This is a genomic window from Ruegeria sp. E1, assembly GCF_056534225.1.
This window is the reverse complement of record NZ_JBQFPE010000002.1, coordinates 115,343-230,685: the sequence shown is the minus strand read 5'-3', so window position 1 is coordinate 230,685 and position 115,343 is coordinate 115,343. Positions and strand designations below refer to the sequence as shown.

General features: G+C 57.2%; 88 protein-coding genes and 1 pseudogene (2 of these 89 running past the window's edge). 45 read left to right on the top strand and 44 right to left on the bottom strand.

The window, feature by feature from the left end:
• The 3 genes in view from ACR0FG_RS02990 to ACR0FG_RS02980 are tightly spaced (at most 55 nt apart) and all read right to left on the bottom strand, a layout consistent with a single transcriptional unit that may run on beyond the window.
• Nucleotides 1-1,282, bottom strand: partial view of an FAD-binding oxidoreductase gene (locus ACR0FG_RS02990; RefSeq protein WP_480889925.1) — the 5' portion only. Its footprint begins 359 nt before the window's first position; only the first 1,282 of its 1,641 coding nucleotides appear in the window; it begins with the start codon at nt 1,280-1,282; its stop codon lies off the left edge, out of view.
• A 55-nt stretch (nt 1,283-1,337) separates the two neighbouring features.
• Nucleotides 1,338-1,961: a glutathione S-transferase family protein gene (locus ACR0FG_RS02985; protein WP_480889923.1), complete on the bottom strand. Its 624-nt coding sequence runs from the start codon at nt 1,959-1,961 to the stop codon at nt 1,338-1,340.
• Nucleotides 1,962-1,979: 18 nt separating this feature from the next.
• Nucleotides 1,980-2,456, bottom strand: coding sequence for a nuclear transport factor 2 family protein (locus tag ACR0FG_RS02980; RefSeq protein WP_480889921.1), 477 nt, complete (start codon nt 2,454-2,456; stop codon nt 1,980-1,982).
• Nucleotides 2,457-2,593: 137 nt separating this feature from the next.
• On the opposite strand from ACR0FG_RS02980, the gene ACR0FG_RS02975 reads away from it, so the two are divergent.
• From ACR0FG_RS02975 to ACR0FG_RS02960, 4 genes are all read left to right on the top strand, one after another.
• Entirely contained in the window at nt 2,594-3,490 is an 897-nt protein-coding gene (locus tag ACR0FG_RS02975) for a LysR family transcriptional regulator (RefSeq protein ID WP_480889918.1), read from the top strand.
• Between the two features lie 171 nt (nt 3,491-3,661).
• Nucleotides 3,662-5,518, top strand: coding sequence for an SLC13 family permease (locus ACR0FG_RS02970; RefSeq protein WP_170710900.1), 1,857 nt, complete (start codon nt 3,662-3,664; stop codon nt 5,516-5,518).
• A gap of 279 nt (nt 5,519-5,797) precedes the next feature.
• The gene (locus ACR0FG_RS02965) at nt 5,798-7,537 is read left to right on the top strand and encodes a type I secretion system permease/ATPase (protein WP_170710711.1); all 1,740 of its coding nucleotides are present in this window, start codon (nt 5,798-5,800) and stop codon (nt 7,535-7,537) included.
• Nucleotides 7,537-8,844, top strand: a complete 1,308-nt coding sequence (locus tag ACR0FG_RS02960; protein WP_170710712.1) for an HlyD family type I secretion periplasmic adaptor subunit — start codon at nt 7,537-7,539, stop codon at nt 8,842-8,844. The genes ACR0FG_RS02965 and ACR0FG_RS02960 overlap by 1 nt, the downstream gene beginning before the upstream one ends.
• 21 nt (nt 8,845-8,865) lie before the next feature.
• Here ACR0FG_RS02960 and ACR0FG_RS02955 read toward each other — a convergent pair whose 3' ends face one another.
• Nucleotides 8,866-10,908, bottom strand: coding sequence for a dockerin type I domain-containing protein (locus ACR0FG_RS02955; RefSeq protein ID WP_480889914.1), 2,043 nt, complete (start codon nt 10,906-10,908; stop codon nt 8,866-8,868).
• Between the two features lie 206 nt (nt 10,909-11,114).
• Between ACR0FG_RS02955 and ACR0FG_RS02950 the strand changes: the two genes are divergently transcribed.
• From ACR0FG_RS02950 to ACR0FG_RS02930, 5 genes are read left to right on the top strand one after another with little or no spacing between them, the layout of a single operon-like run.
• Nucleotides 11,115-14,987, top strand: coding sequence for a beta strand repeat-containing protein (locus tag ACR0FG_RS02950; protein ID WP_480889913.1), 3,873 nt, complete (start codon nt 11,115-11,117; stop codon nt 14,985-14,987).
• Nucleotides 14,988-15,038: 51 nt separating this feature from the next.
• The gene (locus ACR0FG_RS02945) at nt 15,039-15,842 is read left to right on the top strand and encodes a SapC family protein (RefSeq protein ID WP_480889910.1); all 804 of its coding nucleotides are present in this window, start codon (nt 15,039-15,041) and stop codon (nt 15,840-15,842) included.
• Nucleotides 15,829-17,172: a TolC family protein gene (locus ACR0FG_RS02940; RefSeq protein ID WP_480889908.1), complete on the top strand. Its 1,344-nt coding sequence runs from the start codon at nt 15,829-15,831 to the stop codon at nt 17,170-17,172. Before ACR0FG_RS02945 ends, ACR0FG_RS02940 begins: the two co-directional genes overlap by 14 nt.
• The gene (locus ACR0FG_RS02935; protein ID WP_480889905.1) at nt 17,169-19,301 is read left to right on the top strand and encodes a type I secretion system permease/ATPase; all 2,133 of its coding nucleotides are present in this window, start codon (nt 17,169-17,171) and stop codon (nt 19,299-19,301) included. Before ACR0FG_RS02940 ends, ACR0FG_RS02935 begins: the two co-directional genes overlap by 4 nt.
• The gene (locus tag ACR0FG_RS02930; protein WP_480889903.1) at nt 19,285-20,595 is read left to right on the top strand and encodes an HlyD family type I secretion periplasmic adaptor subunit; all 1,311 of its coding nucleotides are present in this window, start codon (nt 19,285-19,287) and stop codon (nt 20,593-20,595) included. The genes ACR0FG_RS02935 and ACR0FG_RS02930 overlap by 17 nt, the downstream gene beginning before the upstream one ends.
• Before the next feature lie 16 nt (nt 20,596-20,611).
• Here the strand turns inward: ACR0FG_RS02930 and ACR0FG_RS02925 are convergent, their stop codons facing one another.
• A complete protein-coding gene (locus ACR0FG_RS02925) occupies nt 20,612-21,313 on the bottom strand; it encodes a response regulator transcription factor (protein ID WP_480889899.1) in 702 nt (233 codons plus the stop codon).
• The gene (locus ACR0FG_RS02920) at nt 21,313-23,208 is read right to left on the bottom strand and encodes a PAS-domain containing protein (protein WP_480889897.1); all 1,896 of its coding nucleotides are present in this window, start codon (nt 23,206-23,208) and stop codon (nt 21,313-21,315) included. The genes ACR0FG_RS02925 and ACR0FG_RS02920 overlap by 1 nt, the downstream gene beginning before the upstream one ends.
• 210 nt (nt 23,209-23,418) lie before the next feature.
• Here ACR0FG_RS02920 and ACR0FG_RS02915 point away from each other — a divergent pair, with 210 nt between their 5' ends.
• Genes ACR0FG_RS02915 through ACR0FG_RS02900 form a run of 4 tightly spaced genes read left to right on the top strand, consistent with a single transcriptional unit; the run spans nt 23,419 to nt 27,329 of the window.
• Nucleotides 23,419-24,543 carry an MlaE family lipid ABC transporter permease subunit gene (locus ACR0FG_RS02915; RefSeq protein ID WP_480889895.1) on the top strand — a complete coding sequence of 375 codons (1,125 nt, stop codon included), beginning with the start codon at nt 23,419-23,421 and terminating at the stop codon, nt 24,541-24,543.
• 1 nt (nt 24,544) lies between these two features.
• Entirely contained in the window at nt 24,545-25,354 is an 810-nt protein-coding gene (locus ACR0FG_RS02910) for an ABC transporter ATP-binding protein (RefSeq protein ID WP_480889894.1), read from the top strand.
• A gap of 5 nt (nt 25,355-25,359) precedes the next feature.
• Nucleotides 25,360-26,676, top strand: coding sequence for an MlaD family protein (locus tag ACR0FG_RS02905; protein ID WP_480889892.1), 1,317 nt, complete (start codon nt 25,360-25,362; stop codon nt 26,674-26,676).
• The gene (locus ACR0FG_RS02900) at nt 26,673-27,329 is read left to right on the top strand and encodes an ABC-type transport auxiliary lipoprotein family protein (protein WP_480889890.1); all 657 of its coding nucleotides are present in this window, start codon (nt 26,673-26,675) and stop codon (nt 27,327-27,329) included. The genes ACR0FG_RS02905 and ACR0FG_RS02900 overlap by 4 nt, the downstream gene beginning before the upstream one ends.
• Nucleotides 27,330-27,368: 39 nt before the next feature.
• Here ACR0FG_RS02900 and ACR0FG_RS02895 read toward each other — a convergent pair whose 3' ends face one another.
• The 3 genes from ACR0FG_RS02895 to ACR0FG_RS02885 all read right to left on the bottom strand — a co-directional run bounded on the left by ACR0FG_RS02895 (nt 27,369) and on the right by ACR0FG_RS02885 (nt 31,541).
• A complete protein-coding gene (locus ACR0FG_RS02895) occupies nt 27,369-29,363 on the bottom strand; it encodes a vWA domain-containing protein (protein ID WP_480889887.1) in 1,995 nt (664 codons plus the stop codon).
• Entirely contained in the window at nt 29,360-29,899 is a 540-nt protein-coding gene (locus ACR0FG_RS02890) for an RNA polymerase sigma factor (RefSeq protein WP_480889886.1), read from the bottom strand. Before ACR0FG_RS02890 ends, ACR0FG_RS02895 begins: the two co-directional genes overlap by 4 nt.
• Before the next feature lie 61 nt (nt 29,900-29,960).
• Nucleotides 29,961-31,541, bottom strand: coding sequence for an FMN-binding glutamate synthase family protein (locus ACR0FG_RS02885; protein WP_480889883.1), 1,581 nt, complete (start codon nt 31,539-31,541; stop codon nt 29,961-29,963).
• Between the two features lie 222 nt (nt 31,542-31,763).
• Between ACR0FG_RS02885 and ACR0FG_RS02880 the strand changes: the two genes are divergently transcribed.
• The gene (locus ACR0FG_RS02880; RefSeq protein WP_480889881.1) at nt 31,764-32,171 is read left to right on the top strand and encodes a fluoride efflux transporter FluC; all 408 of its coding nucleotides are present in this window, start codon (nt 31,764-31,766) and stop codon (nt 32,169-32,171) included.
• Nucleotides 32,168-32,530: a fluoride efflux transporter FluC gene (locus tag ACR0FG_RS02875; protein WP_480889879.1), complete on the top strand. Its 363-nt coding sequence runs from the start codon at nt 32,168-32,170 to the stop codon at nt 32,528-32,530. The genes ACR0FG_RS02880 and ACR0FG_RS02875 overlap by 4 nt, the downstream gene beginning before the upstream one ends.
• On the opposite strand, the gene ACR0FG_RS02870 is transcribed toward ACR0FG_RS02875, so the two are convergent.
• The 6 genes from ACR0FG_RS02870 to ACR0FG_RS02845 are packed head-to-tail and all read right to left on the bottom strand — an operon-like array spanning nt 32,527 to nt 38,896.
• Entirely contained in the window at nt 32,527-34,047 is a 1,521-nt protein-coding gene (locus ACR0FG_RS02870) for a DHA2 family efflux MFS transporter permease subunit (protein WP_480889878.1), read from the bottom strand. The two genes, ACR0FG_RS02875 and ACR0FG_RS02870, sit on opposite strands and share 4 nt — an antisense overlap.
• On the bottom strand, nt 34,044-35,027 hold the full coding sequence (locus ACR0FG_RS02865) for an HlyD family secretion protein (RefSeq protein WP_480889876.1): 984 nt from the start codon (nt 35,025-35,027) through the stop codon (nt 34,044-34,046). Before ACR0FG_RS02865 ends, ACR0FG_RS02870 begins: the two co-directional genes overlap by 4 nt.
• Nucleotides 35,028-35,057: 30 nt before the next feature.
• Entirely contained in the window at nt 35,058-35,384 is a 327-nt protein-coding gene (locus ACR0FG_RS02860) for a cytochrome o ubiquinol oxidase subunit IV (protein WP_480889873.1), read from the bottom strand.
• Complete coding sequence (locus ACR0FG_RS02855; protein WP_170710729.1) at nt 35,377-36,009, bottom strand: cytochrome c oxidase subunit 3; 633 nt, start codon at nt 36,007-36,009, stop codon at nt 35,377-35,379. Before ACR0FG_RS02855 ends, ACR0FG_RS02860 begins: the two co-directional genes overlap by 8 nt.
• A complete protein-coding gene (locus ACR0FG_RS02850) occupies nt 36,006-38,096 on the bottom strand; it encodes a cbb3-type cytochrome c oxidase subunit I (RefSeq protein ID WP_480889871.1) in 2,091 nt (696 codons plus the stop codon). Before ACR0FG_RS02850 ends, ACR0FG_RS02855 begins: the two co-directional genes overlap by 4 nt.
• Complete coding sequence (locus ACR0FG_RS02845; RefSeq protein WP_480889870.1) at nt 38,093-38,896, bottom strand: cytochrome ubiquinol oxidase subunit II family protein; 804 nt, start codon at nt 38,894-38,896, stop codon at nt 38,093-38,095. Before ACR0FG_RS02845 ends, ACR0FG_RS02850 begins: the two co-directional genes overlap by 4 nt.
• A gap of 284 nt (nt 38,897-39,180) precedes the next feature.
• On the opposite strand from ACR0FG_RS02845, the gene ACR0FG_RS02840 reads away from it, so the two are divergent.
• From ACR0FG_RS02840 to ACR0FG_RS02805, 8 genes are all read left to right on the top strand, one after another.
• Nucleotides 39,181-40,416 carry a lytic murein transglycosylase gene (locus ACR0FG_RS02840; protein ID WP_480889867.1) on the top strand — a complete coding sequence of 412 codons (1,236 nt, stop codon included), beginning with the start codon at nt 39,181-39,183 and terminating at the stop codon, nt 40,414-40,416.
• A gap of 367 nt (nt 40,417-40,783) precedes the next feature.
• Entirely contained in the window at nt 40,784-42,412 is a 1,629-nt protein-coding gene (locus ACR0FG_RS02835; protein ID WP_170710732.1) for a peptide ABC transporter substrate-binding protein, read from the top strand.
• A 65-nt stretch (nt 42,413-42,477) separates the two neighbouring features.
• On the top strand, nt 42,478-43,401 hold the full coding sequence (oppB, locus tag ACR0FG_RS02830; RefSeq protein WP_480889865.1) for an oligopeptide ABC transporter permease OppB: 924 nt from the start codon (nt 42,478-42,480) through the stop codon (nt 43,399-43,401).
• A gap of 10 nt (nt 43,402-43,411) precedes the next feature.
• A complete protein-coding gene (locus tag ACR0FG_RS02825) occupies nt 43,412-44,341 on the top strand; it encodes an ABC transporter permease subunit (RefSeq protein ID WP_480889864.1) in 930 nt (309 codons plus the stop codon).
• Between the two features lies 1 nt (nt 44,342).
• Nucleotides 44,343-46,148 (top strand): ABC transporter ATP-binding protein, encoded by a 1,806-nt coding sequence (locus ACR0FG_RS02820; RefSeq protein ID WP_480889862.1) that lies wholly within the window; start codon nt 44,343-44,345, stop codon nt 46,146-46,148.
• A 196-nt stretch (nt 46,149-46,344) separates the two neighbouring features.
• On the top strand, nt 46,345-47,238 hold the full coding sequence (galU, locus tag ACR0FG_RS02815; protein ID WP_170710736.1) for a UTP--glucose-1-phosphate uridylyltransferase GalU: 894 nt from the start codon (nt 46,345-46,347) through the stop codon (nt 47,236-47,238).
• Nucleotides 47,239-47,310: 72 nt separating this feature from the next.
• Complete coding sequence (locus ACR0FG_RS02810) at nt 47,311-48,747, top strand: mannose-1-phosphate guanylyltransferase/mannose-6-phosphate isomerase (RefSeq protein ID WP_480889860.1); 1,437 nt, start codon at nt 47,311-47,313, stop codon at nt 48,745-48,747.
• Nucleotides 48,748-48,921: 174 nt separating this feature from the next.
• On the top strand, nt 48,922-49,998 hold the full coding sequence (locus tag ACR0FG_RS02805; RefSeq protein ID WP_480889857.1) for a DUF2793 domain-containing protein: 1,077 nt from the start codon (nt 48,922-48,924) through the stop codon (nt 49,996-49,998).
• Between the two features lie 34 nt (nt 49,999-50,032).
• Here ACR0FG_RS02805 and ACR0FG_RS02800 read toward each other — a convergent pair whose 3' ends face one another.
• Genes ACR0FG_RS02800 through ACR0FG_RS02790 form a run of 3 tightly spaced genes read right to left on the bottom strand, consistent with a single transcriptional unit; the run spans nt 50,033 to nt 52,436 of the window.
• The gene (locus ACR0FG_RS02800) at nt 50,033-51,112 is read right to left on the bottom strand and encodes a helix-turn-helix domain-containing protein (RefSeq protein ID WP_480889854.1); all 1,080 of its coding nucleotides are present in this window, start codon (nt 51,110-51,112) and stop codon (nt 50,033-50,035) included.
• A 59-nt stretch (nt 51,113-51,171) separates the two neighbouring features.
• Nucleotides 51,172-51,915: an anti-sigma factor family protein gene (locus ACR0FG_RS02795; RefSeq protein WP_480889852.1), complete on the bottom strand. Its 744-nt coding sequence runs from the start codon at nt 51,913-51,915 to the stop codon at nt 51,172-51,174.
• On the bottom strand, nt 51,912-52,436 hold the full coding sequence (locus tag ACR0FG_RS02790; RefSeq protein WP_480889849.1) for an RNA polymerase sigma factor: 525 nt from the start codon (nt 52,434-52,436) through the stop codon (nt 51,912-51,914). Before ACR0FG_RS02790 ends, ACR0FG_RS02795 begins: the two co-directional genes overlap by 4 nt.
• Before the next feature lie 98 nt (nt 52,437-52,534).
• Here ACR0FG_RS02790 and ACR0FG_RS02785 point away from each other — a divergent pair, with 98 nt between their 5' ends.
• Nucleotides 52,535-53,116: a YceI family protein gene (locus tag ACR0FG_RS02785; RefSeq protein ID WP_480889846.1), complete on the top strand. Its 582-nt coding sequence runs from the start codon at nt 52,535-52,537 to the stop codon at nt 53,114-53,116.
• On the opposite strand, the gene ACR0FG_RS02780 is transcribed toward ACR0FG_RS02785, so the two are convergent.
• The 6 genes from ACR0FG_RS02780 to ACR0FG_RS02755 all read right to left on the bottom strand — a co-directional run bounded on the left by ACR0FG_RS02780 (nt 53,113) and on the right by ACR0FG_RS02755 (nt 58,729).
• On the bottom strand, nt 53,113-53,787 hold the full coding sequence (locus ACR0FG_RS02780) for a GntR family transcriptional regulator (RefSeq protein WP_480889844.1): 675 nt from the start codon (nt 53,785-53,787) through the stop codon (nt 53,113-53,115). The two genes, ACR0FG_RS02785 and ACR0FG_RS02780, sit on opposite strands and share 4 nt — an antisense overlap.
• Before the next feature lies 1 nt (nt 53,788).
• Nucleotides 53,789-54,811, bottom strand: a complete 1,023-nt coding sequence (locus tag ACR0FG_RS02775) for a trans-3-hydroxy-L-proline dehydratase (RefSeq protein WP_480889842.1) — start codon at nt 54,809-54,811, stop codon at nt 53,789-53,791.
• Nucleotides 54,812-54,821: 10 nt separating this feature from the next.
• On the bottom strand, nt 54,822-55,754 hold the full coding sequence (locus ACR0FG_RS02770) for a 4-hydroxyproline epimerase (protein WP_480889840.1): 933 nt from the start codon (nt 55,752-55,754) through the stop codon (nt 54,822-54,824).
• The gene (locus ACR0FG_RS02765; RefSeq protein ID WP_480889838.1) at nt 55,745-56,704 is read right to left on the bottom strand and encodes a dihydrodipicolinate synthase family protein; all 960 of its coding nucleotides are present in this window, start codon (nt 56,702-56,704) and stop codon (nt 55,745-55,747) included. Before ACR0FG_RS02765 ends, ACR0FG_RS02770 begins: the two co-directional genes overlap by 10 nt.
• Before the next feature lie 163 nt (nt 56,705-56,867).
• The gene (locus tag ACR0FG_RS02760) at nt 56,868-57,926 is read right to left on the bottom strand and encodes a sn-glycerol-3-phosphate ABC transporter ATP-binding protein UgpC (RefSeq protein ID WP_170710747.1); all 1,059 of its coding nucleotides are present in this window, start codon (nt 57,924-57,926) and stop codon (nt 56,868-56,870) included.
• Nucleotides 57,923-58,729, bottom strand: coding sequence for an IclR family transcriptional regulator (locus ACR0FG_RS02755; protein ID WP_480889835.1), 807 nt, complete (start codon nt 58,727-58,729; stop codon nt 57,923-57,925). Before ACR0FG_RS02755 ends, ACR0FG_RS02760 begins: the two co-directional genes overlap by 4 nt.
• A gap of 141 nt (nt 58,730-58,870) precedes the next feature.
• Here ACR0FG_RS02755 and ACR0FG_RS02750 point away from each other — a divergent pair, with 141 nt between their 5' ends.
• The 14 genes from ACR0FG_RS02750 to ACR0FG_RS02685 all read left to right on the top strand — a co-directional run bounded on the left by ACR0FG_RS02750 (nt 58,871) and on the right by ACR0FG_RS02685 (nt 75,198).
• Nucleotides 58,871-60,130: an ABC transporter substrate-binding protein gene (locus ACR0FG_RS02750; RefSeq protein ID WP_480889832.1), complete on the top strand. Its 1,260-nt coding sequence runs from the start codon at nt 58,871-58,873 to the stop codon at nt 60,128-60,130.
• A gap of 98 nt (nt 60,131-60,228) precedes the next feature.
• The gene (locus ACR0FG_RS02745) at nt 60,229-61,155 is read left to right on the top strand and encodes a carbohydrate ABC transporter permease (protein ID WP_480889830.1); all 927 of its coding nucleotides are present in this window, start codon (nt 60,229-60,231) and stop codon (nt 61,153-61,155) included.
• 1 nt (nt 61,156) lies between these two features.
• Complete coding sequence (locus tag ACR0FG_RS02740) at nt 61,157-62,005, top strand: carbohydrate ABC transporter permease (RefSeq protein WP_170710751.1); 849 nt, start codon at nt 61,157-61,159, stop codon at nt 62,003-62,005.
• Between the two features lie 22 nt (nt 62,006-62,027).
• On the top strand, nt 62,028-63,368 hold the full coding sequence (melA, locus tag ACR0FG_RS02735) for an alpha-galactosidase (protein ID WP_480889827.1): 1,341 nt from the start codon (nt 62,028-62,030) through the stop codon (nt 63,366-63,368).
• Between the two features lie 58 nt (nt 63,369-63,426).
• A complete protein-coding gene (locus ACR0FG_RS02730; protein WP_480889825.1) occupies nt 63,427-65,133 on the top strand; it encodes an IlvD/Edd family dehydratase in 1,707 nt (568 codons plus the stop codon).
• A complete protein-coding gene (locus ACR0FG_RS02725) occupies nt 65,133-65,900 on the top strand; it encodes an SDR family NAD(P)-dependent oxidoreductase (protein WP_480889823.1) in 768 nt (255 codons plus the stop codon). The genes ACR0FG_RS02730 and ACR0FG_RS02725 overlap by 1 nt, the downstream gene beginning before the upstream one ends.
• Nucleotides 65,901-65,904: 4 nt before the next feature.
• Nucleotides 65,905-66,798, top strand: a complete 894-nt coding sequence (locus ACR0FG_RS02720; RefSeq protein WP_480889822.1) for a 2-dehydro-3-deoxygalactonokinase — start codon at nt 65,905-65,907, stop codon at nt 66,796-66,798.
• Complete coding sequence (locus ACR0FG_RS02715; protein ID WP_480889819.1) at nt 66,795-67,400, top strand: 2-dehydro-3-deoxy-6-phosphogalactonate aldolase; 606 nt, start codon at nt 66,795-66,797, stop codon at nt 67,398-67,400. Before ACR0FG_RS02720 ends, ACR0FG_RS02715 begins: the two co-directional genes overlap by 4 nt.
• On the top strand, nt 67,397-68,257 hold the full coding sequence (locus tag ACR0FG_RS02710) for an SMP-30/gluconolactonase/LRE family protein (protein WP_480889818.1): 861 nt from the start codon (nt 67,397-67,399) through the stop codon (nt 68,255-68,257). The genes ACR0FG_RS02715 and ACR0FG_RS02710 overlap by 4 nt, the downstream gene beginning before the upstream one ends.
• On the top strand, nt 68,254-70,158 hold the full coding sequence (locus ACR0FG_RS02705) for a beta-galactosidase (RefSeq protein ID WP_480889817.1): 1,905 nt from the start codon (nt 68,254-68,256) through the stop codon (nt 70,156-70,158). The genes ACR0FG_RS02710 and ACR0FG_RS02705 overlap by 4 nt, the downstream gene beginning before the upstream one ends.
• Before the next feature lie 101 nt (nt 70,159-70,259).
• Nucleotides 70,260-72,122 carry a family 1 glycosylhydrolase gene (locus ACR0FG_RS02700; protein WP_480889815.1) on the top strand — a complete coding sequence of 621 codons (1,863 nt, stop codon included), beginning with the start codon at nt 70,260-70,262 and terminating at the stop codon, nt 72,120-72,122.
• A gap of 30 nt (nt 72,123-72,152) precedes the next feature.
• Entirely contained in the window at nt 72,153-73,088 is a 936-nt protein-coding gene (locus tag ACR0FG_RS02695) for a carbohydrate kinase family protein (protein WP_480889813.1), read from the top strand.
• A 7-nt stretch (nt 73,089-73,095) separates the two neighbouring features.
• Nucleotides 73,096-73,764, top strand: a complete 669-nt coding sequence (locus ACR0FG_RS02690; protein WP_480889812.1) for a D-lyxose/D-mannose family sugar isomerase — start codon at nt 73,096-73,098, stop codon at nt 73,762-73,764.
• 111 nt (nt 73,765-73,875) lie between these two features.
• Complete coding sequence (locus ACR0FG_RS02685) at nt 73,876-75,198, top strand: serine hydrolase domain-containing protein (protein ID WP_480889810.1); 1,323 nt, start codon at nt 73,876-73,878, stop codon at nt 75,196-75,198.
• A gap of 8 nt (nt 75,199-75,206) precedes the next feature.
• Here the strand turns inward: ACR0FG_RS02685 and ACR0FG_RS02680 are convergent, their stop codons facing one another.
• Genes ACR0FG_RS02680 through ACR0FG_RS02665 form a run of 4 tightly spaced genes read right to left on the bottom strand, consistent with a single transcriptional unit; the run spans nt 75,207 to nt 80,807 of the window.
• On the bottom strand, nt 75,207-76,325 hold the full coding sequence (locus tag ACR0FG_RS02680) for a patatin-like phospholipase family protein (protein WP_480889807.1): 1,119 nt from the start codon (nt 76,323-76,325) through the stop codon (nt 75,207-75,209).
• Nucleotides 76,318-77,448 (bottom strand): SIR2 family protein, encoded by a 1,131-nt coding sequence (locus ACR0FG_RS02675; protein WP_480889806.1) that lies wholly within the window; start codon nt 77,446-77,448, stop codon nt 76,318-76,320. Before ACR0FG_RS02675 ends, ACR0FG_RS02680 begins: the two co-directional genes overlap by 8 nt.
• A 12-nt stretch (nt 77,449-77,460) precedes the next feature.
• Complete coding sequence (locus tag ACR0FG_RS02670; RefSeq protein ID WP_480889804.1) at nt 77,461-78,729, bottom strand: ComEC/Rec2 family competence protein; 1,269 nt, start codon at nt 78,727-78,729, stop codon at nt 77,461-77,463.
• Between the two features lie 11 nt (nt 78,730-78,740).
• Nucleotides 78,741-80,807 carry a S8 family serine peptidase gene (locus ACR0FG_RS02665; protein WP_480889802.1) on the bottom strand — a complete coding sequence of 689 codons (2,067 nt, stop codon included), beginning with the start codon at nt 80,805-80,807 and terminating at the stop codon, nt 78,741-78,743.
• Nucleotides 80,808-81,098: 291 nt separating this feature from the next.
• Between ACR0FG_RS02665 and ACR0FG_RS02660 the strand changes: the two genes are divergently transcribed.
• Genes ACR0FG_RS02660 through ACR0FG_RS02650 form a run of 3 tightly spaced genes read left to right on the top strand, consistent with a single transcriptional unit; the run spans nt 81,099 to nt 83,691 of the window.
• Nucleotides 81,099-82,601: a caspase family protein gene (locus tag ACR0FG_RS02660; protein ID WP_480889800.1), complete on the top strand. Its 1,503-nt coding sequence runs from the start codon at nt 81,099-81,101 to the stop codon at nt 82,599-82,601.
• Entirely contained in the window at nt 82,571-83,275 is a 705-nt protein-coding gene (locus ACR0FG_RS02655) for a hypothetical protein (protein ID WP_480889797.1), read from the top strand. The genes ACR0FG_RS02660 and ACR0FG_RS02655 overlap by 31 nt, the downstream gene beginning before the upstream one ends.
• On the top strand, nt 83,272-83,691 hold the full coding sequence (locus ACR0FG_RS02650) for a hypothetical protein (protein ID WP_480889795.1): 420 nt from the start codon (nt 83,272-83,274) through the stop codon (nt 83,689-83,691). The genes ACR0FG_RS02655 and ACR0FG_RS02650 overlap by 4 nt, the downstream gene beginning before the upstream one ends.
• 8 nt (nt 83,692-83,699) lie before the next feature.
• Here ACR0FG_RS02650 and ACR0FG_RS02645 read toward each other — a convergent pair whose 3' ends face one another.
• The gene (locus ACR0FG_RS02645; RefSeq protein WP_480889793.1) at nt 83,700-85,187 is read right to left on the bottom strand and encodes a caspase family protein; all 1,488 of its coding nucleotides are present in this window, start codon (nt 85,185-85,187) and stop codon (nt 83,700-83,702) included.
• Nucleotides 85,188-85,331: 144 nt separating this feature from the next.
• On the opposite strand from ACR0FG_RS02645, the gene ACR0FG_RS02640 reads away from it, so the two are divergent.
• Nucleotides 85,332-86,387 carry an OmpA family protein gene (locus ACR0FG_RS02640; protein WP_480889790.1) on the top strand — a complete coding sequence of 352 codons (1,056 nt, stop codon included), beginning with the start codon at nt 85,332-85,334 and terminating at the stop codon, nt 86,385-86,387.
• 49 nt (nt 86,388-86,436) lie between these two features.
• On the opposite strand, the gene ACR0FG_RS02635 is transcribed toward ACR0FG_RS02640, so the two are convergent.
• The 4 genes from ACR0FG_RS02635 to ACR0FG_RS02620 form a co-directional block, all read right to left on the bottom strand.
• Entirely contained in the window at nt 86,437-88,365 is a 1,929-nt protein-coding gene (locus ACR0FG_RS02635; protein WP_480889787.1) for a caspase family protein, read from the bottom strand.
• Between the two features lie 25 nt (nt 88,366-88,390).
• Nucleotides 88,391-92,098: a two-partner secretion domain-containing protein gene (locus ACR0FG_RS02630; protein WP_480889785.1), complete on the bottom strand. Its 3,708-nt coding sequence runs from the start codon at nt 92,096-92,098 to the stop codon at nt 88,391-88,393.
• On the bottom strand, nt 92,043-93,758 hold the full coding sequence (locus ACR0FG_RS02625) for a ShlB/FhaC/HecB family hemolysin secretion/activation protein (protein WP_480889783.1): 1,716 nt from the start codon (nt 93,756-93,758) through the stop codon (nt 92,043-92,045). The genes ACR0FG_RS02630 and ACR0FG_RS02625 overlap by 56 nt, the downstream gene beginning before the upstream one ends.
• A 214-nt stretch (nt 93,759-93,972) precedes the next feature.
• Complete coding sequence (locus ACR0FG_RS02620; RefSeq protein WP_170710775.1) at nt 93,973-94,812, bottom strand: M15 family metallopeptidase; 840 nt, start codon at nt 94,810-94,812, stop codon at nt 93,973-93,975.
• 166 nt (nt 94,813-94,978) lie between these two features.
• Here ACR0FG_RS02620 and ACR0FG_RS02615 point away from each other — a divergent pair, with 166 nt between their 5' ends.
• The 3 genes from ACR0FG_RS02615 to ACR0FG_RS02605 are packed head-to-tail and all read left to right on the top strand — an operon-like array spanning nt 94,979 to nt 99,057.
• Nucleotides 94,979-95,551 carry an OmpA family protein gene (locus ACR0FG_RS02615; RefSeq protein WP_170710776.1) on the top strand — a complete coding sequence of 191 codons (573 nt, stop codon included), beginning with the start codon at nt 94,979-94,981 and terminating at the stop codon, nt 95,549-95,551.
• Between the two features lie 36 nt (nt 95,552-95,587).
• Nucleotides 95,588-97,801 carry a serine/threonine protein kinase gene (locus ACR0FG_RS02610; RefSeq protein WP_480889780.1) on the top strand — a complete coding sequence of 738 codons (2,214 nt, stop codon included), beginning with the start codon at nt 95,588-95,590 and terminating at the stop codon, nt 97,799-97,801.
• A 20-nt stretch (nt 97,802-97,821) separates the two neighbouring features.
• Nucleotides 97,822-99,057 carry a hypothetical protein gene (locus ACR0FG_RS02605; protein WP_480889779.1) on the top strand — a complete coding sequence of 412 codons (1,236 nt, stop codon included), beginning with the start codon at nt 97,822-97,824 and terminating at the stop codon, nt 99,055-99,057.
• 1 nt (nt 99,058) lies between these two features.
• Here ACR0FG_RS02605 and ACR0FG_RS02600 read toward each other — a convergent pair whose 3' ends face one another.
• From ACR0FG_RS02600 to tssB, 11 genes and pseudogenes are all read right to left on the bottom strand, one after another.
• Nucleotides 99,059-99,781, bottom strand: coding sequence for a PP2C family protein-serine/threonine phosphatase (locus ACR0FG_RS02600; protein ID WP_480889777.1), 723 nt, complete (start codon nt 99,779-99,781; stop codon nt 99,059-99,061).
• Complete coding sequence (tagF, locus tag ACR0FG_RS02595; RefSeq protein ID WP_480889774.1) at nt 99,778-100,464, bottom strand: type VI secretion system-associated protein TagF; 687 nt, start codon at nt 100,462-100,464, stop codon at nt 99,778-99,780. Before tagF ends, ACR0FG_RS02600 begins: the two co-directional genes overlap by 4 nt.
• Nucleotides 100,464-104,036 (bottom strand): type VI secretion system membrane subunit TssM, encoded by a 3,573-nt coding sequence (gene tssM / locus ACR0FG_RS02590; RefSeq protein WP_480889772.1) that lies wholly within the window; start codon nt 104,034-104,036, stop codon nt 100,464-100,466. Before tssM ends, tagF begins: the two co-directional genes overlap by 1 nt.
• Entirely contained in the window at nt 104,036-105,457 is a 1,422-nt protein-coding gene (icmH, locus tag ACR0FG_RS02585) for a type IVB secretion system protein IcmH/DotU (protein ID WP_480889769.1), read from the bottom strand. Before icmH ends, tssM begins: the two co-directional genes overlap by 1 nt.
• A 97-nt stretch (nt 105,458-105,554) precedes the next feature.
• Nucleotides 105,555-106,895 (bottom strand): type VI secretion system baseplate subunit TssK, encoded by a 1,341-nt coding sequence (tssK, locus tag ACR0FG_RS02580; RefSeq protein ID WP_480889767.1) that lies wholly within the window; start codon nt 106,893-106,895, stop codon nt 105,555-105,557.
• A 38-nt stretch (nt 106,896-106,933) separates the two neighbouring features.
• On the bottom strand, nt 106,934-108,373 hold the full coding sequence (tagH, locus tag ACR0FG_RS02575) for a type VI secretion system-associated FHA domain protein TagH (RefSeq protein WP_480889764.1): 1,440 nt from the start codon (nt 108,371-108,373) through the stop codon (nt 106,934-106,936).
• Nucleotides 108,374-108,383: 10 nt separating this feature from the next.
• Nucleotides 108,384-108,593 (bottom strand): PAAR domain-containing protein, encoded by a 210-nt coding sequence (locus tag ACR0FG_RS02570; RefSeq protein WP_480890155.1) that lies wholly within the window; start codon nt 108,591-108,593, stop codon nt 108,384-108,386.
• A gap of 101 nt (nt 108,594-108,694) precedes the next feature.
• Nucleotides 108,695-109,306, bottom strand: coding sequence for a DUF6931 family protein (locus ACR0FG_RS02565; protein ID WP_170710786.1), 612 nt, complete (start codon nt 109,304-109,306; stop codon nt 108,695-108,697).
• Nucleotides 109,307-109,318: 12 nt separating this feature from the next.
• A complete protein-coding gene (locus ACR0FG_RS02560; RefSeq protein WP_480889761.1) occupies nt 109,319-111,439 on the bottom strand; it encodes a type VI secretion system Vgr family protein in 2,121 nt (706 codons plus the stop codon).
• 35 nt (nt 111,440-111,474) lie between these two features.
• Nucleotides 111,475-114,255 (bottom strand): type VI secretion system contractile sheath domain-containing protein, encoded by a 2,781-nt coding sequence (locus ACR0FG_RS02555; protein ID WP_480890152.1) that lies wholly within the window; start codon nt 114,253-114,255, stop codon nt 111,475-111,477.
• Between the two features lie 723 nt (nt 114,256-114,978).
• A pseudogene (gene tssB / locus ACR0FG_RS02550) lies at nt 114,979-115,343 on the bottom strand (type VI secretion system contractile sheath small subunit); its annotated part runs 118 nt beyond the window's last position; the annotation flags it as partial.

The following is a 115,343-nucleotide window of genomic DNA, read 5'->3' as shown; positions in this document are numbered from 1 at the left end:
AAACAAGCGGCGTCAGCCCGACTCCGGCGCCGACCAGAACCAGCGGCGCGGCGCCTGACGGGATCGCAAACTCCCCAGATGGGCGCGATGCCTGGATCAACGCACCTGTCTGCAGATCATCATGCAAATAGCGCGAAACCAATCCATGCGGCTCACGTTTGATGGTCAACCGATATTCCCTGGAATCGTGCGGGCTGCCTGACAGGGAATAGCTGCGCCGCGACGGGGCCGAGTGACCAGGCAATTGCACCTCGACCGGCAGATGCTGACCGGCATTGAAGGGAAGAAGTTTTTTGTCGTCTGCAGCGCGCAGATAAAATGAAGTGATTCCCTGAGCTTCGTCCACGCGGCGCGTGACTTTCAGGGTTTGCGCAAAGGCATCCGAGCGGCTCCACCGCAATGACAGGGCGTTTGGACGTTCAATGACTACCTCAATCGCAACATCGATCATACGCCGCGCGTCCGTGTCGTTGGGGCTCTGAGGATCCCAGTCGATTGTCGCCCTGCCCGAGATATGCAGCAGGCTTCCACTTTCAAAATCGACAAAGACAAGTCCGATCCTCGAGTCCGTTATCAGATTGCCGATTGTGTTGAAAAAGTTGTTCCCGGCATAATCCGGTATCCGCAGCGTGCCAGGGGATTCCACCTGAACAAAACCGGGCGCTCCGCCGCGATGGGACGCATCAAAACCCCGCGAAGGCGTTTCAGCACCCTGCATATGGCCTGATCCAATAAACAATGTATCGGCGTTGGATATGAACGCAATCTGATCCGCGCTCAGGTGATCTGCATGGCGCGCGGGGCCGGTTTGGTTCGCCGTGTGACGGTACCACTGCCGTTCATGGATATATTGTGGGCAATTGCCAAAAGTCTGCTGCACATCAACGACATATCCGGATGCGGACTTACGGAAATACCCGCTCAACCGGTTGCGGCGGCGCGTGGCCAGGTCGATGCCGAGAAATCCGGCATCAGCACCGGAATCCAGCGCCTCGGATAGGGGATCCTCACGATCCAGCCTTGTGTCCAGCGTCAGGCTGCGCGGGTCCGGCGAACGAATGAACCCATCGGCCCCATCGAGAAGTGTGACCCATGTGCGCCCCGACAGGTCTGACGCAGAAACGACCAGAAACGGCAACGCGCTGTAAAAGGCGCGGTGTTGTTCGGGCATGTGATCACGGATAAATCCACCGGCCCAGCTTGAAACGTCGCCAACGCCCGCGCGCAATTGTGCGGCGCGTTCGCCCGCGTGAAACGGGCCATCCGTCATTTTCTGTACCATGATGCTTTTCCCCAAGGGTCGAGATGGGTCGGTACCTACGCACCGACTGCCATTCTCAGGCGAGTTCCGGGATCGGTGAGGTCGCCATGCCGACAAAATTCGGCTGCGCCTCGATCTGTTTCAGCCAGCCTCGCAGGTTCGGATAGGGCGCCAAATCGACTCCACCTTCGGGGGCGTGAGCGATATAGCTGTAGCCCGCGACATCCGCGATTGTGATCGCGTCGCCCGCCAACCAGTCTAGGTCTTCCAGATGGGCTTCCATGACCTTGAACAAGGCATGGGCTTTGACCATGGCAGCCGCATGATCCAGAGGCGCGCCAAAAACCTTGACCAAGCGCGCCGCGCACGGACCGGAATAGATATTGTCAGCCGCCACGGTCAGCCAGCGTTGCACCTCGGCTGCGGTCTTGGGGTCTGCGGGCATCCAATGCGTTCCCTTGGCATAGGTTTGTACCAGATACACCAGCGTTGCGTTGGAATCCGAAAGGGTAAAGCCATCGTCATCAATCGCAGGCACCAAACCAAACGGGCTGATTTTCAGATAATCTGCGGACTTGTGTTCGCCATTGGCCATATCCAGATCGATGGTCTCATAAGGCAAGTCCAGTAGAGCCAGCATCAGCTCGACCCGGTGGCAATGGCCGGATTTCGGGTTTCGGTAGAGTTTTATCGGTGTCATCGGTATTTCCTTATTATGTCAAAGGCCAAGATCGCTCAGTCCGGGGTGGTCATCAGGGCGGCGCCCTAACGGCCAGCGAAACTTGCGGTCTTCTTCCGCAATCGGCAGATCGTTGATCGATGCGTGGCGACATGCCATGTAGCCGTCGTCGTCAAACTCCCAATTCTCATTGCCATAGGCGCGAAACCAGTTGCCGCTGTGGTCGTGATATTCATAGGCGTATCGCACCGCGATGCGGCGGTCGGAAAAGGCCCATAGCTCTTTGATCAGGCGGTAATCCAGTTCCCGGTTCCACTTGCGGGTCAGAAATTCGGCTACCTGCGTGCGCCCATTGGGAAACTCGGTCCGATTCCGCCATTGCGTGTCCGGGGTATAGGCCAAGGCAACCTTGGCCGGATCGCGACTGTTCCAGCCATCTTCCGCCAGACGAACCTTCAGTACGGCAGACTCATGATCGAATGGCGGCACGGGTTGGCGGGGTTGTTCAGAAGTCATGATTTTTCCTGTTCTGGCATGAATGGGTCGCTCAACTTTGCGTACCAGCAGAAATAGTTTACTCCGCAATTCGAATGAATATGTTCATTTTGAAATACATTATTTCTCTTTTTGATATCAATGTGAGGCAACGCACCATGGACCGGCTACAGGCATTAGAGGTTTTTATCGCGGTCGCCGATGCACAGAGTTTTGCCGCTGGCGCACGCAGCCTTGGGCTCAGCGCGCCATCGGCAACCCGAGGGGTCAATGCGCTGGAGGAACGACTGGGGGCGCGGCTGTTCACGCGCACCACCCGCCGCGTGCGTCTGACCGAAGTCGGCAAGGCCTATCTTGATGACGCAAGGCACGTTCTGGCCCAGCTTCAAGCCGCAGATGATGCAGCAAAGGGGGCGGCAACCAACCCGGTTGGTCAGTTGCGGATCACCTGCCCAAATGAATTTGGGCGCATCTACGTTGCGCCCATTCTGACCGATTTTCTGGATCTGTATCCGGGGATGAGCGCCGAAGTTGTAATGCTTGATCGCGTCGTGAACATGGTCGAGGAAGGCTTTGACCTGGCGGTCCGCATCGGCGCGCTGCCATCCTCGGGGTTGTCTGCGGTTCGCGTCGGTCAGGTCCGGCGCGTCATCTGTGCCTCACCGGACTATTTGTCGAGATGCGGGGCACCCCGGGAACCCGCAGATTTGCAGACTCATCAGATTGTGTCCGCGGCCCCGGTCAGCCCGAATGTGGAATGGCGGTTTGGCCGCGATTTGCAGGATGTCGTCCGGATCAGGCCACGCCTGTCGGTCAGCAGCATCGCCGCGTCCATTTCAGTCGCACGCAACGGATGGGGGTTATGCCAGGTTCTATCCTATCAGGTTGCGCCCGACATTTCGGACGGAACATTGATCCCCGTTCTCGAAGAGTTCGAACCCGCACCGCTGCCGATCCATCTGGTTCATACCGAAGGGCGACGCGCACCCGCCAAAATTCGCAGCTTCATTGACTTTGCACGGACCAGGCTCAGGGAAACTCCGGGCCTGCGTTGAACACTGAGCGATCACACCATTCCAGCACACCCCACCGGGTAATATTGTTCCATAATGTGCTTGAATATCAAAAGTTAATGACAAGCAATCAAGGATTGCCTAAATGTTCTTATTACCCTTTAAGTACCGTATTCAGGTGGTTTCGTGGAACAATTGGCGTTTTCTTTCGAGATGGGCGTGGTCTGCGCCCTTCTGGCCTTTACCGTTTTTCTGTTTGTGTCCGAGATCGTCCGAATTGACCTTTCGGCCATACTGGTTCTGGTTCTGATCGGTCTGTTAAGCTACGCGCCGGGCCTCGAAAACCTTGCAAATGTACCACACTTGTTCGACGGGTTTGCATCGAATGCCGTCATCTCGATCATTGCTGTCATGATTGTCGGGGCCGGGCTCGACAAGACAGGCATCATGAACAAGGTGGCCTCGGTTATTCTCAAATATGGCGGCAAGTCTGAAAAGCGGGTTGTCCCGATCGTGTCCGGTACGGTTGGGGTCATTTCATCGTTCATGCAAAATGTGGGTGCCGCCGCCTTGTTCCTGCCGGTTGTCAGCCGAATCTCGTCGCGGTCCGGCATTCCTCTGTCCCGTCTGCTGATGCCTATGGGATTCTGCGCGATTTTGGGCGGAACGATGACCATGGTCGGCTCATCCCCGCTTATCCTGTTGAACGACCTGATCCAGACAGCGAATGAGGGCCTGCCTGAAAGCCAGAAAATGGAGCCGTTCGGCCTGTTTTCGGTAACACCGATCGGGGCCGTTCTGATCCTTACGGGGATCGGGTATTTCCTTTTGCTGGGCCGTTGGGTTCTGCCCGGGGATACCGGCTCGGACAACACCGGCAGCAGCCAGGGGACGCAGGAATATCTGCAACGGGTCTATGGGCTCAAGGCGGATGTGTTCGAAGTGATCGTGCCAGCGGAAAGCCCTTTGGTGGGGCAGATTCTGGCCGATATCAATCATGAAAACCATCTGTATATCATCTCGACATTCTATCGCGGCAAGACATCCATGGTTCAGGTTCTGACCGCCGAAATCGCCGCGCCTTGTCGTCTGGCCATCATCGGCAGGCGCTGGGTTGTTGAAGAGTTCGCTAAGAAATTCGGCTTGAAAGTTCTGCCGGAACTGGATGTTTTCGTCGAAGAATTTGCCCCCACCAACGCGGGCATCGCCGAGGTTGTTTTGACACCGGACAGCAAACTGATCGGAAAATGCCCGCGCGAATTGCTGTTTCGAAAAACCTACGGCATGTCCCTGCTGGCCATTCACCGCGGCGAAGAGACGCTCAGCCATGTTGAAACTGACACGCACGAATCCACGCAGATCGGGCTGGAAAAGTTTCACGCTGGGGACATGCTGGTGGCCCATACCCGTTGGGACAACCTGCTGCGGATTACCCGCGATCCCGACTTCGTGGTCGTGACATCTGATTTTCCACGCGACGAGCTGCGACCGCAGAAAGTGGGATGGGCGCTGGCGTTCTTTGTCATCTCGCTGTCGCTGATCCTGTTTACCGATGTGCGCCTGTCTCTGTGCCTGCTGACCGGCGCCGCGGGCATGATGCTGACCCGCGTACTAAGCGTTGACGAAGCCTATCGTGCGGTCGGTTGGAATACGGTGTTTCTATTGGCCTGTCTTATTCCGCTGGGGCAAGCGGTACAAAATACCGGAACGGCTGCATGGATTGCGCAACAGATCATGATCATTCTGGATGGCTGGCCAACCTGGTCGCTTCAGGCCGGTGTCGCAATTCTCGCCACCGCATTCTCGCTGGTGATGTCGAATGTCGGGGCGACGGTATTGCTGGTTCCCTTGGCCGTTTCCATCGCAGTTGCTGCGGGGGCCAGCCCGGCGCTTTTTGCGCTGACCGTGGCGATATCGACGTCAAACAGCTTTATCATTCCAACTCATCAGGTGAACGCGCTGATCATGGGACCCGCAGGATACAAAGTGATGGACTTTGTTCGTTCCGGAGGGGTAATGACGCTCCTGTTTCTTGTGGTCTCGCTGGTGATGCTGAACCTGTTGTATTGATGCGTCGGCGCACGCCAAAGGTGAAACTCGCCTTTCGCGCGAACTTGCGGGATCAGACGTCGCCCTATGGTGCGATCTCCCCCGGTCGCTTCGGCATGATCCCGCCTGATCGGGGTTGCAAACTCCGCCGACGGGTAGTTTCAGCAGCGAAAGGCCCGTTGTTCAGGAAATGGCGGATGGATATAAACGCACGGCAATGTCGGGTCGCCTTGTGGTATAAGTACCAATAGCCATGGCTTTTAACGCGTTCGACCTACGAACTACCGGGGGCATCAGCTCGTGAAATCGAAGAACCAATCCTCTGCGCAACCGTTGAATGAGTTGCGCAAAGCACGAAATCAGGGGCTGAATTTTCTGAGCCTCGCTTTTCTGTTCAGCATTTTCGTGAACCTTCTGATGCTGACCGGGCCACTATTCATGCTTCAGGTCTATGACCGGGTTCTGGGATCCCGATCGGTCGAAACGCTGGCGGCGCTGTTTCTGTTGGTGGCGCTGCTCTATGCGCTTATGGCGATGCTGGACTATGCCCGGGGGCGAATAGTGGCCAGATTCGGCGCGCGGTTTCAGTCTTCGCTGGACGAACGCGTGTTCGAAGCCACGATGCGGCGCGCCCTGTTCCCGCAGATCAGATCGGCGCCCGCCACCGCGCTGCGCGATCTGGAAGCGATCCGCTCACTCTGCGCTTCGCCTGTTTTGCTGGCCGTGATGGATATCCCATGGACGCCAATCTTTTTGGCGGCGATTTTCCTGTTCCATCCGCTGCTTGGTTGGTTGGCCGTCGCGGGCGGGTCATTGCTTGTGATCATCGCGCTTCTGAACCAGGCCCTGACCCATCGCAAGGTTGCCGAGGCGCAGGTGGCATCGGCCCGGGCAAATTCTTTTTCAGAACACGCCCGTCAGGCGGCTGAAGTTGTCCGCTCGCAAGGGATGCAGGAAGACGTCTCCAAACGCTGGCTCAAACAGCGGACCGAGGCGTTGTCACAGACCATTTCCGCAAATGACTGGACCGGCAGCTTTACGTCTCTGACCAAGTCGTTGCGCCTGTTTCTACAATCCGCCATGCTTGCATTGGGTGCGCTGCTGGTGTTGCGCAACGAAATGACTGCGGGCGCAATGATCGCCGGAACCATCCTTTTGGGTCGGGCACTGGCTCCGATTGAAATGGCCGTTGGTCAATGGTCGATGATCGAGCGCGCGCGGACCGCATGGACGAGCCTGAACAAGTTTCTCGACAACACTCCACCAGAACAGAAACGCACCAGACTGCCGGTTCCAAAGGCGCATCTTGAGGCCAAATCACTGACTGTCGTCCCGCCCGGCATTTCCACGCCCACCCTGCGGAACGCTTCGTTGAAACTTGAACCTGGCAAGGCGCTGGGTGTGATAGGCAAAAGCGGGTCGGGCAAGACTACTTTGGCCAAGGCTCTACTGGGCCTGTGGAGCCCCGCAGCAGGCGAGATACGTTTGGGCGGCGCCACGCTGGACCAATATGACCCTGACGCCCTGGGTCAGCATATCGGATATCTGCCGCAACAGGTGACATTGTTTAACGGAACGGTTGCCGAGAATATCGCCCGAATGTCGGACCATCCCGATCCAGATGCCGTTGTCGCCGCCGCGAAAACGGCAAACGCGCACGAGCTGATCCTTGGGCTGGAAAAGGGCTATGACACATTTCTGGAAGGTAATGACAGTCAGCTATCGGGCGGCCAGAAACAGAGAATTGCCCTTGCGCGTGCGCTGTATGGCAATCCTGTGCTGCTAATTTTGGATGAACCGAACTCGGCCCTTGATGCGGATGGAACCATGGCTTTGAACAACGCCGTCCGCGAGTTCAAGGCCGCCGGCAAATCGGTCATCATCATGACGCACCGGCCACAGGCGATTTCCGAATGCGATGATCTGGTCGTTGTCGAAAAGGGTCAGATCGTCAAATCCGGTAGCCGGGACGAAGTCTTGAACACCATGGTTCAAAACGCAAATGTCATCAAACGACACCTGAACAAAGTGGGTGAATAATGGCAAAGTCAGTGAACAAACCTGCCTGGAGCATTACGATTCCGGCCACCGTTGGTCTGGCCGCACTGGCGGTATTGGTCTTGGGCCTAGGGGTGTGGAGCGTTCGGACCGAACTTGCGGGCGCGATTATTTCCCAAGGCGTAATCGAAGTTGAAAGCAACCGACAAGTGGTTGAACATCCCGACGGAGGCGTCGTCGGCGAGATTTTTGTGCGCGATGGTGATGTCGTTGCGCAAGGCGACATGCTTTTGCGTCTGGACGACACATTTCTGGCTTCGGAAAAGATCATCGTTGAATCGCAGTTGTTCGAACTGCTGGCTCGTATGACCCGGCTCGAGGCGGAACGCGATGGCGCCGATGCAGCAGAGTTGGTGGACCGGCTAAAAGACCTGCAGTCCAGAGAGAAGATCTCGCCCGATCTGTTGGCGGGTCAGGAACGTCTGTTCGGCGCGCGCTTGGAAACGCTGGCACAACAAACCGATCAGCTTGGAAAACAAACCACCCAGATCCAAAACGAAATCGACGGGACCGAGGCGCAACTGGTCTCGCTACGAACGCAAGTTGAACTGATCCAAAGCGAGTTGAAGGATCAGGAAGGTTTGTTGGAGCGCGGTCTGACACAAGCCAGTCGGGTATCGGCGCTTCAACGCGAGGAAGCCAGCCTGCTGGGTGAAATCGGGCGGCTGGAATCAGCAATCGCGCGTCTCGAGGGTGAGATATCGAGCACCGAGATCCGGATCGTCGAATTGAACGCTGCGCGCCGCGAAGAGGCGATCACTCAGCTGCGCGATGTTCAGGCGCGGGTCGTGGAATTGGCCGAACGGCGTCTGTCTCTGAATGAGCGCCTTTCGCGCCTGGATATCCGCGCGCCCGTCGCCGGGACCGTCTATGACAGTCAGGTATTTGCGCTTCAATCCGTTATCCAGCCGGGGGAGCCCATGCTTTATGTCGTGCCACAGGACACGCCCCTGCTGGTGGCCGCGCGCGTCGATGCCCTACATGCCGATCAGCTGCATCGAGGACAAGAGGTCGCGCTGCGCTTTCCTGCATTCAACCAGCGCGAAACGCCTGAGTTGAACGGGCAGGTCATGACCGTGTCGGCGGATACGTTTACCGATGAAAAGACTGGCTTTACCTTCTACCGAGCCGAGGTGGTCCCGGATGAAGGGCAGATTGAATTGCTCAACGGGCAGGAATTGCTACCCGGAATGCCGGTTGAGGCGATGATAAAAACGGATGAGCGTACACCCCTGTCTTATCTGGTCAAACCGCTAGCGGACTATTTCTATCGCGCGTTCCGGGAGTAGATTCCCGGCACGCGCAAGCCGTCACACTGGTTCGATATTGCCCAGCAGAATTGACGTCATGTCAGTCGTAAATTCGCCATCGGTAACAGTAACCCTTGTCCCGGTTTCGTAGACGACATTGGTTCGGGTAATGCCCGACAGATCGGCATCGTCATCCAGAAACACCCATTCGGCGTCATGCCGAGTTGTCATCCCCAGCGCATTCTGAAGAACGACCAGCGCATCCAGCGCGCCGACTGTCCCGTCGCGGTTGATATCGGCTGCAATCAGGTTTTCCGCCGACGGTGGGCCAAAAGTCGGATCAAGGCCGATTGCAATCCTCAAAACCTGCAGCGCATCCAGTGCGGATATCTCGCCGCTGGCGGTTGAGTAAGACTTTACAATCTCAAGATCGCCGGAAAATGTGCCGTCCGGGATATCCAATTCAAATTCACCCTGCGCATTGGCCTGTGCCGTAAGGGCTTCGCCCCCGTCCGGTGTAAATCGAACCTCGGCCCCGGCCAACGCCGGATTGGTCGAACGCGAATCCAGCGACACCGCACCCAATACCCCGGTTGCTGCGTTGCTGTCTGGCCCGTTGCTTATCACGATCGGGACGCGATCTGGTCCATCAAAACCTAGCCCGAAGATATCCCCGCTGGTCAAAGACGCGCCATTGGCCGAGGTGATGTCAATACTCTCGCCCCGGTACTGAATCCGGGCCCCTGTCGCGGTGGATGTAAAATCGAGTTGGGCCGGAGAACGCAGCAGCCAGAAATCGGACAGATCAAGCTTGTCGGTCCCTGCCTGAAAGTCAGTGATCGTGGTTTGGCCGCTGCCGTGACGCAGAAAAAAGATGTCAGCACCGGCCCCTCCGGTCATTGTTGTGGCGCTGGTTCCGGTTATCAGGATATCGTCACCGGCCCCGCCATTCAGCGTAGAGGCCAGAACACCACCTCGCAGCATATCATCGCCTGATGTACCATTGACCGTTCCAAAGCCCTGCCGCACCTCACCCAGATCTGCCAGCGAGACGCTGAGCTGTGTCAGCCCGGCATCCTGTTGTGACGCTGCAAATATCTGTAACTCATCTCCGATCTGAACAGCGCTAAGGGTTTCCACATTCTGCAACCCGCTTGCCAGCGTGTCGGCAAAGCTGTCGAGGTGTATCAACTGACCATCCGGCGTCATGGTGAACAGGGTGATGCCATCATCCCCCCCTCCGGCGACGATAAAAACACGCCCGCTGACCTCGACCATCGCAAGATCCTGCACCGATTCGAACCGGGTGTGCAGCGAATCCAGAACATGATCTGTGGGGGTCAGCCGCCCGTCACTGCCCAACCTCATGACGCTCAGAGAGTTGCTGCCCGCGCTGGCAACGACGACCCAGGATTTACCAAAAGCCTCGACCACTTCAACCGCGGTCGGTGCATTGATGCCCAGAGTCTCGAATGCGGTATTTTCGGCAACTTCCGCCAGAACACCGTTGCCTGCGTTAACACTGAAGGTGGTTATGGTGCTGTTGGCAGTGTCTGCGGCCACAACGAACTGACCTGCACCGGACTGCAGCACCTGAAGCACATCCGCCCGCCCAGCGACTGTTCCGGCAACGCTCAGAGACCCATCGCCGTTGACACGATAGGTTCCGATACGGCCGCTGTCGGTATGCGCCAGTGTTATCAAGTCGCCCGAGATTTGCACGGCAGCCGAAATGTCTCCACCACCCGTTAGCCTATCGGTTTCCTGCAATTCGCCCACGCTGCCGTCAGAGTTCAGATCATAGCTGACAAGCCCGGTGGCAGTATCAACATCCAGAATCAGATGGTCCTGCCCAGCCAAAGTCACGGGCGTGCCGCTGCGGGAAATCTGGTTGGTGATCGTTACCCCGTAATACTGCTGGTCCACGACCTGCGGCCCGGCCCCATCGACCAACCGCCAGGAAACGATACCGCCGCCCAAACCAGTCATGCTGTAGAGATACGTTTCGCCGTTAAACGTTTTTAAAGCCGTATCGCCGATACCTGAATCGAGCGCTGCGGTCCCCGTTGCCACCACTCTTTCGAACTGAAGCATCATCGTCATCCATCCCCGTGCCACCTCTGGCACCAAGAAAAGGATGCCCTGAGCCTCGGACCAGAAACAGAACAGGAATGTGGTGAAACAAAGGATTTCAGCTCCACTTTAACTCGAATTTTCTGGACCGTCCGCATGAGACACCCGGCAAAGATATGGATGAACAAAACGTTACGTTGTCCGGTTGCTTGCGAACGCCAACTGCGAGGGGCGAGATGACCAAAGAACCCGTTTCGAACAAAGACGCGACCGTGGACGGCCTGCCCGATGCCGAGCGCACAAAACATATCCGCGGATGGCTGGATGATAAATTGCAGCGATGGGCCGGGCGGGGTCTAATCGGGGGGCTGGGCTCAATGCTGATGGCTTTACCTGCATTGGCTCAGGCCACGTCGGCCCAGCTTGATATCTTTCAGTTTGTTGACGCAATCCCCGGTGTGCGGTCCGCAAAGCTCTTGGCGAATGGCGATGTCCAGTTGAAAATGATGGATGGCCGCACGTTGGTTGTCGATGCGGAAGACGTTCAGATCCTTGATAATGGCGCGATCATGGTGGCCGGCGAGGCGGTCAGCCAAATCGCGCAATTTGGTGCCGCTGCCGAGGCCGGCGCAGCTGCAACAGCCAGCGGTATCAGCAGCACCGGTCTGGTGTTGGGCGGCCTGGGCGTGGCTGGTGCCGCAGCAGCTGCGGGCGGTGGCGGAGGCGGCGGAGATAATGGCGACGACAGATCCAAGTCGACACAACCGGGTGGCGGAGATCGCGAACCAGCAACTACCCCGCCTGCGCCCAGCCTTCCCATCTTGAATCTGGCTGAATTGCAGGCCAACGCGCTCAACAACATCAGCACCGACGTTTCAGCCCCCGACGGTACCTCAGCGATAGAGGTCACAATCGGGTCATTGACCAAATCCGTGGCACCCGATCTGGACGGAAGCTGGCGCATTTCTCTGACCGCAGCCGAAGCAGCGGCGCTGCCACAAGGTGCTGCAGATATCACAGTCAGGGCTCTGGACGCCGACGGCATCGAACTTTCGACCGGAACCGCGCGCTTTGATGTGGATACCATCCCTCCAATTGTGACCATATCCGCAATTTCAGGCGGCGATGTGCTTAGCACTGCGGAACAAGGCACAGATTTAGTTATCTCGGGCACTACGGACGCGGAAAACGGACAAACCGTAACGGTTACTGTAAACGGACAAACCCATACCAGCGCGGCATCGGGCGGGAACTGGACCGCGACCATACCCTCTGCCGATCTGGTTTCGCTTCCGAACGGGGCCACAATCACCGTAACCGCTGATGTTTCAGATCGAGCGGGGAACCCGTCGGTTCAAGCCAGCGACAGTTTCGACACCGATTTCACAGCCCCAACCCTGACACTCGACCCAGTGGCCGGAGGGTCGATTGATCTTGTTGATGTGCAGGGGGATCTGACGCTGACGGGCACAACAACCGCCGAAGATGGTCAGGCCGTCACAGTGACATTCCAAGGGCGCGATTATACCGGAACCGCTTCGGGTGGAAACTGGAGCGTGACAATCCCGAATGCCGATCTGGCCGATTTGACCACGGGCTCGCCCGTCGCAGTCAGCGCCACGACCAGTGATCAGGCCGGTAACCCGGCAACGTCTGCCACGGCATCGGTGCCCGTCGATCTGACCGGTCCATCAATTTCCATCACGCCGTTGACTGTTGGCGCTGTCCTGAACGCGGCGGAGGTCGCGTCGGATCTCACGGTAAGCGGGCTCACCGGGAATGTACCGGACGGGCAGCAGGTCACCGTCACAGTGAACGGGCAGACTTATTCCGGAACGGTGTCCTCGGGGGCGTGGACCGTGACGATCCCAAGCGCCGATCTGGGCGCGCTGGCGGATGGGGGTAGTTTCACCCTGACTGCGGATGTTGCCGACAGCGACGGTCTCAACGCGCCTCAGGCCGATATTGTGCTGTCCAAAGACGTTACCGCCCCCGGTTTGAGCATCGACGGGTTCTCGCACGGAACGGTGCTGAACGCTGCCGAGCGCGGCACAGATCTGACAATTACAGGTACAACCAACGCCGAAGACAATCAGACCGTCACAGTGAACCTGAACGGGGAAACATATCTGGGATCGGTGTCAGGGGGAGCTTGGTCGATCACTGTTCCGGCGGCACGACTTAGCAATCTGCCGGACGGTGCGACCATCAATATAACGGCAAATGTCTCGGATGCGGCGGGCAACCCTGCCGCGCAGGCTTCGGGCAGCTTTGATACAGATTTTACCGCGCCAACTCTGACGATTTCACCCTTGCCGGACGGGTCGGTCATGAACCTGTCGGAACGCGCTACGGATCTGATCGTCAACGGAACCTCGGATGCACCCGACGGCACCGTCATCACCGTCGAACTCGCGAGGCCCGACAATACGGTTGACGTTAGCGGAACGGCCACGGTCAACGGTGGAGCATGGACCTTTACCGCGCCAGCAGCCAGCTTGGGCGACCTGCAGGATGATGAGACCTACAGCGTGAACGCTGCCGTCACTGATGCCGCAGGCAACCGCAGCACCGCCAGCACCAGCATCGAAACCGATTTCACCGCCCCGACCATCACGCTGAGCCCACTCTCAGTCGGCGCCCAACTGGATGTGGAAGAGCGCGGAGCGGACCTGACAGTGTCAGGCACGACATCTGCGGAGGATGGCCAGAGCGTTACGGTGAACTTAGGCGGGCGAGACTATGCGGCACTGGTTTCGGGCGGCAGTTGGAGCGTAGCCGTCCCAACGGCAGACCTGACTGCCTTGCCGGATGCAAGCAACATCACGGTTACGGCGTCTGTCCAAGACGCCAACGGCAACGCCGCCAGCGATGCCACGGCAAGTTTCACCACAGATTTCCGACCTATCCTGCGCCTGAATCCCATCGGATCAAACGACGCGGTTCCACTGGCCGATGCCCAGAACAATGGCCTGACAGTTTCCGGCACCGCCGTCGGTCTGACAGCCGGCCAGGTGATCAACGTAACCCTCAACGGGAACTCAGCGGGCACGGCAACAGTTGCGGCAAATGGCACATGGAGCGCAAATATTTCGGGCACTGCATTCTCGGGGCTCACGGCGGGGGATGCAATGAATATCTCAGCGACTGCGACGGTTGTTGGCGGACCGGACCCGACACCGGTGACGGATCAGGTTATCGCGTACACACCCGCACCTTACATTATCAGTGAAGTCGGACAAAGCGGATCAACTGTCACATTCGCTATCTATGCAGATCCCGACCGTGACGTATCAAGCGGGCTGGCCTTTGACGCGGATCTGGGATTTGATTCATCGGTGATCACATTCAACGCGGGTTCGGATGTGAAACACGCGGATCTAACAATTTTCTCTGTCAATCACAGTGGAAACCCGGTCCGGTTTGGTGGCGCTGCGATCAGCATCAGCGATCTTTCGCAACCGCTCGTGACGTTTGAGATGACAGTTCAGGACGCTAGCAAACCGATTGAGTTGCAGCTGACATCCCCACAGGGCGGACCGACCCGGATCGTCTTTGGAACCGACGGGACCGATATGATGGCCGGCACGCAAACCGACGATGTTATCCGTGGCGGCGGCGGTGACGACACAATCGACCTGAGTGGTGCAGGGCGTGACATTCTGGTGCTTGAGGCCGACCCGAACGACAACGGGATCGATACGATAACCGGGTTCAATCTTGGTCCGGCAGCAAATGTGTCTGACGCGATCATATTCAGCGGCCTTGACCCCAATACGCTGCGCGGAAACGGAACCGTTGTCGAGACCCTTGGGACTGGGGACAGCCTCGGTGCAAACACCGGCTTCGTTGGATTCAGCACCCGATTGACGAACCTGAATGAAGATACGATCGCAACGGCGGCTGAGACTCTGACAGGTGCGCAATCAGGCGACGAGATTTACGCACTGGTGACCGACGGAATCGACAGCGCGCTTGTCAAAGTCAACTACACGGGGGCTAACACGGCGACGGTCGAGAAAATGGCGGAGTTTGATGGCCTGTCGGACCTGAGCACATTCCATGCCGATAATATTTTGCTGACTGACCCCACCGGGGCGTCGGCCTGACAGAAAACGGATGCGGCAAATGTCGCCCCATCCTTTTTGCAAGGGATTTCCATGGCACAGAACGGCCTTTTTCCAGTAAATCTTACGCGGCATCGCGACCTTTATTGGCGACGCTTCACCTCGTACGACTTTGCCAGAAACTTGCGGGATTGCCCGATCACCGCCGCTGAGGTTCTGCCTGCAGCAGCTTCGTTTCCTGTCGTTTTTCGGAAAACCGGAAACCAGATCGAGCCAGTGGCCATCCTGTCTCTGAGATCAGATCAGCAATCCCCGTTGATCTCTGAAGATGGCAGGTGGTTGGGGTTTTACATCCCGTCGCAACTGCGATGCTACCCGTTCAAAGCAGGCCCAGGTCAATCTGCGCACAAAACCTCTGTTCTACTGGTAGATGAATCATCCGGGTTGATCACACGGGATCCAAAGGCTGAGCGCTTTTTCACCAACTCTGGTCAGTTGACCCCCGACCTCTGCGCGGTTCGCTCGTTTCTGCAGAAATGCGAGAGCGCCGCGTTAGAAACACGGCGGTTATGCCAAAAGATCGCCCGTCAGGGTCTGTTTTCTCCGCTCGACACCTTTGACGGTGTTCCATTGCCTGGGAATGCGCTGACAGTAGATCATGATCGTTTGTCGCGGTTGTCGCAAAACCAGATTTCGACCTTGATGAACAGCGGCGCGCTACAGCTGATACATGCCCACCATGTATCGCTGTCACATTGTGGATGGTTATGCCGGGTTCAGCATCAGGCCCCCGCAACCAAGCAACTCAGCGAGGAATTGAAGAACTTTATCAGCGCGATGGGCCAAGACGCGAGCCAGCCCCCATTGGGGTCGGAGATTACTCATGCTGCGGGTTAGAAACATCATTCAATCAGTGGTTTCCATGCTGATATTTACCTTCGTTACCGCCTGTTCACGCGGACCTGATCTGGCAAGGGTCGAAATGTCCTTTGCTGCGGGAACGACAGGGTCGGGAGCCGCTCAAACTTCGACCCCTCTGATGCAAAGCGAGTTTGGAAAACGGATTCGGACCGCCGTTCAGACCAGCCCCGCTTTGACGCAGAGCGATACAGAGCTTGATATCGCTCGGGCCAACCGGGACGCGGCAAAAGGAGAGTTTTTGCCGCAGATTTCGCTGGGCCTCAATGCGCGATCCGAACGGATTGCGTCTGACCTGGCCGACTTGTCCCCTTATTTGCGGGTTTCTCAGCTTGTCTATGACGGTGGCGCGGCGGCCGGAAACCTGACGGCCGCCCGGGCGCGTATCCTGGAGAGCCGCGGTAGTCAGCTGCAGACCGCATCCGCCACGGCATTGGCGGCGATAGAAACCTATGTTCTGGTACTGAACCGCAGAGAGGTTTTTGAGATCACCCGCGATAACGTCACTTTTCACGAAGATATCGAACAGCAAGTGGCGGAACGTGTCGCCAAAGGCGCAGGCTCAACCGCCGACCTGATGATTGTCCGATCCCGTGCCGCCGATGCGCGCACCCGATTTGCGGATGCAAAAGCGCGCACGGATCGGGCCGAAGCGCGGTACCGCGAGATTTTTGGGGCCGCACCGGGTCGATTACCTTTACCCGTCGCCGCACCGGATTTGCAACGTAACGACACACAGATCATCATGGACAGCCCGCAGATACGGCAGGCCGAAGCCGCGGTTCTGGCCGCCGTGGCCGAACAAGCCGCCGCACGCGCGCGGCGCAATCCCGAAATTCGTGTGGCCGCTTTCGCCAATCAGGACAGGTCTCGGGATGCCAACTTTGGCTTGGATCTTGCTGTGAATTACCAGATCGACAGCACCGGCCAACGTCGTGCGGCGATTGCTGCCTCAGATGCGCAGGTCGCTCAGTCACAGGCTGCGCGTGAACAACTGATCCGGGATATCGAACGCGAACTCAGTTTCATCCGATCCGATCAGCAAGCCGGGGCCGAAAGGCTGCGCGAAGCCCGGATCGCAGCTAGAGCCAATGCAGACAGCGTCACCGCCGCACGCGCGCAGTTCTCGATCGGGCGTAGAAGCATGATCGAGATTCTGGATGCGCAGCGGGATTATGTGAATGCGCAGGAACGGCTGATCCTCGCTGAACATAACTCTTTTCTGACGAACTATGCAGCGCTCAGCCTGACCGGCGATATTCTGGACCTGCTGGGCGTGGTTCTGAAACCCTGGGATGGTTCACGATGACCGACACACCCCACACGATGACCGCACTGGAATCCTGCATGATACACATCGGGAAAACCCTGGACAGACCTCTGACCCTGGCTGCCCTGCATGATGCGCAATCGGGTCCGTTCGGGGATTTGACGGTTCGGGATGCGATCGAGGCAGGTCGGCGCGCAGGATTGCAGGTTGGTTTCGGAGCGCAGAAGTTGTGCGCCTTGGATGATACGCTGATTCCTGCAATTCTGTTGCTTGAAGGCGACCGCGCCATTGTCTACCTCGGGCGAGCCCGGCATGGGGAAATGAAGATCTTCGACCCTGCAATGGGGGATGGTGTTGGTGAAATTTCCGAGCAAAAGCTTCGCGATTCCTATACGGGATATTCGCTTTTGTTCAGGCCTGAGCACCGTTTCGAGACATCGCGTACCGCAGCGGGTGGTAAAGGGCACTGGTTTTGGTCAGCGTTGCTGGCAAACCGCTGGTCCTACGGCCAGGTTGCCCTCGCGGCGGCATTGACGAATATCCTTGGCCTGTCCACCTCAGTCTTCATAATGATCGTTTATGACCGGGTGTTGCCAAATGAGGCAACATCGTCGCTAATCGCGCTGACCGGTGGTGTCTGCCTTGCTCTGGTGTTCGACTTTTTCCTGAAAATCCTGCGCGCCGGATTCATAGATCAAGCGGGACAAAAGGCCGACATGGCCGTGGGGCGACGCGTATTCGATCACTTGCTGAACATCAAATTGACGGCGCGGCAAGGGTCCACCGGTGCCACGGCCAGCACAGTCCGTGAATTTGAGACCCTCAGAGAGTTCTTCACCTCGGCGACTCTCGTCGCCCTGGTCGATCTGCCGTTCATTGCGGTGTTTATCTTGACCATCTATCTGGTTGGAGGCCCTTTAGCCCTGATCCCGGCCCTGGCTGTGCCGGTGGTTTTGTTTACCGGGTTAGCGATCCAACCTTTTTTGTCGCGTCTGGCAGAGCGGAGCTTTGCCGAAGGTCAATCCAAGCAGTCTGTTCTTATCGAGGCAGTTACAGGCCTTGAAACAATCAAGACCACCGCTGCAGCGCGTCTGATGCGCAACCGGTGGGAAGCGGCAATCGCGCAGCAGTCAGAGCATGGAGCGCGTAGCCGTGCGGTGACACAATTTGCGCTTAATCTCACCGGCTTCACGCAGCAGGCGGCGCAGGTTCTTATCGTCTTTTACGGGGTTTTTCTAGTCATGGAAGGTCAGACTAGCATGGGAGCTTTGGTAGCGTCCGTCATGTTGACCGGTCGGGCCCTGGCCCCATTGGGTCAGCTTGCGCAGACCCTGACTCGGGTCAATCAGGCGCGTAGCGCATATCGTAACCTGGACGCATTGATGCGCGCCGAAAGTGAACGGCCGACAGGCAAAAGCTGGATCAGCCGTTCTACATTCGATGGGGGCGTCACGTTCAACAATGTCCACTTTGCATATCCCGATCAGGCCGAGGACGCCTTGAAAGGGGTCACGTTCAACATCAACCCGGGCGAGAAGGTCGCAATACTCGGTCAGATCGGGTCAGGCAAAAGCACCCTCGCCCGCTTGATCCTGGGGCTTTACCAGCCTCGGGCCGGGTCGGTGATGATGGACGGGTTGGACATCCGGCAGATCGACCCAGGGGATTTAAGGCGCAGTATCGGTTCGGTTTTACAGGACATTTGGCTGTTCTCCGGGTCAGTCCGCGACAACATCATCAGCGGTTCAGTGCGCCCTAGCGACGAGGATTTGATCCGCGCCGGGCGAATCGCAGGAGTTGAGGACTTCGTTGCACAGCACCCGATGGGGTATGATCTGCAAGTGGCCGAGCGCGGTGAGGGACTGTCTGGCGGTCAAAAACAGGCGATCACTCTGGCGCGTTCGATGGTTGGTCGACCTCCGGTTCTGCTGTTGGACGAGCCGACCAGTGCAATGGATGTCAAGACCGAAGCCAAGGTCATTCAAAGGCTCAAGAAAGCCGCGCAAGATACCACACTGATCCTGATCACCCACCGCGCCAGCCTGCTGGATCTTGTTGATCGGGTGATCGTGATCGAAGACGGCAAGGTAGGTGCCGATGGACCCAAAAGCCTGCTTACACAGATCAATCGCAGCGACAGAGGGCACCTCAATGTCGCAGCATCCTGATCTTGAGACGCTTGCGCGCCAGATGCGAGGGCGCACTCCACTGCGGGGATCATTGCTGCTGTTTGCTATTTTTGCTTGTTTGGCAACCGCCGGGATTTGGGCCGGATACACAGAGTTGGACGATGTTGTTCGGGTCGACGGGCGCATCGTGCCTTCGGGCGATATCCAATTGATCGAAGCAACCGAGCCAGGTGTTCTTCAGGCACTGCATGTGCAGGAGGGTCAGTCAGTGGACACGGGGACCTTGTTGATGGAGTTGGATTCGACCCAGATTGTCAGCGAATTGAGCCAGGAACAACAACGCGCCTTTGGACTCAGGGCCCGGGCGCAACGGCTTGAAGCGGAGATCAACGGGGCAGACTTAAAATTTGACCCCAACTTGCAACGCGGTGCCCCGGAAGTCGTCCGGTCGGAAACTGCGCTATTTCTGGGTCGGCGAGCCGAACTTGCGGCTGAGATCACCATTCTCGACCGTCAGCGTGAACAGCGGCAACAGGAATATGAAGAGGGTCTAGTTGATCAGATAACTGCGACGGAAACTCTGGCCCTTCTTGCTGAGGAACGCGCACTCATGGAACCTCTGGTTGAACAACGTATGGAACCCGCGACGACCCTGTTGGCTTTGCGACGCAGCGAGGCCGAGTGGCTCGGCCGGAAAACACGTGCGCAAACGGTGGTTCATCGACTTCGAACCGGGCTGGACGAGGTCGATGACCGGATCAGCGCCACGCGCAGCCGGTTTCGAAGCGCCGCACTGACCGATCTGGCGGTGGTCACGGCAGAGTTGGCCGCTTTGCAGCCTTCCTTGCCTGCATTGCAGGAACGGGCAAAGCGAGCACAGATACGCGCCCCGGTTCGGGGTATCGTCAACCGGATACATCGTACGACAATTGGCGGGTTGGCTCGTGGCGGGGAAGAGTTAATCGAAATCGTTCCGCTGGACGACAGCTTGCTGGTTGAAGCCTATGTTCGACCAAAAGACATCGCCTTTCTTCACCCTGGTCAACCCGTGAAGGTCAAGATCACAGCCTACGACTTTGCAAGGTATGGCAGCCTGGATGGGGAAATTATTCGCATCGGAGCCGACACAATCACCCGGTCCGAGCGCAGTGAAGAGGAGGTTTTTGTGGTTGAAATCCGAACGTCCGACACCATGCTTGACGCCAGCGGGGTCGCTGTTGAAATTATCCCGGGCATGGTTGCAGAGGTCGATATCCTATCAGGGCGAAAATCTGTTCTGGATTATCTGATTGAGCCTGTTTTGAAGGTAAAGGATGAAGCATTGCGCGAGTGACGCGCTGGAAATCCGGTCAGACCCATTCAACTTCCCCAAGAAAGATATACCCTGCCCCATAGATCGTCTTGATAAGCCGCGGGTTTTTCGGGTCCTCGTCCAGCTTTGTCCGCAGACGCGAGATGCGCACATCCATCGCACGATCGAAACTGTCTCCGGCCCCTCCGCCCAGCATCTCTTGCATTCGGGCGCGGCTGATCAGCCGCTTCGGGCTTTCCAGAAACAGGCGCAATACTTCGCCTTCAGCATGGCTGAACTGGGTCTCGGCACCGGAAGCATCTACAAGAACATAGCGGTCGAAATGTGCTGTCCAGCCATTGAAACGTGCCTTCTCGGAATTTTGGACCGCTGGTCGAGCGGACCGAAGGCGCGCGCGGATGCGCGCAACAACCTCGGCAGGATCAAAGGGCTTGGTGATATAATCATCCGCCCCAAGCTCCAACCCCGTAACGCGGTCCTGCACCTGCGCCCGACCTGAGATGATAATAACAGCGGCCCCCTGTTCCAGTGCAAGCCGATGCACCAGCGCCAAACCATCTGTATCGGGCAAAGATAGATCAACAAGGCATACATCCGGGGTTACTCGGTTCAGTGAGGCCTCAAATTCACGGGCGCGCGAAAAACTCTGCGTCCGAAACCCCGCTTCTTCCAGAGCTTCCGTTAGAATGCGCCGGATTTCGGGTTCGTCGTCAAGGATAGTCACCAGAGGTTGGGTCATCAGGCGGCCTCGGTTCGGATCAGGGCGGAGAGTTGCGCCCGCGTAAACGGTTTGCGCAAAACCGGCGCAAGGGCAAGGGCCTGCCGGTGCAACGGATCGGAATACGGCAATGATGTCATCAATATACAGGCCAGGCCCGGTTTAAGTTTATTCAACAAATCGATCCCGGTGCCGCCACCCTCCAGACGGATATCGGAAAGAACAAGTGCGATTTCGTCAATATCCGCGACCAACGCCAGTGCTTCGTCGCTCGACGTCGCCTCGATCACCGAAAATCCCAGATCAACCAGCATATCCCGGAAATGACGCCGCAGGTCGTCACTGTCTTCGACCAGCAGGACAAGCCCCTCCTGAAGGGGGGGTGCAGGTCGGTAAGGCAATCGCAAAACAACCGATGCACCCGATAAGGTATTGCGCAGGTTCAGATCGCCCCCGGCAAGTTTCACCGTGTCATACACCATGGGCAATCCCAGGCCCGATCCATCGCTGCCCTTGGTCGTGAAGAACGGATTCAAAGCTTTGTCCAGTGCCTCGGGCGAAAAACCCGGGCCCGTATCCGAAACCGTGATTTCCACCCAGATTGACCCGATCTTATGGGCACTGATGGTGATTTGCCCCGAACTGCCGCAGGCATCACGGGCGTTCAGCACAAGGTTCAGCAAAGCGTCCTGCACCATCCCCGGGTCCAGCATAAGAGCTTCGTCAGGCAACGTGTTGACAACCGACAGGCCCATACCGCGCGGTAGCGATGGTGAGGCCAATATCCGCAGGTCTTCCATCAATCCACGCATATCGGTGGCTTTGGGTTGCGGCGTGCGGTTCCCGGTCATGTCGGCGATACGGTTCAGCAATTGCCCACCACGGCGCGCGGTGGACTGCGTCGCGGTGATTAGCTCGCGTGCTTCGTCCGGCAAATTCATTTTCTCCAGCCGTGACTGCATGCCCAAAATGATTGTCAGCAGATTGGAGAAATCATGGGCCAGCCCGCTGGTCATCTGTGCCGCCATTGCGCGGCGTCGGGTTTGCTGAAGGGCGACACGGGCCTGCGTCTCTTCGGTGATATCGACCGACATGACATAGACACCGCCCTGCCCGTCCGGAGTGAACGAGACCCTCAAACGTCGCGCATCCTGATCTTCGGTAAACTCGAACACCGAGGTGTTGCCATCATAAGCGCGCTGCAGATTGGGCCTGACCCGCTGATAAGCGCCCGCCCCTAATGCCTGAGATATATGTAGACCCAGAATTTCGGATGGACGGCCGGGCATCACCGAACTCAGACGGCGGTTCGAATAATCATATCGCCCCTCTGCATCCAGATGCGCAATATGGGCCGGCATCATTTCGGTCGTCAGACGCGTGCGCGCTTCGATCTCGGTCAGTTGGCGTTTGGCCTCTTCAAGCGCTTTGATCGTGGCAGCCAGCTTTCGGTTGGTGGCAGAAAGCTCCTCGGCGCGGCCCAGTAGTTGTTCCGACAGTTCCTCGGACCGCGCGCGCAACAGATCTTCGGCCTGTTTGGTCCGGGTAATATCCGTATAGACGGCGACCCACCCCCCGGTTGGCAGCGGCGCACCTTCGACCGAGATCACCTGCCCGTTGGGGCGAATGCGTTCTATATAATGCGGCTCGAACGTAAGGGCCTGCTCGACGCGCTGACGAACCAGATCATCAACCTGATCTACCTCACCATACTCTCCACGTTTGGCCAGGAAGTGGATCGTGTCGTGAAACCGCGCGCCTGGTTGGACCAGTTCATCCGGCAGGTCGAACATTTCCTGAAAGCGGGCATTGCATTGAACCAGCCTGAGCGCACTGTCGTAGATCGACAAAGCCTGCCCGATCAGATTCAGACCGGCGGTTGTCATCGCCTTGATGCGCTGCTCACTTATTTCCAAGTCGATCCCCCCTGCATACATCCCTAGCATCCCGACAAGCCCAGGTGTAAGAGGTTGCGCGGTTGGTGCAACCGAATAGTACTTGACGCGGAAAAGTGTGCACGATCCAGACCGGTGCAATTGTATCGCTGCCGCAATTATCGCGATGAAATCCCGGTCTGGTTGAACAAACCCATTGCAGCCACAGGACTTTTCACATCACATACCGGCATGACCCAGCCAACGATTACCTCGGATCAAACTTCTGAGGGCGTCTGCATTCGCATTGCGGGCGACCTGCGGACTCAATCGTTGGAGAGCGTCGAGAACGCGTTCAGAAGTCTCCGGACCGACGGCACCGATATGGTGGTCGATCTGACCGGAGTTCAATCGCTGGATACCGGCGGTGCATGGCTGGTTGCGGATCTGGAACGCCGGATTCGGGATAGCGGTGCGCAGGTGCGGCTTGAAGGGGTGCAAGAAGCACATGCGTCACTGATTGAGACGGTCGCACAGAACATCCCGGAAGCTGTTGGCGCGCAAGAGCCACCGCGCGGTGCGGTTGAATGGCTGGCCCGACTGGGAGAGCGCACCGTCGGCGCATGGAAAGATACGCTTTCTGTTCTTGAATTTCTGGGTCTTACACTGCATCGGCTGTTCCGGACGCTGATCATGCCATGGCGCCTGCGCCGGGCAGCGTTGGTGTCGCAGATGGAGCAGGCCGGGTTCAAAGCTCTGCCCATTGTCTCGCTCATGGGGTTTCTGATCGGCGTTGTTCTGGCCTTTCAAGGGGCCACCCAGTTGAAACAGTTCGGTGCCGAGATTTTCGTAGTGGAACTGATCTCGATCTCGGTGCTACGCGAGTTGGGGATTTTGCTGACAGCAATCATCGTAGCGGGTCGGTCGGGATCGGCCTTTACCGCCTCGATCGGGTCGATGAAGGTTCAGGAAGAGATAGATGCCATGCGCACGTTGGGGCTGGACCCGATCGAAGTGCTGGTGGTGCCGCGGGTTCTGGCGTTGTTGATCATGCTGCCCATTCTGGGGTTCATTGCAGATATCGCGGGCCTGTTCGGCGGCGCATTGATGAGCTGGATCGATCTGGGCATCAGCCCCGGCATGTTCCTGACGCGCCTGAAGGAAAGCACCGATGTCTGGCAATTGGCCATCGGTCTGATCAAAGCCCCATTTTTTGCACTGGTGATCGGCGTCATCTCGTGCTGGCAAGCCATGCAGGTCAAAGGATCATCGGAAAGCGTCGGTCAGAGAACCACGGCCTCGGTCGTGCAATCAATCTTTATGGTCATCGCAATCGACGCGCTGTTTTCCATCTTTTTCTCGGAATTGGGGGTCTGACATGGACGGAGCGACCCTGGAGCAAAACATCGCCGTGCAGCGTGAGGCTGTCATCCGTGTCCGCAACCTGACCAATCGGTTTGGTGAACAGGTTGTGCACGACAACCTGAACCTTGATGTCTGGCGCGGCGAGGTTTTGGGGGTCGTTGGCGGCTCGGGCACCGGGAAGTCGGTTCTTTTGCGCACAATTGTCGGCCTGAACCGCCCAGCCAATGGCAGCATCGAAGTTCTGGGTGTCGATGTTCTGAACGGTCCGGAAAGCGAACGGAAACGGATCGAAAAAAGTTGGGGGGTCGCGTTTCAGGACGGGGCGCTTTTTTCATCCCTGACCGTTTTGCAGAACGTGATGGCCCCATTGCGCGAACACACGGGTCTAAGCGAAAACCTCATGAAAGCGCTTGGGGGCCTCAAGATCAGTCTTGTTGGGCTACCACAATTGAGTTGCAGCAAGTTTCCGTCAGAACTTTCTGGTGGAATGCGCAAGCGGGCAGCACTGGCGCGCGCCCTATCGCTTGATCCGGAAATCGTGTTTTTGGATGAACCAACCGCAGGTTTGGACCCAATCGGAGCGGCCGCCTACGACGATCTGATCCGGGAACTACAGCAGGCGCTGGGATTGACTGTCTTCATGGTCACGCACGATCTGGACAGTCTGTACGCGATTTGTGATCGCATCGCCGTGCTTGCGGAAAAACGCGTGTTGGTTGAAGGTCCGATTGAAGAGATGACCAAGGTCGATCATCCTTGGGTGCAGGAATATTTCACCGGCCCCCGGGCCCGCGCGGCGCAACAAAAGGGGCAGGACAGGTAGAGTCGATGGAAACCCGTGCAAACTACATTCTGATCGGTGCGTTTACTCTGGCGGGTATTCTGGGCGTATTCGGCTTTTTCCTGTGGCTCGCCAAATTCGAGGTCACTCGGCAATATGCCTATTACGATGTGTTGTTCGACAACGTCTCGGGCCTGTCGGCTGCAGGTGGTGTCAACTATAACGGTTTGCCGGTCGGACAGGTCATATCCCTGAAGCTGGACGATGACGACCCCTCGAAAGTTCGCGTGCGCCTTGAAGTCGACGCCGATATTCCAGTTACCAAGGACACCATCGCACAGCTGCAATCTTTGGGTGTCACCGGGGTTGCCTATGTCGAGTTGTCGGGCGGGTCAGTGAACGCAGAGCGTTTGCCGCAGAACAGCGTGATCCAAAGCAAACGTAGCCCGATCCAATCTCTGTTAGAGGGCGCGCCGCAGGTTCTGGATAAGGCCCTTAGCCTGCTTGAGGATCTCAATAAAGTGGTAGACGACGAAAACCGAAAGGCGGTTTCCAACATCTTGGGGAACCTCGCGGAAGCATCCGGCAAGCTGGACAAAACCCTTTCTGATTTTGAATCTCTGTCCAGCGATCTGGGAAATGCCGCCAAGGATATTGGCGAATTCACCAAAAAACTGGACCCGCTGGTCGCTACCGCCCAGACGACCCTGACAACGGGTACTGACACCCTGAACAGTATCAAGGATGCGTCTGAAACAGCAAAGATCACGCTGGAAACAGCCAACACCGCCATTACCAATGCGGACAAGGTCATTCAGCAGGATATCCGGCCGTTTGTCGAAAAGGGAACGCAGCTTGCTGAACGCTTGTCTGCTCTGACAGAAGAGGGCAGCTATTCTCTGGGTGTGATCACCGAAACCGTTTCAAACGCAAACACAACGCTTGGGTCGATCACGACTGCGATGGAGACGGCCAACGGCGCCCTGGCATCGGCGAAACGTGCCTTCGACTCGGCGAACGAAGTTCTCGATACGGATATCGGGCCGGTCGCGAAGGACATCAGCAATGCGGCCAAGCAGGTAGCGGATACGGTCTCGGGCGTCACCGAGAAGATCGATCAGATATCGGACGATATTCTAAGCGCGTCCAAATCCGCTTCGGAACTACTTGGCACAGTGGATGGAATCGTTCAGGACAATCGCCGTCAGGTTTCGGATTTCCTGCGCGTTGGCCTGCCTCAGTTCATCCGGTTCGTCGAGGAATCCCAACGTCTGGTTATCAGTCTGGACCGGCTGGTCGACAGGGTCGAACGTGACCCGGCCCGCTTTCTCTTAGGCACCCAAGCATCGGAGTTTCGCCAATGATCCGGCCCATTTTCGTGATTGCAACTTTGGCCGCTCTGACGGGATGCACCGGTCTTGGGACTTTGCGCCAGGCGTCAAAACCCAACGATCTTTACCTACTGACGCCCAAAAGCACGTTTTCTTCATCGCTGCCTCGCGTGCAAAAACAGATCGTCGTTCAGGAACCAACGGCAACGGCTGCCGTCAACACCGATCAGATTGCCATCCAGCCAACGCCCTTGCAGGTCCAGTATCTGACGCGGGCCAGATGGGCCGACCGGGCCCCAATCATTGTGCAGTCTTTGTTAATCGAGAGTTTTGAGAACACCAACAAGGTTGCCGCCGTCGGGCGTTCAACCGTGGGCCTGCGCCCTGACTATGTTATCGCCCCTGATCTGCGCGAATTTCAGGGCCATGTAATCGGAGAAACGGACAACGGCAAAACGGTGCAGATCAAGGTTCGGATCAACATCAAAGTCATCGACGAATACGACGATAAGATCATTGCCTCGGCCTCGTTCGAAGAAAACGTGATGGCCGCTACGGATAACACGCCGGATCTTGTGGTCGCCTATGATGAAGCGCTGGGGGACACGATGCGCGATGCTGTGGAATGGAGCATACGCAGAATTCATAACCACAGTACCAACAATCCCAGAAACACAGCTGGTTGATATGGTTCCGGGCCACCGCAAGGCAGCCCGGATACTTTGTCACTGCGAAAGAGTTTCAGCCAACCGCATAAGCGTCACCGCCTCGGCCCGGTATCCGAACGGGTCTGCGCCCTTGGAGCCACTGGCAAGCGCGATTGCGTCGGCAAATGACCAATCCTCCAGATATTCTCCGCCGCGCAGCGCCTGCCCGAAGCCGGCAATGGCATAGGAAAACTCCACGTCGTCCGTGATCATCCCCTGCTCTTGCAGGATCGGTTGTTCGATCAATTGGCTTTCTGTCATTCCCGGCGCCTTGTAGCGCAGTTTGAAAAAGCCAATTTCATCGGATCCGTCCGATGCGGGACTTGCGGCGTATCGCAAAGGTCCGTTGCGAATTGCGTCCGAGCCAACGGGGGTTACTTCGTAGATTGCAGTAACACTGTGCCCGGCCCCGATATCGCCTGCATCGATCTTGTCATTGCTGAAATCTTCGCGCTGCAACGCGCGGGTTTCGTAGCCGATCAAGCGGTATTCAGCGATCTGGGCCGGATTGAACTCGACCTGAATTTTGACGTCATTGGCGATGGGGAACAAAGCACCAGTGAGCTGGTCTACCAATACCTTCCGCGCTTCGCTGAGCGTGTCGATATAAGCAGCCTGACCATTTCCGTTCTGAGCCAACGCCTGCATGGTCGCATCATCCAGATTTCCACGCCCAAAGCCCAGGATACTCAGATAAGTCCCGCTGTCACGTTTACCGGAAATGTAGTCTTTCAATGCTTCGGGATCTGAAAGACCAACGTTGAAATCACCATCGGTCGCAAGGATCACACGCGTGACCTCACCTTCATCTGCCATGCCTTCGGCGACCTGATAGGCCTGTTGCAGACCCGCCTGACCAGCGGTTGAGCCACCAGCCTCCAACCGATCCAGCGCTGCAAGGATCGTGGTGCGCTCTGCAGCTGAGACGGGTTCCAAGACCTGACCCGCGCTGCCTGCGTAAGTGACAATCGAAACCTGATCCTCGGGCCGCAATTCGGACAGCATCAGGCGAAACGACTGTTTCAGCAAAGGCAATTTGGTCGGGTCTTGCATCGAACCCGAGGTGTCGACCAGGAACACCAGGTTCAGGGCTGGCCGACTCTCGATCTCTGGCAGCGCACCCTGAACGCCGATATGCACCAGTTGCGTTCCCTCATTCCAGGGTGTCGGAGAGACCGTGATCGTTGGACGGAACGGCGCGCCACCTTCGGGTGCAGGATAAGAATAGGGGAAGTAATTCACCATCTCTTCGACCCGCACGGCATCTCTTGGTGGCAATTGGCCACGCATCAGTGACGAGCGGACAATTGAATACGAGGCCGTATCCACATCGATCGAAAAGGTCGATACCGGCTCTTCCGACGTGATTTTCAACGGATTTGTTTCGGCGTTTGAGAAGGTTTCAGTGTTTTGCTCTGGGATAGCTCTTTCCTCAGAATGAGCCAGACCAAATCGCGCAGACCCTCCGTCCAGACTCAAACTATTGGATCGGCTATTTCCCAAACCTTGAAGACGTTGTTTTGGCGCGGGTGACACAGCCAGCAAATCGCCAGTTGCGTGTAGCTCTGGCGCATCCGATGGCGTAACATCCGCAAGCTCATTCTGAACAATGACCGGAGCCTCGACCACAGGTTCTTCCAGTTGGAATTCGGCAATCTCGGCATCCGCTTCGGCGACGGCTTGTGGTTCGCTCGGGCGATCTCCACCAAGGGACAATGGCTTTTCGGCGACTTCCCTCATCTGCGGGACAATCATCACAAGGGCAACGGCTGCAATAGCTGTGGTCGCGGTTAAGGCACCGCGATGCGTTAACGTGTTCAACATAGATTTCGCTCCTTCTGTCAGGCGGGCCAGTCGGCCGCGCTTGTCAGTAGGACGCGCCTGAACATGCGATCCTTGGAGCTGCTCGAATTTTTCCTGCGCCCGTGCCAGATTTTGTGCCTTGCACGCAGTATCCGGTGCCGGGGTCGCATATCCCATCAGTTTTTTCAGATCGTCGAGCTCATCACTCATCGGGTAAGCTCCTTTTCTTTCATCGCCCGCAGGCGTTTTCGTGCGTCTGACATTCGCCAGGAAATCGTACCTTCCGATACACCCAGAACCTCGGCGGCTTGCGCGTGCGTCATGTCTTGATCAAGTGTCAGCGCCAGCGTGTCTCGCAAGTCTTCTGGCAACGCACACATTGCCTGTTGCAACCAGTCCAGCGCGGCAGCAGTCTCGACAGCTTCGGCACGGCGCAACTGTTCGACATCGCCCCAGCCTGCCGCCGCCCGATCATGCGCAGACTGGCGGCGGCGCATGTCTTGCACCGCGTTGACGACGACGCGATACAGCCACGTGGTAAACCGGGCTTGCGCGCGATAACCCGACATCTTTGCTGGCAAAGCGGCACAAATATCCTGTGTCAGATCCTCTGCCAGCTCTGCTTTGCCGGTCAGGCGGAAAGCCAACCGGTACATGCGGTCGTAGTGACGAGACAACAACGTGGCAAACGCGTCGGCGTCGCCATTTGCAGCCGCTTTGGCCATGTCTTCATCCGAGGTCATCATACGCATCTCAGACTATAAGACGCAGGCCAGTTGCCAATCCTTGGTGAGAGCAAATATTTTTCTAAAAATGTCCTGCTGTCGCCGCATTCCAATCCGCGGCAAAGCTGGATGGCACGTTGTCCCCTAGCAATGCCCCGTCTTCAAGAAAGTCATACAGTTCGGCGTAGGACTTTTCGCCCTCATCCGCCATTCTACGGCGGATATCCACCGGGCGCAGTTCGGCAACGGTGGACTTACCCATGGCGCCAAGTATCTCGCGAAAGCTTTCGAGTGTCGCGTCGTGGAAACGGTGTACACGCTGACGCTTTTCCGGGATGTTCACCGCCCTGCCCCGGATCGGATCCTGCGTTGCCACGCCTGAAGGACAGCGGTTGGTATTGCAATGCAGCGCCTGAATGCACCCCACCGCAAACATCATGGCGCGCGCTGCGTTGCACATATCCGCGCCGAGCGCGAATTTCTCAACCATGTCAAAGCCTGTCGCTATTTTGCCAGAACTGATGACACGAATTTTGTCGCGAACGCCGATACCGTGCAGGCAGTTGTTCACAAATATCAACGCCTCGTTTGCGGGTACGCCCAAGCGGTTCGTAAACTCAACCGGGGCTGCCCCAGTGCCACCTTCGGCACCGTCAACGGTGATGAAATCCGGTAGAATACCGGTTTCCAGCATCGCCTTACAGATCGCCATGAACTCTGACCGCTTTCCGATACACAGTTTGAACCCAACAGGCTTGCCACCCGACATTTCACGCAGATGCTGAACAAATTCCATCAATCCGGTTGGGCCATCAAACGCCGAATGAATGGGTGGTGAAATAACATCCTGATGCAAAGGGACACCGCGAATTTCAGCGATCTCTTCGTCTACCTTTGCCGCAGGTAGTACGCCTCCGTGTGAGGGTTTCGCGCCTTGAGACAGCTTTATCTCGATCGCTTTGACCACATCCTTTTGCGCCTTCTCGGCAAAAGCATCCTTGTCGAACCCACCTTCGGGCGTTCGGCACCCAAAGTAGCCGGTACCGATCTGCCAGATAATGTCGCCGCCCTCTGCCAAATGGTGCGGAGACAATCCGCCTTCGCCGGTGTTATGCGCAAAACCGCCATCTTTTGCCCCACCGTTGAGGGCTCGGATCGCGTTTGCGCTGAGCGCACCAAAACTCATGGCAGAGACATTCAAACGAGATGCGCTATAGGGTTTTTCGCATTGCGGCCCCCCCAGCATCACCCGCTCTTCGCTTTCGTCGACATGTTTGGGGGCCAGAGAATGATCTGCGCGATGGTAACCCACGGTCATTATGTCGTACTGAGTTCCAAAGGCCTGCGTATCCACCTGACCTTTTGCGCGAGAATAAACCAGACTGCGAATGATCCGATTATACGGCCGCCCGCTTTCGTTGGTTTCGACGAAATACTGGCGGATTTCGGGGCTGACGAATTCCAGCATATAGCGGAAATGACCCAAAACCGGATAATTGTTCAGTACGTTATGCTTGGTGGTCAGCATGTCGTAAAGACCAACCACCGCGTATGGCACAAGGAAAACCAGCAACCAATTTGCAGGGGACCAGAAGTATCCCAAAACAACCGTCAGCGGCAAAACCACATAGGTCAGCCCATAATAAATCCTGCGTACAATCATTCCTAATCTCCTTGGACACCGCCAAGCAAAGTGCGGCCTGGTTGGATCGGGCAAAACTGCCCATCCTTTCCCCAAAGGTGGAACAGATTGCCTTTTGAGTGCAAGCATTTGTCCACATGCCCGGTAACCCGAGCGATTTATTGAACCGCTGCTCAGCGGTTGATCGTAAAACGCTCAACCGATATGCCCAAAGCAACGCAGGTCAGAGCAGGAACAATCTAAGTGGCAAACCCGGCACTTGCCGCCAAACAGCGGACTTTGATGTATGGTGCCGTCTTTGTCGGCGGAGCGGCAGGATCTTTGCTGCGCGAAGCGTTTGCGTTGGAAATACCCGGCGCGCCTTTTCTGACCGCAACTTTTGGCATCAACGTCGTTGCCTGTTTCATTCTCGGTTGGCTCTATTCCATACGCCACAAGGTGCACGCCCATGTCCTGCATCTGGGCGCGGTCGGCTTTTGCGGCGGTCTGTCCACCTTTTCATCCTTTGTCGCCGAATTGGAGCGTCTCGCCGCAACGGGCGGCGCGGCTGTCGCTGTCGCAATTCTTGCGGAAATCGCCCTGGGCATAGGTGCGGCAATCCTTGGCGAGGCGCTTGGCCGACGGTTGCACCCCGAAGGCACGCCATCATGACCGGGTTCTACCTGCACGCCATATTCGCCCTTGGCGGCGGCCTTGGCGCAGTCACGCGGCATTGGCTGGCGCTGCGAGTGACACATGATCTGCCTTACGCCACGCTTTTCGTGAACGTGCTGGGCAGCCTTATTCTGGGCCTTTGGATCGGATTCCTGGGCGGCTCCGTCGAAATGGGGGAAGAGGAGAAGCGGCTTGTCTTCGGATTCAGTGGCGGCTTCACCACTTTTTCCAGCTTTGCGTACCAAACGTTGGAACTGCACCGGAACCGAACCATCGCCCTCGCGGCAGGGAACATCCTGCTCAGCCTTGCTTTGTGCTGGATCGCCCTGTGGCTGGGTTTGCTAGTGACGCGCTAATGTGCGACGGCGGCTTGTGCGCCGGGTTTGGGGGCTTTGCAGAAAAACAGCAGAGGAATCGTGGCCAAGGCCAGAAGACCAAGATTGTTGAACACGGTCAGATACGAAATCATCTCGGCCTGGCGCGAAATCTCCTGGGCTAGAATTGCCGCGCCTTCAGCACTGTCCGGAGTGAGACCAAGTGGCTGGAGGTAAGCCTGTGCCGCCGGATTATAAGGTGTCACATTCTGATTGAGTTCTGCCGTATTGATCTGCAACCCGCGCACGACCCAAGTTCCGACCAGTGAGATGCCAACTGATGAACCAAGCTGTCTGGTCACGTTGAACAGGCCCGATGCTTCGTCCTGCCGTGTCTTGCTGATGCTTTCGAACGCAAGGATCGACATGGGCACAAAAACCAGACCCATCCCAAGGCCACTGATCGCCCCCGGCCAGGCCAGTTGCCAAAAGCCTGCATTCAGGTTGAGCGTTCCGATCATGAAGTTCCCAACCGCCGTCAACAACATCCCAATTCCCGCCAGCACCCTTGGATCAAAACGCGAAACTAGAACCGCTCCGGTGGCGACCATCGACACTCCGGCAGCTATGCCGCGCGGAATGAACAGATGCCCGGATTCGATAACCGGATAGTTCAACAGCGATTGAACAAGTGTCGGCAGAATCGCGATGCCGCCAAACAGCGAAATCGCAAACCCTGCGATGATCAGATTGCACAGTGCAAAATTGCGATCAGCAAATAACCTGAGATCAACAACTGGGTGTTTTGACGTCAGGACATGAGTGACAAATGCAATCACTCCCAAAAACGATGCGATCAGCGCGACCTGAATGACATGTGAGGACAGCCAGTCCAGCGTTTGACCCTGATCCAGCATGAACTGAAGGCACCCAATGCCCACGGCCAGCAGAGCAAGTCCCTTCCAGTCGATTATGACCTGTTCCGTTTTGTCCTCTGGCAGTTCTCCGGCAAGCAAAAGCAGGGCCATAGCGGCGACGGGCAAAGTTACAAAGAACACCATCCGCCAGGAAAAATACTCGGTCAGGATGGCACCCACCGTCGGGCCCAGAACGGGTGCAACGACAACGCCCAGTCCGAACACAGCCATCGCCTGCCCGCGTTTTTCACGCGGGTAAGCGTCAAACAAAATGGACTGCGACAAAGGGATCAGAAAGGCCCCGAACATGCCCTGTGCCAGTCGAAAGGCCACGATGGTCTCAAGGCTCCAGGACAGGCCACACATTACGGACATGGTCGCAAAGCCTGTGATCGCTGTCAGGATCAGGCGACGACGTCCAACGCGCCGGGCAACAAAACCCGTCAACGGCATGATGACCACGGCGGATACGATGTAGCTGCTGAGTATCCACGTTGCCTGATCTGTTGTCGCTCCAAACGCGGCCTGAATATGCGGCAGCGCGACGTTGACAATTGTGCTGTCCAACACTTCCAGAATGGCGCTTAGAACCACAGCGACCACGATCACCGGGTTGACATGGCTGACCGCCACCGAGGTCATTTCGCAGCCTGATCCGCAGTTGTATCGACCACAACCTTGCTGCTTCCGCCGACCCGCAGGGGTGCGTCGGTCGGATCAAGCTGAATACGCACGGGGAACCTGCGCGTTACCTTGACCCAGTTGCCGCTCGAGTTTTCGGAGGGCAGCAGAGAAAACGTATCCCCGGATCCGCGCCCGATCGAGGCTACCTTCCCCGTCAATTTGATACCCGGCAACATATCGACTTGAACCGTGACGGGCTGACCGGGGCGGATACGGGGCAAAGAGGTCTCTTTGAAGTTTGCGTCGATCCACCAGTCGGAAGACTCGATTATGGAAAACTGTGGTGCATTGGCCGCCACAGACGATCCCGGCCTTAGGGTCAAATTGGCGATCCAGCCATCGGCAGACGCATAGACATCTGTCCATGCCAGATCAGCCTGCGCAATTTCGAGCGCAGCTTGTGAGGCCAGAACATTGTCCTGTCGGGATTCCAATCCGCTTTGCAAGGCTGCTAGCTCAGACTTGCTCGTCGTCAGCCGAGCCGAGGCCTGCGCAAATTCGGATGTTGTCTGATCTAGTGATGCCTGCGCCAAATCTCCGTCCGAGAACAAAGCTCTGGCGCGTTCCAGATTGCTCTGTGCTGTCTCATAGAAAGACGTGGCACTTGCGACTGCAGCTTCGGCAGCTGGTATTTGATTGGAAAAGGAGTCCGCTTGCTGAACTGCGCTATCCAGGTTGGCCTTTGCTTGATCTACCGAGGCTTTGAACTGAGTTTTGTCGATGGTGAACAGAAGATCACCTGCTTTGACCGGTTGGTTTTCGGAAACATCAACCTTGGACACCTGACCAGTCACTTGTGCCGCGACATAAATAATGTTGGCGCCGATATAGGCATCCTGGGTTGAGGGGTATCGATCTTGATGACGCCAAAACAGAAGCAATCCCCCAACTATGACAACAAGTATAGCAGTTGCCGCAATTGCCTTGAAGGATTTCATCAGCCGTTTCCTTTCAGCAAAGATGGATCATCACATCGCGTGCATGTGCATCCGCAGTGCCAGATTGCCCAAAATCCAAACCGTTCCGCCGATGATGATCAGCAAAACCAGTGTGGAAAACAGGATCAGGTCTAGATCCTCGCGGCTGCTGCGTCGTCGGTCGATATGCAGGAAATAGACCAGTTGCACGACCAGTTGCGCCAACCCCAACAGGCCGATGGCCATGTAGACGCCCGGGGTTTCGAAACCAAACAGATAAGCGATGGAGAACACCACCAAAGTCAAAAGCAGTGAACCGCCATATCCAATCACATAACGGCGACGTTCGCGGCGGTGCAGTTCGGCGCGTCTATCCATAAGCCAACCCTCCGAAATACACGATAGTGATGATGCCGATCCAAATGAGATCAAGGAAGTGCCAGAACAGCGCTAGTCTGACGACGCGTGACATCAACAGATCGGTCAGGCCAAACATCCGCAACTGAATACCCAGCACGATCAACCACAGACAGCCCGCCGCGACGTGCAACCCGTGCAGCGGCACCAGACCATAAAACGCCGACAGAAAACCGCTACGCTGCGGGATACCGCCCTGCGCGGCCATGTTCATGAAGTCGCGGATCTCAAGCACCAGAAAGCTGAGGCCCAGCACCAGTGTCACTCCGAACCACAATACAATGCGGGCCCGCGGCAAGTTGTATTTCAGCGCCAGCATCGCCAGCCCCACGGTCAGGCTGCTGGTCAACAGGATCAGGGTTTGCGCAAAGACACTGTGAAGGTCGAAAAGCTCATGCGGACCCGGCCCGCCTGCCTGTGCGTCGATCATCGTGATGTAGATGGCGAACATCAGTCCGAAATAGACCAGATCGCTCATCAAGAAGACCCAGAAGCCAAAGGTTACAACCTCGGAAAATTTATCCGCGCTGGCGTGATCCTCACCAAGGTTCAGACCGGGATAGCTGTGGGAAGGTGCGCGTCTCATGTGACAGCCTCCAAATCCGGTCGCGCGAGGCCCTGATTTTCGGGCGCTGTCTCGTGATCGCGATCAACAGGCTGTGCCTCATGTGCTGCCTTCAGCCAAGCCTCATGATCTTTCCGCACTTCTTCGGCCGGGATCGTGAGTTCAGAGTCGGTTTCAAAACTCCAGACAATCAGAGCGAGGATCATCAGAACGGTCATGAGAATAGCCAACCACCAGATCCACCAGACCAGCGCAAACATCCAGACGCCACTGAGCACACAGAGAATGAACCCGATGCCGGTATTACGCGGGATTTCGATGTCCTCGTAAGCATCCGGCGTCACATAGGCTCTGCCCCCCTGCTTGGCGGCGGCAAAATCATCCCGGTCTGTCACCTGAGGGATAATGGCAAAATTGTAGGGCGGTGGGGGTGCCGGGATCGACCATTCCAGGGTGCGACCGTCCCACGGATCACCCACCAGCACACGGGTCTTTTCACGATCCCGGATGCTGATCCAAAGCTGCACCAATACCGAGAGTAGAGCACCCAGAATGACAAGCGCACCCAAAACAGCAACGATCATGTAGGGGTGAAAGCTTGGGTCCTCCCAACTGTAAGACCGGCGCGGCATTCCCATCAGACCAACGAAATAGAGCGGCATGAAGGTCAGCATGAACCCAACTGTCCAAAGGGCGACCGTCACCCGACCCCAGAACTCATTCAGACGAAAGCCGAACGCCTTGGGGAACCAATAGTTATAGGCCGCAAGCAGTCCGAACAATACACCGGGCAGCAACACGTTGTGAAAATGGGCCACCAGAAACAGCGTATTGTGAACCTGATAGTCCACGGTCGGGTTCGCAAGGATCACGCCGCTGAGCCCGCCAATGACAAACAGCATCAGAAAAGCAAGCCCGTAAAGCATCGGAACCGAGAACCGAATGCGCCCACGCCAGAGCGTCGCCATCCAATCATAGACTTTTACGCCTGTTGGGATCGCGATCAGCATCGTGGCGATCCCGAACACCGCGTTGATCAATGCGCTTTGCCCCATGGTGAAAAAATGGTGCAGCCAGACCGTAAAGGACAACACCGCGATCGACATGGTCGCGATGACCAGAGAGTTATAGCCATAGAGCCGCTTGGCTGAAAACGTCGCAAAAATCTCGGAGTAGATGCCATAGGCTGGCAGGACCAACAGATAGACCTCGGGGTGGCCGAACAGCCAGAAAAGGTTGGCGTAGTTCATCATGTTGCCGCCAAGGTCGTTGGTGAAGAAGTGGAAATCCAGATAACGATCCGCCGCCAGCAACAGCGCTGCGACCCCCAAAGGAGGCATAGCGAATATGATCAGGATCGAGCTGCAGATGATCGTCCAGCAATACATCGGCAGATGCATGAAACCCATCCCCGGCGCGCGCATTTTATAAATGGTGACTGCAAAATTGATACCGGTCAGCGTTGTCCCGATCCCTGACACAACAATGGCCCAGATCCAGTAATCCGGCCCCACTCCGGGGTTAAAGGCGGCACCGGTATAGGGGGGATAGGCGGTCCAGCCGCCTGTGGAAAACCGGCCCACAACCAGTGAAACCATCAGCATCATGCCCGCCGATACGGTCAGACCAAGGCTGATCTGATTCATACGAGGGAACGCGACATCCCGCGCCCCGATCATCAGCGGCACGACAAAGTTCGCGATACCAAAGACAAACGGCACCGCGACAAAGAAAATCATGATGGTGCCGTGAGTGCTGAACAGTTCTGCGAAATGTTCGGCTTCCAGAAACCCCTCGCCCGGGCCAGCGGCCTGTTGGGCCCGCATCACAACACCTTCCAGAACACCCCGTGCAAGCATCACGATTGCAAAAACGATATACATGATACCGATCTTCTTGTGATCGACACTGGTCAACCAGTCTCGCCATAATGGCCCCCAAAGGCGGAACCAACTCAGCAAGCTGACCACGACAACGACACCGACGACCACGATGGCCGCTGCCGCGTTGGCGACGATTTCATTCGCGCTGGGGTTCTGGATCAGGCCCACCACCGGAAACGCATCCCAGCTGAGGCGACCAAAGAAGCCGGACTCGGAGGCTATCATTGGCTCACCTCCTGCCCGTATTCGGTTGTTCCGGGTTGCTGGTCTATCGGCAGTGGCTCCCCGCTGTGATAACGATGCAGGATCGAGTGAAACAGATCACCGTCCTCAAGCGTGAAATAAAGCGCCCTAAGCGGCATTTGCGGCGTCCCGAGCGCCGCCTGAACCTCATCCCGATCCGTGCGCATTGCCAGAATTTTGTAAGTTTCTTCAGTCAACGGTCTGCCATTAGCTCGTACGCTTGAAACCCAAGCATCGAAATCTTCGGGCGACATAGCTTGGGTCAAAAATTTCTGCTTGGTAAATCCGCGCCCGTTATATTGTGTATTTTCACCCTGCATTGTCGCTGGCGCTTCCGCGACCAGATGCAGTTGCGTGGTCATTCCTGGCATCGCGTAGATCTGACCCGCCAAGGCTGGGATCATGAAAGATTGCATGACCGTATCGGTCGTCAACGTCATCGCCACTTGTCGATTGACCGGAATACCCAGTTCCCCGACGCTGGCGATCCCCAGTTCGGGGTAGATGAACAGCCATTTCCAATCCAAACCGACAACCTGGACTTGTACCGCTGGTTCCTCGCCGAACGGTGCGGCATATGGATCAAGGCGATGGGTCGCCTTCCAAAGATAAAAAGACAGGATCGCCACGATGACTACCGGGACACCCCACATCATAAATTCCAGGGGGCCGGAAAAATCCCAGTTGGGTCGGTAAGCTGCTTGACTGTTCTTTCGACGGCGGTAGCGCAATGCGATCAAAGGAACCAAAACCAGAACCGGGACAACGGCAATCAGGATCAAGAGGGTCGCGCGGATCAGGTGCGTTCTCTGAACGGCCGCAATCGGGCCTTGCGGGTCCATAAAACTATCGCTCGCCCCGGCCATCTGTGCCGTTGCAAGGATCATTGCCGCAGTTGCCAGTATCGGCACTGCCGCGTGGGGCATTCTGAAAACGCTCACGCCTGCCTGTCCTATGTTGCCCTTGATTGTGGACAACTATCGACAGAGTCTGGCAAATTCTCAAGCACTTTCCGATGCCAACCCGCCTGTTGACATAAGCCGCGCCTCGGGTGACACCCTAATCAATGCGCGTATTTCTATGCACCCTTGGACTGATGGTTTTATCCGCGACTGCTTTTGCTCAGGATCGCGCAGCGGTTGAACGGCAGTTTCAAATCTGGTTGCAGGATACAGTCTGGCCTCAGGCCCGCGCAAAGGGCGTATCCAGGCAGACAATGGACCGGGCTTTTGATGGCGTGACGCTGAATTGGAAGCTTCCTGATCTGGTGCCTCCGGGGCATCAGACAAACGCGCCCAAGACGCAGAAACAAGCCGAATTCGGCTCTCCGGCTCGATATTTCAACGCTAATTCGGTGCAGGGTGCGACCGCGGTTGGAAAGAAAATGGCTAGGCGCCATGCCGCGACGTTAGCTCGGGTCGAGGCGCAAACCGGTGTGCCAGCGCGGATCATTCTCGCAATCTGGGGGCGTGAAAGCGGATATGGTCAGGTTCCCATTCGCCACGACGCCTTTCAGGTACTGGCAACCAAAGGCTTCATGAGTACACGTGCAGCCTACTTCGAACAGGAACTGATCGCGGCACTACAGATCGCCGAGGCCGGACATGCCCCTGCGCGAGGGCTCAAAAGCAGCTGGGCCGGGGCGCTTGGGCAACCTCAGTTCATGCCATCGAATTTCCTGACCTACGCCGCCGATGGCAGTGGTGACGGTCGCGCCGACATCTGGAATTCAGCCGACGATACCCTCGCATCGATTGCGAACTACCTGGCCCGGCACGGCTGGGTTTCGGGTCGCGATTGGGGGTTTGAAGTCACCGTTCCCCACTCCGTATCCTGTGCGCTGGAAGGCCCTGATCAAGGTCGGTCCATCGCGGATTGGGTAGCGATGGGGATCACGCGGGTTTCAGGAAGGCCCTTTCCGGCGCATGAACTGGCGGCAGAAGGGTATCTGATGATGCCAGCCGGTCGCAGCGGCCCCGCCTTCATTGTCACGCCGAATTTTTATGTTCTGAAGGACTACAACACCAGCGATCTGTATGCGCTGTTCGTTGGTCACGTGGGCGACCGCATTCAATATGGCGTAGGCGATTTTGCCGGTCGCTGGGGTAAAATTGATCAGCTTTATCGATCCGACATCGCAACCATGCAGCAGGCGCTGGAACGTCAGGGCCATGACGTTGGTGGTGCAGACGGGTTGCCCGGATACAAAACCCGCCGGTCAATCGGTCGCTGGCAAGAGGCCTCAGGCCGCGCACCAACCTGTTTCCCACAGGCCGCCATGAAAGCCCAACTGGCTCGCTGATTCGTGATCCCGCCGGGAGTCAGACGACAAGCGCCGTCCGACGCACTTCTCAAAAATATCGCTGTGCGCACAGGTTTCAGAACAATCTTTCGAAGCTCCGGGGGGCTCCGGTTCGATTTAGACAATTTGCCTCGATTGATACCCTGAACCTTTTAACCGAGACAAAAAAGTGACAGGTTCTGCAGCAGTGACAGTTCCGTATCTCTGTTTTTCGTAGTCCGAGTGCTGGGCACATCGCCCGGAATTTAGCGATTCAAAACGATCCAGATCAAAGCCAGAACCCGGCAAAAACGGGACACACAACCAATGTGGGCGATTCTTTGCAGTTTCACGCAAAGGCCCCAACCTCAAAAATGGGAGTAGAAAAATGAATAAAATCATTCGCACATCGCTGGCGGGGCTGCTGTCCTCGACCCTTCTTACCGGGGCCGCTATGGCCGCTGGCACCCACCCGGAAACCGGCGAAGCGCTGGCTGATGACCAGACCTTTACCTATCGCATTCTTGACGAACACAGCTCGGTCGACCCGCAGGTGGTTGAAGATGTGTCCGGCGCTGAAATTGTACGCGACCTGTTCGAAGGTCTGATGAATCAAGATGCCGACGGCAATCTGGTACCTGGTGTTGCAACCGGCTACACCGTAAACGACAGCAAGGATGTTTATACCTTCACGCTGCGCGACGACGCAAAATGGTCGAACGGTGACCCGGTAACTGCGGGTGATTTTGTCTACGCCTGGAAGCGTGCCGTCGATCCTGCGCTTTCCTCGCCCTATGCATGGTTCATGGAATTGATGTCGATCGAGAATGCCGCCGACATTATCGCAGGCAACGCATCTGTCGATGATCTGGGCGTCAAGGCAATCGACGACAAAACCCTTGAGGTTCGTCTGAGCGCACCGCTGCCCTATTTCCCACAAATGACCACACATTCGACGACCTTCCCTGCCCCACAGAAAGTGATCGAAGAGTTCGGCGACGCTTGGACCAAGCCTGAGAACATCGTCTCGAACGGCGCCTACATCCTGACCGAGCACCTGCCGCAGGAACGTTCTGTGCGTGAGCGCAATGAGATGTACTGGGATAACGACAACACCATCATCGACAAGGTTGTGGCGCTGGTCATCAATGACGAGAACGTCGCCCTGACCCGCTATCTGGCAGGTGAGTTGGACCGCACCGAAATTCCTGCTGGTCAGTTTCCTCGCCTTCAGCAAGAGCACCCCGAGGAAGCCATCAGCTTCCCACGCCTTTGCAACTATTACTATACGTTCAACCTGTCCGACAGCGGTCCAGAGGCGTTCAAAGACCCCAATGTCCGTCAAGCCCTGTCGCTGGCCGTAGATCGCGCGATCATCACCGAAAAAGTACTGGCTGGTGGTCAGCCCGAAGCCTATACGTTCGCACCTGAAGCAACTGCCGGGTTTACAGTTCCTGCGGTTGAAATGGCTTCGATGAGCCAGGCCGAGCGTGACGAACTGGCCAAAGAGCTACTGGCCGAAGCCGGATATGGCCCAGACAATCCGCTGAGCTTTGAGATGGTCTACAACACTGCAGAAAACCACAAGAAAGTGGCGGTCGCGTTGAGCCAGATGTGGAAGCAGAAACTGGGCGTGGACGCTCAGCTGGCGAACATGGAATGGAAGGTCTTCCTGGAAGAGCGTGGCAACCAGAACTTTGAGCTGGCACGTGGCGCATGGTGTGGCGACTACAACGAAGCGTCCACCTTCCTGGACCTGCTGCAGTCGGATTCCGGCTACAATGACGGCAAGTTCAACAACGCCCGCGTTGATGAACTGCTGGCCGAGGCGAAAACATCGAACGATGCTGCGCCTCTGTACACCGAAGTTGAGCGCATCATCGCACAGGAAACACCTGTGATCCCGATCTACCACTATGCTGGCGTCTACATGATGGACAGCGATGTTGGGAACTGGCCGGTGAACAACGTCGAGCAGAACTGGTACTCGAAAAACCTGTACAAGCGCGCCGAATAATCCGTCTTTGAACATGTACTGCCCCGGAAGCCATTCCGGGGCAGTGCCAATAATGGGGGCATGAAATGCTTGCCTATAGCTTTCGGCGACTGATGGTCGCCATCCCGACGATCTTGTTGCTGATCGTCGCCTGTTTCTTTTTGATGCATGTTGCGCCCGGTGGGCCTTTCACCTCGGAACGGCCTTTGCCGCCTCAGGTTCTGGCCAATATCGAAGCCCGCTATGGGCTGGACCAGCCGCTGTGGAAGCAGCTTTGGGATTATCTCTATAACATCGTGGTGCATTTCGACTTTGGCCCGTCCTTCAAGTTCAAGGACCGGGACGTCAATGACATCATCGCCCAAGGGTTTCCGATTTCGCTGACCTACGGCACCCTGTCCTTTTTGCTAGCCACAAGTGTTGGCGTCGGCCTTGGCATCGCTGCCGCGATCAAGCACAACTCGTGGATCGACTATTTCGCGGTTGGTCTGGGTATCGCCGCGCAGGCGCTGCCAAACTTCATCATGGGCCCGATCCTGATCCTGACCTTCACACTGTGGCTGGGCTGGCTGCCGGGCGGTGGCTGGCATGGGGGCCAATGGCAATATCTGGTCATGCCGGTGATCGCGTTGGCCACGTCCTATATGGGCTCGATTGCGCGGATCACGCGGTCGTCGATGCTTGAGGTTCTGAACTCGAACTTCATCCGAACCGCACGTGCCAAGGGGCTGCCCACAAGAACCGTCATCTGGCGTCATGCGCTAAAGCCCACCCTGTTGCCGGTAGTGTCTTATCTGGGGCCGGTTTTTGTCTACGTGCTGACCGGCTCGGTCTTTGTCGACATCTACTTTTCAACCGGTGGTCTGGGTCAAGCCTATGTGGGCTCTGCCCTTTCGCGCGATTATGCCGTGCTTTTGGGGGTCACGATCCTCTATGGCGCTCTGACCGTTGTAGTGAACCTGCTGACCGACTTGGCCTACGCCTGGTTCGATCCGAAAATCCGTTACTGAGGGGCGACCGATGCTTGGAAAATCACAAAAAGCCGCCTATCTGGCCGAGGACATTACCGATTACACGGTCATTCAGGGGCGATCGTTGTGGCAGGACGCGCGTATGCGCTTTGTTCGCAACAAGGCCGCGATGGCCAGCGTCTTCATTCTGACTCTGATCGTTCTCTTTACGATCTTCGGACCGTATTTTGCTGTCTGGAGCAATGAAGAGATCGACTGGAACGTCATGGGCGATGTGCGCGGCATGGGTATGCCGTCCATTGAAACCGGACACTATTTTGGGGTCGATGATCTGGGGCGTGACCTTTACAGCCGGGTCATTCAGGCCACCACTACATCGCTGCTGGTCGGCCTGATCGGGGCGGCCACCGCGCTAATCGTGGGAACCTGCTATGGCATCGCCGCAGGATATATCGGCGGGCGCACCGACAGCGTCATGATGCGCTTTGTCGACATTCTGCTGGCGATCCCGGCGACGCTGATCATCATCCTGTTGCTGGTTGTCGCGGGACGGTCGTTTTTTATGCTGTTCATCGCCCTTGGCGCGGTAGGCTGGCTAACCATGTCGCGGATCGTGCGGGGACAGACATTGACCCTGAAAAACCGCGAATTCATTGAGGCTGCACGCGCCGCAGGTGTCAGCGAGTTCACGATAATGTACCGCCACATCCTGCCCAATCTGCTGGGCGTCGTGATCGTCTATGCCTCGCTTCTGGTGCCCGAGATGATCCTGACCGAGAGCTTTATCTCGTTCCTGGGTCTTGGCATATCGGAACCCTATACCTCGCTGGGTCGCCTGATCGCTGAAGGAGCCGGGACAATGGGCTATGGCACATTGTGGCAGCTTATGTACCCCCTGACTTTCTACGTCGCCATCATCATCACCATGTTCTTCATTGGGGACGGATTGCGCGACGCTCTGGACCCGAAGGATCGCTGATATGAGCCTGTTTTCCGTAAAAGACCTGAGTGTCCAGTTCGACACACCTGATGGCGTGGTCGAAGCCGTCAAGGGCATCAGCTTCGACATCAATCCGGGCGAATGTCTGGGCATAGTCGGCGAAAGCGGGTCAGGCAAAAGCCAGACCTTCATGGCCGCAATGGGACTGTTGCCACCTGCCGGGCGCGCGGCGGGGTCGGCCATGCTGAACGGACAGGAAATTCTGAACCTGCCTGTTAGCAAGCTGAACCAGATCCGTGGCGATGATGTCGGCATGATCTTTCAAGACCCGCTAACCGCTTTGACCCCACATTTGCGGGTCGGTCAACAAATGCGCGAAGTGTTGCAGGTGCATGAGGGGTTGCAGGGTTCTGCCGCACGGGCCCGATGCCTGGAATGGCTGGACCGTGTCCGCATCCCCGAGGCAAAGCGGCGGCTGGATCAATATCCACATGAGTTGTCCGGCGGAATGCGCCAGCGGGTCATGATCGCCATGTCGATGCTGTGCAACCCGAAGCTGCTGATCGCTGATGAGCCGACAACGGCATTGGACGTGACCGTACAGGCCGACATTCTCGACCTGATGGTGCGTTTGCAAAAGGATGAAGGCACCGCCATTGCTCTGATCACGCACGATATGGGCGTGGTCGCGCGAATGTGCGACCGCATTCAGGTCATGCGTCTGGGCCAGTTCGTCGAGGCCGGAGAAACGCGCGAGGTATTCCGCGCGCCGCAGCATGAATACACCCGCACCCTGCTGGATGCGATGCCGCGCATCGACGCCGGCGACGCGCCCAAGGCGCTTGGCAAAGATGACACGCCTCTGCTGAAAGTCGACGACGTCAAAGTCCACTTTCCGATCCATGTCTCGGGCGGCTTGTTCGGACGCAAAGTGCCGCTCAAGGCCGTCGATGGGGTCAGTTTTGACATCCGTAAGGGCGAAACGCTGGGCGTGGTGGGCGAATCCGGCTGTGGCAAATCCACACTGGCGCGTGCTGTTCTGCAACTGATCGAACCCAGTGCAGGCAATGTAAGCTGGCTGGGCCACCCGATCGTTGGCTTGAAGCGGTCTGAATTGAACAAGTACCGCAAGGACCTGCAGATCGTGTTTCAGGATCCGCTGGCCAGCCTTGATCCGCGGATGACCATTTCAGCCTCGATTGCCGAACCGTTGAAAACCTATCGCCCCGACCTGACCGAGCGCGAGCGCAAAAAGCTGGTCGCCGAGATGATGGAACGGGTCGGTCTTAAGGCGAATATGATCAACCGCTATCCACACGAGCTGTCGGGCGGGCAGAATCAGCGGGTCGGCATTGCGCGCGCGATGATCAACAAACCCAAGCTGATCATCTGTGACGAAGCCGTTTCAGCTCTGGACGTGTCCATTCAGGCGCAAATCGTGGAATTGTTGCGCGAATTGCAACAAGAATTTGGCCTGTCGATGATCTTCATCAGCCACGATCTGTCGGTGGTGCGGGCGGTATCAAACCGCATCATGGTCCTGTATCTGGGCCGGATCGTTGAATTGGGCGATGGCGAAGTGATCTGTTCAAAGCCAATTCACCCCTATACCCAATCGCTGATTTCGGCCGTTCCAATCCCCGACCCGGATGTGGAACGCAGCCGTCAGCGGTTGAAATTACCGGGAGAATTGCCTTCGCCCATGGATCCGAAGGCCGCGTTGCGGTTCCTGCCCAGCCGTATGGATGCAGGTCAAACGGATTACATTCCCAAGCTTAGCGAGGTCGCCCCGGATCACTTCGTTGCCGAACATGATCCGCTTGAAGCAATCATGGCTAAACCGTAGACAAGCAGCCCCGATGCCCGTCATTGGGCGTCGGGGGGTCTTTTCGATCTTTGACTCTGCCCATGCGCGATGGCAGATTTGACCCGGTTGTCACCTGCCCCTGCAGGCAAGATTGATTGATCCGGACGCGCGACATAAGAGTGGGCCCAGGCCACCGCGCAAAACGCCGGTTAGGTTTTTGAATTTGAGAGGTCACATGGCACGTAAGGTCACCAAAGCGATATTCCCTGTAGCGGGGATGGGCACAAGATTTCTGCCCGCGACTAAATCGGTCCCCAAGGAAATCATGACTCTCGTCGACAGGCCTTTGGTACAATATGCAATCGACGAAGCCCGCGCGGCCGGGATTACCGAATTCATCTTCGTGACCTCGCGCGGGAAATCCGCGCTGGAAGACTATTTCGACCACAACCTGATTTTGGAACAGGAACTTAAGGCCAAGGGGAAAGATCAGCTGTTGGAAACGCTGAACGCGACCAACATGGAAAGCGGCGCGATTGCCTATATTCGTCAGCACAAGGCGCTGGGGCTGGGACATGCCGTATGGTGCGCACGTCGCCTGATCGGGGATGAACCCTTTGCCGTCATGTTGCCCGATGACGTGATCGCAGCCGACACACCCTGTCTGCAGCAAATGGTTGAAGCTTACGAGGAAACCGGCGGAAACATGGTCGCCGCAATGGAAGTTCCGCACGAAAAAACAAGTTCGTACGGTATTCTGGATGTCGGCGATAATGTAGGCACGGTGGTCCGTGCAAAAGGAATGGTGGAAAAGCCCAAACCCGATGAGGCACCATCAAACCTTGCCGTGATCGGCCGGTACGTTCTGGGCCCATCCGTACTGTATAACCTTAACCAGAAGAAAAAGGGCAGTGGCGGCGAGATTCAGCTGACCGATGCAATCGCCGAAGATATCGGCAACGGCGTTCCGGTGTTTGGCTACAAATTCGCAGGCCAAAGGTTTGATTGCGGGTCAAAGGCGGGTTTCCTGCAGGCAACAGTTGCATTTGCGCTTGCCCGCAATGATCTGCGCGATGACCTGAGCCAGTACCTGCACGATATCGTTGTTTCGGACAAAGCGGCCCAATAGCGGGATGTGCTTCATCTATAAATTGATGTTTGCGATGGTTCCCGAAGCCATCGGTCAGGGGGAATGAGCGCGATGAGCAACGTTTACCCGGTAATCCTGTGCGGCGGATCGGGCACGCGCCTCTGGCCCTTGTCCCGCAAAAGCTATCCCAAGCAGTTCGTACCGCTTGTCGGAGAGACAAGTCTGTTGCAGCAATGTGCAGCCCGTTTGCGCGGACCGGATGCTGCGCCCTATGCTAAACCATTGATTCTGACCAACGAAGCCTTCCGGTTCATCGTGCCGGAACAATTGGCAGCCATAGGACAAGACCCCGGCCCGATCCTGATCGAGCCCGAGGGCCGTAATACCGCGCCTGCAGTGCTGGCGGCGGCGATGTATCTGGCAGCGGAAAACCCGGATGCCGTAATGCTGGTCGCAGCGTCTGATCATGTTGTGCCGGATGCGAGGGCATTTCATGCTGCCGTGGCTGAAGGTCTGCGGGTCATCGCCGAGCGGCAGGATCTGGTGACATTTGGCATCACCCCGGACAAGCCGGAAACAGGGTACGGATACTTGAAACTTGGCCATGCCCCAGACCCGTCCGGGGCGGCGGTGCCGCTTGACAGATTCGTTGAAAAACCGAACCACGACGACGCCAAAGCGATGGTTTCAGAAGGTACTTATCTGTGGAATTCCGGGATATTCCTGTTTGCGGTCAAAGATATTCTGAACGCCTTTGAACAACACGCCCCTGAACTGATTGCGCCGGTTCGTCAAGCCGTTGACGGCGCGCGAACAGATCTGGGTTTTTTGCGTCTGGACCCCGATGCTTGGACGACGGTTCAGGATATTTCCATCGACTATGCAGTTATGGAAAAGGCCAAAAATCTCAGCGTGGTACCCTATAGCGCGGGTTGGTCAGACGTAGGCAGCTGGTCTGCTGTTCACGAGCTGGGCGAACCGGATGAAAATGGCGTTGCTACGACAGGCAACGTGACCGCAATTGATTGCCGTAACGTGTTGGTCCGGTCGGAATCCGATGCGCAAGAGGTTGTCGCATTGGGGGTCGAAAACATTGTGGCCATCGCCATGCCCGATGCGGTTCTGGTGGCCGGCATGGACCGGGCGCAGGATGTCAAGAAAGCGGTCGAAGCCCTGAAAGCCAAAGGCGCGAAACAGGCGGAATCGTTGCCGGTGGATCATCGCCCATGGGGATGGTTCGAAAGTCTGGTGATCGGCGATCGGTTTCAGGTCAAACGCATCCATGTACATCCCGGCGCGGCGCTCAGCCTGCAATCCCACCACCACCGCTCCGAACATTGGATCGTTGTGGAAGGCACTGCCGAAGTAACCATCGGCGACAATGTGCAACTGGTTTCGGAAAACCAGTCGGTCTATATCCCGCTGGGCGCAACACACCGGATGAAGAATCCGGGCAAGGTGCCTATGGTGCTGATCGAAGTGCAAACCGGCACCTATCTGGGTGAGGATGACATCATCCGGTACGAGGACGTCTACGCCCGCGACTAAGCGCAAGCACATCTCTGGCCGCACAGCGCCCCGTGAGGTGTTTCGTTTCCGCAGTCAAGTTAATGGTTAACAAAGCTCTTACCGGGCGACCTGCCCGGTCGGGTCAGATTCACATCCTTGGGGTCAGGGTGGCGCGCAATCGTCATAAGCCTGACAGCCACCGGAGGATGCCCTGTGCCGCAAAATACACCCAGACTGAACCTGCCATTGTTGCAACCCTCGCAAGCGCAGAAACATGTGACCCATAACGAAGCGCTGAGACTACTGGACCTGTCCGTGCAACTCGGCCTGACTAGCGTGAACGCAACGACTCCCCCGGCCGTCCCGGCTCAGGGAGAAGTCCACGCACTCGGCTCCGCACCCACTGCCGATTGGAGCGGGCATGGAGGCGCGCTGGCTGTCTGGATGGACACTGCATGGCACTTTGTGACCCCAGAGCATGGTTGGCGGGCATGGGACCTTTCATCCGGGCGTCTCAAAGCATGGGATGGATCGGACTGGATCGACCCGCCAGTCGAGACCCAGAACTTGCCGGGGATTGGTGTCAGATCGGGCTATGACAACACAAACCGATTGTCGGTCCGTAGCCCAGCAACCTTGCTGACGCATGACGGCGGTGGTCATCAGTTAAAAATCAACAAGGCTGGCGCGGGCGACACCGCTTCATTGCTGTTCCAGTCGAACTGGGCAGGCCACGCCGAAATGGGTCTGTCCGGCAGCACAGAGTTTTCGATCAAGGTCTCTGCCGATGGCAATACCTGGACCGAAGCCATGAAATTCGATGCTGCCAGCGGCATCGCCAGCGGCGCTGCGGTTCAGACCAACGCCAATGACACCACCCAAGGCCGTCTGATGCGCGCCGACTATGGATACGGGCCGGGCAATCTGCTTGGGGTGGTTAGCGAAAATGGGGGCACACCTTCGGGTGCAGTGATCGAACGCGGCAGCAACGCCAATGGCGACTATGTGCGTTTCGCGGACGGAACACAGATCTGCACTGCAAATCTTTCCCCCGTAGGATGCACCACTGTAGAGGGCGCTTTGTTTGCCAGCCCCGATGCCACCTGGACATTCCCATTGGCCTTCGCCTCTGGCACCTCGCCCGTCACCAGCGGCAACGGCGGAGCGACAACGCGATTCCTGGGCTGCGACGTGTCAACGGATGCTCAGGTAACGCTTAAAGTGTTGTCAACAGCCTCGGATGCGACGGCGCTGGCGCCAAGCGTCATTGCCATCGGGCGTTGGTTCTGATCTCATTGGTTGCCCGGAGTAAAGGCCGGGCAGCTCACAAATCCGCTGTCCAGACGCGGTAACGGCCCTGCCCCGTAACTTCGCGGATCAAACCACGCCGAGCGAAAATATCGAGGTTTCTTTGCGCGGCCGCACGAGAGGCCTTGGTCAACTCCTCTGCCAGTGGGGCCGAGACCATGGGCCAGGCTGCCAACACATCGACCAATAGTGGAGGGATCCTGCCGCTCAGATCCTGAATTCTTTCTCGGGCGCGCAGTTCCCATGCGGCGATACGGTCCAGATGCAGCAACGCAGCCAGCGTGGCCTGACCAGCCCCTTTGACCCAAGCCGCCAATTTCTCATCGGGCTCACCCATGCCACGCAAGGCACCCGGCCCCGACAAGGCCAGCGGCACAAACAGGGCGCCACCGCGCCCCATTGCTGCAGCATGGCGTGCGGCGATGATGGCGGCCTCGGTATCCTGTCCGATACCCTGTGAGATCGCGCGCCACGCGTGAAATCCAACAGCTGCATGTGTCACCGGATGCAGATCGGACACTTCACGCATCACATCAGCCAGGTCAGCAACTGCTTCGGGAACGTCCTCCATACCGTGTGCCTGACGATCCAGAAATGCGGTCAAACCGGTTTCCCAGCCGCTATCTGACGGGCCGGCGCCTTTGGTCAGGCGGCGCACAGCCCAGCCCGCGCGATACAGCGCTTGCACATCATCGCCGGTAGCCCCGATCCGAAGCCCTGTCCACAAGGCCAGCCTGTCAACGCTGATCCGGTCCCCGGTCCACCAGCCAAGATCCGAAACCTCCATCAGCGCCAGCCTATGACCCCAGCCATCTGGTCCGGCGCGCAACCGTTCATCCAACGCCCCAAATGTGACAGCCAGCTCTGCAAGTTCCTTGGATAATCCAGCCTGCGCCGCGCGCCAATCACGAGGATCGAAAAGCGAACTTCGATCAGCCTTTGGGCCGGGCATCGAAAACGTATCTGGCTCCCCGCCATCCTCCGGGGGAAGAAACCACAAATCATCGTCGTCCGGAGCATCAGCGTCATAGATGCTGCGCGGACCCAACTCGGCATCGTCGCCATCTGCATCAGGCTGGACTGGCTTTGGTTTCATGCCCGGTATTCTTCGGGCATTTGAAGCGGTTCACAAGCGATTTTCGATTGTTCCCGGAATCAGCTGGCGAAGATACCCCTCAAGGTGTGCAGTTCATCCCCCAAATCGGATTGATCATCGCTGCCCAACAGCATGTATCCATAGCCGTCCTGTGCCCAGGTTGCTGTTGAAAGACCGCTCAGAACCGCTTGTTTGACGTCCTTGTTGGGTGCCCCTTCGCCCTGTCGAATTACACAGAACGCAAAGGGTTGGCCATCTGCATCTGCAAAGACGATCTGGATCAGAGGTTTGCCCTTGAAGGACAGGATCTGCGCGCGCTTCAGATCCAGCCCTTCCAAACCTTCCAGCGCGTCCCGATTCAGCGAGCGTCCAAGCTCGGCTTCGGCGCGCGCAAATTGTGCGTCCAACGCCTGTGGGGAACTGTTCAGGTTTGAAATAGTATCAGGCGTATAGAGCGACTGATAAATCGCCGCCTGCTGCGCCCAACCAAGCTCTTCCGGGCGCGTGGCCCAAAATGTTGCCGAAACGGCGATCACCGCAACGGATGCCGCAACTGCCAGCAATCGCATAAGCCCGGCACCTGCTTCGGCCCGCACAGGCTGCGGGGCAGGCAGTTCCACATGCGGAACGTCGGACGGCACGGCCTCGAACACCTGTTTAACAACAGGTGCAAAAGGGTCCAGCGCCATCAGGCGCGCCTCAAGCGCGGGATCGTCCGCAACCGCATCTTCAACGGCCCGCGCCTCGGCCTCATCCAGACTACCTTCCAGATAAGCCAGAAGCGTTTCGTCGGGAAACTTCATTTGCCACTCCGTCGCACGGTGTCTGCTGCATCGTGCTGCATAACGGTTTTAAGTTTCTGCCGGGCATTGGACAACCGGCTCATGATCGTACCGATGGGAACATCCAGCATCGCAGCGGCTTCGCGGTAGCTGTATCCCTCGACAAACACAAGCATGACCGTTTCCCGCTGCGCTTCTGGCAGTTGCATCACTTGGGTAAACACCTCAGTGGCGAAAATATTCGTTTCAGAATCGGGTCCGGTAGCAATTAATTCGGCTTCGGGCGTTACCGAGAGCGCCTGAGCCTTACGCACCGACCTTGCGCGCAGTTCGTTCAGCCATATGGACCGACAAATTGTCATGAGCCAACTATCCAGACGCGCATCGGACGTGACCTGATGGTGGCGTTCCAACGCGCGCAGACAAGTTGCCTGCAAAAGATCATCTGCAATATCTGATGCACCCGAAAGGGCCAGCCCGAACCTCCAAACGCGTTTCGAGTGGGTCTGGATCGCGCCGCGGACGGCTTGTTCGGAATTCATTTCGCCACTCATCGAATAAATCGAGACCTGCGTGTGTTTGTCTTTTCATGGGGTCGGGTACGCCCGTTCTGAATTGACATATACTCTGGAGGAAAGAAATGAAACTTCTGTTGAAAACATTCACGATTGCGTTGGCAAGTCTTACAGCCCCGGCCCTGGCCGCAGACTGGACATTGAACCCGGACGCCTCGCATCTGGCCTATGGCACCATCAAGATCGACGATGTCGGAGAGGTCAATTCCTTTACCAACTTGTCCGGACATGTCAGCGAAGATGGCAAGGTCGAAATCGACATCGATCTGTCCTCGGTCGAGACCAATATTGACATTCGGAACGAGCGGATGATCGAGCATGTTTTTCGCAAAGCAGCGACTGCAACCCTGAGTGCCGACATTGATATGGATACGGTATCGAAACTGGGCGTGGGCGAAAGCTCGACGATGGAGGTTGACGCCAAGCTAACTCTGGTTGGCACCGACGTAGAGTTCTATACCGACATGTTCGTTCTGCGCCTGAGCGAAGACACGGTCATGGTTTCGACCAAGGATATGGTGTTCATCAGCACCGAGGATGCGGGCGTTTCGGATGGCGTAGACAAGCTGATGGAACTGGCTCAGTTGCCGGGGATTACGCGGACCGTTCCCGTGACCGCGCGTCTGATGTTCAGCAAGAGCGGTTAGTCTTTGTCCGTTTTGCGGTCGACCATAAGCCGCAACAGCTGATCCCTGGCGCGTGAGATGTGTCGCGCCAGCAATGCGCAGGCCGCGTCTGTCTGACCGGCCTGCGCCAGGTCAAGTAGCTCCCGGTGGTCCTTTTTGGCCGGGTCGCGCTGTTCCATAACGCTCAGATGCAGGCGAATATAGCGGTCAGATTGCAAGGACACGCGAAAAAGCAGTGCATTGGTCAGCGATCGCCCAGCGGGTGCGTAAAGTGCGGCGTGAAACCGTTGGTTCAACGCACCCCACTGGGCCACGTCATTTGCGTCATACGACGCCTCCATTTGCCGCAGGATATCTTCGCACAGGGCCAGTTGCGTGGTCGTCGTGGCAGGAATGGCGCGGCGAAACAGGTCGACCTCAAGCAGAATTCGCAGGTCAAATATTTCGGCAATTTCATCCGGTGAATGTTCCGTGACTGTTGCGCCGCGGTTGTTGGCCAAATGAACCAACCCTTCGGCATCCAGTTGCTTCAACGCCTCCCGCACCGGCATTCGCGAAACATCGTATTCTTCTGCCAATGCCTCCTGCCGGATGGTTTCGCCGTCGCCCAGTTCGCCGCTGAGGATGCGTTCCCGTAGATCATTTGCGATCACCTCGGGCAGGCTCTGCCGTGTTATCACGCGTCTGGCCATGTCACGCGCCCCAGGTATCGCCAAGGCGATAACCGCCAGGCCACGGATCGTCCGGGTCCAGCATGTGCTGATGCGTACCGGTGATCCAGCCACGCCCGGAAATCTCAGGAGTGATCGCGACCCGCCCTTGCAGATCATGCTGATCGACAATGCGGCACCGGAACTCGCTGTCGATAACCGAACGTGCGTGATAGTGATCCGTTGCCTGCATCTGACCCATCGCCAGCATGACCGCCATCCGGGCCGAGGCCCCGGTTCCGCACGGCGAACGATCCAGCTTACCCGGTTTGATAGCCACCGTATTGCGACCTGTCAGGATGTCGCCCTGCCGCTCAAGCGGCCCGGCGAACTGGCAAAATGAGATATGACTCCAGTCCTTGAACGGATGGCTGAACCCCAGCTGCTCATTGGCAGCATCTGTTATTCTTGCCCCCACCCGTGCCAGATCACCGCCTTCGTCGGGCGTAATCGCAAAGCCCAGATCCTCGGCATTCACAATCACAAAGCTGTCGCCGCCAAAAGCCGTGTCCACGCGCAAAGTTCCGATCCCTTCGACCTCGATCCGGGCATTCAGTTTATCGGCAAAGCTGGGAACATTCCGGACAAAGACACGTTGGGCTTTACCATCGCGGCATTCGACCCTTACCCGTACCAAACCACCCGGCGCTTCCAGCGTCAGATGGGTTTCTGGCTCGTGTATCTCAAGGATGCCGCTGTCCAGCAAAACGGTCGCCACGCAGATCGCATTTGAACCCGACATCGGAGGGGTGTCTTCAGGCTCCATGATGATAAAGGCCGCATCGGCCTCGGGGTGTTTTGGCGGCACCAGCAAGTTTACGTGGCGAAACACGCCGCCGCGCGGTTCGTTCAAGACAAAATTTCTAAGGGTTTGGTCATGGGCTACAAATCTGCGCTGATCCCAGACCGAGTCCCCGGGCGGTGGCGCGACACCGCCAACGATCACATCGCCCACTTCGCCTTCGGCATGGGCGGAAACGACGTGAATGATCTTGCTGCTGCGCATTGGGCCTTCCTTAGAACTCAATCCCAGACCGGAATGGGTCAACTGGGTCAAAGAACAGTTGCGCCTCGGCCATGACAAAAGCCTGGCCCGTGATCTGCGGGATGACACCACCGTTCGCCCCCGGTCGGTAGGATAGCCGATAGCTGCTGCCAATCACGCTTTGCTGAACGATCTCTTTTTCAGCGGAGAGTCTCCCGTCAGCCGCCAAACATGCCAGCATCGCAGAACATCCCGTCCCGCAGGGTGAGCGGTCGTAGTTGTCGTCGGGGCACAAAACAAAGCTGCGACCGTGCAGATCTTTGCGCGGCGCCGCACCTTGCAGGATCACATGGTCTATCGGCTCGGCATTTTCGCCGCCGACCGCTTGCGCGATTGATGCTTCCCGAATGGCAATGGCCAATTGAACCAGCTGAGGGATGTTGTCGGTCTCGACAGGTATCGGACTCGGATCGACGATGAAAAACCAATTGCCGCCATAAGCCACATCCCCGGTGACAGCCCCATACAGCGGCACGTCAAGCGAGACGGCCTTGTGAACGCGGCGGCTTTCGATATTGGTCACGCTGACGGTGTTTGCATCATGCAGTTCGACCGTAACAATCCCTGCTGGGGTCTCGATCCGATGCGTTCCAACGTCGATCCGGCCCATATGCGCCAATGTCACCGCAAGGCCGATTGTGCCATGACCGCACATTCCCAGAACCGCATCGACGTCAAAAAAAATCACACCAGTTACGCAGGAAGACTCTAATGGCTCGACCAGCAAAGCGCCAACCATCGCGGGCTGCCCACGAGGTTCAAGCATGACCGAGCGATAAAAGGCTTCATGCTCGCTCGCCAACCGGCGGGCTCGTTCAGCCAGCGGCCCGGAACCCAGATCGGGCGCCCCGTCCAATATGACCCTTGTCGGTTCGCCCCCAGTGTGGCTGTCAATCACATGCATTCGGCGATTACCCCGCCCTGTTTCGACCAATCGGCGAACCAGTTGCGGAACAGGGCATATTGCTGCTCGCAATAATTGCGCTGCGCGTCGGTCAGCGCGTCGGTTTCGTTAAAATGCAGCCGGTATTCGGGCTCGCCGTTCAGGACAAGCAGGTGCTTGTAATACAGCACCAGATCGGGCCCTTCATCGAAACTGGACAGAACGTGGAATGCCTCAGTCAGCTCTTGCGCGCGCATCCGGGCTTCGGCATGGCCCTCGGCGGCCTTGTGGGACAAGGCGGACAGTAGCAATGCTTCACGCGGCAAGGCGGTTCCGATCCCGGTGATCGAACCGGTCGCACCGCAGTTGACGATGCCATGATAGACCTCGGTATCCACACCAACCATCAGCGTAACCTGATCATCTTGGCTAGTGATATACTCGGCAGCATAACGCAGGTCATCACGGCCTCCGAACTCTTTGAACCCAATCAGATTGGGGTGTTCGGCGCGCAGCGCAAAGAACAGATCAGCACGCGTGGCGAACCCATAATACGGGCTGTTGTAGATAATCGCGGGGACGTCGGGCGCAGCTTCGAGAATGGCCCTAAAGTGGTTTCTCTGCGCAGTCGGAGAGCTGCCGCGAGACAATACGCGCGGGATCACCATCAACCCGGCGGCCCCCATCTTTTGTGCGTGCGCAGCATGTGCAACGGCAGATTTCGTGTTGATTGCACCGGTGCCGACCACAACCGGCAGACCGGCATCAATCAACCGCTCGACCCCTTCCATCCTCTGCGCGTCGGTCAGCAGCGGCCAGTCCCCCATCGAGCCGCAATAAACGACCGCTGACATCCCCACCGCGATCATGTCGCGCCCCTTACGGACCAGCGCATCAAAATCCGGTTCGCGTTCAGGTGTACACGGGGTCATCAAAGCGGGCATCGTGCCGGTGAAGATATTGACTGACATCGCGGGAACTCCGTTGCGTATATACACGAATCCTCGTCTATAGGATATTGGATCCAAAATCCAATATGAAAGTCCCGCAATCCGTCTTATCGCAACCTCTCAACCGCAGGCACCGGAAACTTCGAAAAGTTTCCGGCCCGATTTCATTTTGTGAAATCGTATCTCAGCGCAGCCTCAGCCCGGTTTCCGGGTCAAACAGCATCGCACGTTCCGGACGGACCGAAATACCGATCCTATCGCCCATTGTGCTTCGTTGGTCATCCCGTTCCTCGACAATCAGCTTGTCGCCCTTTGACGTCAGCAAATAGGAATAGGACACACCACCAAGCGCCTCGGTCAGATCAACGCTGCAAGTGTCGCCAGAACGGTCGATCTGAATATGCTCGGGCCGAATGCCAAGTGTAACCCTTGTTGCATTGGCCGGAACGCTTTGCGTCACCGGAATATCATCGGTCAGTGCCGGATGCTGCACCTTGCCGTCTACGACGTCGCAATCCAAAAAGTTCATGGCCGGAGAGCCAATGAACCCAGCGACGAACCTGTTGTCGGGATCGCGATACAAATCCATCGGAGCACCAACCTGTTCGATGCGCCCATCCCGCAGCACGACAATCTTGTCCGCCATGGTCATGGCCTCGACCTGATCGTGCGTCACATAGATCATGGTTGCGCCGATTTCATTGTGCAGACGCGCGATTTCGACCCGCATTTCAACCCGCAATTCTGCATCAAGGTTCGACAAGGGTTCATCGAACAGAAATACTTCAGGCCCGCGCACGATGGCGCGACCAATTGCAACGCGCTGACGCTGACCACCCGAAAGCGCCTTGGGCTTGCGCTTGAGATATTGATCCAGTTTCAGAATGTTCGACGCTTCCTGAACCTTCTGATCGATCTCGGACTTCGCCACGCCATTCATTCGAAGCCCAAAGCCCATGTTTTCGGCCACGGTCATATGCGGATAGAGCGCATAGGTCTGAAACACCATCGCTACTCCGCGTTTGGCAGGGTCCATATGCGTCACGTCGCGCGCGCCGATATGAATCTCACCTTCCGATGTCTCCTCAAGCCCTGCTATCATCCGCAACAGCGTGGACTTGCCGCAGCCGGACGGGCCGACAAAGACGCAGAACTCACCATCCTCGATCTGCAGATCAACGCCATGGATGACCTGAGTTTGGCCGTACCGTTTGATTGCCCGATTCAGTGTCACACCTGTCATGTCGCTTGCATCCTGTTATTGATTACGTCTGCGCGGGTTTCCGGGAACCGCCAAGCCTGCGCCTCGGCTCCGATTTGATCGGCTACCCGACGAATTCGCGGAATCCAGGTTTCCAACTGGCTGAAAGTCATCCGCGCGGTTGTTCCCGTGATGGAAATCGCCCCCAGCATCCGCCCCCCTGTGGTCAACACAGGGCAGGCAACGCAGATGATACCGGGTTCATGTTCTTCATCGTCAATCGCGTACCCACGCTGACGTATCATATCAAGATCGGCGCGCAGCGCCGCCTCGGTCGTAAGCGTGTTATCGGTAAAACGGTGATAGCTTTGCTGCGACACGGCTTTACTCAGCGCGTCGTCATCCAGAAACGCCATCATCGCCTTGCCGACGCCGGTACAATAGGCCGGACCAACCTTTCCGGCCTGCGAATACATTTCGATCGGCTGTGCTGCATTGCGTTTGTCGACATAAAGTACCTGACTGGAGTCAAGCTGCGCCAGATGTACGGTCTCACCTGTTTCCCGGCTTAGCGCGTCCAGAAACGGACGCGCAATCGGAGCCAGCGAGCTTTGCGTCCAAGCCGAATGCGCCAGGCGCACAAGGCGCAGCCCCGGAGAATAGGTCTGACGGTCGGGATCGTAGTGCAACATATTCTGGTTGGTCAGGGTCTGCAGAAACCGATACAGAGACGCTTTTGGAAAACTGCTTTTCTCCAGCAGTTCCGCAAAACGGACCGGGCGTCCGAATGCGGCCACCTGCTCCAGCACATCGCATGCTTTGCCGATTGTTCCGTCACCTGCCACGGGTGCTTGTCCTCCTCCTGTGACCGTCGCGCTTATGCACGAGGGTCTTGACAAGACTAACTGATTCGATGTGTAGTTTTCAATATATAAAACAAGGTTTCAATATTTGGAACCACAAATGGAAGCTATAGGGAGGAAACCATGCATTCCATGTTCAAGCGTACTGCTGCCGCTCTGGCAGCCAGTGTCGCACTTGCTGCGCCTGTGGCCGCCGAACTCACAGGCGAGCTGCGGATTTTCCTGGATACATCCAACCCCGCGCCGCGCGCGACAATGGAAGCAATGATCGAGCAGTTCGCAGCGCAGCACCCTGGCCTCGAAATCGAGACCACCGTGATCGACCGTGAGGCGTACAAGACCCAGATTCGCAACTTTCTGACGGCGGACACACCGGATGTAGCCACATGGTATGCCGCTAACCGTATGAAACCTTATGTCGAGGCCGGTCTGTTCGAAGACGTCTCTGACCTGTGGGCCGAAGCCGAAATCGGTGACAACCTGGCGTCGACCAAAGGTGCCATGACCATTGACGGCAAGCAATGGGGTGTACCTTATACCTACTACCAGTGGGGCGTATACTATCGCAAAGACATCTTTGACGAGCTGGGCCTGTCCGAGCCCACCACATGGGAAGAAGAACTGGCCAACTGCCAGAAGATCGTCGATTCGGGTCGCGCCTGCTATACCATTGGCACCAAGTTCCTGTGGACCGCCGGTGGCTGGTTCGACTACCTGAACATGCGCACCAACGGCTTCGACTTCCACCAGCAACTGGCCAATGGTGAAGTGAGCTGGGAAGACGACCGCGTCAAGCAGACCTTCGCCAACTGGAAGCAGTTGATCGACATGGGTGCGTTCATCGACAACCACCAGACCTATAGCTGGCAGGAAGCGCTGCCCTTTATGGTGAACGGTGAAGCTACGGCCTATCTGATGGGCAACTTTGCCGTCGCCCCTCTGCGCGAAGCAGGCCTGAGCGACGATCAACTGGACTTCTACCAGTTCGTTGCGATTAACCCCGATGTCGAACTGGCCGAAGACGCGCCGACCGATACGTTCCACATCCCGGCCAACGCATCGAACAAAGAAGCAGCACGTGAATTCCTACGCTTTGTTGTTTCGCCTGATGTTCAAACCGAAATCAACAACGGCAAGAACCTCGGCCAGCTTCCTGTAAATGCTCAATCGGCGGTCGATGACGACAAGTTCCTGAATCAGGGCTTTGAAATGCTGTCGTCGAACAGCCCCGGTGGTGTTGCCCAGTTCTGGGATCGCGACGCACCGGCTGAGATGGCTAAGGTCTCGATGGAAGGCTTCCAGGAATTCATGGTCAAGCCTGACAACGCAGACAAGATTCTGGCCAAGCTGGAACGCGCGCGTCAGCGTATCTACGACAACTGATCCAGCTTCTTGGGCCGGGCGTGATGCCCGACCCACGTCACTTGCAATCGTAGGGCGGGCTTCAGCCCGCCTTCACCTCACAAAACCCGAGATGCCTCATGACCGCAGCTGTAGACGTCCCCGAACAGGAAAGCTGGTTCCACCGCAATCAGCAGCGCATTGCCCCGTGGCTGTTTCTGGCCCCCGGCCTGCTGTTCTTTTTGGTCTACGTGATCATACCGGTGTTTCAATCTTTCAACTTGTCACTTTACGAATGGGACGGCCTTGGGGCTGCAGAATACGTAGGATTCCGCAACTACGAGGACCTCTATTGGGAATGGGTTGACCGCGACGCGTTTTATATCTCGCTCAAGAACAACCTGATCTGGTTGATCCTGTATCTCGCTGCGATCCCGGCAGGGCTGTTCATTGCCCTGTTCCTGAACCAGACCGTCTGGGGCATCCGCCTTTATAAGTCTTTGTTTTTCTTTCCCTTCGTCATTTCTCAGGTCGTTGTGGGCCTTGTGTTCACATGGTTTTATGACCCAACCTTTGGCCTGCTGAACGAATTTCTGGGTTTTTTCGGCCTTGGCCCACTAAACGTGCTGGGCGACGAACGTTTCGTCACCTACGGCATCATCTTCGCCGGTCTGTGGCCGCAAACCGCCTATTGCATGATCCTCTACCTGACCGGCCTGAACGCCGTGGACCCCGAACAGATCGAAGCCGGACGTCTGGACGGTGCAAAGGGCGCGCGGATGCTGTGGCACATCATCCTGCCCCAACTGCGCCCCGCCACGTTCATCGCCTTCGTCGTGACCATCATCGGTGCGCTGCGGTCCTTTGACCTGATCTCGATCATGACCCAGGGGGGGCCGTTCGGATCGTCCCGCGTGCTGGCCTATTACATGTTCGAGGTCGCGCTGTCCGAATATGGTTTCCGCATGGGATATGGCGCGGCCATCGCCGTGATCCTGTTCCTGATCATGCTCTGCTTCATCGCCTACTTCCTGTGGTCTATGTATCGCGAAGAAAAGGGGCACTGAGATGTTTCCCAAACCCATCGAAAAACAACCCCGTGCGGCGCAAATCACCTATCAGGCCATGCTGCCCATTGCCCTGCTGCTTTGGCTGGGACCGCTTTTGGCTGTGGCCCTGTTCTCGGTCAAACCGGCGGCGGATTTCACCAACGCCAACTACTGGGGACTGCCCTCCAGCTTTGAAGGGGCCTTCAACTACGGGCAGGTGTTCTTCAATTCGGACATGCCGCGATACCTGCTGAACTCGTTCCTGATCACAATCCCTACGGTGATCGGAGCCGTCGCACTCAGCTGCATGACCGGCTTTGCGCTTGGCATCTACAAGTTCAAGTCGAACCTCTGGATCTTTTTCATGTTCGTTGCTGGCAACTTCGTCCCGTTCCAGATCCTGATGGTGCCCGTGCGTGACTTGACGTTGGAATTGGGGCTCTACAACACCAAAACCGGGCTGGTGCTGTTCCACATCGCGTTCCAGACAGGGTTCTGTACCCTCTTCATGCGCAACTTCATCCGTGCCTTACCCTTTGAGCTGATCGAGGCCGCGCGGGTCGAGGGCATCAGCGAATGGCGCATTTTCTGGTACGTTGTTCTGCCCCTGATGAAACCTGCGATTGCCGCGCTCAGCGTGCTGATCTTCACCTTCATCTGGAACGATTACTTTTGGGCTGTCGTCTTGACGCAAGGCGCCGAAAGCCAGCCGGTTACCGCAGGGATTACCAGCTTTAACGCCCAGTTTCGCGCCGCCTATCAATTGATGAGTGCCGGTTCCATCGTCGCGGCCCTGCCGCCGGTCGCCATGTTCTTCCTGATGCAGAAACATTTCATCGCGGGTCTGACCCTCGGTGCCGTAAAATAACGTCAAACCAAAGGTTTGCCAAATGACCAAGATCACCTTTATCGGAGCAGGCTCCACGATATTCATGCAGAATATCGTGGGCGACGCCCTGCTGACCCCGGCACTGGCTGACAGCCACTTTGCGCTGATGGATATCGACCCGCAGCGCCTGGCCGAAAGCGAGACCGTGGCCCGCGCGATGATCCGATCGGTCGGCACAGGGGCCTCGGTATCCACCCACACCGACCGCCGCGCCGCTTTGGATGGTGCCGATTTTGTCATCACCGCGTTTCAGGTCGGCGGGTATCAGCCCTGCACCGTTACGGATTTTGAAATCCCCAAGCAGTACGGCCTGCGCCAGACCATCGCCGACACACTTGGCATCGGTGGCATCATGCGCGGCCTGCGCACGGTTCCGGTGCTGTGGGATGTGGCGCAGGACATGATGCAACTGTGCCCCAACGCCACGTTGTTGCAATACGTAAACCCGATGGCGATCAACACATGGGCCTTGGCCGAGCGGTTCCCGAACCTCAAACATGTCGGCCTGTGCCACTCGGTCCAGAACACCGTCGAAGAACTGGCCCACGATCTGGACCTGCCCAAAGACGAGTTCCGCTATAAGGTCGCAGGCGTCAACCACGTCGCCTTCTTCCTGCGGCTTGAACATCAGGGCCGCGATCTCTATCCCGCGCTTCGTCAAGGTTATGCGCAGGGCAAATTCCCCAAACCGCCCTTGCTGATGCCCCGCTGCCCAAACAGGGTGCGGTACGAGGTGATGGATCACCTGGGCTATTTCTGCACCGAAAGCTCCGAGCATCTGGCCGAATACGTGCCGTGGTTTATCAAGGACGGGCGGGACGACCTGATCGAACAGTTCTCGATCCCACTGGACGAATACCCCACCCGGTGTGTCGAACAGGTGGCGAATTGGAAGGAACAGGCCAAAACCCTGACCGATGGTCGCGACATTGACGTGGCCCGCAGCCACGAATTTGCCGCCGACCTGATGAATGCGATCGTCACCGATACGCCTTACGCGGCTTATGGCAACCTGCCCAATACCGGCCAGATCCCGCAACTGCCTTTGGGCGCTGCGGTCGAAACCCCCTGTCTGATCGACAGCAACGGCGTACAGCCGTCCGTCGTCACTGACATTCCGCCACAATTGGTGGCCCTGATGCGCACTCAGATCAACGTGCAGGAATTGACCGTGCGGGCGCTGACCGACCAAAACCCCGAATACATCTACCACGCCGCGATGATGGACCCGCACACTGCCGCCGAACTGGACCTGCGTCAGATCCGCAGCCTGGTGAGCGACTTGCTCACGGCACACGCCGACTGGCTGCCAGACTGGTGTCGCCCGGCGCGCGCAGCCTGATCTTCATCTTTTCACAAATACTCAAATCCAACCCCAGCCACGAAAAGCACCGCCCGAAATGAAAAAACGCCGCTCTCAGCATTGGTACGGAAAACTTGACAAGGACGGGTTCATTCACCGCTCGTGGATGAAGAACCAGGGCTTTCCCGATCACGCGTTTGACGGGCGTCCGATCATTGGTATCTGCAACACGTGGTCGGAACTGACGCCCTGCAACTCCGGTCTGCGCGATCTGGCCGAGGGCGTCAAACGCGGCGTGTGGGAGGCCGGAGGTTTCCCGGTCGAGTTCCCCGTCATGTCTCTGGGCGAAACCCAAATGAAACCAACGGCCATGCTGTTCCGGAACCTTTTGGCGATGGATGTCGAGGAATCGATCCGCGCCTACGGCATTGACGGCGTCGTTTTGTTGGGCGGCTGTGACAAGACCACGCCGGGGCAGCTGATGGGCGCCGCGTCGGTCGATCTGCCGTCGATCGTGGTCAGTTCCGGGCCGATGTTGAATGGTAAATTCAAGGGCAAGGATATCGGATCGGGCACCGATGTGTGGAAGTTCTCGGAAGAGGTTCGCGCGGGCGAAATGACGCTGCAGGATTTCATGAACGCCGAATCCGGCATGTCGCGCAGCGCAGGGGTCTGCATGACGATGGGCACCGCGTCCACCATGGCCTCGCTGGTCGAAGCGATGGGCATGTCCCTGCCCACCAACGCCGCCCTTCCCGCCGTCGACGCCCGTCGCATGGCGCTGGCGCATCTGACCGGCAAGCGGATTGTCGAGATGGTGGACGAAGATCTCAAACCCTCGGATATCCTGACCAAGGAAGCGTTCGAAAACGCCATACTCGCCAATGCCGCCGTTGGTGGATCGACCAATGCGGTCGTCCACCTGCTTGCTTTGGCGGGCCGCGTCGGGGTGGATCTGACGCTGAAGGATTTCGAGATCGGTTCAGAAATTCCTCTGTTGGTGAATTGCATGCCTTCGGGCAAATACCTGATGGAAGATTTCTGTTACGCAGGCGGTGTTCCGGTCGTTCTGAACGAGCTCAAACCCTTCCTGCGTCCCGCAAAGACTGTGCTGAACAAAGATATTTCGGCCCACTACGAAGGGGCCGAATGCTACAACGCCGACGTCATCCGTCCCTTCAACGATCCGGTTAAACCCGCTGCAGGTTTGCGCGTGTTGCGCGGCAACCTGGCGCCCAATGGGGCCATCGTGAAACCCTCGGCGGCGACGGATGAGTTGCTTGAAACCGAGGCGGAAGCTTTTGTGTTTGAAAGCATTGAAGACCTGAAGGCCAATATCGACCGCGATGATCTGCCGGTGACGGCGGACACCATTCTGGTGCTCAAAGGCTGTGGCCCCAAAGGCTATCCGGGGATGCCTGAGGTTGGAAATATGCCAATCCCGGCCAAACTGGTAAAGCAAGGTGTGCGTGACATGATCCGTATATCCGACGCGCGTATGTCAGGCACTGCCTTCGGCACCGTCATCCTGCATGTCAGCCCCGAGGCGCAAGCAGGCGGCACGCTTGCACTTGTAAAAACCGGGGATCGCATCCGAGTTTCAGCCAGTAAAGGCGAACTGGAACTGCTGGTGGACGACGCCGAACTCAACACGCGCCGCGCTGCGTGGCAACCGGACGATCCGCATTATACCCGCGGTTACGCGAAACTCTATATTGACCACGTCTTGCAGGCCGATCAGGGCGCGGATCTCGATTTCCTCGTCGGCAAAGACACACGCCTTGTGACCAGAGAAAGCCACTAATGGACCAGCCAGCCACTTTCCACGACCTCAACGATGCATCGGTGTTCATCACAGGCGGTGGATCAGGCGTTGGGGCATCGCTAACTGACGGATTTCTGTCACAGGGCGCCAACGTTGCATTTATCGGACGCTCTGATGCCAGCGCCTTTGTCGAAGAGATGCGGGACAAACACGGTCGCGCACCGCTGTTTCTGCAAGGAGACATAACCGATACTGAACTTTTACATACCACAATGGCTAAAGCGGCAGAGGCTTACGGCCCGATCAAAGTGCTGGTCAACAACGCCGCGAATGACAAGCGACACGGTCTTTCGGAAACCACAACCGAATTTTGGGACTGGATGATCGAAGTGAACCTCAAGGCCTATTTCTTTGCCTGTCAGGAAGCTGCGCGACAAATGCAGGACGATGGCGGTTCAATCATCAATTTCAGTTCAATCAGCTACATGATGGGCAATTCCGGCTATCCGATTTACACGACGTCGAATGCAGGGATTACCGGCATGACCCGGTCTTTGGCACGCGAGCTTGGGCCAAAGAAAATTCGCGTCAATGCGTTGGCCCCCGGTTGGGTTCTGACCCAGAAACAACTGGACCAATGGGCCACGCCCGAGGATCTTGCGGCCCATATGGATCGCCAATGCCTGAAGGAGCATCTGGCCCCCGAAGACATGATCGCGCCGACATTGTTTCTGGCATCAGATGCAAGCCGCGCGATGACCGGTCAGTGCATGGTGGTAGATGGCGGTGTGGTGACAACGGGGTAACATAATGACTACAGAATGGATCGCCGTTGATTGGGGAACGTCCCATCTGCGCGCCTGGGCCATGCAAGGGAACCGAGTGCAGGATCAGGCGCATTCGGAAAATGGTTTGGCGCGTATTGCCAATTCAGGTTTTGAGGCCGCACTACTGGATATCGTCGAAGACTGGCTGGACGAGATTCCGGTCGATGTCATCGCCTGCGGAATGGTCGGAGCGCGACAGGGTTGGGTCGAAGCGCCGTATTCCGCTGTGCCAACCGCCCCGGTGCCAGGGGTTCCTATCCGCGTACCCGATACAACCCCGCGCATTCGGGCCTTTGTGGTGCCCGGGCTGAAACAGCTCGACCCACCCGACGTGATGCGAGGCGAGGAAACACAGATTGCGGGCTTTCTTGCATCACATCCGAATTGGGATGGCGTGTTGTGCCTGCCGGGTACGCATACGAAATGGGTGCAGGTCATTGCCGGTGAAGTGGTCAGTTTTCGTACGTTCATGACCGGTGAATTGTTCGATCTGCTCAAAGCTAAGTCATTGCTTCAGCATTCTGTTGGTGAAGGTTGGGATGACGCCGCCTTTGCCGAAGCCGCAAATGATGCGCTTTCCAAACCCGAACAACTGGCTGCACGTCTGTTTGGCCTTCGGGCTTCGGATTTGCTGAATGGTCAGGATCCGGGCGTTGCACGCGCACGATTATCTGGCCTGCTGATCGGTGCCGAACTTGCCGCCACCCGCCCCTACTGGCTGGGTCAGCAACTGGCCATCATAGGGGCCGACACGCTGACAGAAATCTATGCAAAGGCACTAAACCAGCAAGGCGCTTTTGTTGAAACTGCAAATGTCACTCAGACCACACTGGCCGGCTTGGCATTGGCCCGCGAAATGACAAGGCAAACAGCATGAGCCGCCCCATTATTGCTATTCTGCGCGGTCTGAACCCGTCAGAGGCTGAAGCCGTTGGTCGCGCTCTGATCGAAGCGGGTATAGACAAGATCGAGGTTCCGCTGAATTCACCTGATCCGCTGGACAGTATCGCGACACTGGTTAGCGTATATGGGGATCGCTCCCTCATCGGTGCGGGAACGGTTCTGACTGTTCAAGAAGTTGAACAAGTGGCGGGTGTTGGCGGCAAACTGATTGTGTCACCCAATTTCGATGCCGATGTGATTGGCCGTTCCGTTGAATTGAACCTTCAAAGCTGGCCCGGGGTGTATACCCCGACCGAGGCTTTTGGCGCGTTGAAAGCCGGGGCCTCTGGCTTGAAGCTATTCCCGGGCGTCATGGCTGGTCCTTCGGGCCTTGCCGCTTTGCGACCCGTGTTGCCCAGGGGAACGCAGATCTACGCCGTTGGCGGCGCAGGTCCCGAAAACTTTGGCCAATGGACAAAAGCAGGTGCGGATGGGTTCGGCATAGGGTCCGCGTTGTTCAAGCCGGGGATGAGCGTTTCCGAAATATCCGATCGCGCTCAGCAGATCGTGGCGGCCTATGACGAGGTCGCGGCATGAGCCAGGTCTTCGACGATCGTCCATGTGAATTGGGCGAAGGGCCATTGTGGCACCCTGAACGGCAGCAATTGTTCTGGTTCGATATTATTGGCAAACAGCTGATGACGCGCGAAAACGGAGCACCCAAAAGCTGGCAATTCGATGAACACGTCTCTGCCGCGGGGTGGGTGGACCGGAACACGTTGCTGATCGCGTCGGAAACCGGCCTGTGGCGGTTTGGACTGAACAGCGGTGAAAAAGAACTGATCGTCCCGCTTGAGGATGATAACCCTATAACCCGATCCAACGATGGGCGCGCTGATCCCTGGGGAGGATTCTGGATCGGTACGATGGGAAAACAGGCCGAACCCGGTGCAGGCGCGATATATCGCTTTTGGCGCGGGGAATTGCGGCAGCTTGTGACGGACATCACGATCTCGAATGCGATTTGTTTCCCACCGGTAAAGCCATGCGCATATTTCTGTGACACTGTCTCGAAAAAGGTCATGCGGTGGGATCTGAACCCGGAAACAGGATGGCCAGTTGGAGAAAGCAGTGTCTTTCTAGATTTGCAGCGGGATGGTCTGAATCCGGACGGAGCGGTTGTGGACGCAGATGGAAACATCTGGATCGCCCAATGGGGATCGGCTCGGGTCGCGGTCTACGACGCTGCGGGACAGTTCCTGCACGCAGTGCCCATCGATGCAATGCACACGTCATGCCCTGCCTTTGGCGGCAATGATCTGACAACACTATTCTGCACGACTGCACGAGAGGGACTGAGTGCAGAGGCGATTGAAGCACAACCCGCCAATGGAATGACCTTTTCCGTACCAAACTCGGGTCAGGGTCAGGCGGAACACAGAGTTATCTTATGAAGCCCGAACTTGGCGTTTGCTACTACCCCGAACATTGGCCCGAGGCGATGTGGGCTGACGATGCTGCCCGCATGGTCGAAACGGGCCTGACGTGGGTCCGTATCGGTGAATTCGGATGGAGCCGGATGGAGCCCACTCCGGGGGATTTGCGGTTCGATTGGCTGGACCGCGCGGTCGAAACACTGGGCAAAGCGGGCCTGAAAGTTGTCATGGGCACGCCGACGGCGACACCTCCGCGCTGGATGCTGGACAAATACCCGGACATGCTTGCGATGGATGCACAAGGTCAACCGCGCAAATTCGGCTCTCGCCGTCACTATTGCTTTAGCCACCAGGGCTATATCCATGAATGCGAACGCATCGCGCGGATCATGGGGGAACGTTATGGTCGCAATCCGTATGTTGCCGCGTGGCAGATCGACAACGAATACGGCTGCCATGACACGACGATCAGTTACAGCACCTCTTCGCTGAATGCCTTTCGGGGCTGGCTGGCAAGCAGATATGGCACGATTGAGGCTTTGAATACGGCGTGGGGCAATGTGTTCTGGTCAATGGAATACAACCACTTTGACCAGATCGAATTGCCAAATCAGACCGTGACAGAACCGAACCCGGCGCATGTTCTGGCCTTTCGCCGCTTTGGCTCGGATCAGGTGGTTGCATTCAACAAGGCTCAGGTCGACATATTGCGAGACCTCACTGATGCCCCGTTATTGCACAACTACATGGGCCGCGAACTGGCTTTCGATCATTTCCACGTCGGTGCCGATCTGGATATCGCGACATGGGACAGCTATCCCATCGGATTTCTATCCGACCGGCTTGAGGCTGATGAGACCCACAAAACAGCCTTTTTGCAGCAGGGCGATCCTGACATGCAGGCCTTTCATCATGACCTTTATCGCGCGGTTGGACGTGGCCGCTGGTGGGTGATGGAGCAACAGCCCGGACCGGTGAACTGGGCGCCCTACAATCCGGCGCCCCTGCCCGGCATGGTCCGACTTTGGTCGCTTGAAGCTGTGGCTCATGGGGCCGAGGTTGTCAGTTATTTTCGCTGGCGACAGGCCCCAATGGCGCAAGAACAGATGCATGCAGGCCTTCTAACGCCACACAACCGCGCAGCACCCGCTCTGGCCGAGGCACGCCAAACTGCTAACGACTTGGCTGCTTTGGGCGATGTGGTACAGACGCAAGCACAGGTTGCGATTGTTTTTGACTATGCCTCTGACTGGGCATGGGCGACGCAGCCACAGGGCGCAGGGTTCGACTATTTCCGCCTTGCCTTTTCGGCCTACAGGGCATTGCGCCGGGCAGGTTTATCAGTGGATTTCATATCAACTGCCGACATCGCGACCCCGGCTTACAAGTTGATCCTGGCGCCGGGATTGGCGACGATGGACGACATTCTCATCGAGCAGATCTGTGATGGCAGTAACCTCGCAGTGTTGGGGCCACGCACCGGAGCCATCGATCGAGACTTCAATATCCCGGCTCGGGGCCGCCCGGGCATCCAACAACTGGATTGCGATGTTGAATTGGTTGAGACCTTGCCACCTTCTGCCACACGCCCAGTTCAAGGTGGTGGTGCCGCACGGCACTGGGTCGAACGCCTGTCCGGCGATGGCCCAGATTTGCTTAGCTATTCGGACGGCACCCCCGCATTGAAAGGTGGAGATGGTCTTTGGTATCTGTCGGGCTTCCCCGATGATGATCTGTGGGATCGGATCATCAACTTGGGCGCGAAAGAGAGCGGTGTGGACCTTTATCCCATGCCCGATGGTTTACGCAGACGCGAAACATCAGATCGTGTTTTCATGATCAACTACAATGCGCATCCCGTCGAATGGGGCGGTCAGGTCGTAGATGGTTGCGATGTTGCCATCCTTGCGCAAGACTAGCGTCACCTCAGCAGAATAGCGCGAGCGTCAATTAGTTTGATACCGCTAACATAAGCTGCTAGGGGCAATGTGGCAGATCTTGTCCACAACAGGTTGCGCGTATGAAATACACTCGTTCCGATTTCCCGGAGTCGTTTCTTTTTGGCCTGTCAACGGCCACGCCCGGTCTGGAATTACAGGCAAATGGGTTTGACGGTGTCCGGTTTCCAGTCCGTTGGGCCGAAATTCTGCCGCAATGGCGCGGGCATCCCGATCCAAATGCTTTGGAGCATTTCGACCGTCTGACTGATCGTCTGCTGGAAAATGGACTTCGCCCATGCGTGGTTCTGGACGCAAATCCCCTACCCCTTGATCTGGCGGACCGTGGGGGCTGGCGCAATCGAGATATCGCCGATCGCTTCGCCAATTTTGCCGAAATCATCGCCTTGGGATTTGGCGACCGGTTGTTCAGCCTTGCGATCGGGGATTCGGGGCGATCGCCCGATTCAGACAAACGCACCCTCGCGCGCGAGATGCATCATCGCCTTTTGTCTAGCGGTCGCGCCGTTCAGGCGCTGCGCACGCTTGGGATGCGCAACATCGGTGTCGAGTTTGACCTGAGCAATCCAAATACCCAAGCCTTACATCAGGCCGTTTTTAGCGGCTCATATCCGGATAGTTTTGTTACCGCATATGGTGATCATCTTCCTGAAGGGTATGAGGATGACTTTCCGATCATAACAACCGCAATCGACTGGTATGGTCTGATAACGCACAACCCCGTCGCCGCAGAGACCGTCGAACCCCTTTCGACGGACCTGCCGCTATACATTACCGTTACTGCCCAAAACGACTCCGAGATGGCAGATCATGTCGAGGCCGTACGCCCCCTACCAAGGACCGCGGGCCTGTTTGTTCAAACCCCGAATGCGAAGGTGCTGGAAGCATTACGCCCGGCTCTGTCAACAGCTCAACCTGCCCCTTGGGTTCCCTCGGCAGGTGCAATGCACGATCACTGGACTTTGGTCGCCGATATTGGCGGTACCAACACAAGACTGGGGGTCGTCACCAACGGAGAGCTGACAGATCTCTACAAATACCCCACCGGCAATCTGGCGGATTTGCGCTCCGCCCTTCACAGCGTGCGCGATACGGTGGGCACTGACCCACGGGCGGTTGTAGCGGCGGGCGCAGGACCGGTTCGCGATGGGGTAATCCACCTGACCAATGCAGACCTTGCCTTGTCCGAGGCCGAGCTGGCCAACGCAACCGGAGCGCAGCGGACATTTGTGATCAACGACTTCACCGCCGCCGCATGGTCGGTGGCGAACGTGACCGCCGTCGATGTTACCGTCCTGCAAGGGGCCGAAACACCCCCTGCGGGCACTCGGCTGGTGGTGGGCCCCGGCACTGGGCTAGGGGTCGGCGCGCTGTTATACTCGGAAGGGCATTATCACACGCTGTCCGGCGAGGGTGGCCACATGGGCCTGTCCCCGCGCCACCGGGACGAGGTCGAAATTTTCGACGCCGCGCGCCACATCGCACCCGATTGCTTCTTTGCAGACAGCCTTGCGATAGAAGCAGAAATGTTCCTCAGCGGGACCGGCCTGCCGATCCTGTATCAAGCTGTTGGTCTGGCCAGCGGACAGGCAGAGATGCCCATCCGGTCTGCCAAAGATATCCTGCAGGGCGCACGCGACGGAAACGATGCCATCGCCGTCAAGGCGGCCCGGATGTTTACCGAGCATCTGGGAGCGATCATGGGCGATCTTGCCGTCGCCCTTATCCCCACCGGTGGTGTGTTTTTGGTCGGCGGAGTGGCTGAGAAAAACCGCTGGCTTTTCGGTCAGGATTTTTGCGACGCTTTCAATGCGGGGGGGCGGTTCGATGATTTGCGGCGCGGTATGAACCTTTATATTTCGGAACTGGATGAATTTGGCATCATTGGCGCCAACAACTTCTGCAAAAATGCGCTGGCGCATTGAGTGCACGCAAAAGTCAAAAGGAACCCCAAGATGATCCTGTGCTGCGGAGAAGCCCTGATCGACATGATCGCCGAACCCACGGTTTCGGGTGTCAGCGGGTTTGTCCCCCATTCCGGCGGAGCCATATTTAATACAGCCATTGGTCTGGGTCGCCTCGGTGCGCCCGCCGCAATGTTGACCGGGCTTTCGACAGACATGTTTGGTCAGCAACTGATGGCCGCGCTGCAGATCAGCCATGTGGATACCAGCCATGTCATCACCCGTGATCGCCCTACAACGCTGGCTTTTGTGAAGCTGAGCGACGGACAAGCCACATACAGTTTCATGGACGAAAACTCTGCCGGGCGTATGCTGAGCTCCGAAGACATGCCGGACCAACTACCCGGGGTCACAGCCCTGTATCTGGGCGGGATCAGTCTGGCCTGCGAGCCCTGCGCAGATGCCTATGCCGCGCTGTTGTCACGCCACGGGACGGATAGGGCCGTGATGCTGGACCCGAATATCCGCCCGGATTTCATCGCGGATCAGACACGATATCGCACCCGACTGAACCGGATGATCGCGCAGGCCGATATTGTCAAAGTTTCGGATGAAGACCTGAACTGGATCATTCCCGGGCCCGAGGATCTTGCGGAAAAAATCCCTTTGTTGCTGCAGGCTGGGCCGAGCATTGTGATCCTGACGCGTGGCAGCGACGGGGCCACCGGATATATGGCAAACGGGACCGAGGTGACGGTTCCTGTCAATAAGGTCGCAGTTGTTGATACGGTTGGTGCAGGCGACACATTCAACGCAGGCGTATTGGCCGCATTGGATGCGTCCGGTTATCTGAACAAATCCGCCCTGCCGTCGCTTCCGGCTGAAGCACTGCGTTCGGCCCTGGCCCAAGGGGCACAGGTCGCCTCAATTACCGTATCGCGCGCCGGGGCAAACCCGCCTTGGGCGCATGAACTTCCCGAGCAGTGAGACCCAAATGAAACGATCTGACATCAACCGCATCAAGACCGAGGCGCAGGCCTTTATCCATTCCTTCGGCGCGGTCCTACCGCCTTTTGCCGACTGGACCCCGGACCAGATGCGCAGCGCACAGGCCGACGGCATTCGCGAACGCGGGCTGGGTTGGGATATCACCGACTACGGGCAGGGTCGATTCGACGAACTGGGTCTGTTCCTGTTCACGTTGCGCAATGGCGACGTCAATGACCTGAGCGCGGGACGCGGGATGCTCTACGCCGAAAAGCTGTTGATTTCGCGCGATAAACAGCTGTCGCCGATGCATCGCCATATCCTCAAGGCCGAAGATATCATAAATCGAGGCGGCGGCGATCTTGTCATGGAAATCTATGCCTCGGATCCCGAGGGCGGGATCGACCGCGACACCGCGGTTGTTGTGCCCAGCGACGGATGCCCGGTTACGATCCAGCCCGGTGAACTGCTGCGGCTGAAACCCGGGCAGAGTGTGACGCTGATGCCCGGCATCTGGCACGCATTCTGGGCGGAACAGGGCGATTGTCTGATCGGAGAGGTCTCGACCGTGAACGACGATCGCACCGACAACGTCTTCGAGGACCCAATCCCGCGCTTTGCAACGATCGAGGAAGACACTGTGCCCGAGTTCCTGCTGGTTTCCGACTATTCCTGATCCGGCGGGGGTACGCGACGGAAGTCTGGCCAAACATACCACAGTCTGAATTGATGACGGCGGGACGATGAGGCCGGACATCCGTTCGGGAACTATATGTTTGGAAGAGCGTTGAGGCGTGTTGCCGTGGTTGCGGCTTTGGGTGTTGTTGCTGCGATCGGATATCTGCTGATCGCACCGCCAAACCTGTTGAAGGTCGGCACGAACTATTCAGCCAAAATCGTCTGCTCGAACGTCTTTATAGCAGGCCGCGACCCACAAGAGGTTCTGTCCGTCGACGTACAGGCCCCGGGGCATCCGCTGCTCAGACAGGTCTCGATCAAGGTGGACCCGGATCGGCAAAGCGTCACGGCCCGGATGTTCAAGGTCTTCGCCCCGGCTACATCGCAGTACCGCGAAGGTCTTGGATGTACCAATGTTCACGACGCCGACCTCAGCAACCGCACTCTGCCCGCGCTTTCGCCACTGTCCGTGGGCACATGGCCGCGCGGCAACGACGTGACGCCGTCTCTGACCCCCTCATTGGATGCGACGCTGTCTGAGGAAGAACTGCTTGGCGAGGGCTACCGCGCCGTTGTGATTGTGCATAACGGGCGGATCGTGGGCGAAAGCTATGCTGACGGGTTTGATGAAAACACGCCGCTGCTTGGGTGGTCGATGACCAAAACCGTGACAGCAGGGCTGATCGGCACTTTGATCAGGTCGGGTCAAATGTCACTAGACGATAATCTGACCGCCAGCTATCCGGATTGGACTACTGACAGCCGGAGCAAAATCACAATCGCGGACATGTTGGCCATGTCCAGCGGGTTGGATTGGAATGAGGACTATGGCGACGTCTCGGACGTCACCCGGATGCTCTATCTGAATGACGACATGGCCGGTTTCGCGGCAAACCGCGCGGTAGATGCAAAACCCGGCGCGGTCTTCAACTACTCCTCGGGGACATCAACGGTTTTGTCGCGCGCATGGCAGGACGCGGTTCAGGGTGACAGCCTGACTTACCCGCGCGAGGTGTTGTTTGAACCGCTGGGCATGACCTCGACCGTTTTGGAAACCGATGCCAACGACACAATTGTCGGATCAAGCTACATGTACGCAACGGCCCGCGACTGGGCCCGGTTTGGGCAGTTCCTGTTGCAGAAAGGGGCCTGGAACGGACGGCAGATGTTACCCGAAGGCTTCGTAGACTGGATGTTCGAACCGGTCGAGGCCTCTGACGGGCTTTATGCCAAGGGCCATCTTTGGATTGAACCGCCCGGCGATCTACCCCCGTTTGAAGATGCGGTCTGGATGCAGGGGCATGACGGCCAATCCATCGGTATATTCCCGTCACATGATCTGGTGATCGTCAGGCTTGGCCTCACGCCCTCGCGGCTTGGCTACTCGCCGCTGCCGCTGGCAAAACAGGTGATCGCAGCGCTGGGAAACTAGGATAAGCGTTACATGCGGCGATCTGGGTGCGGGAATTTTGGAGCCGGTGAAGTGTCGCTTTGGAAACTCCGCGTTGCGGTATCACAAACCGCATAGCCCCAGTTTATCAACTGCTCCTGCTCCTCATCGGTGAACCGGTTCAGACGTGTCCGGGTTCTGGACAGTTTTTGGGCGGTTTGCGGGCTGACAGTCAAAGCAGGCGACAGGGAAATTTTCTCGGGCCTTTGCCCGATGCCCCAATAGGCCAGCGTATCATCCCGCCCTTTCACCATGTCGAACAGATACCTCAGCCGAACGCTGCGCACCTGATCCATTGTCATGTTCAGCGTCCGCAGAACCTGTTTCGGCGACAGCAAGGCAAACCCCCGCTGCAACCTGAACGCTGCGCCGGCGTCACTGACCAGAATAGTGCCATAGCCATCAATACGCTCGACGCCCAGATTGTCATACGATCCGCCATCGGTCAGCAGCAGTTCGCTTTTCTGCTGAACATCTTCAAACAGATCGGCACCATCCATCGGACTCCAGGCGTTTGGGTCCAGCCGCAGCCTGACCGGGGACAAGACCGGTGGAAAGGCACTGGAGGCCGCGACGGCCTGTGCCAGCCGAAAGGACGATACATCCTTGATCTCACCTATCAGGTAATCCGCAATGCGCCGATCGGAAAACCGGACTGAACGGCCTGTCGACAGGTTTGCAGCCTGATAGATGAAATGAGGCCTGGATGGCAGGTTGTTCAGGGTTTGACCGTCAAAGAGCGCGGTGTCATAAGCATCCATCAATCGGTCGGTTACGCCTTTGCCAATGGGCAAAAGTCCCAGAATGATCACCCTCAGATCCAGCGTCCGGCTACAAAGCGCCCGCAGGGGATCAACCACCTGCGCCTGAAATGCGCGCGCCACGCCATTGTCCGAGAAATCAAGATCGCCCCAACATACCGCCAGACGGCCCGACACGATCGACCCGCCGGAAACGCTGGTGATGCGATCCAGTTGCGGCAATAGCCCCAGTTCGTTCAGCCGGATCAGTGCGCCGGTATGGAACAACACCGCTCGAAAACCACCGCCTGATAGCGCAAGACCCGTCAGCGCCTTGTTTTTGTTAATTTGTTCAGTGGGATCAGACATCTGATATCTCTTTCAGTATCTTCGGAATGTCGCTGTGCGTGTTGTACCAGATTGGCGTGATGCCCAGCTCTTTCAGCACTGCCTCGTCCATGGATTTGTCGATATCATCCACTGCCGAAGTGATACCGCGAATGTCATGGGCGTATCGCCGCTTTGTCTTGAGGGCCGGTCCGTGATTGAAGCCTACGGAATCGGAACCGCCCCGATTTTTGATCCCGGACTTTCTGAACTCGCGAAAAAGACTGACCGCTTTGTCGTTGATCTGATTGACATCCTGCTCGGACATCTCGATCTTGTAAGGCTCTCTCATCAATGCATAAAGCTCTGGTCGCACCGGGGCCTGTTTCAGCGCATCAAGAAGCCTTCGGATATTGCGATCCGACAGCGACAAACCCACCATCACGCCCACGCTGTTGGACATTTCGCGCAGTTGTACGATGTTGGACCAATGATATGGGTCCGTTGCGGTCTGATTGTATTCCTCTTCCGAAAATATCAGTCCCTCATCCTTGCGGTCTGGATCCGGCAGAAACGGCAAGTAGCCATGAACGTGAAACACCGGTAGATGCCCCTCATCAGCAGGCGAGTGATCAAAAACCGGCGATACGTTCCGCTGGCTTGCTTCGGCCAATGCCCGTTCAAGCAGGTCATCGTAGTTGTAGGTGATGACCGAACGCACCCCGTAGGCCGCCTTCGTCTTGGCAAGGCACAGGTCACGCACGGCCATTAACGTCGCATTATGGTGGATCGGGGGCGGTTCCTGCTGATCCAGACTGTCGGTTTGCAATCCATAAAGCGCGTTTCGCAACGCAGTTTGAAAATCTGAACTCTCATCCTGGCGCTCGGACAGTAAAGCCTTGAGCTTGCGTGCCGTAATTTCCAGCGGCTCTTGCCGCGTTGTCAGATACCAATCGGCAATGGCAAAAAGGTAGTTGGGAAAAGGCCGCCACCCGGGAAGGCGCTGTTCCGAGACCGTCGCAAAGTAAAGTGCAAGAACAAGTTTTTCCCATGTCGGCAATCCGCTGCCAGCCGAGACTCCTGCCCCCAAATACATCGTAAGGCGCTGATCAGAGAACGCGCTTTGCAGCTTTTTGCGGTCTTTCTTGGGGATTGCATGGCTCATGACCCGCCCTTTCTAAAACTCGATAGCGTCCAGAAGATCAATCCTGACACCCCTGCGATCCGTCGGAACGTTGATCACCAGATTGCTGCCCACCCCGGCATGGGTTGCGATCCAATGCGCCACGCCGTTTTCTTCGGGCGTCCAAGGTTTGTTGCGGCTGACAGCGTAGTCTTCGCTTTTTTCGTCAATCTCAGCGATGGAGTAGGTAAAATGGAAGGTCATCGAGGCAGCGCCACGCGCTTGCCGGATCATTTCCAGCGTGACGGGATGAGGGTTTCCATGATCGCCATTGCCGCTGAATACATAATGATCCGCCGTTACGCGTTTGAAGAACTCTGCCTCGGAACTGCGGGGGCTGCCGTGATGCTGCACTTTCAGAACATCTACATGAAATGTCCCGCCGGGTTGCAGCAGTGCTTTTTTCTCCAAACCTTCCAGAACCTTGTCGCCCCGCGCGTCTCCGGTCATCAGAACGGACTTTCCGCCAGCTTCGCACAACATCACGATCGAAGATAAATTGGTAACGCTGGTGTCTTTTGAGAATGCGGCCAGAAACGCCTCGGCTGCTGGAACGTTGAGGCGCTTTTTTTCCAGATATTTGTCATATTCACGCTGCAACCGATCCACTTCGGCCCGCATCGGGCCAATGATGGTGATTTTCAGATCATTGCCGAAACTTGTCACGACATCGCTGTCGGTCTCGGTCATCTGGATCAGATCCTCGGGCCGGAATGGCGCGTTGATCTCGAGCCCCTGTGCAGTCAGTGGCGCCACGGCATTCCGAAGGTCGCGGCCTTGACCGATACTGGCCAGCACCGCGTCGCTTTCATTCTTCTCCTGGTCCAGAATCTGCGTCAACCGGGCCCTTGCGTCGTCCGAGTTCAGCGCAGCGAGCCCGCCAACCACAACCGGCAGTTCATCAGCGGCATTGCCCAGAATGTCATCAAAGACATTGTGCCACATGCGATGGATGTTCAGATATTTCGGCTCGGCCCCGCCGGTGACAATTTCGGCCTCTTTGCGCACCAGTTCGAGGATGCCGTTGATATGATCGTCGTCCAGATGGCTGACGACAAGAAGATCGACGATCAGAGCATCAGTCGGGCCAAGCGCCTTGTGCTGACGAATATCCTCGAGCCTTGGGCGCAGGAACGGCCCATATACCTGCGAAGGGCCACCATCGACTATGCACAATCTGGGCGCGCTGGCCGAGCCGAAATACAGGATCAGACAATCCCCTTTGCGCGCAGGCAAGGCTTCGAGCGACAGGATATCCGGCATTTTGTCCTCCTTCAGATCGACTGCAATGCGCGCAACACATCAACCAGACCGGCCCCCTGATAGGCGCGTTCCCGGCCCAGGTCCGTCGCCGAGCTGCACAGGATCTCTTTGATCCGCTGCGGCTTGCCACGCAGTTCCTTGAACCGGGCCATCAGGATCGCCGCGGCGCCGCTGACATGGGGGGCGGCCATTGATGTGCCCTCCAGTACGCCAAGCTGACGGTTGCAGACCGGCGCTTTGATCTTTTCACCGGGCGCAACCAGATCCGGTTTCATCCTGCCATCCCCGGTTGGTCCGCGGCTTGAAAAATAGCTGACGCCATAATTGTGGGGCTCAAGCCGGTGCGTCGAGCCCACGGTAATCACCGCCTGCGCATTCCCCGGATCGGTGATCGATGTATTGGTGTGCAAATCGACCACGCCATTGGCAGTCTGGAACTGATTGAACCCCAGATTACCCGCAGCAGCCACCACCACGACACGGTTTCCGACCAGATTCTCGGCCTCGATACAGACGGGCGTGCGACCACAGGCATAATTCGTCACGTCATGCGGGATCGACATCGAAATATTGACCCCATGGATATACAGGAAGTCCTGCCTCTGATTGAGATACCGCACCAGACGCTGCGCGGCAATCACCGCAAACTCGGTCGTTTCAGGTGTGTCCCCGACGACCATGAGGTCGATCAGTTCGATATCCCGGCACATTCCGTAAACCCAGTCTGGGCCCTGATCTCCAAACTCGATCCAAGCCCCGCCCAACGTTCCGGCCACATGTGTCCCGTGATCGTTTCGCGGCCTGATCGAGTGATCCACCCTCAGCATTCGCTCGATCAGTTCCCAATTGAAGGGCCTCCCTTTCGCCAGATCCCCAAAGACATCCTCCATGGAAAGGCGTAGCCGGGCTTCGGCGTCGTCTTGCACCCGTTGATCCGGTTCTGTGGCTACCCTCTGGTTTTCGAGCACTGCGGCCAACAGAACTTCGCGTTCATCTGCGTCATGGATCAGATCCCGGTCCCGAAACCGTTTCAGGATCGTCAGATCATACTTTGACTTTATGCGGGACTGTCCCGCATCGACCTTCTGATCGAGAAAGTCTGCGCCCTTCCAATCGGCCCGTTCCGCATCATCCTTGAACCGGTAGAATGCGGGATGCGTGGCGTCGATACCCGAGTCGATGACAGCCCATGTGATCCGCGACGTGGAAATATTGAACACACGATAGGCTGCATCTGCCTTGGTTGTTGTCGCAGACTCCATACTGCTGACTTCCGCGGCGCGGTTCAGGCTGAGCGTAAAGACAAGTCGCGGGTCAAAGCTGCGATCAGATAAGACGTAGAATTGGGTCTGGGGGACCGTCCGATTTAACAGGTAGGCGCGATCAAGAACATCGCTCAGGGCTTTTTCGATCTCATTGTTATCGAACTGATCCAGACGATTTAGCATTAGATGTCCGTGTTCCGGTGGCTGGTTCATTCCCTCTAACCAATCGCCAGGGTTCCGGGCGCTTTGGATCATCGCGATCAGCACCAGAATCCGGATCGTGCTATCGGGCGTTGCTTTGATCAGTCGGGCACCTTCTTCACTGATCGGGCTATTCGCAAGAACCTGTTGCAAATACTCGGACATCCGCTCGCTACGTCCGACACCTTCGCTGGCGAGGAATTCGAACGCTGCGCGCACTACAAACGCGATCGCGTCTTCCGAAAACAACTCGACCCAATGCCCCATTCCGTCCGACTGCCACCAACGCGTCAGCGGCATGACGACATTGACCACTTCATCCAAATTCAATGTAGCCGAGGTCAGACCGGGTATGTCTGAAACCGCGTTTCGATGATTGTATTTGCTCGCCCTCTCCCACGAGGACAGGCGTGCGTGCAGTTCATCGGCCACATGATGGGCCTGATGACCTCGGCGCGGCACGATAAGACAATCTGGCACGACATTTGGATCGGCAGCGAACCGCGTCCAGATTTCGGGTAAAACCGGAGAATCTTGAGTAAAGCGTTGCCCACCCGACGAGCCATACAAAATTGACTTTACCAATTCGGCGGCAATTGCGACCTGTTGCATAAATCAATCCTTGTTAATCTGCCAACAGGCTAACATTGGTTTCGAATTTCAACAAATGAGCGAAGAACCTGGTTGGTCCGCGGTGTCTGGACCATGGCGGCTACAACCTTGAATTGAAATTCGAATTCCCAGACCTTCATGGATCGCAATTTCTTTATTCAGCTTCTGAAAGCGGTCAATCACTGGCTATTCTTGGATAGTGTCTTGCGCTAATCTGCCCCAATGAAGCTGATCCTGCCTTTCGTATTGCCGCCCCGCCATTTGATCGGGGTGACGCTGGGATTGATATTCATGACCGTTTCGGCCCACGCGTCGGGCCGCGTTGCCTTGCTGATCGGAAATTCCAACTACGCGTCTGAGGATATGGCCCTGCGCAATCCGGTGAATGACGTCACGGCGCTCGGCGATGCCTTGCGGGAACTCGGCTTCGACGTCTCTGAGGCAACCGACCAGAATGCCAACATGATGCAGCAAGCGCTTACTCGCTTTGGCGAAGCCGCCAAAGGGGCCGAGATGGCGGTGTTTTTCTACGCCGGTCACGGCGTGCAAATCGGAGGCGAAAATCACCTGATTGGGACGGAGTTCGAAGGCAGTGATCTTCAGGCCTTGCGGCGCAGTTCGATAACCCTGGACAAGGTGCGCGATGTCATGGCTCGGGCGGGGCCCGACGTGGGCATCCTGTTGCTGGATGCCTGTCGCAACAATCCGTTTTCAGACAGCGGGTTGGTCGAGCGAGGTCTGGTCAGAACCCGAGGCGGGGCCGGACTGCTGATTGCCTATGCCACCGATCCGGGCAACGTTGCCTATGACGGGATCGGACAGAACAGCGTTTTTACTTCGGGGTTGCTAGACCATATCGCGACGCCCGATCTGGATATTCGGCTGATGTTGGGGCGGGTCCGCCAGCAGGTTGTGCTGGAAACCGACGGTCGCCAGATCCCCTGGGTCGAGGAATCCGTCCTCGATGATCACAGCTTTGCGCCCGGCCTCGCCGCTGAGATCACCGAAGATGCAACCGCCGCCGATCTGGCCCATTGGCGAAACATCTCCTCCAGTTCCGAGCATCAGGCGTTTGAAGATTATCTCAAAACCTATCCCGATGGTCTGTTCGCGTCTTTTGCGCGCGAGCGGATTACGGCCCTGCAAACAGGCACAAATGCGCCGCTGGCCCCTGTCAGTGCAACTTTGACCGAGGCAAACCCCGATCGAGTTGCGGCGGCGCTACTTGCCCTGGGCCATCTGGGCCACGAACAAACGCGCGATCTTGGGCCCGCTTTGAACAGCTATCGCCGCCGCCTGCCTGCTCAGGAAACCGCATCAGCCGAACGCCTGTACGAAGATGCGGCGCAGGTTTCGGTCTTTCTGGCGGCGACCACCTTGCAAAGGCTGCGCACAGATATCGTTGCATTGCGCAGCATCGAACGAACTTTGGGCATCGCCGAAGATGCTTTGGCTCAGATCGAAGAGCTTGCCCGCTCGAACTCGGACGCTCTGCCCATTCTGCAGCAGGCCCGGAACGACGTTTATGACATCTACAGATCGCGGGGCATCATACTGCGCAGGCTTGATCAAAGCCGCAGTTATTATGACGAAGTCATGAACCGCGCCGCGATATTCTTTCCGCCCGGCATTGATACGACGATTATCAGCGGGGCATCTGAATCGCGTGATTTGGGGTATGCAACGGCGCAACTGACCGAAGATGCTGCCCTGTTTCTGCGCCATGTGGCGCAGGTCGAAGATAGCAAAAAAGGGAGTTACCAATGGCTGGCCGATCTCATTCCACCCGACTGATCGCTGCGTTGATCTCGGTGTCACTTGGTCTGTCGGCCTGTGGCCGCTCAAAGGAAGAACCCGCACCAGAAGTCACGTCTGGCGGGTCGACGCAGGCCGAGGCGGATCTGGCCAAACAAGCCGCTGCCTTGCAGAAAACCATTCTGCAGGGTGCGCTCGCCGGTGGTGTCACAGGCGGGGCAATCGGGTTTGGTCTGGGCGGCAGTAGCGATGATGTCGGCACCGGAATAGCGCTTGGTCTTGGGGCCGGGGCACTGGCCGGTACTTATGTGGGCTATGTTCAAAAGCAATATGCAGGACGTGAGAGACGGCTGAAACAGATCAAGAGTGATTTGGACAGCAACGCAGCAGAAATGCAGACGACCCTCAATGTGATGAATCAGGTTCTTGCTGCGCAGAAGGCCGAGCTGGATGCGCTGAACGCTCAGGTCGCAGCCGGAACCGTGGATCAGGCAGCTCTACAGCGCGAACTGACCGAAGCCAACGGCAACCTGACCCAGATGGAGCTTGCCATCGACGGCGCAACCAAGCGTCAGGCCGAATTCACCGAGGCCCGCAGCCTGACGATTGCCCGAGGTCAAAACGCATCGCCCATCGACGGGGATCTTGCGAACCTGTCGAACCAGATCTCGCAGATGCGCGGTATTGCAAGTGATCTGGCCTCATCCCTATGACCCAGATGCACCGAGCCCGTTTTCTGGTCCTACCCTGCCTTGCGCTGAGCGCGTGCCAAACCACAACCGACCCGGCAGAGGGTGGTTTCTTTTCGGGCGTCTCTGGCATTGCCACCGGTGCCTATGACGAACGCATTGAAACCGCCGAAGGTGATGTTGCCGCCGCACAAGCGCGCAACGATGCGTTGGCGGCACAGCTGCGATCATCGGAATCGGAACTGGCTCAGCTGAAGCTGCAAATCCTTCAACAGCGCGATTCAATCGGTGGCGGAGATGCGGCCACGGCTGCCCGAATTGACCGCGTATTGAACGATACCCCCACAGGGGACACGCCCGAGGCAAAACTGGCAGCCCTGCAGCGCAGCATCTCAGAGGCTCGCGCCCTGAGCGCTGATTTGGCGAAGCTTTCGGGTTAACCCACCTGTCAGCCCTGACAGCCGCCCATGGCCCAACGGCGCAGGTTAACCTTGAGGCCGCCGCCGAACGGATGCTGTTTGGTCACGTTACCGGCTGCGGGGCGTTTGACATATGTCTGTGCCTGATCGCACAAGGATTCCGGTGTCCACTGATGGCAGTTGGAACAGGTCTGATCTTTCCACAATTCCTCGGGCAAACCGTCGATGGGTGGAAATTGCGGTGATCCCGCGACCAGTTCCTCGATCGTCCTGCCCCGAACCCTCTTGTTGCCAAAGGTCAGGATTGACTGGAGTGTTACAGCATCCTCTGCGCTGACACTGCCGGTATTGTCCGTTTCGGGCGCGGCCCCGCTAGGCTGAGCCTTACGCGTGACGGTCTCATCCTTCAGGCGCAAGGCCGCCAATCTTTCGATTGCGGCGTCAGAAAACGCACCGCTGGGAAAGCTGTGAAGATAGACCTCATAGGAATGCACTGTGTCGTCCGTTTGAGCCAGTTCGAACATCAAGCGGTCGGTTTCCGTTGCCTCGGCAATCTTTTCCTGCTCGGTCGGAGCTTTGGGGACCAAGGGCTGGATGGTACCAAAGGATTCCGCCAGCACAGTCTTCAAAAGCTCATTGGCCTTGTCAGAATGGATGCTGTCGGGAAAAGTTCGAAGGAACAACATAATCTGAACTGGATCGCGATTTTCCATCACTTCCTGCCACTGATCTTCTTCATTCCTGTGTGCGATTATCTTGGTCTCGGTCTCAATGGCGAAGGCAAAATCCTGCGTCAGCGAGGATGTATCCCAAGGGGTCTGCAATCCGCGCGTTTCGCTCAGAACATCCACGCGAACCTTCTTGAACAACTGCTCAATTGCCATGCCCGGCGTTTCGATGTGCTTGGCAAGGCTCAGCGTAAACGGGCTGTTGCCCGCTTCGCCATCCAACGCCACCCCACCCGGATCGGTGGCATAGGCCAGAAACGTGCCAGTCGGCGCTTTCATTTCCGCCAGCCCGTTGTCATCCATGTCGGCCAGATCCTCGAACGGATTGTTCCGACACGCATCCAGAATCACGATATTCGTCCTGTTCCGCGCCGATGCCATTTGATGCAGGACCGACCGGGCTTCGACCGCCATCAGATCCAGATCCGCCGGATCGCTCAGCGAGATGTCGACGGGCAGCAGATAGTTGGAGCCAAACGATTGAACGCCATGACCGGCGTAGTAAAACAAACCAATGGCCGTTTCCCCACCCTGACGCAGATCGCGACCGAATTGGGCAATCGCGCGCTTCATATCGACCTGATTGCTATCAGACAGATGCCGAACTTCGAAGCCAAGCCCTTGCAATTTCTCGGTAATCAGCTTTGCATCGTTGACCGGATTGTCCAGAGCCGAAACCGATCCATAGGCCGAGTTGCCAATGACCAATGCAATTCGAGGCTCGGCCAGACCCGCTGCAGCCCAAAAGACCGAAATTATCGCTATGAGTAGTCGGTATAGGCGAAGCACGATGTGACCCTTGTATTTTTTGTTACCCGTGACCGCACGAGCACCAAACCAGCTCGAATTACGGTATCTTTCTTTTTTGGCTTTCTTGTGACCTCGGCCTGACATATTCCAAAAATAGTATCAAGCATAGGAAGAGGTTCACACATGCGGCGTTCAACCTTGATGCGAAAACTTCTGGTCATTGCAGGGCTGCTTTGTGCACATTCGGCTTTGGCGCAAAGCGCCGACCCGTTTGAACATGGCTGGAAACTGGACGGCGAAGCCTCGGAACTGCAATTTTTGTCGGTCAAAAAGAATTCAGTTGCCGAAAACAGCGGTTTTGCCGCGCTTTCTGGCGTGATTACCCCAGATGGGGCCGCTGAAATTCGCGTTCAGATGGACAGTGTCGATACCAAGATCGATCTGCGCAACGTTCGGATGCGGTTTCTTTTTTTTGAAACCTTCAACTACCCCGAAGCGGTCATTACTGCCCAGCTTCCGGCGGCTGACTTGATCGATCTGCATCAGGTCCGTCACAAGATTATCGATCTGCCCTACAGGCTTGCGTTGCACGGTGTCGAAAAGGATGGAACAGCTCAGGTGGCAATAACGCTGGTGGATAATGATCGGGTCGCGGTCGCCAACACGACGCCGATTGCAATTGCCCTGACAGATTTCAACCTTGAAGAAGGCCGCGCCAAACTGGAAGAGGCCGCTGGCGTTGATATCCTTCCGTTTGGTTTCATCAGCTTTGGATTCGTTTTTGATCGCGCCAAGGCCGGTACGCCACCACAACTGGAATTGGTCGCCGCAACACCGGGCGCGGCTGCGCTTGAGACCAAAGGCAATCTGGACCGCGAGGCTTGTGAGGGGCGAATGGAAATTCTCTCACGCACCGGAAATATCTATTTCAATTCGGGCAGCGCGCGCCTTTCGAACGACTCGATACCACTGCTGGCAAATCTGCATGACATCGTCAATCGGTGTCCAGACTTGACGATCGAGATTGGAGGGCACACGGACAGCGACGGCTCAGAAGCGGCCAACAGGACCCTTAGTGAGCGCCGGGCTCGGGCCGTGAACAATTATCTGGTGGAACAAGGGATCGCGCCCGAGCGGTTGATCACCGTGGGTTATGGCGAAAGCCGGCCGGTTGTTTCGAATGATACTGTTGATGGCAAACGTCGCAATCGACGGATTGAGTTCGTGCCGGTGAACTAAATAGGTATTCTCAACCGCGCCTCTGGTCGCAACAGGCCAGAGGCGCGCGTTAATTTCCAGCCAGAATGATCGGATCAAAGCCACCACTGCGCCACTGTTTGAGCGCGGAAATGAAGTTCGGTCCGGGAACGCCATCTATTGTGCTGTTGTAGTAACCCGCTTTTTGCAGCAGGTTCTGCACTTCCATCAACGTTTCGCGCGACCATTGGTCCGACGCCAGTGACAGTTGATCTACGATTGCCCCGTTATCTTCAGCAGCGCCACGCAGCAACATCCGGGCCGCCTCAAGCGGATCGCGCGGCACGCCGCGTCCCTCATCCAGAAGGATCGCCGCCGCCAGATAACCCTGATACTCGCCATCCCGCGCAGATTTGCGGAAATAGTTCAGCGCTTGTGATGGCTCACCCGCTACGCCATCCTGCGCCAGAACGCCCAGATTAAACGTCGCCTTGGCCGATCCGCCATCTGCCGCCCGTTGCAACAACTGAACGGCGCGGGCTTCGTCCTTGGGCACGATCTGACCTTCGAACAACGTGACGGCCAGATTGATCATCGCATCAAAACTGCCGCCCGCCGCCGCCTGTTCATATAGCTCAAGCGCCCGGTTGACGTCCTGCGGCACGCCGGTCCCACTTTCATGAAGTTGAGCCAAGGACACCATCGCCCTCAGGTCACCTTCTGCCGCGGCCTGTTGGTAGAGCGTCACGGCACGATCCACATCACCGGCGGCAATCGTCGCGCGCGCCAGCAAGGCCACATAGTGGGACAGATCAGGCGACTGAGCCGCCGCCGCGCTGCAAGCCTGAATCGCAGTCAGAGCATTTTCCTGCAAGCGCGAGAAGGGCACGCCAGGGATGCTTGCCGTGCGGTCACGTGGATGGGTGGCCAGCCGTTCGCATATACCCCCCGGCGTGCTGTCCTCAGAGCGCGGGATCGAGGCGATCAAACGCTTCGCCTGATCGGCGTGACTTCCATTCGGATATTGCTCTAGGTAGAATTCCAAAAGCGGCCGCATCCGGCTACGCTGCGCCAGTTTCCAAAGACGTTCGGCCTGTTGATCTTCATCTTCAACGTTCAAAGCGCGCGTCAGCGTTTCGCCCTGGCCTGCGCGATCCAGAAAAGCCGTCACCTCGTTTACGTGCGCGCCTTGTGGATACCGGTCCATATATAGCTGCATCAGTGAAGGTTCCTGCGCATTTGCAGCCACTTGCCACAACAGGGTTTCTTCGGATGCCGTGACCGGGCTGTTGTCAAACCGAAACTGACGCGTGAGTGAGGAATTGTCCCAAGGGATCTGACGCCCGCCGGTCGAGGTCAGCACGTCCTTGCGAACCGAGATCAGAAGATCCGAGATATCCTGTCCCGGTGTATAGATGTGGCTCAGCAGCGCTTCGGTAAAAAAGCTGTTCCGCCCGGTGCCGTCAAAGGCAACGTTGTCAGGTTGCGTCGCATAAGCAAAAAGGAAATCCGCCGCACTGCCAACACGGGCAAGACCCTCACCGCCAACATCAATGCCTGTATCTTCAAAGGGGTTGTCCCGGCACGCGTCCAGAAATACCAGCCGAATGCCGTCCGAACGCTCCATCCGGCTGACAAATTCCTCCATCGCGATGGTCTGTTCAGGAATATCCGCAGCCGACGACATTTGCGCATCAACGGGCACAAGATAGTTCCGTCCGTCCACCTGAAACCCGTGACCCGCGTAAAACAACAGCGACACATCCGAATCTGCCGCTGTCGCACCGTAGGATTCCGCCAGCGCCAGCATCTCGTCCCGGGTCAGATCCGTTCCCAGGAAGACGTCAAAGCCCAACCCTTCCAGCGCAATGGAAAGGTCAGAAGCATCGTTGATCGGATTGTCCAGCGGGCTAACCGATTGATAGTCCGAGTTTCCAATGACCAGCGCAACGCGCTTATCCGCCAGCGCACTACATGCGCTGAATAGCAACAACACCAGAGGGGCGAAAAAACGATACATAAGCACAGGCTTGGTCTCCGATGGATCAAAGGCCAATGGCACGCGTCAGGCTGATCTCGGCCTGACCAACAGCGGCCACTATCGTTTCTACCTGTTGGTTCTGGATGGTGACAAGCTCGGGATCGGTCGCTCTTATCAATGTGATGGCTTTGCGAATCTCGCGCTGCGCCTGACGAATTTCGCGGCGTGCGGCCTGAACCGCCTCGCGGCGGATGGCTGCACGTTCTTCGGCGGTGGTGGCAAGGGCCAGCTTGCGATTGGCGTCTTCCCCTGCCGCACGAATGCCGGCGCTCGCGCCGCGAATGATGTCACCGACTGATTCCAATCCGGGTGGCAAACCTTTGACGATGGCATCAAGATCAGCCGCATAGTCGTCCATTGCCTCGGCCAGACAGGCCAGATACTTGCTTACGTCATTGCCCTCGGACGCACAGGCAGCGATCTCATTCTCAAGCTCCTGAGATGCGTTCTCCACAGTTCCAAGGGCCGCCTCGGCCTCGGCAACGGTTGTGATCGCCGTGCCGCCACCACCTTCGCCTGTGATCGTGGTATCGACCGTTGGCGTCACCTCTACCGTAGGTGTGGGCGGAACCGGGATGATCGTGGTGTCATTGGTGATAACCGCCGTACCCGGAAGGGCAGCGACCGTATAAACCTGACCACCGCTGCTGGTCACCGTGTTGGTGTCCAGCGTGAAGGATGTTGTGCCGGGCGAAGTGCTTGCAAAATCCAGGGGGTTGAATACCGCAGATGTGTTCAGCGTATCAGACGCTGGACCAAACCTGTAGAGCGACGGCCCGCCATACACCGTGCCTGTCGTTGCGGCACCAGAGGTCTCGCTCGCCGGGACCACGATATCGTCCGGGATCGCAAACAGAACTGGCGAGGTGGTGTAGTTTGCCGGGTTGGTGCTGCCGGTTCCCGGAGCCCAAACGCTGGTGAAATCCCACCCCTGAGCCGACGCGCGCCTGTAGAAACTTTCGGTATCCTGCAACTGCGAAGTGGTCAAAGAAGTGCCCCCGGCGCTGGTGCTGACGCCCGTGGTCTGCCGGTTCCAGAATGACGCTGTGACCGAGGCCGAAGGATCATTGAACACGACCAGACCACCAAAGCTTGTCGATCCAGCACCAGTCGCCGTGATGTCACCGGTTGCATACGTGCGCTCGATCCGGCCGACCGTTCCGAAATCTAGGTTTTCGTCATTGTCTATCACCAGACCGCCGATGGTCACGGTGCCATCAAGGTTGGTGGCCGTGATATCGGACGTCGAATATGAATCCCGGATTGTTCCGCTGTTGAATGCCACCAGACCAGCCCCAAATCCGTCGCCAGTGCCCGTCACGGTTGACAAGATGATCGGACCTGAACTGTTTGACCGCTCAATCGTGCCAACGTTGTCCGAGACCAGACCGGCCCCGATCACAGTGGCGCCCGAGATGTCTGCGGGCGAAATCGCTTCGATACGCGCAGTGGAAAAGCTGTCTTCAATGGTGCCTTCGTTGAAACCAACCAAACCGACAGCCTGCGAAGTGCTCGAAAAGCTCTGGCCCGTCACCGTACCGCCGACAGATACACCGCTGATCAATCCTGCGTTCGACAGTGCAAGACCCGCAGAGGTTCCGCCATCAATATCCGCATTGGTAAGACTGAGGTTCGATATCGAAGCGTCCGCGTCTATAAAAACAAACAGTGCGGCGTCCGCATCGATCCGATCTATCGTCAAACTATCAATTGCAAATCGGTTGCCATCGAGTGACCCCGAGAACGTGTCAATCGGGTCAAAGCCTCCGGACCAACCAGACGTCACGGATGCATCGATATTGTTCACCAATTCGAAACTGGCTGTATCCAATCCGGTGCTGTCTATCCCCTGAAGGCCATAAATATCCGTCAACCGGTAAGGGCTTGCCGCAGTTCCACTGCCACCGCGCGCGCGCAGGAATGTCGCCCCATCCGTGATCGTGAAATCCCCCGCCGAAAAGGACGGATTCGAACTGCTATTCTGTTCCCACGATCCGCTTGCCAGCGTAAATGAGCCTACATCGATAGCACCGCCCGAACCGGTCTCGATCGTCCCGGCGGCATTGATTGTCAGACCGCCCAGCGGGGCCGTGATCGCGGCGTCAATGTCAATGTTATTGTCGGCGCGCAGAGTCAGGTTCGACGATGTCGACCAGGAAATCGCCTCTTCGACCTCGATATTGCCAGCTTCACCGTCAGGACCGCCCAGATCAATCGGTGGGCCGCTGCCGGGGATCAACGCGCCGGTCCCGGCGGTAGTGATGATGACATCACCCATATCGAGATTGTCAACAATCGTCGTCGGATCCACCGTTCCAGGATCACCGGTTGAGTTTATCGTTATATTGGACGGGTCTAGCAGCAAGGTACCATGTGAGCCGTTGGGCGCACGGGTGTCGGTCAAGCCGTGATAGCTGAGTTGGATTTTGCCCGAAACCTCGACAAATCCACCATCGCCAGCCACGTCGCCGCCACGGGCCGAGTTGAAACCCGCAAAAGTCGTGTCGTCATCCGACCAGACGATGATCCGACCCCCATTGCCCTGATCTCCACCATCCGCGATCAGGCGGCTTTCGGCATCCACGGTTGTGGTCTGAGCCCGCTGCAGGTCACCCTGACCCTGCAAATCGCCGCCTACCCGAATGGATCCGCCATCTCCGGCGCCAGCTCCGCTGGCATCCAGCGTTGCGCCTGCTAGAACGATGGCTTCGCCCGTGATCGTAATATCACCCCCGGCTTGGGGGCGGACGACCGGCCTTGGTGAACTGGCCACCAGCGTCCTGCGGGCCGATGTGTCAATCGTACCGCTGACATGCACTGCACCACCGGACCCACCCAGAACCACAGCGCCGGATACACCACCGACCGAGCGCGCCTCGATCACGCCGGACATATTGACGACCTGCCGCGCTGCATCCCGTGCGCTGGCGACCTCAAGATGCACCAACCCGCCATCCGCTTCGATCCGGCCCGAGTTCGTAACAAGGGCCTCCATCGCATCATCATCGCTGTCCGACGGGACGGCGACCTGCAGGAACCCGTCGCCGGAAATGTCCAGTGTCACCCGCTCTCCCGCGCCAAGTCCTACCTTGCCCAGCGGAACACGGATCAGGCCCGAATTTGTCACCCGGCCTCCTATCAGGGCTGCATACCCGCCGGGGACAATGGAAATTGTCCCCGAATTTTCAACCGCTGCTGAATTGCCATTGCCCTGATAGCGATATCTGCCATTCAGGAAATCATTATCCGAGATATCAAGCGTCGAGGCAACGAAACCTGCCGTGTTCACATGACCCGAAGGGCCAATGAATATTCCATTCGGGTTGACCAGATGAACCTGACCATTGGCGTTGAGCTGCCCGTGTATCTGACTGGTGGTGTTCCCGGTGACCCGGTTCAGGATCACACTGTCAGATCCCGGCTGGCGGATATTTACGGTCGAGCCGCTGCCGATAGAAAAACCATTCCAATTGACGACTGCCGCATCCGAACCCTGATTGATGTTCAATTGATTGCCGTTTGGCTGCGAAATACTCACATCGCCTGCAGCGACCGTGCCGCCATTTGGCAAGGATTGTGCCAGCGCGGTTGTGCCCCACAGCAAAGCCGTGGCCGAAACCATCGCAAGAAATGTCAGATCAATCGTCGAAAAGCGCTCAGAATCTTCGGCTTGCAACGATACTGAATCGGTTTCCGTCTGCCCCCAGGTCATCACGTTCACCTCTCCCATATTCTACTCGTACCGACCCGGACCGATAGGCCGAGTCCTCAATCGTAAACAGATCAAACCCCAAACCGTATGAAGACGCTTTGGTTGTGCGTTGTTCGACAATCGTAGGTTGTTCTATACCTAACACACCGTATGCACCGAACAAATACGGTTTGAAAATCAACGGTATTCCAGCCAGTTCAACTTGTTGCGAGCGGCCGAGCTCGGTTCGCAGAACCCAACCGTTATCGCCCCGCAGCTCACCCGCGTCAAAGGCCGAAAGCTCACTTGAGCTGGCGATGCTGAACTGCTCGGATGTGACCAGCGGGTCGCCAAAATTCTCCTGAATGCGGGCGTTCACATTGACCGACCAGTTCGCATTCAACGGGCGCTGATATTGCGCCGACAGGACAAGTTTGGTGAACTCAGCGCTTGCCCCCTGCCGTGACAAAGGCGTGTCATCCGATCCACCCGATGCGCTGGCACCAAAGGCATCCAGCCCGCGCGACAGAACGGCACCCGTTCTCAGGAAAGTACCATTGTCGTAGCTCCAGCTTGCATCCAGCGTGGCGCGCAAAACGCTCAGATCATCGTCATAGATCGGTAAATCCGTCGAACCCACGGTCAGATCCTGCGAGTCGCTGACGCGATCCAAGATCAACTGCGATGACAGATTGAGCTGCCGCGTGCGTATCCACGGATAGTAGAAGCGGAAAGAAAGCCGCTCGAACTCGCTGGTGTTGGGCACGGGATCGGGATCGGGCTGTGCCTTGCTTGACGTGACCTCGACATTGAATGTCAGTCCGTCGTAGCCGATCGGGAACACCGTGCCGGCTGCCAGAATACGGTACTTGGCATCGTCCGAGAAAAACCGGGTCGGCGAGCCGCCTGCCCTGAAATAGAACGTTTCACCCATTTCAAGCGCGCCATTTACCTCCAGCCCAAGGCTCAGGTTTATCGGACCCAATTCATCGGACAGCGTGTTATCGAAACCGTACGAGCCGGTGTATTGCTTGAACTCACCATCCAGCGTCAGAACCGTGCCACCCCGGGCATCACCTGCGGACAGGGTCGAGGACAATCGGATCCCGAATATATCCCCGGCCAACAGCAGCGCCCGTTCGATTTCATTCAGCCGCACCCCCCTTTTCCCGATCAGGGGCCGAGTGATGGCCACCACCCGATCGCGGGCCTGTTCGGGCACCTTGTCGGCGTTGATGCTTTCGACAAACCCGTCGATCACCACGATGCGCAGCGTCCCGCCATCGCGCAAGACCTGCTGCGGCAGGACAACCCGCGACAGGACAAATCCCGCGTTTGTATAGGCATTTTCCAACTGGCTGGTCGCGGCGAAGATTTCCGAGACCGCCACCCGCTGACCGGTCAGCCGCGCGACGAATCCATCATTTGCGGCCTGCATCTGCGGCAAGGCGCCTTCGATCCGAACCGCGCCAACGGTCACGAACAACCGATCCGCCCCTTCCGGCACCGGGGCACCGGGATCGCGCGCCACAGTCACCGGGCCGGTGCTGCGCTGGTTTTGCGGCTGAAATGTCGACGGGGCCAGATTGGAGGCACTTTGCGCCACAGCCACGTTCGCGGTCGCAAAGCCGCCAAGAACAATCAGGACTGTCAGATGTAATAGACGCCGGATTTTTAACATTTTTCTAGGCGACCTCTGAACAGAAACCAACATGGGCGCTTGACTGGAGCGTTCTTAACCAAATCCCAATCGCTGAACCAAAGCAAGGTTGAATTGAACATTAGTCATCGCCTGTTGGAATTGACCAACAGCAGTGCCGGGTTCAATCCAAGCTGTCTGTGTCACAGTTCACAAAACTCATGCCTTTTCGTAACTTTAGCCGCGGGTCAGCGTTTCAAAGCAGCCCGGCGTCCAGCCATTCTTCGATCTTGTTCCGGCTGACCTCGAAATGCATGGAATCCTCGCGCCCCCAGGCCGCACCCCACACCCAGCCTTCCTCGCGGAAAAAATCAGCAAGAATGGTTAAGCCAAGCTGAGTTCTTCCGTCGCCCAACGTATCCAGAACCCCATCAATGTTCAGATCGACCGCAAGCCCGTAAGCGTGTGCAGATGCAGAAGAAGTTGCGCCCCTGATGCGGCGAACACAGAGTGATCCGGCGGTGTTGATACGAGCATAAAGGTCAGGATCGGTGCGGCGAATATTGTCGAACACGGTCCGCAGAGAATCGACCGCAGGTTTCAACATGCGTACGCGCACTGGCCCCACCTCTTCCAGCACCAGCTTGTCTTCAAGGCGCGCATTGGTCATTGATTGGCATTCATCTGTCAGATCTTCGCGCGGCAAGCCAAACGTCTCTCGCAGAAAAGACGAGTTTGCCAGCTCCAGGTCCTTGTTCACTTTTTTGCGATTAGCGATCAGAACAACCTGCGCATAGGCGTCGATGATCTCGTTCGGTGTTGTTGCATCATATCCGTAGTCATCAGCGCCATCGCCCGATTGCGGCAGCACTGTCCCTCCGCTTTGCGTACGCGATACCTCAAGCGACAGCTGCTCGATCTGATTGCGCATATCCTCAACCTGCTGGCTAAGCATTTCAATCTCGATCCGCGCACCCGAGTCGATAGCGGGCCCCTCAAAATTCTCTTCAAGTGGCACAATCAAAGGAAAGACATACCAGATGATCGGGGCAAGAATGATCGCCACCCCAAGAATTATCGCTGGAACGATACGCATATCGGTGATGTTTCCTGTTTTCTGCCGCCTCTCTCACCGAACCTAGAAGCACGCAGGGGCGATGTCACGAGGTTGCCCAAAAAATGTCAGAGCGAAGTGTGACATTCTTCATTGTTCGTGTTCAGACCCAGGGGTAGTCTGTTGCGCAAATAGGTAGGGGAAATTCATGTCTACAACATCTTCAATCAAAACCATCTGCGCTTCTGCGATTGCCGTCATCTGCGCAGCCCAATTCGCCTCGGCTCAGAACACCGAGCTTACAGCCGACGAAATCACCGACGCGTTTAACAAACAGAAAACGCGCGGGCTGGTGCTGGTCCCGTCAAGCCAGGGCAATACCGGGACCGATACAACTGATACAACAGTTGCTGCCGCCCCCGCAGAGTATCAGCCGGTGGCCCAGGAAGATCAGGTCAACATCCAGATCCGGTTCGACTTTGCCTCGGCCGCGTTGCGCGAGGATGAAAAGCCCAAGCTGTCGTCCCTGTGTCAGGCCATGAAAGGCGTCGACGTCAACCTGTTCCAGATCATCGGCCACACCGACAGCGCTGGTTCTGCGGAATATAACCAAAATCTCTCGCTGTTGCGCGCGAAAGAGGTTAAACGATTCCTGGTTGGCGATTGCGGCATTGCAGAAGAGCGGCTTGAAGTGCTCGGAGTTGGTGAAGCGGAACCCTTGAACAAGGATAACCCGCGTGCGGACGAAAACCGCCGCGTCGAATTCCAGGCCCTCGGCTGATCGCCAACGCGACAAACGAACGAACTAGAGGGCAGCATGACCGAATCCCGCGCAGGCGACCTGTTTCAGCCGGGCGATCTGGTGAACAATACATATCGGATCGAAGCAATCCTTGGGCGGGGCGGTACATCTGACGTCTATCGGGCCCGCTCCGAGATCTCGGGGCGGCTTGCCGCCCTGAAAGTTCTGAAGGCCGAATTTTCCAGTAACGACGATTATCTGGTATTGCTGACCCGCGAAGAGGAAATTCGCGATATCCGGCATGACGCGGTTGTTCGTTATTCTGAAAACAACCGGACTGCGGACGGCCATGTCTATCTTGTGATGGATTACGTCGACGGGCCCGGGCTTGATCAGAAGCTGAACGCCGGCCCAATGCCAGCAAATGAAATTCTGACCGTGTGCAAAAGGGTGTGCGAGGGGCTGGAGGCCGCTCATGCCCGCAACATCGTGCATCGCGATCTGAGCCCGGACAATATCATTCTGCGCGATGGTGATCCGGCGCAGGCCGTCATCATCGACTTCGGCATCGCCAAAGATACCAACCCCGGGGCCGAAACCATTGTCGGCGGCGAATTTGCCGGAAAATACGCATATGCCGCGCCGGAACAGCTGTCAGGAAAGACCGATCAGCGGACGGATATTTATTCGCTGGGCGCGCTTCTGTTGGCCAATTTTCGCGGCGAACGGGCGGATGCAGGGCGTAACCTGCTGGAAGTGGTCGAGAACAAGAAAGTGCCCCTGAATACCGAAGGTGTTCCCGAGCCTCTGAAGTCAATCCTCGACAAGATGACCGCACCGGAACCGGATGATCGGTATCAAACCGCAACCGAGGTTTTGCGCGCCCTGGCAACCGCTCGGACCGGTGCGCCAGCACCTCAAGCGGGTGCAGATGATGATGCAACGGTCATCATTCCAAAAAGCAAAGCTAAAGCGCCGGAACCAAAATTGGCGCAACCTGCAGCCCAGCCCGAAACACCTGCTCGTAGGTCTGAGGCTGCCAAAGCAATTGAACCCCAAAAGTCTCGTGGCGGCCTAGTGGCGGGTCTTGGCGTGCTGGCCATCGCCGGTCTGGGAGTTGGCGGATATGTGGGCGGCGTGTTTGATAGCTTCCTGGGCCCGCAATACCCCGCAGTTTCGCCTTATACGCTGGTTGCCGACAAACGCGATGGCCTGCCCCCACGCGTGGTGGGGTTTGTTCCGTCCGAGGCGGCGCGGGACTCTATGACCGGCGAGATCACCGCGCAGGGCGGAGAAGTCGATCTGACACTGGCCACCGGCGATATCGCCGAGAATTGGGGAACAGCCGTCAATGATGTGATCAAATCGGCGATGGATCTTGATGAGTGGCGTCTGGTGGTCGATGGCAACGATGCAAAGCTCACCGGGCAGACCACCGACCAGGCATTGCACACCGAGTTGGAGCAACTTTATTCCGCAGGACTACCTGCCGGATTACAGGGAACCGCCGAGATCGAGCTTGAGTCGCTGTTCCTGTCACCAGACGAAATCCGCCCCATCCTGTCCGGCCTTGCAGATTGCGGGGCACTGAAGCTGGTGGATGCACCAACGACGGGATACGGACCAGAAACACCGATACGGGTCAGCGGCACTTTGGCATCGCAGGACAGTTTGATCGGGCTGGAAACGGCCCTGACAGCCCTTGGCGGGGCGCGGCCACTGGATTTGAACCAGATCGAGGTGTTGAATCCTTCGATTTGCCTAGTCGAGAACTTTCTGCCCAACGCGCCAACCAGTGATATCACGATTTCTTTGTTTACTGGTGAAGAAGGCAACGGCATCAGACCAAATCCAACCGGGGAATATACTGTTGGGCAGAATCCGGTGATCGATGTCAATCTGCCAGGAGACGTGCAGAACGGTTATTTGTCAGTTTCGATTTTGGATGTGTCTGGCAGCGTGTTCCATCTACTGCCAAATTTGAACCGCCCCGACAACGATATTGAAACACTCCGAGCAGGCGACAATGGCCCCACATCTGTACGCGTCACCTACTCGATTGACGAATATCGCCAAAACGAAAGCCTTCTAGCTTTCAATATTGACGAGTCTTCTCTGGGCAAAAGCAAACTGATCGTGCTGCACTCAGATGAAAAGTTGTTTAATACCTTGCGCCCGACCGAAGAGTCCGCCGCCAGCTATGCCGAGTCTCTTCGCGAACAAGACCGCAATGTCGAGGCACAAGTTCTTTCACTGGACAGCCGCATTCTGACAACCGTAGCCCAGTAGAAACGGTCTGAGCCAACGCCATGCCCTGCTTTTGCAAATCCAACGCGACCACAATCCCGAGCCTGACACCAACGGCAAGCCTGTCGGTGCAGGCCGTTCCTCAGTCGATGATGAAACTGCTGACCCTGCTGGGCTTGCAAGGCACAGCAGGAGGGCAGGCACGGGCGGACATGAAGCTGAACGCGATGCTGCCCGCCATGACGCCTGATATGCACTTGCGGGCGACGATGGCTGCGAAAGCCCCCAATATTGCTCTGCCCGCAATCCTGCCGCCAGGAGGCGGTGGGGCAATTTCGATGATGATGAAGCTGGCGGCCACCGGATACCCGGTGACTGACCCAAGAGCCATGTTGGCGCAGATACAACAAGCTGTTGTGAGCCTCGCCAAGAACGTTCTGCCGCAGGCGCAGTCAATGCCGAAAATACCCGCGCCGCAAATGCAGAACATGACGCTCGCCGCCAAAATGACTCTTGCGCTGCGGGCGCAGGGCATCTGCCCGATGGCTCTGGCCGGGCTGGATTTCTCGCACGAAGCTAAAATGGAGGTCGGCGAGGCTGGCGGTTCACGTGGAACCTGCTCGGCGGCGTTGAACTTTGCAGCCAAGCTGCCGCGCATCACGATGCCACCTTTTGGGTTGCCGCTACCCAAGGTCAACCTTGCCAAGCAACTCGCCCTGCTTGCCCCGGCGGCAACGGCACCGGCAGCACTGGGACTGCCGCCGGTCACCGATCCGAATATGATGAAGGCGCTGATGAGCCAGCTGGCAGCGCTGTCGACGATCCCGGTCCCCAATCTGCCTGTATCGCTGGAAGATCTTCAGGCGATGGCGGATCAGTTAGAGGATCTGGCAACGATTCAAGAAGCCTTTGGCCCTGACGCGATGACACCTGCCGGGATGGCACGCGTCAATGCGATGCTCAACTATATGGCCCGCCTCAACGTCCCCGTGCCGCTTGAAGCACAAGCGCTACAGATGCAACTGGATGCGCTGCCGAAGATTGAAGATGTCACCCAAGGCGCACAAGCGGCCCAAAGCGGTGCAATGAATCTGGCCGCATCGATGAGCGTGCAGCCGCCAGCAGTGCCTATCGCCCCAACGCTGGAGGCGTTGAAAAAGCTAGCCGACTCTCTTCCCGGATTGCCTCTGGGGCCCTGTGACGCCTGCAATACGGATATCGGCGCGATCACGGACAGTCTGGCCGGGATGCAACTGCCGCCTGCACCTGATTTACCACCCCTACCTTCGTTCAGTTAGATCAGAGAATATCCACCACAACCACGGTGATATTGTCCGCACCACCGCCATCCAGCGCGACCTGAATCAGCTGGTCTGCCACCGTTTCGATAGGCATCTCTGACAAAGCCTTCTCGAGCATCGAGAACGTGGCGTATTTGCTTAGCCCGTCCGAACAGATCAGGAAACGATCACCTGGCTGGACCTCACCGCGGATTTTATCAAGCTCCAGCTCTTCACCAACGCCGACCGCGCGAGTAATCGCGTTGGACTGCGGATGCTGCTCTGCCTCATCCCATGTCAACTGTCCGGCCAGAACCAGATCGGCCACCAGAGAGTGATCTGTGGTCAGCATCTGGATTTTGCCATCCCGCAGCAGGTAAATCCGGCTATCTCCGGCCCAGAGTCCAACAAAGTGCCCGTTCGCCAGCATCATGCAGGCCACTGTGGTTCCGATCGTCCCGCTGCCGCGCGCGTCGGCTTCTTGCCGGATCACGGAATGGGCGCGCGTGATGACGTCCCGTAGCGCCCCCAGACGCTCGGACGGGGGCAGGCCGGGGGGCATGGCCGCGACCATATCCGCAACAAGGCGGCTGGCATAGTCGCCGGCTTCGTGCCCGCCCATGCCATCGGCAACCAGCCACAGACTTTCCTCGGGCAAAGCCAGCACCGCATCTTCGTTGATTTTTCGCCTGTGACCGACATGACTGCGGGCACTGTACCGAACGCGATGACTTGAATTCATAGTGGCCTGGCCTCGGTCCAGAGTGCGGCGTGAAGGTTGAACAAACCTTGCATGTTTGGTCCATCCGGTAAACCTTCGCAGACCATCATGCGGGGCACGCCGCCGATTTCCGTGCTCCAAATACTGGGAGTGCGATATCTTTGCGACATCAGCCCCGCGGCCAGATCCGGAAGCAGACTTTCAGAGACCTCTCCGCGCGTCAGAACCATGGTCTGACCGTGCGCGCGAACCGGTGCTGTTGGCAATTGCTGCGGCGCATTCAGCGTGGCCAGATGTTCAGCCAGACGGTCGCGGGTCATATCATCTTCCAAACATGCAAGCGCGAGATCTTCGAGCTTGAGGAAAGTCTCAGATGCCCGGAAATGTGCAAGCAAAGCAGATCCTTCGTTGGACAGCCCTGCCGCCAGCGTCAGTGGAAATCGCCGCCCGACGCGGTCGACCGAGGGCATCAGAACCCCCAGCATCTTTTGCGGACCGGCCAGCCCCGGTGACAGGCAAAACCGCCAGATCGGTGACGACATGTAGTGTTCGTCCCAAGCTTGTCCCAATGCTTGAGAAGCGGACAACATGCTACGTTGTATCCATTCGTCCCAAGGCTGAACAAATGACTGCGCGGTGCCAAGCCGAAAGAAATCCCCGACTGAGGGCATCTTGCCGAATGCGCCAAACCCCGGTTGCTGCATCAGAACGACTTTGGGCAGCTAAACTTTTGCAAAGCGGGTAATGCGAATGGATTGATAACCGAGCCCGACTGCAACTGGAAAATCGCGATACGGCCACCAACATTAAAGATCACCTTCTTGCGGTCAGAGACATTTGTCCGGCGAACCTCGGCGGCGTCCAGCAGACGGAACCACGCCCATGGCCCGTCCTTGGACAAAACGCTTTCAATGTTCCGCTTCTGCGGTTCGAATGTGACGCGAGCCAGTCCAACGGAACCGGGCCATGTGACCGCCATCGGCGAGGGCAACCCGCCCTTGTGGCGGAACTCCAGCGATTGTCCATCGATCTCCAGCGTCACGCCTTTGGCCTTGGGGTCAAGCGCTTCGGGCATGATCTGGAACTGGATTTGCGGCTGCGGCCCGTTGGCGAAAAATGCTTCCTTGATCTCGGCAGCGTTCTGGAGCTGCGTCAGAACCGCCTGGCTGATCCCCAGATCCGTGGCGTTGACCCCGGATTTCCATGACCATGGCCGCGTACGCATATCCACATGCTTGGCCAGACTGTCGTTGAAGAAGTTATCGATCAGCCCCTGCGGGCCGAACAGCTTGGCAAAATCACCCATCGACACATCCGCGCCCGACCGACGATTGAACGGATAACGGTCAGATACGACCTGCTCGCAGAACGGCAGAACATTGGCCTGCCAGCGCGCATTGATCGATGCACGTGTACTGTCCGAGGTGATGCCGGACGATCCGTCGATAATTTGCACCGCCCAGCGTTCCATCGGCCCCGGAATGCGCGCAGCCTCTTGCTGGAATTGCTGCAGCGCCTGACCGGTTTCGCCGCCAGAGACACCGCTGAACGACATCTTGTTCAGCTCCTGATAAACCTCAGTGAGAGATCCTATCAGAAGGTCTAGCTGCGACGGCTGCCCTTCCTGTTGGTCAACAAGTTGATGCAGCCAATCGAACCGGTCCTCGACATATTGTCCGGGTTCCTGCACGGGTTCGTTGGTGCCCACGCCGCTGGATTTGGCCAAGGCCTCCAGCAGAATCTGCGTCTGCACCGATGTCGCGGATTGCAGTTCAAGACTGGCGGCGTCAGACAATCCTTCGTTCAAAGCATCATTCCCAACCAGCGCCGAGCGGCTTTCCGTCAGTTTGGTCTCGTCCGATATCGAATTGAGCACATTAACGATGGGCGATGTCGGCCCGGACAGCACGTTTGTGACCTCGACCGCGTGACTCAGGCTTTCCATCGGCACAATGTCGATATCACCCAGCATCGCATCATACCGTGCAATGTAGTCGTTGTAATACAAGTCCAGCACGTCGCGGCTGAGCGCTGCGAGCGCCTGTTCGGTCTGCTCAGCTTCGCCGCGCGGCCCCAGAACCCAGCTTTCTTTCTGCACTCGCTTGGCCACACCGACCGCCTCGCCCAGAAAGACGTTGTTGAAGCCGTTATAGGTGAAGATACCTTCGATCCCGTCGTTCAAGGGTTTGCCCGAGGATCGCACCAACACACGCGCCACCGCAGGGCCACCGACATCAGTGATCCGCCACTGCGGCAATGCGGTCGCCGCCGGGCTGGACACGATGCCGTTGTACACGCGCTGCGCCAGTGGCAGCTCTGAAAGGATACCCTGTATCTGATCGACCATCGGGCCATTCAGCGCCACCTCACGCATGGGCTGGCTTAGCAACGCATCCAGATGGTCATTCAAATCCGCTCGGAACTGTTCGCGCGAAGGGCCAGGGAAGGAAACGGTCCAGTCGATATTCATCCATTCCTTGACCAGATCCTGATTCATCGGCCCCTGCAGACCCAGCATCAGATAGACCTTGAGCGCCTCGTACAACACATCCGGGTTGTTGATGTTGGCGCTCATCTGCTCTTCAAGACGTAGCAGGAGGCGCGGTAGGAACCGTTGGTTAAGCGCGGCGCGATAGGTTTGTGCGGCCTGCGTACCGATCACCTCGCCCTGATACAGGCCATAGGTCAGGCGCCGTTCGGGGTCTGGGTCGCTGAGCGTCGGATTGGCAGGCAAATCGCGCAACGTATTCAACGCCTGAACAACAGGCACCAGATCGGTATCACCCACCGGGCTGGGAGGTAGCGTTGCCGCGGCGGCCTGATAGGAAGACACCCCTTCCTGCGCCTCGGCAATCAGGTCGGAATTGTCCATGAAACTGCGAACCAGCAGGGCACCAACGCCAATAGCGGCCAGAACAGTGGCCGCAATGGAAACCCATTTGGTGATCTTATAGCGTCGCTCGACCTTGTCGTCGGCGCTGACCAGACCCGCCTCGCGAAAAATCACCTGATCAAACAACCGCGTCAAGAAATAGGACCGACCCGAGCCCTGCCCCGATCCGATAGCCTGACGGCCAATCCCGAAGGTTCGCGCCATGCCCAGCATAAGACGATCAATCGGCGTGCCTTCCTGCGTACCAGACGTGAAATACACACCCCGCAACATGTGACGGTGTTGATAGCGGCTGTCCTGGAATACTTCGGTCAGGAACTCATGCGCGACCTTACGGACCGACGCCACTTGCATCGGGAAACCCGCAATCAGCGCACGCCGCTGCGGGTCGGTCTCGGTCTGCATCCGCTCAAGCGACTGCGCGTTCAAACGGCCCAGCAGCAAGGCGAACTCTTCATCAAATGCCGCAACGGGTGATTGTTCTGAACGGGACTTGTCCAGCGGCAGAGTAAAGCCCCAAACCTGTTCGCGATCTTCCTTGCCCAGATTATCATGGAACTCGGCGAAACCGGCGATCAGGTCCGCTTTGGTGAACAGGATATAAACAGGGAATCGAACACCCAGTTTCTCACGCAATTCTTCTAGGCGACGACGTACGGCCTTTGCATGTTCTTTCTGGGTTATTTCGTCTTGCAGTGACAGATCAGACAGCGAAATCGCAATCATCGCCCCGTTAATCGGCTGCCGCTTGCGGTACTTCTTGAGCAGGTTCAGGAACCCGATCCATGCTGCGTTGTCGACCTCGGCATCGCTTTCCTGCGTCGTGTAACGCCCCGCCGTATCGATCAGCACAGCGTTTTCCGTAAACCACCAATCACAGTTCCGGGTGCCACCGACGCCCCCAATCGCGGTTTTTCCCAACTCATCAGCAAGCGGAAAGTTCAGCCCCGAATTGACAATCGCGGTTGTTTTGCCTGCACCCGGCGGGCCTATCATCACATACCACGGCAACTCGTTCAGATGCCTGCGCCCGTTCTTTGACTTGCGCAACGCAGCCATCGCGGTTTTCAGCTTGCCACGCAGTTCCGTAATCTCGCTGTCGATCATGTCGCCGCCATCACTGACGGATTCCGTGATCTCTTCGGTCAGCTTCTTTTCGCGCCGCCTGCGAACGAAGAAGATGGTCAGCGCGATAGCCAGGAAGAGCACATAAATGACCCCGCACCAGATCAGGCGCGTTGTCATGCTGTCAAACGGTCGCCATTCATCTGACCCGATCAGCGGACCAAAGAAATACAGGCTCAATGCCAATGCGGTGGCTGTAAAGAACAGCACCGTGTAGATCGACATGAAGATGAATTTCAGGATTTTGAGGAAATACATCAGTTCTCCTCCTGAACCAGCAGGACTTCGATACGGCGATTGGTCGCCCGACCCTCGCGGGTAGAGTTATCGGCTATGGGTTCGCTATCTGCTCGGCCTTCGGCGCTGAGGCGATTGGGATCCGCCAAGTCGCCCGCCATCTGGTTCATCACAGATTTTGCCCGTGCCAGTGACAACGCAAGGTTGGACGGAAACCGGGACGAGCGGATTGGTACATTATCCGAATGCCCAGCAACAATGACCGAACCGGGTTCGTCGTTCAACGCGACGGCAACACGGCGGACAGGCTCGCGGAATTTGTCCTGCAAATGGTCTGACCCCGATCCGAACATCCCCGATCCCTTGATGCGAATGATCAGCGTGTTGCCTTTCTCGAAAACCTCGACCAGCCCCTCGTCGATCTCTGGCTTCAGGAAAGCCACCACTTTTTCAACCTGCGGCTGCGCCTGCGGTGGCGGCGGAGGCGGCGGAGGGGCACGACGTTGCAATTCAGCCACCGGGCCTGCGTCGATCACGGACATCTGACCCACAAGGTTCTCTGTCCGGTTCGACAAGGCGTAAGACAGACCGCCAAATTCGATCATCAGCAACAAAGCCGTGACGCCAAGGGCAATCCAGACCGGCTTCCACATGCTGAGCGCGCGGTAGGGTTTATCTACCCCTTCCCAATGTGGTGCCAAATCGCGTTCGACGTCACCCCGCTGCGCCCGGATAATCCGCGCCAAACCCTGCCTGATCTGCATGTGCTTGTCCGGGCCACCCTGTTCGACCCTAAGGCGGCCTTCGAACCCCAGCGACAGGCACATATAGACGAATTCAAGCAGCTCAATGTTGTTGGCCGGATCCTGTTCCAGACGCGCCAGCAAATCGTAAAAGCGATCTCCGCCAACGGTTTCGCGGTGAAAAGTCCCCACTAACGATTGCGTAGCCCAGCTGGATTGCCCACCCCAAGGTGTATTCAACACCACATCATCCAGTGTCGCGCACAAGGCGTATCGAGCGATCTTGACGGTCTGCGCTGGTATCCCTGCCTGCAACGCCGCATTTTCAAACGCCCGCACCTCGGCCACGACGCTTTGGCGCAGCTTGTCAGGATCCATATGCTGCGCGCGATTGCGAATTCGACTGATCAGGGAAAACAACGGGGCCGCGCAGGCATTCAGGCGATTCATCCCCGTAACGGCAACATCTTCCGCAGCACCTTGCGGAGGTTTCGTCTGCGTTGCCTGCCCCTGCGGCACGCCGAACCCTATGTTGCCAGGATCAGGCGCAGTTGGTTGAGGAGCCATCGGCTGCTGCATCGGATTCGGAAATCCCGCGGGCTGTTGCGCAGCACCCGTTTGTCGGCGACCACCCGGATTGGGTCGGATCACCGTCTTGTCGGTGTCGTCCGGTTCGGCAAAAGGATCTTTGTCGGACATCGTTTGACCTGTTTCCTCAAGGCACCCAAATCACAGTGTGACCCACATGGGATGCCCTATCAAATTGTTTCGCAGCAGCCTGTGAATGCGTTCACGTTCACTGGTTGCGGATCGCCCACAGCTCCATCTGTAGACCCGGATACTGACCGGACACATGCACGGCAATGCCACCCGAAGTTGTCATCTTGCCCCAGTATGGGCTGGCTGCATCCAGTTCGAAGTATACGACGCCCGAATGGTAAGGGATCTGTCGTGGAGCGACCGGAAGTGGGCGCAGCGTTATGCCCGGCAGGGCCGAATTCACAAGCTGGCGGATTTCCTCGACCGGGCCGGTCTTGGCCTGCCCGGCAAAGTGGCGCCGCACGTCTTCGGCCGGGATATCCGCATTCACTGCCAGCACAAAACCTGCGTTGCCTATGAGCTTGCGGTCTGCGATCACGCCCACGCTGATACCATATTTCCGCGCCTCCAGCGGGATCGATACAGCGGTCTGCTCAAGCACCGAACTCAGGTACTGGCGCAGGGTACGGATCACCGGCGCGAACGAGGTTGTTAGATCGTCATGCTGATATGCCGGAAACTGGGTCGCTTCTTTTTCGGCGCTCATGAAGGTCGCAAGCTCCCCGGCAAGAGCCACGCAAACGCGGTAGGCATATTCGGGGTGTACATTCTCGATATTCGCGAAATGGCGCACTAGCGGGAGGTTCCGGTTAATAACCATCAGCAGCAGGAAATCCGAAATCTCGGCTGCACCCTTCGCAGGACCGCCGTCGGACAAACGACCGGCCAGCGCCTGCATCCGATGCGACAGCATTCCTTCAAGCTCGTTCATGAAGCCTGCAAGCGCCGGGGCCGCGCGGACATCCATCACCGAGGGGATAAAACCGCGATCCAGAATGATCTCTTTATCGGGGCGAACCTCGATAATCCGGGCGATCGGGATGGCCAGCTTGTCGGCCAGATCATCGACCGCAAGTGCAAATTGCAGACGCAACTTGCCGACGCCCAGCGTCACCGGCTTTTTCTGCTGGCTCATCACATCGGTGATTTCCTGCTCGGCCGGGCGCAGACGACTGACCGATTGTTCGGCCCCACTAAGGTCAACCTCAGCCGCGCCCTGTCGGCGCTGCGGCACAGTCAAATAAACCACGCAGTCCTTGATCGTCTCGGGCACTTCCAAAGCGGGTGGGTGATCTTCGGCCTGTGGCACGCGGAACACCTGTCCATCCGGCGTCAGCCCCGAACAAGACTTCAATGCGAACTGTCCAACCTTCAGCACCTCATCATCAATCTCAAGCGCGCTCACGCCCCACGCATAAGGCGTCACACGCCGCGCAAGCCCGGCCACCAACGCCTCGGAATACCGGTCGGCCTGCTGAAAGTGGTGGGGTTGCAGAAACAACCCTTCGGTCCAAAGCACTTTGCTGTCCCAGGACAATGGCTGCCCTCCCTTGTTCTTGCCGCCCCAGCAGGGCGTTATTTCAGCTTTTCCAGCTGTTCCTTATACGCCTTGGCGAATTCCCGGCTAAAGAGATCATGAAAATCATTCTCTGCCTGATCCGAGATTTCTGCATACATCTTTTCGTAGACTTCCCAATATTGGGCCTTCTTACCCTTGAAAAGTGACCCAAGTTTGCCCGAGCCCTCAATTTTGCCTGCCAGAACTTCGGGATCAAGCCGGGCCAAAACACCTTTCAGTGCGGCCTCCATCCCGGTGACCATGGCCACCTCATGCGCCTTGATGTCGTTGAGCGCCTGTTCGGTAGCTTCTTCCGAGGCCAGATACCCTTTGACTCTGGGCTTCACCAGCGCCTCAATCGCCTGCTCCGGACTGATCGAGAATTTAAGCGGGTTGTTCCCGCCTGCGCTGATCATCGTTTGATCGATCCGAAACTCGGACTTGATCGAGGTGCGGGTCATCAGGATTTCCCGCAAGCCGGTGATCATTGCGCGCAGCACACGCCCCATCCGCCCCATCGTGGCTGGCAGGTCCGCATCATCGATTTTCAGATCGTCAACCTCAAGCGCCTCAAGCAACGCCCGCGCCGCCGATTGATCGCCGCCCCCCGTGGACACCGGCGCTTCGGGAGTCGGCGGTTTCGGCGTGGGTTCAGGGGTCGGTGGCTGGCCACCGGGCGTAGGTTTGACAGGAGGCGGCGGGGCAACCGGCTGAGCCTTGGTTGGTTCCGGCGCCGGCACCGGTTCAGGGGATGTACCACCCGCAGGCGACAACAGATCGTCGTCCCAATCATCCGGTATCAGATTTGCGCCACCCGCCGATTGGGGCGCGGAAAATGCATCTGACGGAGATGGGTTGTGCATCGGATCACTGCCACCCATGTCGGCGTGTACATCCTTTGGCTTGGCAAAAAACGGATCATCATCTTCGAGTGGCGGCAACAGCTCGTCCATCGGATCGGGCGTCGCAATCTGCCCCGGCCCCTTGGGAGCATCGCCCCCCAACAGGTCATCAAGAAAATCACTTCCAGGTGCCGCATCATCCAGCAGAGCCAGCGGATCAGGCGCATTCTGTGACTGACCGGGGGAAATCCCGCCCTGTTGCATCGGCTGTGGGATCATTTCCTCGAACGAAGGCAAATCGGCCCCGATTTCAACAACCATCTCAAACCCACCCGCCGTCAGGACATCACCATTGTTCAGCGGTGTGGGTGTCCGTCCCAACGCGATCTTTGAGTAGTTCAGAAAAGTCCCGTTCGTGGACAGATCCACGATCACCACATTGCCATTGTGATCTTCTATGACGAAGTGATTTTTACTGAGCGTTTTCTCCGGATCGGGCAAAACCAGATCGTTGGCCGGGCCGCGCCCCACGGTCAATGAGCCCCCCTGCATCGACACCGGGCGCCCGTCGCCCGGCACGATGCCGGTGGATTGGAATTTTAGTGTGACCGTCATTCGTTTGTCTTCATCCTCCGACCAGAACGGTGGGGCAGCAAGGCGGCAGGATCGGTCCGCCACAGGCACAGGTATCCATCATCCGCGCCGCCGGAAGTTTGCCGATCAGCACCGTCGCCGATCCTTTCAGGATCGGGTGCGGAAATGCCGGGGTCGCCAAATCCGTCATACGTGCCGCTGGCAGTTTTGACACCAGAACGGTCGGACAACAAGGTGGCATGATTGGCATTGGAACCGGCGCTGGTGGCGGTGGCGCTGGCGGCGGGGCCGGCAACGTACATGCATGCAAATCAGTTACACGGGCTTGTGGAAATCCCATGTCTACTCCTCTGTCTCTGAACCGGCATCCTTGCGGTCCAGCTTACCATTCCCACCCCGAGCAATATCGACGCCGCGATCAATCAGCAACTGCAGGTATGCATCAAAATCGCCTTCGTGATTGTCCATCGCAACAACATTCATCGCAAAGGCCACGGTTTCCGCCGCACCGGGCGGTGACGGAATATTCGCCAGATCACCGGTTCCCAGCGTACCTTCTGAATATAGCACGCCCATGGCGCAGTTCACGGTCTCGTCATCGGGCTCAGCCAGATCTATGGTTTCCCCGGCTTTTTCGCGGTTTTCTGGCGTTGGTCGAAACACCCATTCCTCTGACGCGGCCAACGAAGGTGTGTTGTTGTCAGGTGCTTCACCGATGTAGTCGCGCGCGGCCAGACAGGACCACCACACACGTTCGCGTGGCGGCAGCGCAACACCCAAAAGGCGCAGCATGTCGATAAAGGCTTCTTTTTCGTCCAGCTCAGCCAAAACAACGTCCAGTGCCGCACTGGCAGGCGCGTCAAGCTTGACACTGAGCCGGGCATTGGCATCGGCCAGCATCCTCGCCGCGGGCACCTGCGGAACTTTGACCATATCTGCAAATCGTTCGCTCATCGCTCAGGCCCCCTAGTTGATCATCGTCACGCCGCCCTTGAGGGTCAGCATGGCATCGCCGTTTACCGTGGTCATCGGGCTCTTCGCATCCAGCTTGGCATTGGCCTGAACCTTGATCATGGTGCTCTTGATCGTGATGCTGGTCGGGTCCAGTTTGATCGACGATCCGCCGACTTTCAGCTCAATGGACTGCATCGCCGTCATGGTAATCTTACCGGATTTTGCATCGACCTGAATGTTGCCGGTGCTCACAGTCGTGGTCTTGTTCCCCGTCTTGACTGTTTCGGCGACATTGCCCGTTACCGTTCGCGTGGACTTTCCTTCGATGGTTTCGGTCTGATCGGTCTTGATGCCAATTGTCTGGCTTCCGGTCTCAATCGTGAATGTATGATCCCCTTCCTTGATCGTCTCATCCACGTTTTTCTTGACCACCTGGCTCAGGCACCCGTCGCCGCCATTGCCGCCCTTATCGAGCTTGTCATAGCCGATGGTGATGGTGGACATGTTCTTGACCAGTTTTTCGTGGTCCTTCTGGGCCTGAAACCGGACAAGTTCCGCGTCTTTCTTATCTTCGAACATCAGCTCGTTATACGTTTCGGCGGTGCCCTGTTTGGTAGACCGGGTCTTGATCCCCGTCTGCGTCTGATTAGTGGGCAGAGCATAGGGCGGCATCGTATCCGCGTTATACAACATCCCGGTACAGATGGGCCTGTCAGGATCGCCTTCCTCGAACTGGATTACCACTTCCTGTCCTATGCGCGGAATGCTAACCATACCCCAGTTCTTGCCCGACCACGGCGTCACAACGCGCACCCAGCACGTTGTCTTTTCGTCGTTCTTACCTTCCCGGTCCCAGTGGAACTGAACCTTGATACGCCCGTATTTGTCGGTCCAGATTTCCTCACCGGCTTTTCCGGTTACAATCGCAGTATGCAGGCCTGAAATCTCAGGCCAAGGTATCGTGCGCAGGGACTTGAACTCGGTCTTGGCCGGTTGCGCCTCGAACTCGACCATGAACATCTCACCGCTGTCATCGGGAAATTCCAGCGCGCCGGTATCCAGATCCTTGTCTTTCTTCTCGAACCCATAGCCTTCGGTTGTCTGGAGGTAATATTTGGCGCTTGTGATCAGATATTCGGCGTTCTGATCCTTGTCGGGGTGTTCCTTAAGCGTGAATTTCCGTCCGGTTTCCAGAGACCGGACCGAAGCACGGGCCCGGCGCCGATCAAAGAGGGCATCCTCTGCCAACATGCGAACCCTGGCACGGGTATCGCCCATCTTGGTCTCTTTGTGATGACCCGGCGTGTCATACAGCTCCAGTTTTTCCTTGAAAGTGTGCCCGGGCTTTGTCGTGGTGTTCGCGCGTGCGGCCAAAGACGCTTTGGGTTTTTCAAAGTCGAAATCCCCCAAAGAAACGACACCTGACTTTATCGCTTCGGAAGTGGCCCATTCGGTAACGAAGTCGCCCAGGCGCTGTTCGTAGTCATCACCACCGCGAAATTCGACTTTGGGCTCGCCTTTGATTGGGGTATGTGCCGTCGGTCCATCACATAGAACGAGTGTCTCGTATTTGTTTTCGGCGTCAGAATAGTCGAAGTAATAGTAAATGCCTTCTTCCTGCATCAGACGCGAAACAAAATCGAAATCGGTTTCGCGATACTGAACGCAATACTCGCGCTTTTGATATGTTGAAGACAATAATTTCTTGAAGTCCGAGAACTTGTGCTTATCCTTAAAGATTTTTTCGATAATCTCCACCGCCGTCATGTTCTGAAAAATGCGGCTGTTGGTTGACTGCGTCAGCAACCAGAACCATGGGCGCAACTCGGCCAGAAACTGGACAAATCCGTCGCGCAAAGCCAGGCGTTCGACCCGTACGATTGTGCCGGTGAATTTACGCTTTGCTCCTTCTTCGGCAGCCAGGTGAATCGTCATCACCTTGCCCAGCAGCTTATCCAACTCAATCGTCGTCTTTTCCGACATGAATTCGACCTGAATCTCGGTCAATTTACCAAGCTCTTCGGTCACAATGGCGCGCCGGATGACCAGATCGTCTTTGTCGTCATCACCCTTGTATGGGAATGAACCAGTGATCCGAAGAGGCCACTCTTTACTTTGAAGACTTTCCGCCATTTACCATTCCTTCCAAATCAAGTCCTGCCACGCCGTCACAGATCGGCCAGCAGGGCTGCAAGTTCCGGGTCCATTTCTTCTTCGTCATCTTCGGACCCGTCACCAAAGTCGACATCATCTTCATCCCCAAAGGACGACAGGAAATCATCAAGATCGTCCGCGTCATCCTCTTCTTCGGCTGCGTCATCGCCGCCTGCCAGTTCGGCCATCAAGGCCGCCATTTCGGGATCGTCGTCATCTGCATCATCATCGCCGAGATCCAGATCCGAAGTATCGTCGTCCAGATCCGTTTCCAGATCAAAATCGTCGTCATCCGAGGTATCACCCGATTCAGGCTCAGGTGGGACATCCGGCGACGGCTCGGGCACCGGAACGCCGGTCCATGGGCCCAGAATCTCCTGCCCCGCGACCGAGTTGAATGATCCCAGACGGATTTCATCCCGGCCCTTGATCGACAACACCGGCATGTATCCGCGTTGCACGGAATGCTCATGTTTTTCCATCGTGATATTGCGCTCGGTACAAGGCAACGCCACCTGATCACCATAGCGGTCATTCACGAAATGGAAGGGTATGCCACCAAGGCTCATGACCGAGCCCAGCTTCATCGCCTTGCCATTTTGCTTGAACGACCGCGCCAGCAAGATCGTTACAAGAACCGCCGGATTGGCCCAGAGCATACCGCGCAGCCCTTCGGTTTCGGTGAATTCCTCAAAGTCGAATTCGTAAATCGGTTCCGACTTGGCCCCATATGGACGCCGCAGCAGGAAGCGGGGCGAGGCAAGCCCTACATGCCCGGCTTCGGGCATCGCACGGAACGTGTCCCATGCCTTGACCACAAGTGGATGCCGATCCTCTTTCTTGATATCCAGATAGGCCGGTGTGATGGCGCTGATGAACGGCGCATCCACATGGGCTGCCACACGACCGATCCGGCCCAACAGTTCGGCATGTGGTGGCGTTTCCTCGAATGTGTAAAGCCCGATCAGCGCAGAATACCCGCCGCGACCGTTTTCTTCATCCAGCGGTTCTTCGGTCAGCAGACGCACAAACCCGGTTTTGGCCAAATCTTCCTCGGCGGCCAGATCAGCGGCAATCTCTTCGGCGGACACATCGTACAAGATCACATCCAGCGTATCGTCATCCTCGACACTGCGCGCGATCAGGTCCAGACTGCGCCACTGCGCCTCAACCGATTGAAACTCGGGATGATGCAGCACCATCCGCATCGCGGCGCTCAACGCCTCATCCACTGCGGTTTGCATCGCTGTAACGTCGGGGCTGGGCAGCTTGCGGATATGCGGACCAACCACCCGTTTCAGCAAGTCATCCACCGGAGAGGCCTGCGCCAGTTCTCCGTCGGTGTCGCCGATCAGTTTCTGAAAATCGCTGAGTTTCAGGTCAGCGCGCACCGTGTTGCCACCCGAGGTTTTACGAGGGGGCACAACAGCCTTTCCAAATTCCTCACCCCACGCAATCAGCTGCTTGGCGGCATGATCAGCCGTACCACCGGCGCTGAGCTGGCTTTTCAGACCCGCAAGCCCATCAAACAGTTCGACTTTTTCATAGAGCTCGTCGGGATGCAGATCATCCAGTTCCCCCAGCTTGACCTCAATCCCCGTACCATCCTTACCGATGGGCAAAACCAGAGTGGTCGCAAAGCTCTCGATGACCTCCTCGACCGTATCCGGGTCCAGCAGAATCGGCTTACGCGCCGCCAGAGCATCTCCGGTTTCGATCTGGCCACGGGCCGAACGGCCTGAGAAATCGCCGAATAGCGCAATACGGAAGCGCGTGCGTTTCAGGCGTTCGGGATCGGGCCTGTCGGCACTCATCCGACCAAAGGCAAGTTCCGGTTCGCCGCCGGGCTCTGCACCCTTGGGCGCGGGGGGGCTTTCTGATGCTTCCGTCGTTTCATCATCACCCAGCAAAGCATCTAGCTCATTGCTGACATCTTCGGCCACGTCAGAGTCGTCCTCGGCCAGCAAATCATCCAGATCAAGGTCCAAATCATCGGCATCCGCATCGCCCGACGCCTCATCCTCGGCCTCCAAATCCCCCAACAGATCGTCGAGATCTAAATCATCCGCCTCGACCTCTGATTCATCCTCCAGCAGATCGTCCGGATCATCCGATCCTTCGTCCTCAAGATCGAGATCACCCAGAAGGTCATCCAGATCGTCATCCGAACTATCCTTGGATATATCCTCCGAAAGGTCGCCAAGAAGATCATCCAAATCTATGTCATCGTCACCAGCGGGTTCAACCTCAGGCGCGTCCTCGGAGAGGCCCTGAAGAATTTCATTCGATGCGTCATCCTCTTCGACCTCATCCAGAGCTAAATCCGAGAGATCCCCGAGCAAATCGTCCAGATCGCTATCGTCTTCGACCTCAGGGGCGGCTTCAGCGAGGTCGCTCAGAATGTCATCCGAGCCCTCTTCCTCGATGACGTCCTCAACCTCGGGCATCGAGCCGAGAATATCGTTCGTCGCATCGTCCTCATCGATGTCATCCGGGGCCAGATCAGATAGATCGCTCAGCAGATCGTCCAGATCACTATCATCTTCTGCGGCCTCCTCGGGGGCAGCTTCAGCAAGGTCGCTCAGAATGTCATCCGAGCTCTCTTCCTCGATGACATCCTCAACCTCGGGCATCGAGCCGAGAATATCGTCCGTCGCATCGTCCTCATCGATGTCATCCGGGGCCAGATCAGATAGATCGCTCAGCAAATCGTCCAGATCACTATCGTCTTCGGCAGCCTTCTCGGGGGCGGCTTCAGCCAGGTCGCTCAGAATGTCATCCGAACCTTCGTCCACGGTGGTATCTTCAACCTCAGGGATCGATGATAGAACGTCCTCAAGACCGTCTTCCTCATCACGCTCCTCAGGCTCCAGATCAGCGAGATCGGACAGAATGGCATCGCTCTGTTCATCCGGTTCGGTATCCTGGGCATCAGGCAACGAGGACAAGGCATCGTCGAGCGTGTTGTCTGGAGCGTCATCCTCGGGTGCGATATCGGCAAGACTGGACAGAACATCGTCCGAGATGTCTTGGTCTTTCGCTGTTTCCACCTCTGGTAGACTGGCGAGCGCGGCGTCAGTTGCGTCATCCTCGGGCACATCCTCGGGGGCCAGATCAGCAAGACTCGATAGCACGTCAGAGGATCCGTTGCCTGTATCTTCTGCCGCAATCTCGGGGAGCGACGACAGAGCATCCTGCAAGGACGTATCTACAGGCGCATCCTGAGGCGCGGCAGCGGCAAGGTCCGACAGTACACCATCACCTGTATCCTGCGCCTCATGTTCGGTCGCTTCGGGCAAAGATGAGAGCGCATCATCGATTGAGCTATCAACCAGCTCATCCTCTGGCGCGGCCTCGGCCAGTTCCGCCAGAACCTCCGCGGACTTGTCTGTTTTCTCGGGGCTCTCAACCTCTGGTAGCGACGCCAACGCGTCCTGAACCGAGGTATCTTGCGCCGTATCTTCGGGCACCGCCTCACGCAGAGCATCCAACGCGGCGGCGTGGTCGTGGTCTTGAACCGGGCTGCTGGCCAAAGAACTCAGCAAAGCAGGATCGGCCAGTATCTTTTCGATCAGGGTTTCGGCCCCCGCCTTGCCGTCCATATAGGCCATCAGCGTCGATAATTGCGTCCGCGCCTCAAGCAATTTGCTCAAGGGTTCAATCTTGGCCGCAATCTGCGCCGGATTGAAATCGGCCATCTTCTCAAAGGTCAGGTCAACAGCAAGATTGCCCTCGCCTGTCAGCGTATTGGGCACCGAGAATTCGACCCGGGGAGCCATCGCCTTCATCCGGTCGTCAAAGTTATCGATATCAATCTCTAGGAACTTGCGGTCTGAAACCGCAGGTGTTTCGGCGGTAGATTTGCCCGACAGATCGCTGAGCA

Bases quoted from the DNA above. Each gene is read 5' to 3' on its own strand.
- ACR0FG_RS02975 (WP_480889918.1), top strand. From the start codon at position 2,594: ATGGACCGGCTACAGGCATTAGAGGTTTTTATCGCGGTCGCCGATGCA.
- ACR0FG_RS02785 (WP_480889846.1), top strand. From the start codon at position 52,535: ATGAAACTTCTGTTGAAAACATTCACGATTGCGTTGGCAAGTCTTACA.
- ACR0FG_RS02865 (WP_480889876.1), bottom strand. From the start codon at position 35,027: ATGAAATCCTTCAAGGCAATTGCGGCAACTGCTATACTTGTTGTCATA.
- ACR0FG_RS02605 (WP_480889779.1), top strand. From the start codon at position 97,822: ATGCCCTGCTTTTGCAAATCCAACGCGACCACAATCCCGAGCCTGACA.
- ACR0FG_RS02855 (WP_170710729.1), bottom strand. From the start codon at position 36,009: ATGAGACGCGCACCTTCCCACAGCTATCCCGGTCTGAACCTTGGTGAG.
- ACR0FG_RS02680 (WP_480889807.1), bottom strand. From the start codon at position 76,325: ATGTCTGATCCCACTGAACAAATTAACAAAAACAAGGCGCTGACGGGT.
- ACR0FG_RS02910 (WP_480889894.1), top strand. From the start codon at position 24,545: ATGGACGGAGCGACCCTGGAGCAAAACATCGCCGTGCAGCGTGAGGCT.
- ACR0FG_RS02930 (WP_480889903.1), top strand. From the start codon at position 19,285: ATGTCGCAGCATCCTGATCTTGAGACGCTTGCGCGCCAGATGCGAGGG.
- ACR0FG_RS02655 (WP_480889797.1), top strand. From the start codon at position 82,571: ATGGCTGGCCGATCTCATTCCACCCGACTGATCGCTGCGTTGATCTCG.
- ACR0FG_RS02825 (WP_480889864.1), top strand. From the start codon at position 43,412: ATGCTTGGAAAATCACAAAAAGCCGCCTATCTGGCCGAGGACATTACC.
- ACR0FG_RS02560 (WP_480889761.1), bottom strand. From the start codon at position 111,439: ATGGCGGAAAGTCTTCAAAGTAAAGAGTGGCCTCTTCGGATCACTGGT.
- ACR0FG_RS02720 (WP_480889822.1), top strand. From the start codon at position 65,905: ATGACTACAGAATGGATCGCCGTTGATTGGGGAACGTCCCATCTGCGC.
- ACR0FG_RS02625 (WP_480889783.1), bottom strand. From the start codon at position 93,758: ATGTTAAAAATCCGGCGTCTATTACATCTGACAGTCCTGATTGTTCTT.
- ACR0FG_RS02860 (WP_480889873.1), bottom strand. From the start codon at position 35,384: ATGGATAGACGCGCCGAACTGCACCGCCGCGAACGTCGCCGTTATGTG.
- ACR0FG_RS02895 (WP_480889887.1), bottom strand. From the start codon at position 29,363: ATGAGTGATGAGCTCGACGATCTGAAAAAACTGATGGGATATGCGACC.
- ACR0FG_RS02810 (WP_480889860.1), top strand. From the start codon at position 47,311: ATGAGCAACGTTTACCCGGTAATCCTGTGCGGCGGATCGGGCACGCGC.
- ACR0FG_RS02850 (WP_480889871.1), bottom strand. From the start codon at position 38,096: ATGATAGCCTCCGAGTCCGGCTTCTTTGGTCGCCTCAGCTGGGATGCG.
- ACR0FG_RS02900 (WP_480889890.1), top strand. From the start codon at position 26,673: ATGATCCGGCCCATTTTCGTGATTGCAACTTTGGCCGCTCTGACGGGA.
- ACR0FG_RS02565 (WP_170710786.1), bottom strand. From the start codon at position 109,306: ATGAGCGAACGATTTGCAGATATGGTCAAAGTTCCGCAGGTGCCCGCG.
- ACR0FG_RS02945 (WP_480889910.1), top strand. From the start codon at position 15,039: ATGGCACAGAACGGCCTTTTTCCAGTAAATCTTACGCGGCATCGCGAC.
- ACR0FG_RS02795 (WP_480889852.1), bottom strand. From the start codon at position 51,915: ATGAAGTTTCCCGACGAAACGCTTCTGGCTTATCTGGAAGGTAGTCTG.
- ACR0FG_RS02745 (WP_480889830.1), top strand. From the start codon at position 60,229: ATGACCGCAGCTGTAGACGTCCCCGAACAGGAAAGCTGGTTCCACCGC.
- ACR0FG_RS02970 (WP_170710900.1), top strand. From the start codon at position 3,662: ATGGGCGTGGTCTGCGCCCTTCTGGCCTTTACCGTTTTTCTGTTTGTG.
- ACR0FG_RS02890 (WP_480889886.1), bottom strand. From the start codon at position 29,899: ATGATGACCTCGGATGAAGACATGGCCAAAGCGGCTGCAAATGGCGAC.
- ACR0FG_RS02630 (WP_480889785.1), bottom strand. From the start codon at position 92,098: ATGACCTGGGGGCAGACGGAAACCGATTCAGTATCGTTGCAAGCCGAA.
- ACR0FG_RS02660 (WP_480889800.1), top strand. From the start codon at position 81,099: ATGACCGTTTCGGCCCACGCGTCGGGCCGCGTTGCCTTGCTGATCGGA.
- ACR0FG_RS02765 (WP_480889838.1), bottom strand. From the start codon at position 56,704: ATGTCAGTCAATATCTTCACCGGCACGATGCCCGCTTTGATGACCCCG.
- ACR0FG_RS02610 (WP_480889780.1), top strand. From the start codon at position 95,588: ATGACCGAATCCCGCGCAGGCGACCTGTTTCAGCCGGGCGATCTGGTG.
- ACR0FG_RS02640 (WP_480889790.1), top strand. From the start codon at position 85,332: ATGCGGCGTTCAACCTTGATGCGAAAACTTCTGGTCATTGCAGGGCTG.
- ACR0FG_RS02750 (WP_480889832.1), top strand. From the start codon at position 58,871: ATGCATTCCATGTTCAAGCGTACTGCTGCCGCTCTGGCAGCCAGTGTC.
- ACR0FG_RS02665 (WP_480889802.1), bottom strand. From the start codon at position 80,807: ATGCAACAGGTCGCAATTGCCGCCGAATTGGTAAAGTCAATTTTGTAT.
- ACR0FG_RS02635 (WP_480889787.1), bottom strand. From the start codon at position 88,365: ATGTATCGTTTTTTCGCCCCTCTGGTGTTGTTGCTATTCAGCGCATGT.
- ACR0FG_RS02600 (WP_480889777.1), bottom strand. From the start codon at position 99,781: ATGAATTCAAGTCATCGCGTTCGGTACAGTGCCCGCAGTCATGTCGGT.
- ACR0FG_RS02800 (WP_480889854.1), bottom strand. From the start codon at position 51,112: ATGAAACCAAAGCCAGTCCAGCCTGATGCAGATGGCGACGATGCCGAG.
- ACR0FG_RS02695 (WP_480889813.1), top strand. From the start codon at position 72,153: ATGATCCTGTGCTGCGGAGAAGCCCTGATCGACATGATCGCCGAACCC.
- ACR0FG_RS02700 (WP_480889815.1), top strand. From the start codon at position 70,260: ATGAAATACACTCGTTCCGATTTCCCGGAGTCGTTTCTTTTTGGCCTG.
- ACR0FG_RS02980 (WP_480889921.1), bottom strand. From the start codon at position 2,456: ATGACTTCTGAACAACCCCGCCAACCCGTGCCGCCATTCGATCATGAG.
- ACR0FG_RS02690 (WP_480889812.1), top strand. From the start codon at position 73,096: ATGAAACGATCTGACATCAACCGCATCAAGACCGAGGCGCAGGCCTTT.
- ACR0FG_RS02950 (WP_480889913.1), top strand. From the start codon at position 11,115: ATGACCAAAGAACCCGTTTCGAACAAAGACGCGACCGTGGACGGCCTG.
- icmH (WP_480889769.1), bottom strand. From the start codon at position 105,457: ATGTCCGACAAAGATCCTTTTGCCGAACCGGACGACACCGACAAGACG.
- ACR0FG_RS02955 (WP_480889914.1), bottom strand. From the start codon at position 10,908: ATGACGATGATGCTTCAGTTCGAAAGAGTGGTGGCAACGGGGACCGCA.
- ACR0FG_RS02715 (WP_480889819.1), top strand. From the start codon at position 66,795: ATGAGCCGCCCCATTATTGCTATTCTGCGCGGTCTGAACCCGTCAGAG.
- ACR0FG_RS02740 (WP_170710751.1), top strand. From the start codon at position 61,157: ATGTTTCCCAAACCCATCGAAAAACAACCCCGTGCGGCGCAAATCACC.
- ACR0FG_RS02875 (WP_480889879.1), top strand. From the start codon at position 32,168: ATGACCGGGTTCTACCTGCACGCCATATTCGCCCTTGGCGGCGGCCTT.
- ACR0FG_RS02960 (WP_170710712.1), top strand. From the start codon at position 7,537: ATGGCAAAGTCAGTGAACAAACCTGCCTGGAGCATTACGATTCCGGCC.
- ACR0FG_RS02760 (WP_170710747.1), bottom strand. From the start codon at position 57,926: ATGACAGGTGTGACACTGAATCGGGCAATCAAACGGTACGGCCAAACT.
- ACR0FG_RS02835 (WP_170710732.1), top strand. From the start codon at position 40,784: ATGAATAAAATCATTCGCACATCGCTGGCGGGGCTGCTGTCCTCGACC.
- ACR0FG_RS02705 (WP_480889817.1), top strand. From the start codon at position 68,254: ATGAAGCCCGAACTTGGCGTTTGCTACTACCCCGAACATTGGCCCGAG.
- tssM (WP_480889772.1), bottom strand. From the start codon at position 104,036: ATGTATTTCCTCAAAATCCTGAAATTCATCTTCATGTCGATCTACACG.
- ACR0FG_RS02820 (WP_480889862.1), top strand. From the start codon at position 44,343: ATGAGCCTGTTTTCCGTAAAAGACCTGAGTGTCCAGTTCGACACACCT.
- ACR0FG_RS02905 (WP_480889892.1), top strand. From the start codon at position 25,360: ATGGAAACCCGTGCAAACTACATTCTGATCGGTGCGTTTACTCTGGCG.
- ACR0FG_RS02775 (WP_480889842.1), bottom strand. From the start codon at position 54,811: ATGCGCAGCAGCAAGATCATTCACGTCGTTTCCGCCCATGCCGAAGGC.
- ACR0FG_RS02940 (WP_480889908.1), top strand. From the start codon at position 15,829: ATGCTGCGGGTTAGAAACATCATTCAATCAGTGGTTTCCATGCTGATA.
- oppB (WP_480889865.1), top strand. From the start codon at position 42,478: ATGCTTGCCTATAGCTTTCGGCGACTGATGGTCGCCATCCCGACGATC.
- ACR0FG_RS02770 (WP_480889840.1), bottom strand. From the start codon at position 55,754: ATGCATGTGATTGACAGCCACACTGGGGGCGAACCGACAAGGGTCATA.
- ACR0FG_RS02620 (WP_170710775.1), bottom strand. From the start codon at position 94,812: ATGCGTATCGTTCCAGCGATAATTCTTGGGGTGGCGATCATTCTTGCC.
- ACR0FG_RS02570 (WP_480890155.1), bottom strand. From the start codon at position 108,593: ATGCCACCTTGTTGTCCGACCGTTCTGGTGTCAAAACTGCCAGCGGCA.
- ACR0FG_RS02840 (WP_480889867.1), top strand. From the start codon at position 39,181: ATGCGCGTATTTCTATGCACCCTTGGACTGATGGTTTTATCCGCGACT.
- ACR0FG_RS02985 (WP_480889923.1), bottom strand. From the start codon at position 1,961: ATGACACCGATAAAACTCTACCGAAACCCGAAATCCGGCCATTGCCAC.
- tagF (WP_480889774.1), bottom strand. From the start codon at position 100,464: ATGCAGCAACCGGGGTTTGGCGCATTCGGCAAGATGCCCTCAGTCGGG.
- ACR0FG_RS02935 (WP_480889905.1), top strand. From the start codon at position 17,169: ATGACCGACACACCCCACACGATGACCGCACTGGAATCCTGCATGATA.
- ACR0FG_RS02670 (WP_480889804.1), bottom strand. From the start codon at position 78,729: ATGCCGGATATCCTGTCGCTCGAAGCCTTGCCTGCGCGCAAAGGGGAT.
- ACR0FG_RS02650 (WP_480889795.1), top strand. From the start codon at position 83,272: ATGACCCAGATGCACCGAGCCCGTTTTCTGGTCCTACCCTGCCTTGCG.
- tagH (WP_480889764.1), bottom strand. From the start codon at position 108,373: ATGACGGTCACACTAAAATTCCAATCCACCGGCATCGTGCCGGGCGAC.
- ACR0FG_RS02730 (WP_480889825.1), top strand. From the start codon at position 63,427: ATGAAAAAACGCCGCTCTCAGCATTGGTACGGAAAACTTGACAAGGAC.
- ACR0FG_RS02885 (WP_480889883.1), bottom strand. From the start codon at position 31,541: ATGATTGTACGCAGGATTTATTATGGGCTGACCTATGTGGTTTTGCCG.
- galU (WP_170710736.1), top strand. From the start codon at position 46,345: ATGGCACGTAAGGTCACCAAAGCGATATTCCCTGTAGCGGGGATGGGC.
- ACR0FG_RS02925 (WP_480889899.1), bottom strand. From the start codon at position 21,313: ATGACCCAACCTCTGGTGACTATCCTTGACGACGAACCCGAAATCCGG.
- ACR0FG_RS02615 (WP_170710776.1), top strand. From the start codon at position 94,979: ATGTCTACAACATCTTCAATCAAAACCATCTGCGCTTCTGCGATTGCC.
- melA (WP_480889827.1), top strand. From the start codon at position 62,028: ATGACCAAGATCACCTTTATCGGAGCAGGCTCCACGATATTCATGCAG.
- ACR0FG_RS02915 (WP_480889895.1), top strand. From the start codon at position 23,419: ATGACCCAGCCAACGATTACCTCGGATCAAACTTCTGAGGGCGTCTGC.
- ACR0FG_RS02780 (WP_480889844.1), bottom strand. From the start codon at position 53,787: ATGGCCAGACGCGTGATAACACGGCAGAGCCTGCCCGAGGTGATCGCA.
- ACR0FG_RS02870 (WP_480889878.1), bottom strand. From the start codon at position 34,047: ATGACCTCGGTGGCGGTCAGCCATGTCAACCCGGTGATCGTGGTCGCT.
- ACR0FG_RS02710 (WP_480889818.1), top strand. From the start codon at position 67,397: ATGAGCCAGGTCTTCGACGATCGTCCATGTGAATTGGGCGAAGGGCCA.
- ACR0FG_RS02725 (WP_480889823.1), top strand. From the start codon at position 65,133: ATGGACCAGCCAGCCACTTTCCACGACCTCAACGATGCATCGGTGTTC.
- ACR0FG_RS02790 (WP_480889849.1), bottom strand. From the start codon at position 52,436: ATGAATTCCGAACAAGCCGTCCGCGGCGCGATCCAGACCCACTCGAAA.
- ACR0FG_RS02675 (WP_480889806.1), bottom strand. From the start codon at position 77,448: ATGAGCCATGCAATCCCCAAGAAAGACCGCAAAAAGCTGCAAAGCGCG.